110 protein-coding genes, 1 tRNA gene and 12 pseudogenes (1 of these 123 only partly in view) are annotated in these 112764 nt (G+C 62.8%); 47 read left to right on the top strand and 76 right to left on the bottom strand.

Annotated elements, in window-relative coordinates; all coding sequences use genetic code 11:
* The 9 genes and pseudogenes from V5B40_RS09405 to V5B40_RS09365 all read left to right on the top strand — a co-directional run.
* A protein-coding gene (locus V5B40_RS09405) for an efflux RND transporter periplasmic adaptor subunit (protein ID WP_332354265.1) crosses the window boundary here: on the top strand, positions 1 to 877 show its 3' portion. 374 nt of this gene lie to the left of the window's left edge; the window shows 877 of its 1251 coding nt (coding positions 375–1251); its start codon lies off the left edge, out of view; it ends in the stop codon at positions 875 to 877.
* Positions 874 to 3963 (top strand): efflux RND transporter permease subunit, encoded by a 3090-nt coding sequence (locus tag V5B40_RS09400; protein ID WP_332354264.1) that lies wholly within the window; start codon positions 874 to 876, stop codon positions 3961 to 3963. Before V5B40_RS09405 ends, V5B40_RS09400 begins: the two co-directional genes overlap by 4 nt.
* Before the next feature lie 183 nt (positions 3964 to 4146).
* The gene (locus tag V5B40_RS09395; protein WP_332354263.1) at positions 4147 to 4386 is read left to right on the top strand and encodes a DUF4160 domain-containing protein; all 240 of its coding nucleotides are present in this window, start codon (positions 4147 to 4149) and stop codon (positions 4384 to 4386) included.
* Positions 4358 to 4789 (top strand): DUF2442 domain-containing protein, encoded by a 432-nt coding sequence (locus V5B40_RS09390; protein WP_332354262.1) that lies wholly within the window; start codon positions 4358 to 4360, stop codon positions 4787 to 4789. The genes V5B40_RS09395 and V5B40_RS09390 overlap by 29 nt, the downstream gene beginning before the upstream one ends.
* Entirely contained in the window at positions 4720 to 5553 is an 834-nt protein-coding gene (locus V5B40_RS09385) for a tyrosine-type recombinase/integrase (protein ID WP_332353823.1), read from the top strand. The genes V5B40_RS09390 and V5B40_RS09385 overlap by 70 nt, the downstream gene beginning before the upstream one ends.
* On the top strand, positions 5496 to 5636 hold the full coding sequence (locus V5B40_RS09380; RefSeq protein ID WP_434735846.1) for a hypothetical protein: 141 nt from the start codon (positions 5496 to 5498) through the stop codon (positions 5634 to 5636). The genes V5B40_RS09385 and V5B40_RS09380 overlap by 58 nt, the downstream gene beginning before the upstream one ends.
* Positions 5633 to 6740, top strand: a pseudogene (locus tag V5B40_RS09375) (IS91 family transposase). Before V5B40_RS09380 ends, V5B40_RS09375 begins: the two are co-directional and overlap by 4 nt.
* Before the next feature lie 740 nt (positions 6741 to 7480).
* On the top strand, positions 7481 to 7744 hold the full coding sequence (locus tag V5B40_RS09370) for a transposase (RefSeq protein WP_332354540.1): 264 nt from the start codon (positions 7481 to 7483) through the stop codon (positions 7742 to 7744).
* A gap of 192 nt (positions 7745 to 7936) precedes the next feature.
* A pseudogene (locus V5B40_RS09365) lies at positions 7937 to 8894 on the top strand (IS1595 family transposase).
* Between the two features lie 372 nt (positions 8895 to 9266).
* Here V5B40_RS09365 and V5B40_RS09360 read toward each other — a convergent pair.
* The 5 genes and pseudogenes from V5B40_RS09360 to V5B40_RS25230 all read right to left on the bottom strand — a co-directional run.
* Positions 9267 to 9491, bottom strand: a complete 225-nt coding sequence (locus V5B40_RS09360) for a helix-turn-helix transcriptional regulator (protein ID WP_332354261.1) — start codon at positions 9489 to 9491, stop codon at positions 9267 to 9269.
* Positions 9492 to 9875: 384 nt separating this feature from the next.
* A complete protein-coding gene (locus V5B40_RS09355) occupies positions 9876 to 10172 on the bottom strand; it encodes an HU family DNA-binding protein (protein WP_332354260.1) in 297 nt (98 codons plus the stop codon).
* Positions 10173 to 10217: 45 nt separating this feature from the next.
* The gene (locus tag V5B40_RS09350) at positions 10218 to 10631 is read right to left on the bottom strand and encodes a hypothetical protein (RefSeq protein ID WP_332354259.1); all 414 of its coding nucleotides are present in this window, start codon (positions 10629 to 10631) and stop codon (positions 10218 to 10220) included.
* A 79-nt stretch (positions 10632 to 10710) separates the two neighbouring features.
* Positions 10711 to 11271 (bottom strand): conjugal transfer protein TraN, encoded by a 561-nt coding sequence (traN, locus tag V5B40_RS09345; protein WP_332354258.1) that lies wholly within the window; start codon positions 11269 to 11271, stop codon positions 10711 to 10713.
* Between the two features lie 193 nt (positions 11272 to 11464).
* Positions 11465 to 11605 (bottom strand): annotated as a pseudogene (locus V5B40_RS25230) (hypothetical protein); the annotation flags it as partial.
* A gap of 5 nt (positions 11606 to 11610) precedes the next feature.
* Between V5B40_RS25230 and V5B40_RS09340 the strand changes: the two are divergent.
* A pseudogene (locus V5B40_RS09340) lies at positions 11611 to 11721 on the top strand (recombinase family protein); the annotation flags it as partial.
* 189 nt (positions 11722 to 11910) lie between these two features.
* On the opposite strand, the gene V5B40_RS09335 reads toward V5B40_RS09340, so the two are convergent.
* The gene (locus tag V5B40_RS09335; protein WP_332354257.1) at positions 11911 to 13437 is read right to left on the bottom strand and encodes a sulfatase-like hydrolase/transferase; all 1527 of its coding nucleotides are present in this window, start codon (positions 13435 to 13437) and stop codon (positions 11911 to 11913) included.
* Between the two features lie 193 nt (positions 13438 to 13630).
* Between V5B40_RS09335 and V5B40_RS09330 the strand changes: the two genes are divergently transcribed.
* The 3 genes from V5B40_RS09330 to V5B40_RS09320 are packed head-to-tail and all read left to right on the top strand — an operon-like array spanning position 13631 to position 15159.
* On the top strand, positions 13631 to 13855 hold the full coding sequence (locus V5B40_RS09330; RefSeq protein WP_332354256.1) for a hypothetical protein: 225 nt from the start codon (positions 13631 to 13633) through the stop codon (positions 13853 to 13855).
* Positions 13856 to 13867: 12 nt separating this feature from the next.
* Positions 13868 to 14893 (top strand): lipase family protein, encoded by a 1026-nt coding sequence (locus V5B40_RS09325; protein ID WP_332354255.1) that lies wholly within the window; start codon positions 13868 to 13870, stop codon positions 14891 to 14893.
* A gap of 38 nt (positions 14894 to 14931) precedes the next feature.
* Positions 14932 to 15159 carry a hypothetical protein gene (locus tag V5B40_RS09320; protein WP_332354254.1) on the top strand — a complete coding sequence of 76 codons (228 nt, stop codon included), beginning with the start codon at positions 14932 to 14934 and terminating at the stop codon, positions 15157 to 15159.
* Positions 15160 to 15331: 172 nt separating this feature from the next.
* On the opposite strand, the gene V5B40_RS09315 is transcribed toward V5B40_RS09320, so the two are convergent.
* From V5B40_RS09315 to V5B40_RS09280, 8 genes and pseudogenes are all read right to left on the bottom strand, one after another.
* Positions 15332 to 15532, bottom strand: a complete 201-nt coding sequence (locus V5B40_RS09315) for a hypothetical protein (RefSeq protein ID WP_332353729.1) — start codon at positions 15530 to 15532, stop codon at positions 15332 to 15334.
* Complete coding sequence (locus V5B40_RS09310) at positions 15529 to 16323, bottom strand: ExeA family protein (RefSeq protein ID WP_332353730.1); 795 nt, start codon at positions 16321 to 16323, stop codon at positions 15529 to 15531. Before V5B40_RS09310 ends, V5B40_RS09315 begins: the two co-directional genes overlap by 4 nt.
* A 1-nt stretch (position 16324) precedes the next feature.
* Positions 16325 to 17653 carry a DDE-type integrase/transposase/recombinase gene (locus tag V5B40_RS09305; protein ID WP_332354233.1) on the bottom strand — a complete coding sequence of 443 codons (1329 nt, stop codon included), beginning with the start codon at positions 17651 to 17653 and terminating at the stop codon, positions 16325 to 16327.
* Between the two features lie 129 nt (positions 17654 to 17782).
* Positions 17783 to 18046 (bottom strand): hypothetical protein, encoded by a 264-nt coding sequence (locus V5B40_RS09300; protein WP_332354234.1) that lies wholly within the window; start codon positions 18044 to 18046, stop codon positions 17783 to 17785.
* 24 nt (positions 18047 to 18070) lie between these two features.
* Positions 18071 to 18139, bottom strand: a pseudogene (locus V5B40_RS09295) (DUF6431 domain-containing protein); the annotation flags it as partial.
* Between the two features lie 1186 nt (positions 18140 to 19325).
* The gene (locus V5B40_RS09290) at positions 19326 to 19670 is read right to left on the bottom strand and encodes a hypothetical protein (protein ID WP_332354253.1); all 345 of its coding nucleotides are present in this window, start codon (positions 19668 to 19670) and stop codon (positions 19326 to 19328) included.
* A 51-nt stretch (positions 19671 to 19721) separates the two neighbouring features.
* Positions 19722 to 19778, bottom strand: a pseudogene (locus V5B40_RS09285) (DUF6431 domain-containing protein); the annotation flags it as partial.
* Between the two features lie 475 nt (positions 19779 to 20253).
* The gene (locus V5B40_RS09280) at positions 20254 to 20439 is read right to left on the bottom strand and encodes a hypothetical protein (protein ID WP_332354252.1); all 186 of its coding nucleotides are present in this window, start codon (positions 20437 to 20439) and stop codon (positions 20254 to 20256) included.
* A 203-nt stretch (positions 20440 to 20642) separates the two neighbouring features.
* Between V5B40_RS09280 and V5B40_RS09275 the strand changes: the two genes are divergently transcribed.
* Together V5B40_RS09275 and V5B40_RS09270 are read left to right on the top strand one after the other, a co-directional pair.
* Complete coding sequence (locus V5B40_RS09275; RefSeq protein WP_332354251.1) at positions 20643 to 21638, top strand: lycopene cyclase domain-containing protein; 996 nt, start codon at positions 20643 to 20645, stop codon at positions 21636 to 21638.
* 349 nt (positions 21639 to 21987) lie between these two features.
* Positions 21988 to 23184: an IS1182 family transposase gene (locus V5B40_RS09270; protein WP_332354250.1), complete on the top strand. Its 1197-nt coding sequence runs from the start codon at positions 21988 to 21990 to the stop codon at positions 23182 to 23184.
* Here V5B40_RS09270 and V5B40_RS09265 read toward each other — a convergent pair.
* Together V5B40_RS09265 and V5B40_RS09260 are read right to left on the bottom strand one after the other, a co-directional pair.
* Positions 23173 to 26291: pseudogene (locus V5B40_RS09265) on the bottom strand (efflux RND transporter permease subunit). The gene V5B40_RS09270 and the pseudogene V5B40_RS09265 sit on opposite strands and share 12 nt — an antisense overlap.
* On the bottom strand, positions 26291 to 27454 hold the full coding sequence (locus V5B40_RS09260; protein WP_332354249.1) for an efflux RND transporter periplasmic adaptor subunit: 1164 nt from the start codon (positions 27452 to 27454) through the stop codon (positions 26291 to 26293). Before V5B40_RS09260 ends, V5B40_RS09265 begins: the two are co-directional and overlap by 1 nt.
* Positions 27455 to 28148: 694 nt before the next feature.
* On the opposite strand from V5B40_RS09260, the gene V5B40_RS09255 reads away from it, so the two are divergent.
* Together V5B40_RS09255 and V5B40_RS09250 are read left to right on the top strand one after the other, a co-directional pair.
* The gene (locus tag V5B40_RS09255) at positions 28149 to 28271 is read left to right on the top strand and encodes a hypothetical protein (RefSeq protein WP_332354248.1); all 123 of its coding nucleotides are present in this window, start codon (positions 28149 to 28151) and stop codon (positions 28269 to 28271) included.
* Positions 28272 to 28372: 101 nt separating this feature from the next.
* Positions 28373 to 29409, top strand: a pseudogene (locus tag V5B40_RS09250) (IS630 family transposase).
* On the opposite strand, the gene V5B40_RS09245 reads toward V5B40_RS09250, so the two are convergent.
* A complete protein-coding gene (locus tag V5B40_RS09245; RefSeq protein WP_332354247.1) occupies positions 29365 to 29562 on the bottom strand; it encodes a hypothetical protein in 198 nt (65 codons plus the stop codon). The pseudogene V5B40_RS09250 and the gene V5B40_RS09245 sit on opposite strands and share 45 nt — an antisense overlap.
* A 121-nt stretch (positions 29563 to 29683) precedes the next feature.
* Between V5B40_RS09245 and V5B40_RS09240 the strand changes: the two genes are divergently transcribed.
* The gene (locus V5B40_RS09240) at positions 29684 to 30544 is read left to right on the top strand and encodes a hypothetical protein (protein ID WP_332354246.1); all 861 of its coding nucleotides are present in this window, start codon (positions 29684 to 29686) and stop codon (positions 30542 to 30544) included.
* The gene (locus tag V5B40_RS09235) at positions 30459 to 31280 is read left to right on the top strand and encodes a hypothetical protein (RefSeq protein WP_332354245.1); all 822 of its coding nucleotides are present in this window, start codon (positions 30459 to 30461) and stop codon (positions 31278 to 31280) included. Before V5B40_RS09240 ends, V5B40_RS09235 begins: the two co-directional genes overlap by 86 nt.
* A gap of 268 nt (positions 31281 to 31548) precedes the next feature.
* Here V5B40_RS09235 and V5B40_RS09230 read toward each other — a convergent pair whose 3' ends face one another.
* The 12 genes from V5B40_RS09230 to V5B40_RS09175 all read right to left on the bottom strand — a co-directional run bounded on the left by V5B40_RS09230 (position 31549) and on the right by V5B40_RS09175 (position 38634).
* The gene (locus V5B40_RS09230; protein ID WP_332354244.1) at positions 31549 to 31938 is read right to left on the bottom strand and encodes a type II toxin-antitoxin system death-on-curing family toxin; all 390 of its coding nucleotides are present in this window, start codon (positions 31936 to 31938) and stop codon (positions 31549 to 31551) included.
* Positions 31935 to 32159, bottom strand: coding sequence for an AbrB/MazE/SpoVT family DNA-binding domain-containing protein (locus V5B40_RS09225; RefSeq protein ID WP_169067718.1), 225 nt, complete (start codon positions 32157 to 32159; stop codon positions 31935 to 31937). Before V5B40_RS09225 ends, V5B40_RS09230 begins: the two co-directional genes overlap by 4 nt.
* A 272-nt stretch (positions 32160 to 32431) precedes the next feature.
* Positions 32432 to 33616: a transposase gene (locus tag V5B40_RS09220; RefSeq protein WP_332354243.1), complete on the bottom strand. Its 1185-nt coding sequence runs from the start codon at positions 33614 to 33616 to the stop codon at positions 32432 to 32434.
* Between the two features lie 136 nt (positions 33617 to 33752).
* Positions 33753 to 34433 carry a type IV conjugative transfer system protein TraL gene (gene traL, locus V5B40_RS09215; protein ID WP_332354242.1) on the bottom strand — a complete coding sequence of 227 codons (681 nt, stop codon included), beginning with the start codon at positions 34431 to 34433 and terminating at the stop codon, positions 33753 to 33755.
* 14 nt (positions 34434 to 34447) lie between these two features.
* Positions 34448 to 34741: a TraA family conjugative transfer protein gene (gene traA, locus V5B40_RS09210; protein ID WP_332354241.1), complete on the bottom strand. Its 294-nt coding sequence runs from the start codon at positions 34739 to 34741 to the stop codon at positions 34448 to 34450.
* Positions 34725 to 34928 (bottom strand): hypothetical protein, encoded by a 204-nt coding sequence (locus V5B40_RS09205; protein WP_332354240.1) that lies wholly within the window; start codon positions 34926 to 34928, stop codon positions 34725 to 34727. The genes traA and V5B40_RS09205 overlap by 17 nt, the downstream gene beginning before the upstream one ends.
* Before the next feature lies 1 nt (position 34929).
* Complete coding sequence (locus V5B40_RS09200) at positions 34930 to 35631, bottom strand: OmpA family protein (RefSeq protein WP_332354239.1); 702 nt, start codon at positions 35629 to 35631, stop codon at positions 34930 to 34932.
* Positions 35619 to 36047, bottom strand: coding sequence for a lytic transglycosylase domain-containing protein (locus tag V5B40_RS09195; RefSeq protein WP_332354238.1), 429 nt, complete (start codon positions 36045 to 36047; stop codon positions 35619 to 35621). The genes V5B40_RS09200 and V5B40_RS09195 overlap by 13 nt, the downstream gene beginning before the upstream one ends.
* 568 nt (positions 36048 to 36615) lie before the next feature.
* A complete protein-coding gene (locus V5B40_RS09190) occupies positions 36616 to 37500 on the bottom strand; it encodes a LamG-like jellyroll fold domain-containing protein (RefSeq protein WP_332354237.1) in 885 nt (294 codons plus the stop codon).
* A 309-nt stretch (positions 37501 to 37809) separates the two neighbouring features.
* Positions 37810 to 38070 carry a hypothetical protein gene (locus tag V5B40_RS09185; protein WP_434735860.1) on the bottom strand — a complete coding sequence of 87 codons (261 nt, stop codon included), beginning with the start codon at positions 38068 to 38070 and terminating at the stop codon, positions 37810 to 37812.
* Between the two features lie 86 nt (positions 38071 to 38156).
* A complete protein-coding gene (locus V5B40_RS09180) occupies positions 38157 to 38357 on the bottom strand; it encodes a hypothetical protein (RefSeq protein ID WP_332354236.1) in 201 nt (66 codons plus the stop codon).
* 151 nt (positions 38358 to 38508) lie between these two features.
* A complete protein-coding gene (locus tag V5B40_RS09175) occupies positions 38509 to 38634 on the bottom strand; it encodes a hypothetical protein (protein ID WP_332354235.1) in 126 nt (41 codons plus the stop codon).
* 443 nt (positions 38635 to 39077) lie between these two features.
* On the opposite strand from V5B40_RS09175, the pseudogene V5B40_RS09170 reads away from it, so the two are divergent.
* The 7 genes and pseudogenes from V5B40_RS09170 to V5B40_RS09140 all read left to right on the top strand — a co-directional run.
* Positions 39078 to 39146 (top strand): annotated as a pseudogene (locus V5B40_RS09170) (DUF6431 domain-containing protein); the annotation flags it as partial.
* A gap of 24 nt (positions 39147 to 39170) precedes the next feature.
* Positions 39171 to 39434 carry a hypothetical protein gene (locus V5B40_RS09165; RefSeq protein ID WP_332354234.1) on the top strand — a complete coding sequence of 88 codons (264 nt, stop codon included), beginning with the start codon at positions 39171 to 39173 and terminating at the stop codon, positions 39432 to 39434.
* A gap of 129 nt (positions 39435 to 39563) precedes the next feature.
* Entirely contained in the window at positions 39564 to 40892 is a 1329-nt protein-coding gene (locus V5B40_RS09160; protein ID WP_332354233.1) for a DDE-type integrase/transposase/recombinase, read from the top strand.
* A gap of 1 nt (position 40893) precedes the next feature.
* Positions 40894 to 41688 carry an ExeA family protein gene (locus V5B40_RS09155; protein WP_332353730.1) on the top strand — a complete coding sequence of 265 codons (795 nt, stop codon included), beginning with the start codon at positions 40894 to 40896 and terminating at the stop codon, positions 41686 to 41688.
* Positions 41685 to 41885, top strand: a complete 201-nt coding sequence (locus V5B40_RS09150; protein ID WP_332354232.1) for a hypothetical protein — start codon at positions 41685 to 41687, stop codon at positions 41883 to 41885. Before V5B40_RS09155 ends, V5B40_RS09150 begins: the two co-directional genes overlap by 4 nt.
* Positions 41886 to 42381: 496 nt before the next feature.
* A complete protein-coding gene (locus V5B40_RS09145) occupies positions 42382 to 43743 on the top strand; it encodes an IS1182 family transposase (RefSeq protein WP_332354231.1) in 1362 nt (453 codons plus the stop codon).
* A gap of 335 nt (positions 43744 to 44078) precedes the next feature.
* A complete protein-coding gene (locus V5B40_RS09140; RefSeq protein WP_332354230.1) occupies positions 44079 to 47735 on the top strand; it encodes a hypothetical protein in 3657 nt (1218 codons plus the stop codon).
* A 51-nt stretch (positions 47736 to 47786) separates the two neighbouring features.
* On the opposite strand, the gene V5B40_RS09135 is transcribed toward V5B40_RS09140, so the two are convergent.
* Both V5B40_RS09135 and V5B40_RS09130 read right to left on the bottom strand, forming a co-directional pair.
* Positions 47787 to 47921 carry a hypothetical protein gene (locus tag V5B40_RS09135; RefSeq protein WP_332354229.1) on the bottom strand — a complete coding sequence of 45 codons (135 nt, stop codon included), beginning with the start codon at positions 47919 to 47921 and terminating at the stop codon, positions 47787 to 47789.
* 315 nt (positions 47922 to 48236) lie between these two features.
* Complete coding sequence (locus V5B40_RS09130; RefSeq protein ID WP_332354228.1) at positions 48237 to 48851, bottom strand: tyrosine-type recombinase/integrase; 615 nt, start codon at positions 48849 to 48851, stop codon at positions 48237 to 48239.
* A 104-nt stretch (positions 48852 to 48955) separates the two neighbouring features.
* On the opposite strand from V5B40_RS09130, the gene V5B40_RS09125 reads away from it, so the two are divergent.
* From V5B40_RS09125 to V5B40_RS09110, 4 genes are all read left to right on the top strand, one after another.
* A complete protein-coding gene (locus V5B40_RS09125; protein ID WP_332354227.1) occupies positions 48956 to 49213 on the top strand; it encodes a toxin HicA in 258 nt (85 codons plus the stop codon).
* On the top strand, positions 49203 to 49526 hold the full coding sequence (locus tag V5B40_RS09120; protein WP_332354226.1) for a type II toxin-antitoxin system HicB family antitoxin: 324 nt from the start codon (positions 49203 to 49205) through the stop codon (positions 49524 to 49526). The genes V5B40_RS09125 and V5B40_RS09120 overlap by 11 nt, the downstream gene beginning before the upstream one ends.
* A 721-nt stretch (positions 49527 to 50247) precedes the next feature.
* On the top strand, positions 50248 to 51432 hold the full coding sequence (locus tag V5B40_RS09115; RefSeq protein WP_332353483.1) for a transposase: 1185 nt from the start codon (positions 50248 to 50250) through the stop codon (positions 51430 to 51432).
* A 210-nt stretch (positions 51433 to 51642) separates the two neighbouring features.
* A complete protein-coding gene (locus V5B40_RS09110) occupies positions 51643 to 52302 on the top strand; it encodes a putative transposase (protein WP_332354225.1) in 660 nt (219 codons plus the stop codon).
* Here V5B40_RS09110 and V5B40_RS09105 read toward each other — a convergent pair.
* The 4 genes from V5B40_RS09105 to V5B40_RS09090 all read right to left on the bottom strand — a co-directional run bounded on the left by V5B40_RS09105 (position 52288) and on the right by V5B40_RS09090 (position 55648).
* Complete coding sequence (locus tag V5B40_RS09105) at positions 52288 to 53865, bottom strand: hypothetical protein (protein WP_332354224.1); 1578 nt, start codon at positions 53863 to 53865, stop codon at positions 52288 to 52290. The genes V5B40_RS09110 and V5B40_RS09105 overlap by 15 nt on opposite strands.
* Positions 53866 to 53897: 32 nt before the next feature.
* On the bottom strand, positions 53898 to 54119 hold the full coding sequence (locus V5B40_RS09100) for a hypothetical protein (protein WP_332354223.1): 222 nt from the start codon (positions 54117 to 54119) through the stop codon (positions 53898 to 53900).
* 70 nt (positions 54120 to 54189) lie between these two features.
* A complete protein-coding gene (locus V5B40_RS09095) occupies positions 54190 to 55401 on the bottom strand; it encodes a tyrosine-type recombinase/integrase (RefSeq protein WP_332354222.1) in 1212 nt (403 codons plus the stop codon).
* Between the two features lie 162 nt (positions 55402 to 55563).
* Positions 55564 to 55648, bottom strand: a tRNA-Leu gene (locus tag V5B40_RS09090).
* A gap of 334 nt (positions 55649 to 55982) precedes the next feature.
* Between V5B40_RS09090 and V5B40_RS09085 the strand changes: the two genes are divergently transcribed.
* On the top strand, positions 55983 to 56882 hold the full coding sequence (locus V5B40_RS09085) for a recombination-associated protein RdgC (RefSeq protein ID WP_332354221.1): 900 nt from the start codon (positions 55983 to 55985) through the stop codon (positions 56880 to 56882).
* Between the two features lie 43 nt (positions 56883 to 56925).
* Here V5B40_RS09085 and V5B40_RS09080 read toward each other — a convergent pair whose 3' ends face one another.
* Both V5B40_RS09080 and V5B40_RS09075 read right to left on the bottom strand, forming a co-directional pair.
* On the bottom strand, positions 56926 to 57126 hold the full coding sequence (locus V5B40_RS09080) for a hypothetical protein (RefSeq protein ID WP_332354220.1): 201 nt from the start codon (positions 57124 to 57126) through the stop codon (positions 56926 to 56928).
* 252 nt (positions 57127 to 57378) lie between these two features.
* Positions 57379 to 57843 carry a hypothetical protein gene (locus V5B40_RS09075; protein ID WP_332354219.1) on the bottom strand — a complete coding sequence of 155 codons (465 nt, stop codon included), beginning with the start codon at positions 57841 to 57843 and terminating at the stop codon, positions 57379 to 57381.
* Positions 57844 to 58264: 421 nt separating this feature from the next.
* On the opposite strand from V5B40_RS09075, the gene V5B40_RS09070 reads away from it, so the two are divergent.
* Together V5B40_RS09070 and V5B40_RS09065 are read left to right on the top strand one after the other, a co-directional pair.
* On the top strand, positions 58265 to 58519 hold the full coding sequence (locus V5B40_RS09070; RefSeq protein ID WP_332354218.1) for a hypothetical protein: 255 nt from the start codon (positions 58265 to 58267) through the stop codon (positions 58517 to 58519).
* Between the two features lie 4 nt (positions 58520 to 58523).
* Positions 58524 to 58685: a hypothetical protein gene (locus V5B40_RS09065; RefSeq protein ID WP_332354217.1), complete on the top strand. Its 162-nt coding sequence runs from the start codon at positions 58524 to 58526 to the stop codon at positions 58683 to 58685.
* 55 nt (positions 58686 to 58740) lie between these two features.
* Here the strand turns inward: V5B40_RS09065 and V5B40_RS09060 are convergent, their stop codons facing one another.
* From V5B40_RS09060 to V5B40_RS09000, 13 genes are all read right to left on the bottom strand, one after another.
* Positions 58741 to 59550 (bottom strand): endonuclease/exonuclease/phosphatase family protein, encoded by an 810-nt coding sequence (locus V5B40_RS09060; protein ID WP_332354216.1) that lies wholly within the window; start codon positions 59548 to 59550, stop codon positions 58741 to 58743.
* A 232-nt stretch (positions 59551 to 59782) separates the two neighbouring features.
* A complete protein-coding gene (locus V5B40_RS09055) occupies positions 59783 to 60172 on the bottom strand; it encodes a DUF2237 family protein (protein WP_291996273.1) in 390 nt (129 codons plus the stop codon).
* Entirely contained in the window at positions 60169 to 60363 is a 195-nt protein-coding gene (gene iscX, locus V5B40_RS09050; protein ID WP_291996272.1) for a Fe-S cluster assembly protein IscX, read from the bottom strand. The genes V5B40_RS09055 and iscX overlap by 4 nt, the downstream gene beginning before the upstream one ends.
* Positions 60360 to 60701, bottom strand: coding sequence for an ISC system 2Fe-2S type ferredoxin (gene fdx / locus V5B40_RS09045; protein ID WP_332354215.1), 342 nt, complete (start codon positions 60699 to 60701; stop codon positions 60360 to 60362). The genes iscX and fdx overlap by 4 nt, the downstream gene beginning before the upstream one ends.
* Positions 60698 to 62599, bottom strand: a complete 1902-nt coding sequence (gene hscA, locus V5B40_RS09040; protein ID WP_332354214.1) for a Fe-S protein assembly chaperone HscA — start codon at positions 62597 to 62599, stop codon at positions 60698 to 60700. The genes fdx and hscA overlap by 4 nt, the downstream gene beginning before the upstream one ends.
* Before the next feature lie 146 nt (positions 62600 to 62745).
* Entirely contained in the window at positions 62746 to 63273 is a 528-nt protein-coding gene (gene hscB, locus V5B40_RS09035; RefSeq protein ID WP_332354213.1) for a Fe-S protein assembly co-chaperone HscB, read from the bottom strand.
* A 91-nt stretch (positions 63274 to 63364) separates the two neighbouring features.
* Entirely contained in the window at positions 63365 to 63688 is a 324-nt protein-coding gene (gene iscA, locus V5B40_RS09030; protein WP_332354212.1) for an iron-sulfur cluster assembly protein IscA, read from the bottom strand.
* Between the two features lie 67 nt (positions 63689 to 63755).
* A complete protein-coding gene (iscU, locus tag V5B40_RS09025) occupies positions 63756 to 64151 on the bottom strand; it encodes a Fe-S cluster assembly scaffold IscU (protein ID WP_169067956.1) in 396 nt (131 codons plus the stop codon).
* A gap of 31 nt (positions 64152 to 64182) precedes the next feature.
* Entirely contained in the window at positions 64183 to 65394 is a 1212-nt protein-coding gene (locus V5B40_RS09020; protein ID WP_332354211.1) for an IscS subfamily cysteine desulfurase, read from the bottom strand.
* Positions 65395 to 65488: 94 nt separating this feature from the next.
* A complete protein-coding gene (locus V5B40_RS09015; RefSeq protein WP_332354539.1) occupies positions 65489 to 66646 on the bottom strand; it encodes a cysteine desulfurase family protein in 1158 nt (385 codons plus the stop codon).
* 30 nt (positions 66647 to 66676) lie between these two features.
* The gene (gene iscR, locus V5B40_RS09010; RefSeq protein WP_332354210.1) at positions 66677 to 67186 is read right to left on the bottom strand and encodes a Fe-S cluster assembly transcriptional regulator IscR; all 510 of its coding nucleotides are present in this window, start codon (positions 67184 to 67186) and stop codon (positions 66677 to 66679) included.
* A 79-nt stretch (positions 67187 to 67265) separates the two neighbouring features.
* A complete protein-coding gene (cysE, locus tag V5B40_RS09005) occupies positions 67266 to 68018 on the bottom strand; it encodes a serine O-acetyltransferase (protein WP_332354209.1) in 753 nt (250 codons plus the stop codon).
* 58 nt (positions 68019 to 68076) lie between these two features.
* Positions 68077 to 68895 (bottom strand): RNA methyltransferase, encoded by an 819-nt coding sequence (locus tag V5B40_RS09000; RefSeq protein WP_332354208.1) that lies wholly within the window; start codon positions 68893 to 68895, stop codon positions 68077 to 68079.
* A gap of 63 nt (positions 68896 to 68958) precedes the next feature.
* Here V5B40_RS09000 and V5B40_RS08995 point away from each other — a divergent pair, with 63 nt between their 5' ends.
* Positions 68959 to 69768, top strand: coding sequence for an inositol monophosphatase family protein (locus V5B40_RS08995; protein ID WP_332354207.1), 810 nt, complete (start codon positions 68959 to 68961; stop codon positions 69766 to 69768).
* A 178-nt stretch (positions 69769 to 69946) separates the two neighbouring features.
* Here V5B40_RS08995 and ald read toward each other — a convergent pair whose 3' ends face one another.
* Positions 69947 to 71065 (bottom strand): alanine dehydrogenase, encoded by a 1119-nt coding sequence (gene ald, locus V5B40_RS08990; RefSeq protein ID WP_332354206.1) that lies wholly within the window; start codon positions 71063 to 71065, stop codon positions 69947 to 69949.
* 275 nt (positions 71066 to 71340) lie between these two features.
* Here ald and V5B40_RS08985 point away from each other — a divergent pair, with 275 nt between their 5' ends.
* Entirely contained in the window at positions 71341 to 71994 is a 654-nt protein-coding gene (locus tag V5B40_RS08985; protein WP_332354205.1) for a sigma-70 family RNA polymerase sigma factor, read from the top strand.
* A 61-nt stretch (positions 71995 to 72055) separates the two neighbouring features.
* Here the strand turns inward: V5B40_RS08985 and V5B40_RS08980 are convergent, their stop codons facing one another.
* On the bottom strand, positions 72056 to 73975 hold the full coding sequence (locus V5B40_RS08980) for a PhoX family protein (RefSeq protein WP_332354204.1): 1920 nt from the start codon (positions 73973 to 73975) through the stop codon (positions 72056 to 72058).
* A gap of 123 nt (positions 73976 to 74098) precedes the next feature.
* Positions 74099 to 74236, bottom strand: coding sequence for a BrnA antitoxin family protein (locus V5B40_RS08975; protein WP_434735859.1), 138 nt, complete (start codon positions 74234 to 74236; stop codon positions 74099 to 74101).
* A gap of 12 nt (positions 74237 to 74248) precedes the next feature.
* On the opposite strand from V5B40_RS08975, the pseudogene V5B40_RS08970 reads away from it, so the two are divergent.
* The 6 genes and pseudogenes from V5B40_RS08970 to V5B40_RS08945 all read left to right on the top strand — a co-directional run.
* Positions 74249 to 74511: pseudogene (locus V5B40_RS08970) on the top strand (hypothetical protein); the annotation flags it as partial.
* Between the two features lie 95 nt (positions 74512 to 74606).
* A complete protein-coding gene (locus V5B40_RS08965; protein ID WP_332353731.1) occupies positions 74607 to 75140 on the top strand; it encodes a DUF6431 domain-containing protein in 534 nt (177 codons plus the stop codon).
* 129 nt (positions 75141 to 75269) lie between these two features.
* The gene (locus tag V5B40_RS08960; protein ID WP_332353652.1) at positions 75270 to 76598 is read left to right on the top strand and encodes a DDE-type integrase/transposase/recombinase; all 1329 of its coding nucleotides are present in this window, start codon (positions 75270 to 75272) and stop codon (positions 76596 to 76598) included.
* A 1-nt stretch (position 76599) separates the two neighbouring features.
* Entirely contained in the window at positions 76600 to 77394 is a 795-nt protein-coding gene (locus tag V5B40_RS08955; RefSeq protein ID WP_332353730.1) for an ExeA family protein, read from the top strand.
* Positions 77391 to 77591, top strand: a complete 201-nt coding sequence (locus V5B40_RS08950; protein ID WP_332353729.1) for a hypothetical protein — start codon at positions 77391 to 77393, stop codon at positions 77589 to 77591. The genes V5B40_RS08955 and V5B40_RS08950 overlap by 4 nt, the downstream gene beginning before the upstream one ends.
* A gap of 282 nt (positions 77592 to 77873) precedes the next feature.
* Positions 77874 to 78830 (top strand): annotated as a pseudogene (locus V5B40_RS08945) (IS1595 family transposase).
* A gap of 233 nt (positions 78831 to 79063) precedes the next feature.
* Here V5B40_RS08945 and V5B40_RS08940 read toward each other — a convergent pair.
* The 13 genes and pseudogenes from V5B40_RS08940 to V5B40_RS08885 form a co-directional block, all read right to left on the bottom strand.
* On the bottom strand, positions 79064 to 87253 hold the full coding sequence (locus V5B40_RS08940; RefSeq protein ID WP_332354203.1) for a DUF4347 domain-containing protein: 8190 nt from the start codon (positions 87251 to 87253) through the stop codon (positions 79064 to 79066).
* A 691-nt stretch (positions 87254 to 87944) separates the two neighbouring features.
* Positions 87945 to 91250: a calcium-binding protein gene (locus tag V5B40_RS08935; protein WP_332354202.1), complete on the bottom strand. Its 3306-nt coding sequence runs from the start codon at positions 91248 to 91250 to the stop codon at positions 87945 to 87947.
* On the bottom strand, positions 91210 to 92451 hold the full coding sequence (locus V5B40_RS08930; protein ID WP_332354201.1) for a calcium-binding protein: 1242 nt from the start codon (positions 92449 to 92451) through the stop codon (positions 91210 to 91212). Before V5B40_RS08930 ends, V5B40_RS08935 begins: the two co-directional genes overlap by 41 nt.
* 35 nt (positions 92452 to 92486) lie before the next feature.
* Positions 92487 to 92807, bottom strand: a pseudogene (locus tag V5B40_RS25225) (hypothetical protein); the annotation flags it as partial.
* Positions 92765 to 93025 (bottom strand): FG-GAP repeat protein, encoded by a 261-nt coding sequence (locus tag V5B40_RS25220; protein WP_434735858.1) that lies wholly within the window; start codon positions 93023 to 93025, stop codon positions 92765 to 92767. The pseudogene V5B40_RS25225 and the gene V5B40_RS25220, both read right to left, overlap by 43 nt.
* Positions 92953 to 93204 carry an integrin alpha gene (locus tag V5B40_RS08920; RefSeq protein ID WP_332354537.1) on the bottom strand — a complete coding sequence of 84 codons (252 nt, stop codon included), beginning with the start codon at positions 93202 to 93204 and terminating at the stop codon, positions 92953 to 92955. The genes V5B40_RS25220 and V5B40_RS08920 overlap by 73 nt, the downstream gene beginning before the upstream one ends.
* 2 nt (positions 93205 to 93206) lie before the next feature.
* Complete coding sequence (locus V5B40_RS08915; RefSeq protein WP_332354199.1) at positions 93207 to 93398, bottom strand: hypothetical protein; 192 nt, start codon at positions 93396 to 93398, stop codon at positions 93207 to 93209.
* Between the two features lie 36 nt (positions 93399 to 93434).
* Positions 93435 to 93668 carry an FG-GAP repeat protein gene (locus V5B40_RS08910; protein ID WP_332354198.1) on the bottom strand — a complete coding sequence of 78 codons (234 nt, stop codon included), beginning with the start codon at positions 93666 to 93668 and terminating at the stop codon, positions 93435 to 93437.
* Positions 93665 to 93838, bottom strand: a complete 174-nt coding sequence (locus V5B40_RS08905; RefSeq protein ID WP_332354197.1) for an integrin alpha — start codon at positions 93836 to 93838, stop codon at positions 93665 to 93667. The genes V5B40_RS08910 and V5B40_RS08905 overlap by 4 nt, the downstream gene beginning before the upstream one ends.
* Before the next feature lie 16 nt (positions 93839 to 93854).
* A complete protein-coding gene (locus V5B40_RS08900; RefSeq protein WP_332354196.1) occupies positions 93855 to 94067 on the bottom strand; it encodes an FG-GAP repeat protein in 213 nt (70 codons plus the stop codon).
* Positions 94010 to 94249, bottom strand: a complete 240-nt coding sequence (locus V5B40_RS08895) for an FG-GAP repeat protein (protein ID WP_332354536.1) — start codon at positions 94247 to 94249, stop codon at positions 94010 to 94012. Before V5B40_RS08895 ends, V5B40_RS08900 begins: the two co-directional genes overlap by 58 nt.
* Positions 94203 to 98405, bottom strand: coding sequence for a DUF4347 domain-containing protein (locus tag V5B40_RS08890; protein ID WP_332354195.1), 4203 nt, complete (start codon positions 98403 to 98405; stop codon positions 94203 to 94205). The genes V5B40_RS08895 and V5B40_RS08890 overlap by 47 nt, the downstream gene beginning before the upstream one ends.
* 697 nt (positions 98406 to 99102) lie before the next feature.
* Entirely contained in the window at positions 99103 to 99321 is a 219-nt protein-coding gene (locus tag V5B40_RS08885) for a hypothetical protein (RefSeq protein WP_332354194.1), read from the bottom strand.
* A gap of 140 nt (positions 99322 to 99461) precedes the next feature.
* Between V5B40_RS08885 and V5B40_RS08880 the strand changes: the two genes are divergently transcribed.
* A complete protein-coding gene (locus V5B40_RS08880) occupies positions 99462 to 100544 on the top strand; it encodes a Druantia anti-phage system protein DruA (RefSeq protein WP_332354193.1) in 1083 nt (360 codons plus the stop codon).
* Positions 100525 to 101247 (top strand): ISAs1 family transposase, encoded by a 723-nt coding sequence (locus V5B40_RS08875; protein ID WP_332354192.1) that lies wholly within the window; start codon positions 100525 to 100527, stop codon positions 101245 to 101247. Before V5B40_RS08880 ends, V5B40_RS08875 begins: the two co-directional genes overlap by 20 nt.
* Before the next feature lie 168 nt (positions 101248 to 101415).
* Here V5B40_RS08875 and V5B40_RS08870 read toward each other — a convergent pair whose 3' ends face one another.
* Together V5B40_RS08870 and V5B40_RS08865 are read right to left on the bottom strand one after the other, a co-directional pair.
* Positions 101416 to 101745, bottom strand: coding sequence for an integrin alpha (locus V5B40_RS08870; RefSeq protein WP_332354191.1), 330 nt, complete (start codon positions 101743 to 101745; stop codon positions 101416 to 101418).
* Positions 101746 to 101747: 2 nt separating this feature from the next.
* Positions 101748 to 102317 (bottom strand): DUF4347 domain-containing protein, encoded by a 570-nt coding sequence (locus V5B40_RS08865; RefSeq protein WP_332354535.1) that lies wholly within the window; start codon positions 102315 to 102317, stop codon positions 101748 to 101750.
* Positions 102318 to 102366: 49 nt separating this feature from the next.
* Here V5B40_RS08865 and V5B40_RS08860 point away from each other — a divergent pair, with 49 nt between their 5' ends.
* The gene (locus tag V5B40_RS08860) at positions 102367 to 102537 is read left to right on the top strand and encodes a hypothetical protein (protein WP_332354190.1); all 171 of its coding nucleotides are present in this window, start codon (positions 102367 to 102369) and stop codon (positions 102535 to 102537) included.
* A 163-nt stretch (positions 102538 to 102700) separates the two neighbouring features.
* On the opposite strand, the gene V5B40_RS08855 is transcribed toward V5B40_RS08860, so the two are convergent.
* Positions 102701 to 103984, bottom strand: coding sequence for an ISNCY family transposase (locus V5B40_RS08855; protein ID WP_434735857.1), 1284 nt, complete (start codon positions 103982 to 103984; stop codon positions 102701 to 102703).
* A 269-nt stretch (positions 103985 to 104253) separates the two neighbouring features.
* Here V5B40_RS08855 and cysC point away from each other — a divergent pair, with 269 nt between their 5' ends.
* On the top strand, positions 104254 to 104934 hold the full coding sequence (cysC, locus tag V5B40_RS08850; protein WP_434735856.1) for an adenylyl-sulfate kinase: 681 nt from the start codon (positions 104254 to 104256) through the stop codon (positions 104932 to 104934).
* Positions 104935 to 104947: 13 nt separating this feature from the next.
* Here cysC and V5B40_RS08845 read toward each other — a convergent pair whose 3' ends face one another.
* From V5B40_RS08845 to V5B40_RS08830, 4 genes are all read right to left on the bottom strand, one after another.
* A complete protein-coding gene (locus tag V5B40_RS08845) occupies positions 104948 to 106045 on the bottom strand; it encodes a TIGR03032 family protein (protein ID WP_332354188.1) in 1098 nt (365 codons plus the stop codon).
* Between the two features lie 54 nt (positions 106046 to 106099).
* Positions 106100 to 108367, bottom strand: coding sequence for a tetratricopeptide repeat protein (locus V5B40_RS08840; protein WP_332354187.1), 2268 nt, complete (start codon positions 108365 to 108367; stop codon positions 106100 to 106102).
* 426 nt (positions 108368 to 108793) lie between these two features.
* Positions 108794 to 110296 (bottom strand): hypothetical protein, encoded by a 1503-nt coding sequence (locus tag V5B40_RS08835; protein ID WP_332354186.1) that lies wholly within the window; start codon positions 110294 to 110296, stop codon positions 108794 to 108796.
* A gap of 42 nt (positions 110297 to 110338) precedes the next feature.
* Entirely contained in the window at positions 110339 to 110542 is a 204-nt protein-coding gene (locus V5B40_RS08830; RefSeq protein ID WP_332354185.1) for a hypothetical protein, read from the bottom strand.
* Positions 110543 to 110740: 198 nt separating this feature from the next.
* On the opposite strand from V5B40_RS08830, the gene V5B40_RS08825 reads away from it, so the two are divergent.
* Complete coding sequence (locus V5B40_RS08825) at positions 110741 to 111043, top strand: transposase (RefSeq protein WP_332354184.1); 303 nt, start codon at positions 110741 to 110743, stop codon at positions 111041 to 111043.
* A 69-nt stretch (positions 111044 to 111112) separates the two neighbouring features.
* Positions 111113 to 111292 (top strand): hypothetical protein, encoded by a 180-nt coding sequence (locus V5B40_RS08820; RefSeq protein ID WP_332354183.1) that lies wholly within the window; start codon positions 111113 to 111115, stop codon positions 111290 to 111292.
* A 14-nt stretch (positions 111293 to 111306) separates the two neighbouring features.
* Here V5B40_RS08820 and V5B40_RS08815 read toward each other — a convergent pair whose 3' ends face one another.
* The 3 genes from V5B40_RS08815 to V5B40_RS08805 form a co-directional block, all read right to left on the bottom strand.
* Positions 111307 to 111648, bottom strand: a complete 342-nt coding sequence (locus tag V5B40_RS08815; RefSeq protein WP_332354182.1) for a BrnA antitoxin family protein — start codon at positions 111646 to 111648, stop codon at positions 111307 to 111309.
* Between the two features lie 77 nt (positions 111649 to 111725).
* A complete protein-coding gene (locus tag V5B40_RS08810; protein ID WP_332354181.1) occupies positions 111726 to 112073 on the bottom strand; it encodes a hypothetical protein in 348 nt (115 codons plus the stop codon).
* A 186-nt stretch (positions 112074 to 112259) separates the two neighbouring features.
* Positions 112260 to 112764: metal ABC transporter solute-binding protein, Zn/Mn family (locus V5B40_RS08805; RefSeq protein WP_332354180.1), on the bottom strand; the 505-nt coding region annotated here is incomplete at its 5' end.

Below are 112764 nucleotides of genomic sequence, written 5' to 3'. Positions count from 1 at the left end.
CAGCCTGGCGCAGCAGGAGGCGAACCTGGCAAGGGCCAGGGCTGCCGTCAGCGAAGCCGAGGCCAACGCCAACCGCGCGCGCCGGGTCAAGGGCAGTGGCGCCATGTCCGAGCAGCTGATCAATCAATACCTGATCGCCGAGCAGAGCGCGAAAGCGTCGGTCGACGCAGCGGCAGCAGCGCTCAAGAGCGAGCGTGTCCGCCTCGCGCAGACGCGCATTGTCGCCCCTGACGACGGCGTCATCAGCAGCCGCAACGCCACGCTGGGCAGCGTGGTGCAAGCCGGCAACGAACTGTTCCGCATGCTGCGCGGCAATCGCCTGGAGTGGCGTGCCGAAGTTTCTGCCGAGCAATTGCCGCGCGTGGCGCCCGGCCAGACGGCCAGGCTGCATCTGGCCGATGGTGCGCAGATCAATGGCCGTGTGCGCATGCTGGCACCGACGCTCGACCCGACGACGCGCAAGGCGCTGATCTATGTCGATCTGCCGACCGGCAGTGCTGCCCGCGCCGGCATGTTCGCCAGCGGCGAGATTCTCACCGGCAGCAGCTCGGCAAACGCGCTGCCCTCTTCGGCGGTGATCCTGCGCGACGGTCACAGCTACGTCTTCCAGGTCGACGCGCAGAATGTCGTCCGCCAGATCAAGGTCGACACCGGTCGCCGCCAGGACGGCCAAGTCGAAATCCTCGCAGCGCTGCCGGCCGACGCACGCTTCGTCGCCAGCGGCGGCGCCTTCCTCAACGACGGCGACGCGGTACGCGTCGAAGCGGCAGCAAGCGCCGAGGCGGCAGGCGCAGAAGCGCCCCAGCAAGGGCAGGCCAGGCCAGCAACGCCGGCCGCCGAGGCGCAGGCAGCAACGCAGCCGGAGGCGGCCAGATGAACTTCTCTGCCTGGTCTATCCGCAACCCGGTTCCGGCAGTGCTGCTCTTCGCCCTGTTGACCTTTCTCGGCATCAGCAGCTTCCGCTCGCTGGGCATCCAGAACTTCCCCGACATCGAACTGCCGACGATTACCGTCGCCGCCACTTACGAAGGCGTTGCACCGGCGCAGATGGAAACCGAGGTGGCGCGCAAGATCGAGGATCAGGTCGCCTCGCTGGGCGGCATCGAACACATCACCACCACCCTCACCGACGGCTCGGCATCGATCAAGGTCGCTTTCAATATCGACAAGAACGCCGAGATCGCGCTCAACGAGGTGCGCAACGCGCTGGACACCGTGCGCGCCGACCTGCCGGCGGCGATGCGCGACCCGGTGGTCTCCAAGGTCACCACTTCGGGCAGCGCCATCCTCACCTACGCCGTACATTCCGAGCGCAGCGACGAAGAGGCGCTCTCGTGGTTCGTCGACAACGACGTCGCCAAAGCCATGCTGGCGGTGAAAGGCGTCGGCAAGGTCGCCCGTATCGGCGGCGTCGACCGCGAAGTACAGGTCGATCTGGACAGCGCCCGCCTGGCCGCCCTGGGCGTCAGCGCCGGCGACATATCGACCCTGCTGCGGCAGGTGCAGCAGGACGCCTCGGGCGGCCGCGGCGACATCGGCAGCGGCATCCAGTCAGTGCGCACGCTGGCGGCGGTCGGCACGGTCGCCGAGATTGCCGCGCTGAAGATTCCGCTGTCCGGCGGGCGCAGCGTCCGCCTCGACGAGGTGGCGAAAGTCCGCGACGGCGTCGCCGAACGCAGCACCATCACCCTGCTCGACGGCCAGCCGGTGGTCAGCTTCGAGGTCACGCGCATCAAGGGCGCCAGCGAAGTCGCCGTCGCCGCAGCGGTACGGCAGGCGGTGCTCAAGCTGCAGGCGCAACACCCGCAGTTGCAGATCGAGGAAGCGTTCAATACCGTCGCACCGGTGCAGGACAACTTCGACGGTTCGATGGAACTGCTCTTCGAAGGCGCTTTCCTGGCCATCCTGGTGGTCTGGTGGTTCCTGCGTGACTGGCGTGCGACGCTGGTGTCGGCGGCGGCGCTGCCGCTGTCCATCATTCCCACCTTCGCCGCCATGTACTACTTCGACTTCAGCCTCAACACGCTGACCCTGCTCGCGCTGGCGCTCGTCGTCGGGATCCTGGTCGACGACGCCATCGTCGAGATCGAGAACATCGTCCGCCATCTGCGCATGGGCAAGACGCCGATCGAAGCGGCCACCGAGGCCGCGGACGAGATCGGCCTGGCGGTGATCGCCACCACCTTCACGCTGGTCGCGGTCTTCCTGCCGACCGCTTTCATGGGCGGCGTGCCGGGCAAGTTCTTCAAGCAATTCGGGATCACCGCAGCGGTTTCGGTGCTCGCCTCGCTCCTCGTGGCGCGCCTGCTGACGCCGATGATGGCCGCCTACTTCCTCAAGGCGCACGGCGCGCAGCCAGCCGACAGTCGCCTGATGACCCGCTTTCTCGCCTCGGCAGCCTGGTGTCTGAAGCACCGCAAGACGACAGCGCTGGCCGCGATCCTGTTTTTCGTCGGCTCGCTGTCGCTGCTGCCGCTGCTGCCGACCGGTTTCGTTCCCGCTGCCGATCGCGCGCAGACCAAGGTAAACATCGAGCTGCAACCGGGCAGCACGCTCGAGGAGACGCTGGCCGTCGCCGCGCAGGCCCGCCGGCTGCTCGAGGAAATGCCCGAGGTAACGCGCGTTTTCAGCGCCGTCGGGCGCAGTTCGGGCGGCAACGACGGCCCGTTTGCGGGCACTGGCGGTAGCGATGTGCGCAAGGCGACCCTGACCGTGAACCTCGTCTCGCGCCACGACCGTGCCCAACAGAAAGTCATCGAAGCCGACATCCGCAAGCGCATGGCCGCCCTGCCCGGCACCCGGGTATCGGTAGGCGCCGGGCAGACCGGCGAAAACCTCAAGCTGGTGCTTGCCGGCGAGGACCCCGAAGCCTTGCGCCTGGCCAGCCAGGCCGTCACCTCCGAGCTACGCACGCTCAAGGGGATCGGTAACGTCACTTCCGGCGCCAGTCTGCAGCGCCCGGAAATCCACATCACGCCCGACTACGCCCGCGCCGCCGACCTCGGCGTCACCGCCGCCGCCATGGCTGAAATCATCCGCATCGCCACCGCCGGCGACTACGACGCCAAGCTGCCCAAGCTCAATCTCGCGCAGCGCCAGATCCCAATCCGCGTCCGCCTCGACGAGGACCTGCGTCACGACCTCGACGCCGTGCGCCAGTTGCGCGTACCGGCCAACAAGGGTGCCGTGCCGCTGGAAGCGGTGGCCGACATCCGCCTGGGCAGCGGCCCGGCGCAGATCGACCGCCTCGACCGCCAACGCAACGTGACCATTGACGTCGAACTCGGCAGCCGCGACCTCGGCGCCGTCGTCACCGAAGCCAACCAGTTGCCCGCGCTGAAGGGCCTGCCGCCCGGAATCAGCCGCCCGCCATCAGGCGACGCCGAGCGCATGGCCGAGCTCTTCGGCAGCTTCGGCTCGGCGATGCTGATCGGCGTCCTGTGCATCTACGTCGTGCTGGTCCTCCTCTTCCACGACTTCCTCCAACCGGCGACCATCCTCGCCGCGCTGCCGCTCTCGGTCGGCGGCGCCTTCTTCGCCCTGCTGGTAACCCACAACAGCTTCTCGATGCCGTCGGTGATCGGCCTCCTGATGCTCATGGGCATCGTCACCAAGAACTCGATCCTGCTCGTCGAATACGCGGTGATGGCCCGGCGCGAGCACGGCATGGCGCGCTTCGAAGCCCTCATCGACGCCTGCCACAAACGCGCCAAACCGATCCTCATGACCACCATCGCCATGGTCGCCGGCATGACCCCGATCGCGCTGGGGATTGGCGCCGAACCGAGTTTCCGCTCGCCGATGGCCATCGCCGTTATCGGCGGCTTGCTGACGTCGACGGTGCTGAGCCTGCTGGTGATTCCGGTGGTGTTTACTTATGTAGATGATTTGCTGCTGTTGCTGAAGCGGCTTGCCGGAAGGCTGCATCGGGCGAATCATGGGGTGGGGACGGCAGGGTCGTGAACCAGGGGCGGGCAGTGCCGCGTTGGCGAGTAGCCGTGACAGCCTGAAGGACATTGGCGACGGTTTCGGCTTACACTACGCTCGTTTCAACAAGATCGTAAGGGTGACGGGACAAGCGGGCAGCGAGGCGAAGGAGAAGCCCGCGCGCGTGCTTAACGCAAACGCTAACCAACAGGAGACAGCGTGGCCCCTACAGTCGTCCGCGATGGCCCATACCAACTTTTCTTCTTTTCGCGGGAAGAACCGAGAATGCACATCCATGTGGCCCATCCGCATGGCGAAGCCGAGTTCTGGCTACAACCCGGCCTGGAACTTGCCAAGCACACGGGGCTGTCCGGGCGGGAATTGGCCGACGCCGAGCGAGTCGTTGCTCGCCACCTTGAGGAGATCGTCGATGCCTGGCACAAACACTTTGGCGGTTGAAGTCACCCACGTCTCGAAAAACGGTTTTTGGCTGCTTCTCGGCGATGAGGAGCTTCTCTTGCCGTTCTCCGAGTTCCCCTGGTTCCGACAGGCCACCATCCAGCAACTGACCACCGTCGAATGGCCAAGCCAGGACCACCTGTATTGGCCACTGCTGGATGTGGATCTGTCCGTCGAGTCCATCCGGCACCCAGAGAGCTTTCCGCTCCTTTCGGCGAGTTGGACGAAGCCGCTACGCGGAGGAAACGGCGGCGCTGTAGTCGTGTTGAAGTCAAGATGTCACCTCGCCCCTCATCCGAGGGATGTTCATGATGAATGCGAGGTTACCGCAAGATGGAAGACATATCCGCTGTCGCAACGACGAATTTTGACACGAACTACGAGCTCCACCAGAAGCACCTGACGCTCAAGGGCTTGCAGCCGAAGACGATCGAGGCGTATTCGCGCGCCGTGCGCCGGGTGGGAGACTACTTCGCTCATCAGATCGACGATCTGAGCGAGTCCGACCTGTTGGATTACTTCGCCGACCTGCGTGAGACGCACTCCTGGAGTTCGCTCAAGCTCGATCTGTACGGGCTCAAGTTCTACTACGAGCACGTGCTGAAGAAACCCTGGGTGGCGCCCGGTCTGATCAAACCGCCGCGCTCGCAGCGCCTGCCGGACATCGTCACGGTCGAGGAGACCGAGCGGATTTTTTTGGCCACGCAGGTGCTCAGTTACCGGGTCTTCTTCTTCACCCTCTACAGTCTCGGCCTGCGCCTGGGCGAAGGCTTGCGGCTGACGGTCGCCGACATCGACGGCGCGCGCGGGCGTGTGCATATCCGCGATGCCAAGGGCAACAAGGATCGCCTGGTGCCGCTGCCGACGGCCACCTACCAACTCCTGCGCCGTTTCTGGCAGCGCCACCGTCATCCCGTCCTGCTGTTTCCCAATCGCCGCGGCGGCTCGGCGGGAGCACGCACGGCCAGGACGCCGCTCGACCGCGGCGGCGTTCAGAAAGCACTGAAAGCGGTGGTCGAATCCTGCGGGCTAAAAAAAACATTTCGCCACACAGTTTGCGCCACGCTTATGCCACGCACCTGGTCGAGGCCGGCGTCGAGCTCACCGAGGTGCAGCGCATTCTCGGCCATCACTCGATTCTCACGACCGTTCGCTACACCCATCTGACGGATCAAACCAGGCATCACGCCATCGAGCGCATCAACGCGCTGATGGACGGCTATCGCGTGGGCAAGGGGACGCCGCGATGATCCGCTTCGGCTCTGTCATCGCCCAGTTCGAAGCGGACTTCATGACGCAATTTCGCCACCGGCTGAGCTTCGAGCAGCTTCGGGCGCTCTCGGCGATGCGCGATTGCCGCAGCCCGGCCAGCCCGATGATGCAGGTCCAGTGCGAAGGCTGCGATCACCAAAAACTCGTTCCGCATTCCTGCGGCCATCGCCTTTGCCCGCACTGCCAGCACCACGAGAGCCAGCAATGGCTGGAACGTCAGATGCAGCGCCTCGTCCCGGCCGACTACTTTTTGCTGACCTTCACGCTGCCGGCTGAATTGCGTGGGCTCGCTGCAGCGCACGCCGACGTCGTCTTCGATTTGTTGATGCGCTGTGCCTGGGAAACGGTGCACCGCTTTAGCCAGAACGACCGGCAGTTACAAGGCACGCCGGGGGCGATCGCGGTCCTGCACACGCACTCGCGCCGGCTCGACTTCCACCCGCATGTCCATCTCGTCGTCCCTGCGGCGGCGCTCGATGCAGCGAAGCAGCGCTGGCGACGCAAGCGGCGCGGCAAGAACGGCGTCTATCTGTTCAACGAGAAGGCGATGGCCAAGGTGTTCCGGGCAAAAATGCTGGCGGCGATCGAGGCGGCCGGCATTTGCTTGCCGGCGTGCTATCCGCGGGAATGGGTGGCGCACTGCCAATCGGTGGGCAGCGGCGAGAAGGCGCTGATCTACCTCGGTCGCTACCTCTACCGCGGTGTCATCCGTGAACAGGACATCCTTGCCTGCGAGAATGGCCGGGTGAGCTTCCGCTATCGCAACGCGAAAACCGGCAAGTCGGAAAAGCGCTCGCTCACCGGTGCTGATTTCCTCTGGCTGATTCTCCAGCACGTGCTTGCCCAAAGGCTTTCGCCGCGCGCGCAATTTCGGCTTCCTGCACGCCAATTGCAAGCGCCTGATCGGCTTGCTGCATCTCTTGCTGAAGTTCGATCCCAGCCGCTTCACGCCACCGCGCAAGGAGCGGCCAGCGATGCTTTGCTCGTGCTGTGGCGCCGTGATGGTGATCGTCAGGACGCGGATTCGATCGACGTCGTCCGGTGTCGTTGCTGTGCCACCGGTCGTTGCGGTCGCCATCTGATCATGTAATCCGCCTTCACAGCGCTATCTGGCCGCGTTCGGGACTTCAGTTTCCCCAAGCTGATTGATGCGGTCGCCCGGAGTTCGGTGGCCGGGACGCCAAAACGGCCGGATTCGCAAGATCTTCGTTGCCTGTCCAGCAGCGCGCCGGGACTTCTCGCTCCCGGCCCTCCGGCGTTTATGCCTGCGTGGTAAATCCAAAAAAGATATTTGCAGAAGGGGCGCTCAGCCCTCCGGCCCGGGCTCGTCCAACAAACGGATCAGATCGTGGCTGCGCACGATCTATCCTTATTCGTTAGGCTAGCCCTTCGTTCCAGCGAGACGCGCTGCAAGCGGTGCGTCCTGGAGCTGACTACAAGTGCTTCCCCGATGACTAGGCCACTTAGACTCGAAGTCGTGGGCACACTTTATCAGAGGCAAATGGAAAGACCTGACCCCGAAGTGAAAGGATTAAAAGAAGGATTAAAAGGAGCCAGGGTCGATTTTCCTAAAAGTCGGTACTGGCGAGACGGCAAAGGCGGAACAACAGACTACGGTTTTTAAGGTGTAAGTATGGAAAATCCACTGCCATCGGTCTGCGTTGAAACCTCCATCGTGAGCTATCTTTCTGCAATTAAAGTGCAATTAAAGAATTAAAGGGGCCAGGGTCGAATTAAATGCAAGTCAATAGCCTAAAGCAATTAAAGCAGCAATTAAAGGGGCCAGGGTCGAATAGCAATATAAGGGCCCAGGCTCGATTTAATTGGAAGAGCCTGCCATCCTCAACGACATGCCCGTCGTCCCCGCATTCATCTCCCAGGTTTTCCCCTGCACGTCGTTCAGCGGGGATATAAGCGCGACGCCTGCTTCTTCGCTGAGGAAGACTACCTCGCCTACCGCGAATGGCTGGGCGAGGCGTGCCAAGCCACCGGTTGCGCGCTGCACGGCTACGTCCAGATGACCAAGCACGTGCACGGCTTGCTGTCTGCGCCGGAATCCGAGGCTGTCCCTCGGCTGATGATTTAGGAAGAAAGTAGGAAGAAAGGGGCCAGAGAAGAAAGCAGAAGAAAGGGGCCAGGGTCGATTAAATGCCTAATTTTTTAGGCTCATTATGGATTCCAGGTTGGTGCGCAACGAAAGCGACGTTAGAGGCGCACTAGACAACGCCCAAGGAATTCCGTATGCTCTCCTGGGAAGGAACACCTAGGAGAAAGGGGCATGTACACGACGCACACTGCCAGCACTGGGCTGGTTAAAATCCAGGACCTTATCAACGATGCCAAGTGCTTCGAAGTCGTTCGGGACCTGCGCTGGCCAGAGGGTGTTCGCTGTCCGCATTGTGCGGACGAGCACGTTATCAAGTTTGGTCGCGATGAGACCCAGGAACATCGCCAGAGGTACCGCTGTAAGTCCTGTGAAAGGTACTTTGACGACTTAACCGACACGATCTTCGAAGGGCATCACCTACCCTTGCGCACTTGGATCTTGTGTTTGTATTTCATGGGGTTGAACCTGTCGAACACGCAAATCGGCAAGGAACTGGGCCTCAACAAGGACGACGTTCAGAAGATGGCGACCCAACTTCGAGAAGGGGTAGTCAGTCGCAAGCCCGCCCCAGCGCTCCAGGGAACCGTTGAGTGTGACGAGGTCTATGTGGTGGCGGGGCACAAGGGACATCCTTTGGCAGTAAAAAAAACACCGTAAGGGCCGCAGAAACCGCCTGAAGGGGGCTCGCGGTCGCGGCACGCTTGCCAAGGAGAAGCCTCCGGTTTTCGGCATGATCCAGCGCGGCGGTCAAGTCGTCATCCGCATGCTCGAAAACGTCCGCCAAGTCATGATACAACCGCTGATCCAGGCCACCATCGCGCCGGGCACCCTAGTGCTGACCGACGAGTATGACATCTACGGCCGTCTGCCTGAGTGGGGCTACAATCACAAGACCGTCTGCCACAGCGCCCGCGAGTACGCCCGCGATGAAGACGGCGACGGCTTCCATGAGGTTCACGTCAACACCATCGAGGGCTTCTGGTCCTTGCTGCGCTCCTGGCTGCGGCCTCACCGCGGCATCTCCCAGGAAAGTCTTCCTCTCTACCTCGGCTTCTTCGAGTTCGTTCACAACGCCAAAAATCGCGGAAAGCGACTTCTCGAATCCCTCTTGGGGTTGCTCCTCAGCTAACAACCCGAAACCCATAATGAGCCTTGTTTTAATTATACTTTCTTATATTAGCTCTTGTGCATGCCCCCAAACATGCCCCCATCGAACCAACGCTGCCCGCGTCTTGCGGAGGAGGCCATCTGATCAACGCGAGCAAGTTGCTCTGGGTTGATTTCTGACAACACGGACGGCCCAGAGTAGGCCACTTCCTTATCCGTGCCGCAAGTGCCGTGCAAACTAGCCCGGAGTCTCGTGGTACATGCACAACTTCTACGTCAGCGCAGAGCACACGCGGATCTCGGTATACCGCTGCAGCGAGTTTTGGTTGATGGGCAGATCAGATCAGCCGCGTTCACCTAAGCCGGCAACAGCACCCTCCGCTGGAGGGCAGTGCTAGCACATCGCCCGATTGTTCGGGCGACAGGTCACCGGCTCCAACCGACTCGCCTGGATCTGTTCGCTAATCCACAACTGCACCTCAGCCTCGACCCATCCCGACGAGCGCCCGAGCTTGATCTGTTTCGGAAATTCGCCCCTTTTGATCTTGTCGTAGATTGACGATCGGCCAAGCCCCACCATGGACTTGACTTGGGGAAGACGTATCAACCGTTGATTCATAGCATCACCTCACGTTTCATCGGACAGACCGGATTCATCCGCGCCAAGCGTCGATTCCATGAGTCGACTTTAGTACGGCGACGAGAGGATCACGGTGCTGAAATGCGAACTTTTCGAGCGCATTTCGCACGTCCAGGACGCTGGTAGTGAATTGTGGAGGGCAATTACGCTACGAGGGATGCGGTCGATCGAGCAGCAGCGTCGTTGCCGACTACTCGCAGCCAGCGTCATTTGATGGCGCCAAGCGAGGTCGGCAATCGATCCGTAAAGCCAACGACACGTCAGCGTCTGACGTCGCCTAGAACTCACTCTCAATGCAAAGACCGCGACGCTCGCTGATCATTTCTTCCGCACATCAGCTGGCCACGGTGACACGCGAACCGTCTAGCCGTTATTGGCTTCGCCCTTGCCGGCCACTGCTTGCTTGAATACGGCACCCGCAGAAAACTTGGGCACCGTCGTGGCGGCAATGCTGAGCTTCTCGCCAGTTTTCGGGTTCTTGCCTTCGCGAGCCGCGCGCGGTGCCGCTTTGAAAGAGCCAAAGCCCACCAGCGTCACCGATTCGCCGTTGGCGACGGCTGCCACGATTTCTTCAAGCAGAACATCGACGGCACGGCCCGCGGCCACCTTGGACAGATCAGCTTTGCTCGCCAGCGCTTCAATCAGTTCAGACTTGGTCATCGAGTTACTCTCCGTTTGTTGGTCAGTGACGGCCCGATTCTCTCATCATTGCCGGCGCGACTCACCCGACAGCGCCCGCGACGCCGCATCGAGATCGATCCCTTCACTCGGTGGCTGCCCGTCACGGCACAGATTGAGTTCATAGCGAACGGCAAATGGGACCCGCTTGCCATCCTTCGTCGGCACGTCGTCCTGGATCAGCGTCGCCTCCAGGCGAGCACAACCGGCTTCGGCAAACTTCCTCAATGTTCTGACCTGAACCCGCACCGGCGCAGACGAGCGCGTCTGCCCCTTCAAAAACTCCGCCATCCGCCCACTTATATCGCCATCGGATCGCCCATCGGGCGCATCGATCGCTGCGATCAGAACCTGCTTCAGGTCAGCGACAAGAACATCTCTGCCGCCCAGCAGAGCCACGATGCACACCGCCATTGCAAGAGCTTTCGGAGCTGCTTTCATTCCCTCTCCCCGAGAGTAGCCACGCCATCCAACTGTCCGAGGGCATCGCTGCCTCGCCCGGACAGAAAAACGTGCTCAGTCATCGCCGGTTGTAGTAGCTATTGACGCGCTGCTCGACGGTGCGCCGGACGTTCTGCCTGATCGACGACGCAGTGGGTACGCGCACGCTGGCCGTGACTTCCGCGATGAACTCACCCAGGTCGATGCGCGAAAAATCGAGCCGTTCGAATTCTTCGGGGGTGAATCCGGAACAGTCTGGATGCTTGCCGCTGCCCCAGCCTTTGCCGACCTGCGCCCTGCCCTGTTCATTGATCAATCGGGCCAGGCGAGAGTTGAAACAGCAATACGACTGGGTCTGCTCGATGCACGTCCTGATGATCGGCACCCGGGCCGAGCTGAAGGACCGCACCGCGACACAGAGATTGGCATCGCGGTGCATCGCCAGCAGTTGCTCGGTCTGGTCGCACGAAAGCAGGTCCGAGAGCAGTTCGAGGGCCACCGCCACGGCCAGCGAGTAGGGAAGAAATTTGATTACGCTCCACCTATCCTGCCAGAAGTCCGCCCGGCTGTCTAGCCGTCTTGCGCGAAGGTTTTTTCTTGCGACGCACCCCCAGGCCTTGAAAATACCGGGCTGCAGCATTCATGCTTCAGGGCTGCACGGTGGACAAGGCTCACGCAGGCGTCCTTCTGCTATTGGATAACCGAGAAACGTTTCACCGATCCCGAAGCTATCAAATCGGCGGACAGCGTTGACGAAGGCCTGAAACGTATCAAGACGGCGCTTGCTTCTGCCTTGTGATGGGGCTCAGCTCAGGAAACGGAAGAATCGCACGCTAAGACACCGGCACTACCGTTAAGCCTCGCCGTATACATAGCGGCCGGAATTTGCCCTGCTCGACCTGCTTGTTCTGCCGCCACAGATAGTCGCCGGTCAGGTTGATGTGCTCCCAGCCCAGCGGCGAGAGGTGCGGTAGCGGCCAATAGTCTTACCGATGCCATCGACACCAGCACTTCTTCAGTTCGTTTCTTCGTCCACGTCATGGCCCGCCTGGCAGAAATGGAACGTGACCTGACGATAGAGCATACCCGTGGGTGAAAGTAGGGCCTCCGCACTCGGACGACATAATCCCCATTGTCATAGGCGGGCAGAGAAAAATCGTTAACCTTTATATGGTTATGCCAAAGGCCTGTAAACCTCTCCGTAATTAGGTCTACTCTCGTCTATTGGGCGACCCAAATAACTTGACTACTACACTTGCCTCTACACTTGCCCGTCCGCTCAGCGCGGATCGGGGAACGGCGTGGTCTCATCCTGCTGATAGTTCGCGATCAGTTCATCCAGCAGCAGGTTAAGGTTGGTCTGTGCGTCGGCGTTGGTTCCATTGAGCGCGTCGTTAAAGACATCCACGGATGCGTCGACAATGTTCGGATATTCCAGATCGGGAATTTCTCCACTCACGTATTGGTACAGGCTGTACTGGGGATTCATGGTCTCATCGAAATTCAATTTATAAGCCGCGTTGCGAATCGTGGCCCGGTTGCCGCTGTTGGTGTACCACTGCGAAAAGTTGAAGGCGCGCACGATATTGAGGATCGGCGGCACGATCACCGGTGGCCTAGTTGGAATGCCGCCGGGCCGGATGACTGGTGGCTTGATCGCCGGACGGATGATTATGGGATTTTTGACGACGCCGCTAAAATCCTTGGCGTCCATGTCGCTCGGGAAGGTATTGGCCGCCGGGTCGGTCAGGCGCACGATGGTGGCGTAGAGATCGGTCACATGGATCATCTGTGATGCTGTCGCATTCACGCGCGAGGCATGCAGGAAGCGCGGACTGATCGCCTGTTCGTTGATTTCATTCATCAGCGCCTGGCCGTCGGTGATGATCATCGGCACACGTACGCCGCCTTCGTAGATTTCTGTCTTGTGTTCTTCCAGCGAAACGCCGGCCGGAGTGCCGTTGTCGCCGATGAAAATAATAATCGTGTTCGACAACTGATCCGCAGCAATCGGCGGGAAATAGCGCAGTCCGCCCGGCTGGCCCGAAGTCCCGATCAAGCGGCCGATGTTGCCGTCCATGTTCTGCACCATCAAGTTAAACAGGTAGTCGTCGTCAGCGGGATTGCCTGCCGTTGCCGCATCGTATCCCCCGGGCGGTACGTGGAACGGATCGTGCGGCGTGTTGAAGGCGATCGTGGCAAACCACGGGTCTGCGGCATTCGCATTGATCCACTCTGTCGCGTCCCGCGCGGTGCGCAGCGTGGCGTACTGCGTGACGTCTACATTCGCATCCAGCGCCACCGGCGTGTAGCCGGTAGCCGAATCGACAACCGACCAAACGTAGTAATCGGGCAGTACGCCACCCAGCGTGCCGATATGGCGACCCCATCCATGGTCTGTTGGCGTTGCCGCGTCGCTCACGCCGCCAAGGTGCCATTTGCCAAACAGGCCCGACACATAACTGTTAGGCAGAAGATTCGGCAGGGTTGTAAGCCCGGCACTAGAATCCAGTACCGGATTACCCATCGGACTGCCGACGCCGTGTTTCCAAGGGTGCAGTCCGGTATAAATCGATGCGCGCGTCGGCGAGCACGCCGGTTGCGCCCACGCGCCGGAAAAATACAAGCCGTTGCGTAGCAGCAGACTGGTGTTGGGCATGGCACCGACAATGTCTGTCCCGCTGTTGTCGACGTTATGCACTTCGATCGTGCGCGTGGCGCCGCTGCCGGCTATCGTGACGTTGGCTTCGCCGAGGTCGTCGGCAATGCAGAGCAGAATGTTCGGTGTGGCTGAGTTGGTTGACATCGCTATGTGCTCCTTAAAAGTAACGCGATAAGCTGCGAGAGAACCGGAGTGGCGCCGTGCTCGTGATACGTAGCGCGACCGTTGGCCGCAACCAAAAAGGGATGTCGCCCCTGATACCGCCGGACTTAATTTGCGAGGACAATATCGTCAACCACACGTAGAAGGTAGACCACCGCACGGCAAGGGAGGCGACATGGACCGTTTTCTCAATAAGCACCAAGAGTCAACCCTGGGTGTTCTCAAGAGGTTTGACCGGATTATCTGCAATGGGTGCCTGACCTCAATGTTTCCAGATGGCGCGTTTGGCCGCTACCTGTCCGAGCGGGCCGTGCTGCTCAAGGATGCCGGGAAATTCTTCGAGCGCGAAACCGAAAGCTCATATACGCTTGATGGTACCGTTGGATTTCCTATCCTTTGAAGGAGAACCACCATGGGCCTGAACGTCGACCTCGCTCTCGAGATGCTGTGCCTGTGCGACTTGGCTGAGAGGTTCCGCGGCGCGCAGTTCGACACGCTTGCCGAGCCGACTTCCACCTTTCTGAACCTGAGGACAGGAAACCCGGCGAAGCCGGTTCGCGTGAGGGGCTCCCCGATCCGCGCGCCCAAGGGGTTGGTCGCGAACACCGGGCGCGCCGACACCGAGTGTTTCGTCGCGCGCACCGACGCCGGCGACGTGGTCGTCGCCTTCCGTAGTTCGGAGACCCGGCTGTTCGGCAACGAGGGGGCTTTCAAGGACTGGTTCCTGACTGACCTGCAAAGCACACGAGTCCACTATCCGCCCGCACCGGGTTCCACAGGCGACCGGCGCTGGGTGCACTCGGGCTTCTGGCATGCCTACGATCCGCTGCGCAGCCGGCTGCTCACCGAGGTCGCGCGGCAGGCCGACCGCGGCGGCAAGGCGCGGGCGGTCTACGTCACCGGCTTCTCGCTCGGCGGCGCGCTGGCGGTTCTGGCTGCGCTCGACATCGCCGATGCGCTGCGCTCGACCGACGTGCATCTGGTGTCGATCGCCGCGCCACGCACCGGCGACGCTTCGCTGAACAAGCTGCTCGACGAGCGCGCGAAGAGCGCATGCAGCATCGGCTTTCGCAGCGACCCGACGGTGCACGTTCCGCCGATCGGGCCGAACCTGCCGCTAACCTTCACCCATGCGGTCAAGATCGACATCGGCAGCGTGCAGCTCGGCCTCGGCCGGCCGGTAGTTCCGCAGTTCGCTCAGCAATACCGCACCCCGGGTGACGTGTTCTACATCGACGCCGACTACGTGCTGCACGAACGCTGGCCGGCAATTCAGTTGGCGCTGAACTTCCTTGACCACAACTTTGCGCGCTACCGCAACGCCCTTTACGCGGTGCGCCACGACCGCCGCGAGGCCGAAGTGGCGATCGCGGCGGCGCCGCGCGACGGCCGCATCGACGGCGTGCTGCAGATGATGTTCAGCGGCGCGCCCGCCTGAGCCTTTTCGTTCCCCCACCACCACCGAAGGAGCACGCCATGACTATACGAGTCGTCACCGGCCGCGTCGCCAAGCTGTCCGTCAACGACGCCAGCCTCATCTTCTATCTCGGCAGCGACCCGGCTTCGATGTCGGTCTCAACGATCGAGAAGAACTACAACGCGATGGCCTCGGCGGTGTTCCTCGCCACCGCGAACAACTTCGAGATCACCGTGAAGACCGACTCCGACGGGCGCGGGGTGAGCCTTCTGACCGTCGAGACTTGAGTTCGGGGTGGACGGCTCGCGCCCTGCAGCGCGATAGTGCCGCGGCGGTGCCACCTGTTACGTCCTGCGCTGATTTAGAGCCCTCGGCCCAAGCTTTTCGAGGTTGAAACGCTGGCCGAGTCCCACGCTGCGACGGGAACATCTATCCCGGCGGCAGCGTGGGATGAAGGCGCTACCGAGGCGGCAGCGGCGTGGTCCGCCAGGGGGCTTCGGGATCGTACAGATTCATCTGCCGCTGGTGGTAGCGGCGCAGCTGTACGAAGTAACGGCTTTCGCATGCGACGGCGAGCTGGTTAAGGAATTCACTGAGCACTGCCGCGCTTTCATCGGAGAGCCCATCGGGGAACAACGGGAGAGCAGAGCGGCGGCTCATCGCAATTCCTCGATCGCCAACTGCAAGAGATCGTCCGGCAGATGATTGAGGCCGCGTGGTACCGCCAGGCGCATCGCCGTGCGCAGAATTCTCCCGGCGTGCCGCGGTAGCCCCTTGCTGGCCTGCCGCAAGATCTCCAGACCCGAATCGCTGAGCAGCGTATGCGTGCAACCGGCGCTCTTCAGGCTGTGCTGGATCAGTTGCGCAAAGCGCTCGCGTTCGAGCACCGGTTTGAGCTGCACGCGTACCTGAACGCGCCCGGCCAGCGCCGCATACGGCGCCCGCTCCAGTGTTTGCGCCAGTGCCGGATGGCCGATCAACCAGACCGACATCACATCGCGTGTATCAAAAGCGAAGTTGAGAAAGGCCGGCAAATCGCGGAAGAACTCCAGCGGCAGATTCTGCGCCTCGTCGATGATCCATACCGGCACCAACTGGCGGCCATCGACCAGTTGCAGGATGCGCTCCTTCAGATCGCGCCACAGCTGCGCCCGCCGATAGCCCGCTTCCACTCCCAGAGCGCGCGCCAGACCGCGATAGATATCGAGCCGCCCGAAATCCGTCTCCGCCTGATAGATCACCAGGTGGCGATGCGGATTCAGGCCGCGGGTCAGCTGGCGCAAGGCGGCCGTCTTGCCCACTCCCGGTTCGCCGGTGATCAGGCCGACTCCGGGCGAGTGCAACAACCAGGCGAAGCGCTCCGCCAACAGCCCCAGCGCACCGTCATCCCACAACTCGGCCGCTTCCTTGCCCAGCGGCGAATGCCGCAAACCAAAGTGTTGCAAGTCCATTTCACTCCCCCTTGCAGTCGTAATATTGCTGATAGATCAGCTCGATCAGATTCGGGCCGCTCTTCGTCGGGGGCGCTGGGTCAGTGTTCGCCGGGTCCGGCTGGCGTCGCCGACGTGTGGCGTTGGCCAGTGCATCGAGCGGCGTCGCCGCGCCGATCGCTTTCCCTTCCTCGTCCTCGACGCCGATCACTACCTCGGTATGCGGATCGACCACCAGAGACACCGTTTGACCGGAGAGCTCGAACGGCACCTCGAAGCGTTTGCCGTGATACGACACCGTGCCATCCTTGCGCACCAGACGGCTGACGCGATGCCGGAACAAGAGATCGAGCTTCGCCGCCAACGGCCCGAGCGGGCGAATCCTGGACAGGTCCTGCTGGTAACGTGCCAAAGGGCTGATGCCGTCCAGACTGGCATGCGGGCGGCGGTGATAAACCTGCTCGAGCCAAGCCCACAAACGCGCGTTGAGATCGTCCAGGCTGGCGATATGGCGCTCGTCGAGTTCGCTGAGAAACTGATCGCGGCAGGTACGGTGCCAGCGCTCCAATTTGCCCTTGCCCTCGGGCGCGTACGGCCGGCAGTGAATGAGATGGATGCCCAGCCGGGCGCAGATCCCCTGCAAAGTTTCGGCGCGATAGGCGGCGCCATTATCAACGACCAACTTGAGCGGAATGCCGCGCCTGAGCACCGCCTGCTTGAGCACGCCTTCGATGTCCAGAGCGGTCTCGCCAGGGCAGAAGGCGCTGTGCGTGAGCAACCGGGAAGCGTCGTCGAACAGTGAGACGAGATAGCTCTTGGCGAGTTTGCCGCCGATCGGGACGCGTGGGCCGTGCATCACGTCGCCATACCAGATCGCCCCCGCGGTCGCGGCGACAAAGCTGCGTTTCTCTTCCGGCAGGCTGGCCGAGCCGCTGATTCGTGACAGACCGTGCTGCTGCAGCAGACGGTGAATGGTCGAGCGGGCGAGGCCGCCACGGGCGACGGTGCCGGCCGCTTCGAGCAATTGGCGAATCTGGCACAGCGAGCGCCGCGGGTTGTCGCGCTTGGCGGCAAGAATGGCGGCCTGGGTGGCGGCGGAGAGCTTCGATTGCCCGCGGTCGGCGCGTACCTTGGGCGTCAGCCCATCGAGCTTGTGGAGGCGCCAGGCGTAGTACCAGGCCTGAATCGTCTTCTCGCTCAGATGCCGCCGACGGGTGCCGGGAATGGCGTATTCGCGGCTGGCCAGCTCGCGCAGAATCTGTTGCAGTTCTCCCCGCTCCAGCCGCTCGCGGCTAATCAGCGGACCCAGGACGAACAGGCGAAACAGGGCTTTCGGATCAATCGGGTTCATGACCACTCCTTGTGATAAATCGGAGAGGTGATCAAACCAGAAGGACCCGGATAATGACAGGAGCAAACTGTGTGGGGACCCCGCCCGGGCGGGGTCTGCCCTGTCCGCCGCTCGTTCAGGATCAGGACATCACGGGATGTTCAGCTCTTGATCAAGGAGGGTCATGGCTTGCACCAGGCCCATGGATTCGAATACCCGACGCCAGAAAGCGCCGAAGTCGGCGGCCCGCCCGAGTTCGGCACAGCGGGCGCGCAGGTGAAACTCGAACAGCAGGCTGCTCTTCTGTAGCCAGTCCCACCAGCGACCGGCGGTACGCCGGTCCGGCAGGCTGCCGAGTGCACGGCGCTGATCGGAGCGTTCGCTCAACTGCCGTTCGAGGTGGGCTTGCTGCACCGACCAGTCATACCAGCGGCGCGGTGCGATGCACGCCGGCAGACGTGAACAGGTGCGCCGACAACCAGAGCAACGGTAGCGGCAGATCGGTATCGGGTTGAGGGAAACCTGCCCGGCTCGGCGGTCGGCCTTGCGCTCATAGTGCCCGTGTGGTCAGAGGATCTTGAGCCCGCAATGCGGGCAGCACGGCGGCCGATACACTTCGGGGTTTGCCTGACGGCCTCAAGATGCCGCTCGATCGTGTCGATGCCGGCTACAATTCGCTGCATGGGCTGGGCTCTCTTCTATCTCGGTTGTCTTGATAACTTCCCACGATAACAGAGGTGTCCCGGCCCATCTTTCGTTCACGTCGTCCCAGCCTCGTTCAGGCAGCACGCCTTCCTTCGCTCTCGCCGTTCATGGGATAGGCGACGCCGTCAGTTACTGGAGAGCGGCGGACGTAACACCACCGATGAACCCGAGCTTCGACCTCGACCCTGTGCGCATTGGGCACGCCTGCGAACGCTGCTCGATGCGGCGCTCTCGCTGCCCGAGTCGCAGCGCGAGGCGTGACACGATACCCTCGCCGAGCCCGCAGCCGTGCGCTCGCGCCGCGGCTGCGCGCGCTGCTTGCGCATGCCCGCGGGGGCAGTGCCGTGGCATCAGCGCATTGCCTCGTAGGTGCTGGATGGAAGTAGCCATGCGCAAAGGTCCAGACTGAAGCAAGACGAGTTCTCATCGCCCCTCGTGGGAGGATTCGTTCCTGTGGTAATCCGCCCGGCCGGGCGGATTACCACAGGCACTGAGCGGGGCGGGATTCAGATGACTTTTCACGGGCCACCGGCGCGAAATTCGAGATTGACGCCCCGTGATGGAGGCTCATATACCCTTGATGGGGTCGTTGGATTTCCTATCCTTCCTTGTGAGCCTCCCAACCCCGCGCGCGGGCCAGGCGTTCGCGAAGAAACAGGGTTTGTGGTGCCCAATTGCGCTACGTGGCAGTTGCCCCACATGGTTAGCGGCAGCACCGATATGACCGACCTACCATTGGTGTGAGCTCAAGCGAGCCCGTTTGTGAGCATGCTCTGGGAATCGTCGGCGACAGTGGTGAGCGCAGCGATGTGCATCCCGTTTAGGAGATCGAGTCGAATTTCGACGTTTCCCCTGGTGCTGCCATTCATTAACCTATTTTCCTCAGTTGCCAGCTCGATAAGTGTTGCAAACTCAGTCCTGACGAGGGCTTTTTCGGCGAATGATGGTCACCCAATGGGTGAGATGAATTTTGAGCAAAAAGGGATCGTCAAGGCGGTGGATAGTGCTTTGCAAGTAGCGGCACCAGCGGCGACGGAGATGCGGGTGGCGACGCCCGGCGGCCGGTTTCACGTGCGCTGAGACGAAGGGGGCAGATCATCTGCTGATCAAGGAGGATCATGGCTTGCGCCAGGCCGATGGATTCGAATACCCGGCGCCCGAAGGTGTCGAAGTCGCCGGCGCGTCCGAGTTCGGCGCAGCGAGCACGCAGGTGAAACTCGAACAAGAGACTTTTCTTCTGTAGCCACTCCCACCAACGACCGGCGGTGCGCCGGTCGGGCGGGTTTCCGTGCCCACCGTGGCGATCGGGAAATCCGTTCAGCCGCCGTTTCATGGCGTCTTGCTGCACCGACCAGTCATACCAGCGGCGCGGTGCGATGCACGCGGGCAGACGCGAACAGGTGCGCCGACAGCCGGAGCAGCAGTAGCGGCAGATCGGTATCGGATTGAGTGAAACCTGCCCGGCTCGGCGGTCGGCCTTGCGCTCATAGTGCCCGTGTGGTCAGAGGATCTTGAGCCCGCAATGCGGGCAGCACGGCGGCCGATACACTTCGGGGTTTGCCTGACGGCCTCAAGATGCTGCTCGATCGTGTCGATGCCGGCTACAATTCGCTGCATGGGCTGGGCTCTCTTCTATCTCGGTTGTCTCGATAACTTCCCACGATAACAGAGGTGTCCCGGCCCATCTTTCGTTCACTTCGTCCCAGCCTCCTTCAGGCACCCCGCCTTCCTTAGCTCTCGCCGTTCATGGGATAGGGGACGCCGTCAGTGGAGAGCGGCGGATGTAACACGAAGCCATAGCGGACCTCCAAGGTGCTGAAGACGGTTCTACGGCCTGCATGTTCGCCAAGTTCCTTTAAGAACCCTCTATACCGAAGGCTTCAGCCGTTTCGTTACGTCCACGACTGTTCCAGTTGCTACCGGCCGGAGCGAAAGTTGCCGGGCGGGATTCGCACCCGCTGGAAAACAGCGCCTTGGCACGGCGCACAGGAATTTAGGTTCAACGCCGCCGCCAGGTGAATCTGCGCGCGCAACTGGTCGCACAGCTTGCTGTTCGCGACCACCGCGTTGTCGACGTCGGCATAGGCGTTGCGGATCGGCAATTGCTAGCTGAGCAACGCGGCCCCTTGGGCAGCCTCGACCTACGAGACCTGGCGGCTGATTGCACGGAAGGTGACGAGCGGCTCGGCGAGCGAAGCGGCGCAGATCCACACCCGGGCCGGGTGACGAAGCCCGCGGGAAAGGTTCAAACGGGTGCGCTCTTGGCGCAGAATACGGCGTGTTCCGTTCGAGAGAGGATAGCGACGTGGCAGCGAAAAAAACCGCACAGCGCAACCGGAACGCTGACAATCCCCGTCAATGGCCGTCGGGACAAACCTTCCTAGTGCTCTTTCTGCTCGCCGCCATGCTGATCGTTCCGGCGGCATTGACGCTGTCGAGCGTCGAGCATCCGGGCGTGCTCAGCGTGGCTTCGGACAACCCGACGCCCTACGGCTATACCTGGAGCCTGCTCCTGTTCATCGTCCCGGTGACGGTGCTCGTCGGCTGGTTCGCGCACCGGCCGGATCTGCCTTTCCCGCGCCAGGCATTCTGGCGAACCCTCGCGGTGCTCGTGCCGCTGGGCTTCGTGCTCGACCTGGCTTTCGGCAATGCCTTCTTTGTCTTCAGCAATCACCACGCGACGCTGGGGATAATGGTTCCAGCCGTCGGCGGCGCGCTGCCCGTAGAAGAGTTCGTGTTCTATCTCACCGGGTTCATGGCCGCGCTGTTGAGCTACATCTGGGCCGACGAATACTGGATGAGTGCCTACAATGTGCCCGACTACCGCGCGCAGGTACGCGGCATCGAGTGCATCGTGCGCCCGCATTATCCGTCCGTGCTCTTCGGAATCGCACTGATCGCCGCCGCCGCCGTGTACAAACGCTGGTTTTCCGACTCGCCGGCTGGTTTCCCCTGGTATTTCACCTATCTCACGCTTGGCGCCCTGATTCCCTCGGCGGCGCTCTTCCACACCGCCAGATCGTTCATCAACTGGCGCGCGTTCGGTTTTACCTTCTTCCTGATGCTGCTTATCAGCCTTCTCTGGGAGGTGACGCTGGCCTTGCCGTACGGGTGGTGGGGCTTCCGGCCGGAAGCTATGATCGGCGTCCACATCGACGCGTGGTACAGACTGCCGATCGAGGAACCGCTGGTCTGGATGGCTGTAAGCTACGCAACAGTGATCGTGTACGAGGTAGTCAAGATCTGGCTCGCACTCGGCGACCGGGCGTGGCAGGTGCTTTTCGGGACGGGGGAAGCGTAGGCGAGTTCGCGAGGTGGCGCTCTTTCGATCCGAGCGGGCAGTAAGTAGGTGGTCGGCGTAGCGGTTTGAACACTGGTCGCCCATTGAAGCGATATCGTGGCGGTGGATTCGGCGGGTACCGACCATCAAGAGACATTGCAGCAGAGAAATTTGGTCCCGTCTAAATTGCGGGTAGCCGATCCTGAACTGGTCGCTGGATAGTTTTCGGGGCCAAACAGTTCGTCGGCAGTTGCGGCCGGCGGCGTTGGGTCAGTTGAATGAACGGTGCCGCCTAGCAGCCTGTCGGGCTTTCCCGACGCCAGATCCAGGTATGATATAATCATACCTCTTCGAGCAACCGGGTCGTCGCATGTCCAAGTTTATCGTCGCTGACCGCCAGACCGACTATCTGCTACCGCCGTCGGTAGACGACTGGCTGAACCAGGATCACCTGGCGCGATTCATTGTTGAAGTGATCGACCAGCTCGATCTCTCCAAGCTGACGCGCGAGTACGCGGGGCGCGGATCGAAAGCCTACCATCCGGCCACCCTACTGGGGATTCTGGTCTATGGCTACATCACGGGTATTTTCTCCAGCCGCAGGCTGGAGCAGGCAACCTACGACTCGATAGCCTTCCGCTTCATCGCCGCCAACCTTCATCCCGATCACGACAGCTTGGCCACTTTCCGCCGACGGTTCCTTGACGAACTGAGCGACCTGTTTCTGCAGGTCCTGAAAATGGCCACGGAAATGAAAGTGCTCAAGGTGGGTAACATCAGTCTTGATGGCTCGAAGTTCGAAGCCAACGCCTCGCGGCACAGTGCGCTATCGCACGGGCACATCGAAAAGCTGGAAGTCCAACTCAAGGCCGAGGTTCAGGAATTACTGGCGCTGGCAGAACAGGCAGATCAAGCCGATATCCCGACGGGAGTCAGCCTGCCCGAGGAACTCAAGCGTCGCGAAGATCGGCTGGCCGCCATGGCCGCCGCCAAGGCCAAGCTTGTCGCTCGGGCCGAGGAGCGCTATCAGCGCGAGAAAGCCGAGTACGACGAGAAAATGGCCCGCCGTGCGGCCCGAGGCGACCGGCAAGAAGCCCGGTGGCAAGCCCCCCAAGGCTCCCGAGCCTGGACCACGGACCGTGATCAGATCAATCTGACCGACGAAGAGTCCCGCATCATGCCGGTCGCCGGTAGCGGCTTCGAACAGGCCTACAACGCCCAGGCGGCGGCCGATGCGGCAACGATGCTGATCGTCGCCACCGGGGTCACGCAGGCTCCCAACGATAAAGAGCAGGTCGAGCCGATGCTGGCCACCCTCAAGGCCCAGGCCGAGGTGCTCGGCGCCGTGGAATGCCTGATCGCCGACAGCGGTTACTGCAGCGAGAAGAACATCAAGGCGTGTGAGGCGGCCGGTATCGAGCCCCTGATCGCCGTCGGACGCGACGACCTCGCATTCAGAATCTCCAAGGTTACTGATAGGCACCCACAGGAAACAGGGCCGGCGCCGCGTCCAACTACGCACGCCACCACAAGGCACAATTACCACGCGAGCGGTTTAGTCCGGTGACGACGGCACGACGGGGTCTCTTCCCTTGCCGGCCTTGCCCAGATGCTTCAGCCACTCGCTGAAGCGGTCGAGGTAGAGGTAGATCACCGGCGTGAAATAGAGGGTCAGGAACTGCGAGAAGAGCAGCCCGCCGACTACCGCCAGGCCCAGCGACTGCCGGCTGGCGCCGCTGGCTCCGAAGGCCAGGGCGATCGGCAACGTGCCCAGCAAAGCCGCCATAGTGGTCATCATGATCGGTCGGAAGCGCACCTGGCAGGCCTCGTAGATCGCCTCGCGCGGCGGCTTGTCGTGGGTGCGCCGCGCGTCGAGCGCGAAGTCGACCATCATGATCGCGTTCTTCTTGACGATGCCGACCAGCATGATGATGCCGACATACCCGTACATGTCGAGTTCCCGCCCGAAAATGGCCAGGGTGACCAGCGCCCCCAGCCCGGCGGTCGGCAATCCCGAGAGGATGGTGAGCGGATGGATGGTGCTTTCGTAGAGGATGCCAAGCACGATGTAGATGACGAACACCGCCATCAGCAGCAGGATGCCCATGCCGGCCAGCGATGACTGGAAAGCCTGTGCCGCGCCCTGGAAGCTGCCGAGCAGCGTTTCGGGGACGCCAAGCTTCTCCTGCATGACGTGGACCTCGGCGATGGCGGTGGACAGCGACACGCCCGGCGCCAGGTTGAACGAGAGCGTGACCGCCGGCACCTGCCCCTGATGGTTGATGGTCAGCGGTGCCACGCCGGTACTCAGGCGGGTGACCGCGTTGAGCGGCACCAGCGCTCCCTTGCTCGAACGGACGTGCAGCAGCGCCAGGGCTGCCGGGTCGGTCTGGAATTTGGGCTCGACCTCAAGGATCACCCAGTATTCGTTGGTCGGCGTGTAGATGGTCGACACCTGGCGCTGGCCATAGGCGCTGTACAGCGCATCCTCGATCTGCGCCGGCGTCACTCCCAGCGCGGCGGCCTTGTCGCGATCGATTTCGACCGCTACCTTGGGCGTGCGGATCTGCAGATCGCTCGCGATACATCCTGCAGCCCCGGCAGCCCACGCAGCTTTTCCTCGAGGATCGGCGCCCAGTGATGGAGCTCGTCGAGGTCGGCATCCTGCAAAGTGTATTGGTACAGGCTCTTGGTCAGCCGACCACCGATGCGGATCGTTGGCACGCTCTGCAGGAAAACCTTGATCCCCGGCACCTCCGTCAGCTCGGGCCGCAATTCCTGAATGATCTTCTCAGGGCTGACGCGCTCGCCGTAAGGCTTCAGGACGATCAGCATGCGCCCCAGGTTGAGCGTCTGTGAGAAGCCCGAGGTACCGATGAAGGACATTACCGTGGCGACGTTCGGATTGGCCTGCACCAGCCGCGCCACCCGCCGCTGCTTGTCCATCATCGCCTCGAATGAAACATCCTGCGCCGCTTCGGTAAAGGCGAAGATCTGTCCGATATCGTCGCTCGGCAGGAAGCCCTTGGGCGTATGGATGAACATCGCGGCAGTGGCCACGATCACCAGCAGGAAGGTCGCCATGGTCGTCCGCGGGCGCGCCAGCACGCGCAGCAGGCTGCGTTCGTAGGCGCGTCGCCAGGCGTCGAAGAGGCGCTCCGAGGTCTGATACAGGCGGCCGTGCCGGGCGTGATCGGTCGGCTTGAGCAGGTGCGCGGCAAGCAAGGGCGTCAGCGTCAGCGAGACGAAGCCGGAAACCAGCACCGCGACCATGATGGTCACCGCGAACTCATACAGGAGACGGCCGAGAATGCCGCCCATGAACAGCACCGGAATGAACACCGCGACCAGCGACAGGGTCATGCTCAACACCGTGAACCCGATTTCCTCGGTGCCATTGAGCGTCGCTTCGAGCGGACTCTCGCCCATCTCCATATGGCGGGTGATGTTCTCGAGGACAACGATGGCGTCGTCGACGACCAGGCCAACACACAGGGTCAGCGCCATCAGCGAAATGTTGTCGAGGCTGAAACCCAGCAGGTACATCACCGAGAAGGTGCCGATGATCGACATCGGCAGTGCCAGGCTGGGGATCAGCGTCGCCGAGACATTGCGCAGAAAGAGGAAAATGACCATCACCACCAGCGCCAGTGCCAGCAGCAGGGTGAACTTGACGTCCGCCACCGAGGCGCGGATCGACTGCGAGCGGTCGTACATGACGTCGATCTTGATGCCGGTCGGCGCCTGCTCGCGGAAGGTCGGTAGCAGCTTGCGAATGGCGTCCACCAGCTCGACGGTGTTGGTTCCCGGCTGACGCTGGATGGCCAGGATGACCGTCCGTTCGTCGTTGTACCAGGCGGCGTACTTGTCGTTCTGGACGCCGTCGACGACCCGTCCCAGCGCGCCCAGCCGGACCGCTGCGCCATTGCGGTAGGCGACGACCAGCGGCCGGTAGGCGGCGGCGTCGTTGAGCTGGCCAGTGGCCTCAACCGAGAAGGCGCGCTGGCTGCCGTACAGAGTTCCCGTCGGTTTGTTGACGTTATGGCTGGCGATCGTCTGTTGCACTTCGTCGATACCGATGCCCCGCGCAGCGAGCAGATTCGGGTCGAGCTGCACCCGAACCGCATACTTCTGGCTGCCGAAGACCTGTACTTGGGCAACTCCGGCAATGGTCGACAGGCGCTGCGCGATCCGCGTCTGCGCGTACTCGTCCACCGCTGACAGCGGCATCGTCTCGGAGCGGGCCACCAGATAGAATACCGCCGCATCCGCCGGGTTGACCTTGCGGAATGATGGCGGCGAGGTCATCTCTGGCGGCAACTGCCGCAAGGCCGTCGAGATCGCCGACTGGACGTCCTGCGCGGCGGCATCGATGTTGCGATTCAAGGAGAACTGCAGGGTAATCGACGTCGTCCCGACAGCGCTGCTCGAGGTCATCGATTCGAGCGCCGGAATGGTCGAGAATTGCTTTTCGAGCGGTGTCGCGACGGCGGCAGCGATCGTCTCGGCATTGGCACCGGGCAGGTTGGCGCTGACCGTGATGGTCGGGAAGTCGACGTTGGGCAGGTCGGAAACCGGCAACAGGCGATAGGCGATCAGGCCGAAAACGAGAATCGACAGCATCACCAGCCCGGTCATCACCGGGCGAAAGACAAAGGGCCGCGAGATGTTCATCAGGACTTCCCGGCGGCATCCCTGATTACTGTCGGGCTGCCCGGCAGCAGCCGCGACTGGCCGTCGACGACCACCGTTTCTCCCACCGCCAAGCCCTCGGCAATCAGCGCCTCGGCGCCAGCGGTGCGCTCGACCACGACGTCACGCAGTTGCGCCTTGCCATCGGCGCCGACGACAAACACGTAGCTGCCCCTCGGGCCGGTCTGCACCGCATCCGCCGGGACGATCAGCGCATCGGCCCGCTCACCAAGAGCCAGCACCGCGTGCACGAACTGTCCCGGCCACAGACCGCTATCGCGGTTCGCCACGCTGGCGCGCAGCTTGACAGTGCCTGTGGCGGGGTCCACCGCGTTGTCGACGAAGGCCAGCGTCCCGCTGGCTTCCACCGCCTTGCCGTCGGTATCGGTGGCGACGACTTTCACCACCCCGGTCCCGGCACTGCGCACCTGCGCCAGATATTGTTCGGGCACCGAAAAATTCACAAAGATCGGGGTCAGCTGGTTGATCACCACCAGCGGATTGCCGTCGTTGGCCTTCACCAGATTGCCCTGCTGGATCATGATCCGACCGGCCCGCCCGGCGATCGGCGCGCGGATGGTGCAGTAGTCGATCTGCAGCCGGGCGCTATCGACCGTGGCGCGAGCCGCTGCCGCATTGGCCAGTGCGCTGTCAAGGTTGGTCTTGTACTGCTGATAGCCATCGGCAGAAATGAAGCGTTGGCGCAGCAAGTCCTGGTAACGCGCATCCTGCGCCCGCGCCCGCGCCAGCAATGCCATGTCGCTGGCCAGCTTCGCCTCGGCCTGCCTGAGCTGCGCGAGCGCCGGACGGCAATCCATCTCGAACAGCACCTGCCCGGGCTTGACATCGTCGCCGTCCGCGAAAGCCACCGTGACGATCTGCCCGTCAATACGCGACTTCACTGCCACGCTGGCTATCGCCTCGACCGTCCCGATGCCCTCGACGCTCAACGGCACCGTCTTGCGCTGCGCCTTGACGACCACCACGGGAACGCTCGCTTCGCTTGCGATAAGCGCTTTGCCGGCGGGCTGCTGGTCGGCGCCGCAGCCACCGAGCAGGCTGGCAGACAGGGCGATACTGGCGACGACGAACCAGGAGCGGGAACGGGCGCTGCGACAGGGAGTGGAACGGTGGATGATGGCCATGTCTCTGACGAGCCGGGTAAGGTGCTGGCTGGAAAGCCTGCGAGCATAGCGCCTTGCGCGATCGTTGTGCACCCGCGGCGCACAAAGGCCGCGAACCACTCGGCGAAGCGCTCGGCGAACCGCAGGTAGCCGCTCTGTGTCTTGTCGGTGAGCGTGCGCTGTCGCGACCACATGTCGTCAATCATGTGTTGCCGCAGCGGCGCGACGTGCGGAGTCGAGGGGGTCATGGCTCTGCTCATATCGTGGACGAGGCGGATTGCCTCAATCCACACCATAGCAAAGAGGGCCAGCGCTTCACCCAACTGCACACACCAACCACCACGGAGCACGATTACTGCGCGAGCGGTTTAGTCCAGAAGTGCCAAGTGGTTGTTCGAGCTGGTTTCCGACCCTACGACCGGTAAGCTATTTATTACGGCCGCTGGACGCGCCGTATCCCAATGACCGTTGCGGCCGAGTAGCGGGCGGCGCTACCACAGGGCCGAGCGGCTGGTGTCTGATAAGGCAGCTGCCGTTCGGGGTGCTCGATCATTCGAGCCTGCTACGGCCGCTTCAACGCCGAGAGCCGCCATGATGCTCGTCGAAGCGCTCTACAAAACCGGTCGTCGACCCGTCGTTCGGCCGAGCCGCCCACTCGCCCGCCGACTTGTCGCGCACCAGAGCGAACAGAGAGGCGTTTGTGAGGAGCCGGGCGATGTTGACGCCCATTACCGGGGAACTGCGCTGGCGGCAACGAGCGCACATCCACATCGTGTTCGGTCATGCGGTGATTGCTTCACAGGAAGAAAGCTTTTCTCGACCCGCGATCCCTCTTTGACTTTCCCGGCATGTATACCAAAATAGGTCACAAACGACTTTAACTATTTGGTGTAACAGGCTGTAGAATTACGGCATTGCTTTCTGCGTGGACAGGCTGCGATGCTGAGACTGACATTTACCCAGGCGGAGGCGGAAGCCTTGGAGCACGAGCGCTTTCACCATTCGCATCCGCACGTGCGACGCAAGATGGAAGCGCTGTGGTTGAAAAGCCAGGGGCTTGCGCACCAAGAAATTGCGCGGTTCGCGGGCGTGAGCGGCAAGACGCTTCGCACTTACCTCCAGCAGTGTGCGGAGGGCGGCGTCGCAGGGCTGAAGGAACTGCATTTTCGTCAGCCGCAGAGCGAACTGGTGGCGCATCAGGATACGATAGCGGCTTATTTTCTAGCCCATCCGCCGGCTTCGATCAATGAGGCAGTTGATGCGATCAGAAAGCTTACAGGCTTGAGCCGCTCGCCGACGCAGGTGCGCCTTTTCCTGAAAGAGAAGTGCGGGATGAAGCGCCTGAAGACCGGCACCCTGCCGGCCAAGGCGGATCCGGAGGTCCAGAAAGCGTTTAAAAAAAACACCTTGAACCGCGTTTGGCGGAAGCCCAAGAGGGCCAACGTGCCGTGTTCTTCGTAGACGCGGCGCACTTTGTCTTGGGAGCCTTCATGTCGGCGGTGTGGTGCCTGGCTCGGGTCTGGATCAGGGCGCCCTCGGGGAGACAGCGCTTCAACGTGTTGGGTGCCATCGATGCCGTGACCAAAGAGGTCATTACCGTCGTCAATTCCGCCTACATCAAGTCGCTCAGCGTGTGCGCCTTGCTGGAGAAACTGGCCTCCTTGCGGCCCACGCTGCCCATTACGGTCGTACTGGACAATGCCCGTTATCAGCGTTGTGCGTTGGTGCAAACCTGCGCCGACCAACTGAAGATCGAGTTGCTCGTTCTGCCGACCTACTCCCCGAATTTGAACCTCATCGAGCGTTTGTGGAAGTTCGTCAAAAAGCAGTGCCTCTAAGCCAAGTACTACCCCGACTTCCATTCCTTCACTACCGCCATCGAACGCTGCTTGCAAGATACCCACACCATCCACGCCAAGGCGCTACAGTCTCTATTGACCTTGAACTTCCAAACCTTCCAGAAGATTCAATCGTGACCGCTCACGGTATAGCAGCGCCACCCACACCGAGTTCATCGCCAGCAGATCGATTCCGGCGGTGCGCTTGCACATGGTCACGAACACCGAAGTGAACGTAGCGCCGAAAAGGTGCCGCCATTCGTTGCCAGCCGCAGGCGGCAACTCTTTCATTGCCACTCCGAGCGGTTGACGTCGTCGCCAGTCTTTCCGGCGCGTCGAACGCGACCCGGACAATACCTGTGCTGGAATATTGATTTGCGAAGACAATACGCCTTCCAAAGGACGAAGACCGATGCCCGAAACCCCTGAACAGGCGACCGAACGCTACCTTCGTAGCGGCGAGCACGACGCCCACTTTCGGGCCTGGCCGGGCAGCAACTTCCTCGCCCGCATCCACTGCGGAGACGCCGCGCTGCGCTCGGCACTGATCTCCGCGGTCCGCAGCCGAACCCTGGACGTCGCATTCCCCGAAACAGTCGCCGACGACATCGACGTCGTCGCCTTCACGCGCGGAAAAGTGGCACCGATGGTGCGTGGCCTGTTCCCGGCTTGCGAGCAGGCGTTGGTCCTCAGTCTGCTCGAACGCTCGGTCATTCTTCTCACGCCGGCCACCATCGACGCGCTGCTGCAGAACACGCAATGCCTGGCTACCGCCTGGAATCTGGCGAACCTCTATCTGGCGGGACTGGGCGCGGACCTGCTTGCTGAGAGCGCTCCCGGCCTGCTGGGCCTGAGCGAGGAGACAACCTGCTATCTGTCGGCAGCCTCTTTCGACGCGGCCGGTCGCTTCGAAGACTTCGTTGTGCACGAGGCGGCGCACATCTTCCACAACTGCAAGCGCGAGACGATCGGGCTACCGGAAACCCGAACACGTGAGTGGCTGCTGGAGATCGATTTCGGCAAGCGAGAGACGTTCGCCTACGCCTGCGAGGCCTACAGCCGCCTTCAGGCGCTCGGCAACGGCGCGAGGGAGAGACAAAGGCTGCTCGCGGAACACGAGCAGGGATCGATGCCACCCGATGAACGTGTGAATGCGGTCGAGTACGTGGACATCCTGCGTGAGGCCCTTGCAGCCCGCAACGGTTGGAAAAGGATCCTCCAGCGCTGTTCGCCTCCGCGCGTGGCGCGACGAGCTCGGTTGGGAGCAGCGTGATGCGATTGCTCAGGGAAGGGCCGCGCCCTCCTCTACTTCAGGTGGAGGCCGCAGGATGACCAGCCGCATCACCAACCTGGAAATGCTGCGAAAGGCGCTGCGAGGAATGAGCCGCGGCGATCTGCTGATCATCGCCGAACGGGCAATAGAGCTCGTGCCGAGGGAGACGTTGAAGGCGCTCGTGGGCGGCTACGTGCTCGTCGATGGTGTGGCTGATGCGAGCGCAGCAAATGCCTTGCTCGACGAAGTGCAGAAGTTCCAAGTCGATAGCCTGGCCGGTCGCTACTTCGAAGACTTCGAGGTGAATTCCAGGAACTGCACAGAATATTCGCGGGGCACGGATGCCTTCATCGCCGAGTTCAAGCGGCTCCTGTGCGGTGGCATCGGTGCCTCCGACACCGGACAATACGGAGTCGCCCGCCACACTTTCGAGCTCCTTTTCGCGCTGCTTCGGCATATCGACGAGGGACACGACGACGTGATCTTCTTCGCCGACGAGGGCGGTTCCTGGCAACTTGGCGTCGACTGGCACAACGTGTTCGCCGCCTACTTTCGGTGCCTGGCCGAGACAGCTACGGCCGCTTATTTCGCGACCAATGTCGACCAGACGATCGAAGACTTCGCCGGACATGAGCGACCACAGCACCTGCGAACGGCACACGCGGTGGCGAACGCGGCGCAGCGAGCAGCGCTCGATCCGTTGGAACGGCGTGTCGCTGACCGCCGGCGTCGCTGACCACGGCTCTTGGGCAAGACGCTGCCTTCGGCTCGTTGGCGACCGCACGCGGATCCAGGCTTCTTGAACATAATGATCGGGATCATCCCCGCTCGGCCCCGCGACCACCCATCCCGCCGCTTTCCCGACCTCATCTGTAAGCGCCGCCCCGGCATCGTGGCCTCGCGCCACATGCGCGTTCGTCGAGAATTACCGCATGGGGGTTGCGTGGTCTGATCGCAGGGCCTGTCCTTGTGCCGACACCACTCGCTCGCGGCAGGAGACGAGCTCAAGAGTGGCGCGGCGCGCTGTGCTCGCGCACCCATCGCGCGAACATCGCTTCATCGATCTGGCCCGATGCGACGGCGAGCACAGTCAGCGTGGCATCGGCCTGGCTTGCCACGAGGCGCCGGCCGTTGAGCGCCAGAAACAGGCCAACCGCAAGAAAAGCGACGCGCTTGTTGCCGTCGACAAAAGGGTGGTTACGCGCCAGACCAAAGCCGTAGGCGGCAGCCAGGTCGGCCACATCCGGTTGGCCATAGGCAGCAAGGTTCAGCGGCCGCGCGAGTGCGGAGTCGAGCAGACCTTCGTCACGCAGCCCGCTCGCGCCGCCATGCTCGGCCAGGCTCTCGTCGTGCAACAATTCGAGCGCGCGCCGGTCGAGCCAGCACCAGCTCACTTGGCGAGCTGGTGGAAGGTGTCGCGGTACTCGTGCATGAACTCGCGCCCGATCTCGAGTTGCTGGTCCAGATCAGGGTCGTAGGGCGTCAGCATCACGCCATTCGCCGCCTCGGTCACGAATACCGTATCGCCCTTCTGCAGCTTGAGTCGCGCCAGCACTTCCCTGGGCAGGATGAGGCCAAGCGAGTTGCCGATCTGGGTAAGCTTGAGGGTGGTCATGGAAGGCTCCACACGGTCGATGTTATAACTGTCGTTATACCAACACAGAGGGTGCAGGGCAAGTGGCGCGCAACTCGGGATCAAGAGAGCCTCTTGCAAAACTCCCCCGCGGGAACTGCTGGGCCGCGGGATTCGCTCTCTGGGAGCGATTTTTGTCGCGAGGGAAGTTGCCGTGGCCGAGCGGCGAACCTGATGGCATTATTTGTCTCATTGGGGGCGACGACCGCCCTGCATCATCGGATGCACAGCGGTCGGAGAGGAAAAACGGGTGGTCATTCTCGTAATCGCATCAACTGGTCGGCGGTCAGCGCCAGGATACCGAACATCAAGTGCGTCATCACCTTGGCGTCGCCCTCGACCATGATGGTGTTGCCGCCGAATTCGTCCTTGAGCCGCGCGTTGCTGCGCTCGGCGACGGTACGTTCGTTGTAACGAATAGCCTCGGCCGGTGCGAATTCGATCTTCTCGCCGCGACGCGGATTGTGATCGATCAGCGGAACGTGGCAGAGACTCCGGCAGTGCTCACGCAATTCGGTGCTGCAATAGGCCGCATCCATGACATCGTAGAGGTTGGTCACCCGCTCGGCACTGATCAGTGATAGCGGAATGGCGGCACGGCTGTCGTGCATCGAGGCGCTTGAGAGCAGCGCCGCGATGGGCACGCCACAGTCGGCGGTGTCGAGATGCAGCTTATAGCCGTTCCAGCTGACCTTGTAGCCTTGGGCGTTGCACTTCGTGCCGCGATCACACGCCGTCGGAATCTCATCGAGCATTTGCGCCAACGTCTGCCCGCGTTGGCGCTGGATCGGCGACTCCTTCGCGGGTGGTCGTGTCTCGCCGCGCCGGGGGCGGCCACGTTTCTTCGCCGCTGGTGGCGTTTCTGGCACTGGCGCACTCGCTTCGGAAGGGCTCTCTTCCTTCGGGAGCACCGAGGGCTGTGCCGCTGGGACCTCTTCGGCCACGGCCGCCTCGCGCCGGGACGGATGTTCGCGTGCTTCAATGGCCGTACCGTCGCGGCTGATATGTCCGATCAGTTCATCCCCGAGATGGGCCTTGACGAGGGCTTCATGCACCCGCTGGCCCAAATCCGCTTGAGAAAACTCGTCGAAGGCGCGCGAGAAGGTGGCTTCAGAAGGCAGTTTCTTGCACAGAGGAAAGCCACAGATACGTCGCAGCGCACGGTCTATCGTCAGGCGTTCAATCAGCCCTACCGTGGTATTGAGCCCCAACACCGACTTAGCCACAAAAGCGTTCGCCAGCCACGCCCGCTCTACCGGCGGACGCCCCACGCCACACCAGTTCGATCTCGTGAATTCCTCAATGCGCACCCATTCCAGAATGTGCACGACCTTCTCCAACTTCGGTGTCAGCGGACCTTCAGCCCTCAACTCGGGCAGCAGTTCGTGCTGAATCACGTTCCAGCGTTGCATGATCAGTTCGCGTTGGGTAGTATCCATTTTGCGGGCGTTATGATGTTGGTCTTGAGAAACCCATCATGCCAGAAATGGCCGCCTGCGTCCTCCGCTTTCGCCCCCAGCGACGAAAAACTCAGCCCTGCAGTGTCAGTTTTGCAAGAGGCTCAAGACTTCTGAATCAAGGCTTCTTCTTCCCGGCCAGCGTGTCCCGAACATACTGACCGGGATCATCCCCGCTCAGCCCCTCGACCACCCGCCCCGCCGCTTTCCCGACCTCGCCGACAACCGCCGCGCCCTTGCCTACCGGTGACACCGGTTCCAGCTTGCTGAAATCTGTGGGTGTCGCGTTCTCCTGGTGCGTCTGCGCCGCTCCCTCCTTGCGGTCCCGTATCGCATACGCGTTCGTCGAGAATTCCCGCATCGCCGTATGCGCGCTCTGATCACTTAGGCGCCCCTGGGCCGAGACCCCGGCGCCTGCCGCCCTGCCCGTCACCTGGCCACGGTAGCCGGCGCCCGCCTGCCCGACCGCAGCGGCACCGGGAACGCTGCTTCGATCCGCCTCGTGCCGCGCGCCGACTGCATCTGCCCCCTGCACCTGGCCGGCCATCTCGCCAAGCATCCGGTCGTAGTTCTGCGCGGTATATTCGGCGATGTACGGGCGCAGCTTGGGATGCTTGCCGGTCTTGATCCGACCGTACTGCCAGGCGAGGAGCGCGCCGCAGACCATCCCGGCCAGCATGGCCCCCGAGATCACGCCCGTCCCCATGATCAGCAGGAAGAGGATGGCCTGATCGAAGTCCCACCACAGGAAACGCTCCTGGGCTTCGAGTGACTTCGGGATGTAACCGATCTCGTCCACGGCGCTCTCCGGATTCAGATCGTGGCGGTGAGGATGCCGGTCGAAATCGTCGGTGCGTATTGCAGGAACACCGCGAACGCGACCCCGGAGAGAATCGGCATCGGGTTGAGACGCGCCAGCGAGAAAAGCGCGCCCAGGCCGATCGCGGCGATCGCAGCCGCCTTGCCGAAGTAGCCCTGGACCATGCCGGTCAGCCAGGTATAGAGACTTTGAAACTCGGTGCCGGTGTTTCCCGCCAGCGCACCGGTGGCGGCGGTCAACAAGACGAGCGCCAGGGCGCCCTTGATCCAGTTACGACGGCTGTACATGACGGTTCCCTTTGAGATCGACACAAGACTTGATGAGCCATCCGAGGCCGAGGCCGACGGCGATGCCGCCCAGATGGGCGTCGAATCCGCCTTCGATCGGCGAACCCGGGGCGAGGATGCCGATGGCGATGAAACCGCCGGCGATGACTACGTCGCGGATGAAGCTGTGGGTGTGCGGTAATTTCACGTCACTGCGCTCCTTTGCGGTTGCTTTTGCGGTGGGTGCTGCGGTTGCGGTCATTGAGCCCGCCGCGCGGGCCTGAAAGGCGTACCTCGACGCGGCGGTTGCTCCGGCGCGCCGCTTCGGTGGGTGCCGGATCGAGGTAACAGCACAGGCCCTCGGCACGAACCGCGATCTCGGCCTCGACGCCTCTGTCGAGGAGCCACGAGCGGACGGACTCGGCGCGCCGTCTGGCGAGACGGTCGTTGTAGGCTTTGCCGCCGACGTCGTCGGTTCGGCCGTATAGCTCGATGCGTGAGTAATTCGCTGCGATGGCTGCCAGGCGCTCCAGCTCCCGTTGCCCGTCGGCGGTGGGAGTGTCCTGGCCGTACTCGAAGAGGATGGTGGCGGTTGCCAGCTCGGCAGCGGTGGCGACTGGAGAATCAGAGGCGACCGGTGAGGGGCTCGGCTGAACCGCGGCAACGGCAGGCGCTGGCTCGTTTGTGGCCACGGGAAGTTCGACGATCGCCAGCGTCTTGCGTGTGGGCATCGGGCAGGCGGTGCCGCTGCAGGTCTTGAACTGGTGTTCGATCCAGGCGATTCTGTGTGCCGCCGTGGGTTTGGGATTTGCTTCGGGAAGCGCTTGCGGCAGCGCTTCGGGCAAGCTCTCGCACCCGACCATCATCGCGGTCGTGAGAAGCAGGACGGCGACCGGGTTCAGGAGCGCCATGGATTTACCTGCGAGGCGACCTTGCGGGCATAGGCCCGGCGTTTGTCGGGAGAGACGGCGTTGTAGGCCCCTACGGCTTCCCAGCCATAGCCAAAGCGGCGGATGTTCTGCGCGAGAATCCAGGCGCCGATGTACGTACTGGTGCAGGCATCAAAAAGCTGATCGCGGCCAATGCCATACGAACCCAGCTTGCGCAGCCAACTGCTGTTGATTTGCATGTGCCCGAGGTCCTCCGAGCCATCGCGGTTGCGATGGCGTGCGGCGGGGTTGGCGTTGGACTCGACGGCGGAGATTGCTTTGAGCAGCGATGGCGGAATGCCATAGCGGCGACCGGCTTCTTCGAAGCAGGCAGCGTGCGCGGAAAAGGCCGCGGGCAACAGGAGGATGGTCAGGAAGGCGCGAGTCATGGCTGCCATGGTAGGAAGCCAGACGGTTCCTGCGTCGCTGAAATGTGACCGTTAAGGGTGCATTTCGGTTAGCGGAGGGTTGGTACTTGAGCTTGCGCGGCTTCGGACATTTCCTTGCCACGGGGAACTGATGTCCACGTCATTCGTCGGCGACCGACCGCTGCGCCGGGTACAGCAGCCCTTCAGAAATGCTCGCTGGAGGACGGCAGTTCGGCCAAAGCGGCCGTTGGCGGCAGCCGGCGTGACCGGCCGGTCTGGAATCCTACAGCAGCCGTTCATGGCGACAGGTAACCGGTAACCGGCAAGTTGTCGGCCGAAACAGTCGTTCATGTGCCGCCGGCCGAACCGCTGGCGTGCGCTCCGTGGTTGCCGTTCATCACGCTCGACGGTTGAACGTTAGCAGGTGTAGGTTGCGCTGACGCAGGCAGCCGATCATGCACCGTCGTTCCATTTCGGCAGCGGCCGCACACATCAAGCGCCAGTTGCGGGCGGTGGCGGTTGGATGTTGGGCTTCCTGCGTCAGCCCAACCTACGCTTGCTGCGGGAAGTGGAGAATGATAAGCGTCGACGCTGATGCTCACAGACCAGCGTGATTACAGCTTACTTGCCGCGCAAACGCTGAAGCGCGGCAAAGCTGCGGTGCTTGATTGCCGCCGGACTCTACACCTGTTCGACGCCTAGCAGCTATGAGACTCGCAATGCTGATGCCCAAGAGAAGCATTGAACCTGGTTCGGGGACAGCAGCACCCGAGTTAAGGGTACGATCGTAGATTTCTTGAATTTCGATACTACTCAGAGCACTATCGTAGGTTCCGACTTCGTCAATAAACCCGTTAAAGCGATTAACAGGAACTCCAGCAGAGCCGAACATCCCACCGACAATGAACTCTGCAGCATTGTCCGCATACCCGGCGGAACCGACACCGCTGAGATTTCCGTCGACGTAGATGCGTGTTGTGCCGCTGTCGTACACTCCCACTAGCTGATGCCACAAACCATCATTTATTGGCGGACCTCCGACCGCTGTGTGGTAAGGGCCGTTGGCCGAATAGAAGCCCTCGGTATTCTGCCGGGTAAAACCGTCGTAAATATCGTTTATCGCCAAAAAATACCCTTGCATGATGCCTTCCCAATGCTTTGCGACGGGAGTCATACCTGAAACGTCGCCAGAGTTGAGTTTTACCCAGGCCTCGATAGAAAAGCTGGAAGTTGCCGGAAAGTTGTTTCCCATTGTGACATAGCCATTTGTGATCTGAACCGAGCCACCTTTAACGCCACCCGTTGTCGTAAACGCGGCCCCACCAACGAGAGTACCGTTTACGCTTCCAAAACTATCGAAAGCGGTTGCCCCACTCATCTCATCAAACCCCCAATGCCCCACGATCGCCGCATTCGCGACGCTTTCCATGCCAAGGACAAATACTCCGGTTGCCAACCCAAGAAAGATTCTATTCGTTTTCATTTTACTCACTCCCATTTAGTGACTCAAGAAGGCCTTTCCCTAGCAGCGACGACAAATCGTGCGAATAACAGCTCACCATGCAATAGTCAGTAACAAATTGAAAGCAAAATAACATAATCGAAGCACAACTCACTGGTCTGGATAAAAACAAACATAGCTCTATGTAATCGCTGACCAACTGACTGCTGACGCACTACCCACCCCGTGGCAGCGACTTTTTTCTACCACTAGCCGAAGTTTTGGTCAAAGAGAACCGAATCCCCGCGCTTCTCTACGCTTCTCTGCCCATTTCCGGGCCTTTCGTCCACATCAAGACGCAACTTGACCGTTGGGCGCCAATAGGCGCCGCTTGGCAATCATGCGATTGGCCAACCCACACAGCGTGTGGAGTTGCGCTGTGTCCTTTTTCAAGCCCTTGTAACGCATCGCTCGGTAGTGAGGCATGTTCTTCACGATGAGGAGGGGATGCTCTACCTTGGAGCGGATGCTGGCTTTCAGCAATTCCAACTGGCGCAGCAATTGGCTGACCAGGATATCCTCCGGGAGGGCTCTGAGCTTGCCGCGCTTCATGGCAATCTGCTAACTGATTTTCTGCGTCTGGTCGCTGTGCAGCGGATGCCCATTCTGGGTGACGTCAGCCTCGTTCACTTGCAGCTTCAGAGCTGGGCAGCTGAGCTTTCACCCAGTTCGTTCAGCTCGTAGTCCGTCGTCTCGAAAATGCTGCGCCGGTGGTAACCGTCATCTGGCTTCGAGCCGCTGACTCCTTTCGCGTCGATGTCGTGGAGAAATGGACCGTCATGATCGCTTTCAGGCAAAACCTCCCGGACGTCGTGTCTCGTATTCGCAGGTTGAGTCATGACGCAGACCTCCCTCCCGATCTGACAACCTCTGCCGGTTGGTACGTACTACCAAACGCCACAAGTATACTATGACAGCGTTAGGGGTATTTCAAGATCAATTTGAAGCCTCGCGCCTCCATCGCAGTACCTCCTTCACTTCCATCGCCACCTAATCGATCGCTGCATCCCGATTCTTCTCGATGAAGTTGAAGACCCAGCGCACGGTCGCCCATCCCGGCAGACCACAGCCGAAGTTCAGAGTAACTTCCTTTCTGACGTCCGGTGAAGGTTCCATACCGGCCATCCGCGCGATGTGGCGTCAACGGCCGCTGCGGCCGAACACCTGCCCCAGATGCAGCACCGCCAAATGTCCCCTTGAAAGGTGGTGTTACGTCCGCCGCTCTCCAGTAACTGACGGCGTCGCCTATCCCATGAACGGCGAGAGCGAAGGAAGGCGTGCTGCCTGAACGAGGCTGGGACGACGTGAACGAAAGATGGGCCGGGACACCTCTGTTATCGTGGGAAGTTATCAAGACAACCGAGATAGAAGAGAGCCCAGCCCATGCAGCGAATTGTAGCCGGCATCGACACGATCGAGCGGCATCTTGAGGCCGTCAGGCAAACCCCGAAGTGTATCGGCCGCCGTGCTGCCCGCATTGCGGGCTCAAGATCCTCTGACCACACGGGCACTATGAGCGCAAGGCCGACCGCCGAGCCGGGCAGGTTTCCCTCAACCCGATACCGATCTGCCGCTACCGTTGCTCTGGTTGTCGGCGCACCTGTTCACGTCTGCCGGCGTGCATCGCACCGCGCCGCTGGTATGACTGGTCGGTGCAGCAAGCCCACCTCGAACGGCAGTTGAGCGAACGCTCCGATCAGCGCCGTGCACTCGGCAGCCTGCCGGACCGGCGTACCGCCGGTCGCTGGTGGGACTGGCTACAGAAGAGCAGCCTGCTGTTCGAGTTTCACCTGCGCGCCCGCTGTGCCGAACTCGGGCGGGCCGCCGACTTCGGCGCTTTCTGGCGTCGGGTATTCGAATCCATGGGCCTGGTGCAAGCCATGACCCTCCTTGATCAAGAGCTGAACATCCCGTGATGTCCTGATCCTGAACGAGCGGCGGACAGGGCAGACCCCGCCCGGGCGGGGTCCCCACACAGTTTGCTCCTGTCATTATCCGGGTCCTTCTGGTTTGATCACCTCTCCGATTTATCACAAGGAGTGGTCATGAACCCGATTGATCCGAAAGCCCTGTTTCGCCTGTTCGTCCTGGGTCCGCTGATTAGCCGCGAGCGGCTGGAGCGGGGAGAACTGCAACAGATTCTGCGCGAGCTGGCCAGCCGCGAATACGCCATTCCCGGCACCCGTCGGCGGCATCTGAGCGAGAAGACGATTCAGGCCTGGTACTACGCCTGGCGCCTCCACAAGCTCGATGGGCTGACGCCCAAGGTACGCGCCGACCGCGGGCAATCGAAGCTCTCCGCCGCCACCCAGGCCGCCATTCTTGCCGCCAAGCGCGACAACCCGCGGCGCTCGCTGTGCCAGATTCGCCAATTGCTCGAAGCGGCCGGCACCGTCGCCCGTGGCGGCCTCGCCCGCTCGACCATTCACCGTCTGCTGCAGCAGCACGGTCTGTCACGAATCAGCGGCTCGGCCAGCCTGCCGGAAGAGAAACGCAGCTTTGTCGCCGCGACCGCGGGGGCGATCTGGTATGGCGACGTGATGCACGGCCCACGCGTCCCGATCGGCGGCAAACTCGCCAAGAGCTATCTCGTCTCACTGTTCGACGACGCTTCCCGGTTGCTCACGCACAGCGCCTTCTGCCCTGGCGAGACCGCTCTGGACATCGAAGGCGTGCTCAAGCAGGCGGTGCTCAGGCGCGGCATTCCGCTCAAGTTGGTCGTTGATAATGGCGCCGCCTATCGCGCCGAAACTTTGCAGGGGATCTGCGCCCGGCTGGGCATCCATCTCATTCACTGCCGGCCGTACGCGCCCGAGGGCAAGGGCAAATTGGAGCGCTGGCACCGTACCTGCCGCGATCAGTTTCTCAGCGAACTCGACGAGCGCCATATCGCCAGCCTGGACGATCTCAACGCGCGTTTGTGGGCTTGGCTCGAGCAGGTTTATCACCGCCGCCCGCATGCCAGTCTGGACGGCATCAGCCCTTTGGCACGTTACCAGCAGGACCTGTCCAGGATTCGCCCGCTCGGGCCGTTGGCGGCGAAGCTCGATCTCTTGTTCCGGCATCGCGTCAGCCGTCTGGTGCGCAAGGATGGCACGGTGTCGTATCACGGCAAACGCTTCGAGGTGCCGTTCGAGCTCTCCGGTCAAACGGTGTCTCTGGTGGTCGATCCGCATACCGAGGTAGTGATCGGCGTCGAGGACGAGGAAGGGAAAGCGATCGGCGCGGCGACGCCGCTCGATGCACTGGCCAACGCCACACGTCGGCGACGCCAGCCGGACCCGGCGAACACTGACCCAGCGCCCCCGACGAAGAGCGGCCCGAATCTGATCGAGCTGATCTATCAGCAATATTACGACTGCAAGGGGGAGTGAAATGGACTTGCAACACTTTGGTTTGCGGCATTCGCCGCTGGGCAAGGAAGCGGCCGAGTTGTGGGATGACGGTGCGCTGGGGCTGTTGGCGGAGCGCTTCGCCTGGTTGTTGCACTCGCCCGGAGTCGGCCTGATCACCGGCGAACCGGGAGTGGGCAAGACGGCCGCCTTGCGCCAGCTGACCCGCGGCCTGAATCCGCATCGCCACCTGGTGATCTATCAGGCGGAGACGGATTTCGGGCGGCTCGATATCTATCGCGGTCTGGCGCGCGCTCTGGGAGTGGAAGCGGGCTATCGGCGGGCGCAGCTGTGGCGCGATCTGAAGGAGCGCATCCTGCAACTGGTCGATGGCCGCCAGTTGGTGCCGGTATGGATCATCGACGAGGCGCAGAATCTGCCGCTGGAGTTCTTCCGCGATTTGCCGGCCTTTCTCAACTTCGCTTTTGATACACGCGATGTGATGTCGGTCTGGTTGATCGGCCATCCGGCACTGGCGCAAACACTGGAGCGGGCGCCGTATGCGGCGCTGGCCGGGCGCGTTCAGGTACGCGTGCAGCTCAAACCGGTGCTCGAACGCGAGCGCTTTGCGCAACTGATCCAGCACAGCCTGAAGAGCGCCGGTTGCACGCATACGCTGCTCAGCGATTCGGGCCTGGAGATCTTGCGGCAGGCCAGCAAGGGGCTACCGCGGCACGCCGGGAGAATTCTGCGCACGGCGATGCGCCTGGCGGTACCACGCGGCCTCAATCATCTGCCGGACGATCTCTTGCAGTTGGCGATCGAGGAATTGCGATGAGCCGCCGCTCTGCTCTCCCGTTGTTCCCCGATGGGCTCTCCGATGAAAGCGCGGCAGTGCTCAGTGAATTCCTTAACCAGCTCGCCGTCGCATGCGAAAGCCGTTACTTCGTACAGCTGCGCCGCTACCACCAGCGGCAGATGAATCTGTACGATCCCGAAGCCCCCTGGCGGACCCCGCCGCTGCCGCCTCGGTAGCGCCTTCATCCCACGCTGCCGCCGGGATAGATGTTCCCGTCGCAGCGTGGGACTCGGCCAGCGTTTCAACCTCGAAAAGCTTGGGCCGAGGGCTCTAAATCAGCGCAGGACGTAACAGGTGGTAGCGGCCGTTCAGAACTCTCGTTTCTTCGCTGAGACGATGACCAGGTCGCGGTGGAGGCTGCGCGAACGCACCAAGACGCGTCGCCTTCGACCGGCCGTCACACCCACAGCCACAGATCTCGATGGATAGACGTTCCTCAGGGCCGCTTCTGTGAATTACTCACCCACAGCTTGTGGGAAATGCCGGGCTCCGAGCCCTGCGGTATCGACCCTCAATTTCAACCGGCGCCAGACTGAGATTTCGATCAGCGGATCCCGTGGTAGTCAGCACTATCCAACCAGCCAGCATCGCCCGCTAGCAGCCTGTCGGACTTTCCCTGCGCCAGATCCAGATATGATATAATCATACCTCTTCGAGCAACCGGGTCGTCGCATGTCCAAGTTTATCGTCGCTGACCGCCAGACCGACTATCTGCTACCGCCGTCGGTAGACGACTGGCTGAACCAGGATCACCTGGCGCGATTCATTGTTGAAGTGATCGACCAGCTCGATCTCTCCAAGCTGACGCGCGAGTACGCGGGGCGCGGATCGAAAGCCTACCATCCGGCCACCCTACTGGGGATTCTGGTCTATGGCTACATCACGGGTATTTTCTCCAGCCGCAGGCTGGAGCAGGCAACCTACGACTCGATAGCCTTCCGCTTCATCGCCGCCAACCTTCATCCCGATCACGACAGCTTGGCCACCTTCCGCCGACGGTTCCTTGACGAACTGAGCGACCTGTTTCTGCAGGTCCTGAAAATGGCCACGGAAATGAAAGTGCTCAAGGTGGGTAACATCAGTCTTGATGGCTCGAAGTTCGAAGCCAACGCCTCGCGGCACAGTGCGCTATCGCACGGGCACATCGAAAAGCTGGAAGTCCAACTCAAGGCCGAGGTTCAGGAATTACTGGCGCTGGCAGAACAGGCGGATCAAGCCGATATCCCGACGGGAGTCAGCCTGCCCGAGGAACTCAAGCGTCGCGAAGATCGGCTGACCGCCATGGCCGCCGCCAAGGCCAAGCTTGTCGCTCGGGCCGAGGAGCGCTATCAGCGCGAGAAAGCCGAGTACGACGAGAAAATGGCCCGCCGTGCGGCCAAGGAAGAGGCGACCGGCAAGAAGCCCGGTGGCAAGCCCCCCAAGGCTCCCGAGCCCGGACCACGAGACCGTGATCAGATCAATCTGACCGACGAAGAGTCCCGCATCATGCCGGTCGCCGGTGGCGGCTTCGAACAGGCCTACAACGCCCAGGCGGCGGCCGATGCGGCGACGATGCTGATCGTCGCCACCGGCGTCACGCAGGCTCCCAACGATAAAGAGCAGGTCGAGCCGATGCTGGCCACCCTCAAGGCCCAGGCCGAGGTGCTCGGCGCCGTGGAATGCCTGATCGCCGACAGCGGCGGTTACTGCAGCGAGAAGAACATCAAGGCGTGTGAGGCGGCCGGTATCGAGCCCCTGATCGCCGTCGGACGCGACGAGCATCATCCGGATTGGCGGGAGCGCCACAGCGAGCCGGCCCCCTTGCCCGACAATGCCACGCCAGTACAGGCGATGTCCCATCGGCTGAAGACCAAGGATGGACGAGCGCGCTACGCCTTACGCAAGCAGACGATCGAGCCGGTCTTCGGGATCATCAAATCGGTGATGGGCTTTCGCCGCTTCTCCCTGCGCGGCTTGAAGAAGGTCACCGGCGAGTGGACGCTGGTTTGCCTCGCCTGGAATTTGAAGCGCTTGGCCGTATTGCGCCCACAGTAGGGAAAATGAGGGGAAATCCATCGGAAACGCCCGAAAACAAGGGAAATCCGGCTTTTTGTCCCATCCGGCTTTTTGTCCCACATGGTGAAACGCGCCGGCTTTGCCGACGGGTAGTCCGACAGGCTGCTAGGAGAAACTCGCGCCTGGAGCCGCGTAATTACAGAAACCGTCGCTTGCGTTACACCAAACACGATGGCGCGTCCTTCGGGATGTGTTTCTTGCCACCTTCGCACGTTAAGTTGACCATTCACCGCGTCCAAATCCTCCCGGATACTCCCACACCATTGGCATTGAATTTTTCCTATGCTTAATTTCCCATCCTTGATCAGCTCACCATGCTGAGCATCCGGATCACGCGCAATCCGGGCGGACCCTCTGTTGCGGTCGCCCGCGGCGCCACCATTCCGTGGGTCGTTCGCGGCACCTTCCGCGCCGACGGTGACCCGCAGCCGCGGGTCACCGTCACGGCCTTGGGCATCGACTACGCTGCGGTCGTCGACGTCGCGGCACGTCGCTGGCAGGCCATGGTGCAACTCACCGGCCCCAGCCGGGTTTCGCTGCTGGCCACGCTGCATGCGCAGGAGCGAGACGCCACCGGTCAGTTGCACGCACGCGATGTGCCCTCGTGGCGCATGCTGCTGGTGGCGCGAGACCCGCAGGACGACCCTCTCTACTCCCTGAACTGCACGGTGGTCGACACACGCGGCGCGCCGCTCATCGGTGTGCAGGTGACCGCCTTCGATCTCGACCGTCGCTCACGCGCCGACACGCTCGGCCTTTCCACGACCGACGACGGCGGCGGCGTGAGCTTCGTGTTCCGCGAGTCGGACTTTTCCGAAACGGCAGGCGAGGGCGGTCCCGATCTGCGCTTCGTGGTGCGGCAGGGCACGCGCGTGCTGGCGGCCACGCTCGTCGACCGGCGGGGCAACTGGATTCCCAACGCGCCTGTCGATCTTCCGCCCTTCACCCTGCGTGTCACCGGCCTCAATGGTGCGCTGCTGAGTCCGCCCGTGCGCACGAAGTGGCAGGGCACCGGCGGTTCGCGCGGCTTCCTGGGGCTACCGTCTGGCGATGAGCTCCCGCTGGCGCGCGGCGCGCGTGGCGCCCATTTCGCCGGCGGCTCGATCCTCTGGTCGCCCGAGTTTGGCGCCAAGCTAGTCTATGGCCTAATCCGCGCACGCTGGCAGGCGCTCGGCGCAGAAATGGGCGCGCTTGGGCTACCAGTGTCGGACGAAATCGACGACCCCGCCGTAGTTGGGGCGCGGGCCAGCGTTTTTGAGCGAGGCGTGATCCGCTGGCGGCCTGGGCAGGCTCAGGCCGTCGCGTCGGGTCACGACTATCTGCGGCTGCACGGCGCCGTGCGCGCGCAGATTCTCGCGCGATTCTTCGCCGTGGGCCGTGGCGGCCGTCGCAATCACTTCTCTACGTTGAACCGGCTTGCGGCCGAGGTGCCCGCGGTGGGCGGTACCGTCACCCTCGCGGACGCCGACCGCGCGCGCTGGCGCATCACCATGAATTCCGGTGAGAACCCGTTTCTCTATGGCACAGGGCTGGTGGCGACGCTGGCCGTGGAAGAACTGGCCGGTAACGAGGAATCGCGCAAGGCGCTCACCGACTGGCTGGCCACCACGCGCAGCCTTTGCCGTTGGACGCACATCGGCCCGGCAGGTGAGGGGCGCTTGCCGCAGCGCTGGGACGCCGGCACCGAGACTGAAGGCTTCGCGCCTACCGAGCACTTCATCCCTCAGGGCCAAGGCTGGAGCTGGTCGCTGCCAGCGAGCGACATCCACCACTTCGCCTCGCGTCCGCCGGAAACTCTGCAACCTTTGCTGGGGCCGCGGGCCGCGGCCAGGTACTTCGAAGAGGCGGCCAATGGCCTCGGCAATCCGTATCGGCGGTGGGAGCTGTCGATGGACGAACTGACGGGCCTGGTCACGTCGTACTGGTTGATCGCCAAGCTCACCCCCACGGCAGCCCTGCAATCCGAGGTGAGCCGCCAAGCCACCTGGGTGGGCAACTACCTGGCCGACCACGGCTACCTGCTGATCCGTCCTCAGGGCGGCTTTGCCTGGCAGGGTTATGCGGAATCGCTGCCGGCCATGGAGCATCCGATCTCGCGCGCCCTCGAGACCGCGGCCGGTGGGACCACACGCTTCGCCTCCCGCGCAAACCTGCAACAGGCGCTGCAACTGTCCGGGCACTGGGACCAACTCGCCGGTCCCATCACCGGCTGGCAGGCGTTGAGCATCGTGCTCACTGCGGCCACGCTGCCCACCTCCGTCGTGGCGCTGTCTATCGGTCTCACGGCCAGTGCGGCCACGCTCGCCTTCTCCGGGCAGGTGCTCACGCCCGACATGCTCGGTGCAGCCGCCGCGCTGTATCTGCATCGCGACGTCGTGGACGTGCTGCTATCGACGCCGGGGAGTCGGAACAACGCCGGCCTCGCCATCGCTGCGCTGTTCATGGGTGCTGGCAACAAGGCCCTGCTGTACCGCAACCTCACCACGGCAATGGCCTTGGTGGGAAACAAGGAGAGTTGGGCGGTCAATTTCCCGGGCACGCTGTGCCTCACCGGGCTGGACGATAGCGACTCCACGGTGCGCGACACCTTCAACGCGTGGTTCACCGCGCGTCAGGGGCGGCCCGATCTCGAGACCAAGGGCATCGGCAGCCGCACGCTCTGGGCCGAAGCGGTGCGCACCCTGCTGGCGGGCAACGACGCCGCGATCGAAGCCGGGTTGGTAAGGAAGCTCGACCGCGCCGTGGTCGAGCTATTCCGCGACTGTTACTTCGACCCCCGGCTACCCACCAGCATCCTCGATGTGGACCACCCCGCGGGCGGTCAGGAGCCTCACGAGTACGCGCTGTTCCCGTGGTATCGCTATGGTTCGCACCCTGACACGCCGTATGGTCCGCTGGATTTCCTGGGCGCCCACGCGCTGGCATGCTGGCACGCGCGGCGCCGCGCCATGGCCGGCACCCCTGTGACAACGCCGGGCTTCCCGGCCGCGCTAAATGCCACCGCCATGGCTGGCTGGCCCGAGGCGGCCGTGCCCGCGCACTGCCTGCAGGCGCTGAATCAGGCCGGCATCCCGCTCGAGGCGCTACAGGGGGCCAGCCCGCCGCCATTGCTGCGCCAGGGTGCGTATCCAGTCTATTCGCAACCGGTGCCGCGCGCACAGCCAAGGCCTACGCCGTGGCCAAGAGCCAACACGCTGCTGTGCGACGTCGCGGTGGTGGTGGACGCCAGCATACCCGGCGAGCTGGCCACCGGCGTGACACTGCACCCGGGATTCGAGTTCTCAATCGAGGCCAACGGCAGTCTCTGGGCCGGTCGTGTGCTTGATCCTGCCCACGGCCCGGAAGGGCTGCCGCGCGTCGTGCACGACGCGCGCTGGCCACTGCACTCCGGTCTCGATCCTTCAGCCAACGCCTTCTGTCTGCTCGGACGGCTCAATGGCTGGTTCCGCATCGGCGATCGCCTTTCGCGCCGCCCCTGGCGCCTGCCCTACCCGCGAGCGCTCTTCCTGCGCATCAACGACGGTGAGCGCGTGGCCGGCACCGGCGCATGGACTGCTCGCATACGCGTATGGGGCCCGGCTGGCAGCCAGCCCGACCCGCCGGTGCAACGCGCTCCGCACCCGCTGAACCACGGGGCCGTGCTGCGCACCACGAATCCGTTCGACCTCATCGAAGTCACGATCGAGCCCGGTGCGGTGCCGGCCGATCGCGTGCTGTTTGAACTTGCCGTCGCGCCTACCCTGACCGCCCGCAAGGAACTGCGCGTGGACGGCTTGGCCGTGCCTGTAAGCATGGCCACCGAAGGGTCCCTACGCAGCGTCACCGCCGAGGTAAGAGGGACCGATCTGCCAACCTGCACACTGGCACTGAGCCGACGCGTGGTCCTTGGGATGGTGCTGGTGCGGCTTGTCGGCCAACTCGACGTGATTCCTGGCGGAGCGAAGGTGCGCCTGGAGTGGGTGTTCGACTGACTGTGCTAAGAGGCTGGCGGATAGATTCTGTCTCCGTGCGTTCTTTGGTTTTCAAGAGAAGCAGTGTGCGACGCCGGCGTGGTCGTTGGGGAAGTGGTGCTTGCGCAGGTGCAGCAAAGTGCCCAGGACGTGGCGGTCGTACTTGGTAACTCGCCAGCGTCGCGTTCTCGGGATCTTCGTGATCACGCCGTGCGCCTGGAGCCGCCTAAAACAGCGACCAGAAAACAGGCATTCGACGCCTCCCTGTCTGGCCAGCGGCCGGTTTGGTGCTCAAAGCAGCCTGATCTACCTGGCAATCTCAGCGGCCGTTCAGGCCGATGGGCCGTCCCACAACCAGTAGAGTCGAGCGGCTGGTTGTTGATCCGTTAGCTGCCAGTCAACATCGCTATTTTCCGAGCCGTTGGATGACCGGACTTGGCCGATTGCGCCCATCGAGCATCATCGCCGAAAGCGGCCGCACGCCGTCCATCGTGCCCTTGGGCGTGCGGCCGGCTTCCCCCGCTAGATTTCAGTCTGCTCGGAAATCTCCAGAGCGTCATCGACCTCGATGCCCAAGTATCTCACCGTGCTCCCCAGTTTGCGATGGCCAAGCAAGAGTTGCACAGCCCGCAGGTTCTCGGTGCGTTTGTAGATCAACGTTGCCTTGGTCCGCCGCATGGTATGGGTACCGTAGATCGTTGAATCCAAGCCGATCGCGGCCACCCAATGATGCACGATTCTGGCGTACTGCCGGGTCGAGACATGCGGGGAACTCGCGATACGGCTCGGGAAGAGGTACTGCTCTGGCCTCAAATGTGCCCTTTCGAGCCATGCAGCCACGGCCAATCTGGTCGGCTCGGTCAACTCAAACTGAACCGGCCGTTGGGTTTTTCGCTGCACGACCATGGCACGCGGCAGAATCTGGTTGCCGTGGGTGATGTCGCGAACACGCAGGTTGACGAGGTCGCAGCCACGCAGCTTGCTGTCGATCGCCAAGTTGAACAGCGCGAGATCACGAACGTGGTGCGCGTTCTGGAGATGTATTCGGATCGCCCAGATGTCTTTGGGCTTCAAAGGCGGCTTCTGGCCGATCAGCTTGCCTTTGTTCCAGGGTTCCCGGCGTTGAGTGGATTCCATGACAGACTCCTTCGTTGTTGATCGGAGTCTGATTGTTCAGCTGGCGATTCAGAATTCCCAGTAACCGGCTTGAGAAGCGGTGCCGCTATTGGTACCATCCATCCATGGCATCGACCCCGAAGATTCTCGACCAAATGAGGCGCGAGCCGGCGAACGTCCGGTTCGGCGATCTCAAGAGGGTTTGCGAGGAATACTTCGGGAAGCCGCGCCAATCGGGTACGAGTCATGCGATCTTCAAGACGCCCTGGGTTGGCGATCCCCGGATCAATATCCAGGACGACAAAGGCAAGGCGAAGGGGTATCAGGTTCGCCAGGTGCTAACGGCAATTGATAAGTTGAAGGGCATGCGCAATGAGCGTTGATCATTACACCTACCGTGTCACCTGGTCGCGCGAGGACGGCGAGCACGTTGCCCTGTGCGCTGAATTCCCTTCGCTGTCGTGGCTGGCAGCGACGCCAGAGGCTGCGCTGGAGGGGATCCGTCACGTTGTTTCGGATGTCGTCGCCGACATGAAAAAGGCTGGCGAGATTGTTCCTGTACCGCTGGCGGAAAAACACTACAGCGGTGAGTTCCGGGTACGCATTCCGCCAGAAGTCCATCGCTCATTAGCGATGCAGGCGGCTGAGCAAGGCGTCAGCCTGAACAGGCTGGCCAGTGCAAAGCTGGCCGGCTGACGGCTACGGCGTTCGCTAACAGTTTGGCTACACCTCTCGCCAGATCGTGATGGGCTGCTTTCGGAGCAGGTGCTGGGTGAGTACTATCGGCCAGCAGCGGCCGTTCGCAGCTCGGCGCGATCAACGAAGTGAACGGCAGCGATAACTCAGACAGCCGACGTCCGTAAGCACGCGGCGATTTCTCTCTATTTTGCCATTACTCACGGTAGAGAAGCACGGCCCGCTTCCGCTGATCACAGATATACGCTTTGCGGTACCATGATCCGATAGCAACTCTCGGTAAACAGCGCAGAACTCGCACCGCTTTTACCTGGCATCAAAATAAAGTCAGGACCAGACAACCTGATCTCTGCCCCATGACGTTCGCACGATCATCATCCTAAATCCTTAGAAGTTCATGAGCTTATCCTGCCAAACGAGGAGCAGTTCGGGTTGGTGGCGGGGCGGCGAGTCGGATATTGCGAAGATACCAATAATGGCAGATAGTACGTGTTTTTGCTCGGCGCCACGCTGAGCTTGCTGGAGATTCGGATGGCCCAACTCCTGTTGCCGATTTTTCCTGATGCTGTCACGCCGGTCAAGGAACTGCTGTCTGTCGAGCCTCTTGCAAAACTGACACTGCAGGGCTGATTTTTTCGTCGCTGGGGGCGAAAGCGGAGGACGCAGGCGGCCATTTCTGGCATGATGGGTTTCTCAAGACCAACATCATAACGCCCGCAAAATGGATACTACCCAACGCGAACTGATCATGCAACGCTGGAACGTGATTCAGCACGAACTGCTGCCCGAGTTGAGGGCTGAAGGTCCGCTGACACCGAAGTTGGAGAAGGTCGTGCACATCCTGGAATGGGTGCGCATTGAGGAATTCACGGGATCGAACTGGTGTGGCGTGGGGCGTCCGCCGGTAGAGCGGGCGTGGCTGGCGAACGCTTTTGTGGCTAAGTCGGTGTTGGGGCTCAATACCACGGTAGGGCTGATTGAGCGCCTGACGATAGACCGTGCGCTGCGACGTATCTGTGGCTTTCCTCTGTGCAAGAAACTGCCTTCTGAAGCCACCTTCTCGCGCGCCTTCGACGAGTTTTCTCAAGCGGATTTGGGCCAGCGGGTGCATGAAGCCCTCGTCAAGGCCCATCTCGGGGATGAACTGATCGGACATATCAGCCGCGACGGTACGGCCATTGAAGCACGCGAACATCCGTCCCGGCGCGAGGCGGCCGTGGCCGAAGAGGTCCCAGCGGCACAGCCCTCGGTGCTCCCGAAGGAAGAGAGCCCTTCCGAAGCGAGTGCGCCAGTGCCAGAAACGCCACCAGCGGCGAAGAAACGTGGCCGCCCCCGGCGCGGCGAGACACGACCACCCGCGAAGGAGTCGCCGATCCAGCGCCAACGCGGGCAGACGTTGGCGCAAATGCTCGATGAGATTCCGACGGCGTGTGATCGCGGCACGAAGTGCAACGCCCAAGGCTACAAGGTCAGCTGGAACGGCTATAAGCTGCATCTCGACACCGCCGACTGTGGCGTGCCCATCGCGGCGCTGCTCTCAAGCGCCTCGATGCACGACAGCCGTGCCGCCATTCCGCTATCACTGATCAGTGCCGAGCGGGTGACCAACCTCTACGATGTCATGGATGCGGCCTATTGCAGCACCGAATTGCGTGAGCACTGCCGGAGTCTCGGCCACGTTCCGCTGATCGATCACAATCCGCGTCGCGGCGAGAAGATCGAATTCGCACCGGCCGAGGCCATTCGTTACAACGAACGTACCGTCGCCGAGCGCAGCAACGCGCGGCTCAAGGACGAATTCGGCGGCAACACCATCATGGTCAAGGGCGACGCCAAGGTGATGGCGCACTTGATGTTCGGTATCCTGGCGCTGACCGCCGACCAGTTGATGCGATTACGAGAATGACCACCCGTTGTTCCTCTCCGACCGCTGTGCATCCGATGATGCAGGGCGGTCGTCGCCCCCAATGAGACAAATAATGCCATCAGGTTAGCCGCTCGGCCACGGCAACTTCCCTCGCGACAAAAATCGCTCCCAGAGAGCGAATCCCGCGGCCCAGCAGTTCCCGTGGGGAGTTTTGCAAGAAACTCTGTCGGGAAGCAGAATGGACAAGTCGTGTATTTCCACGGGGTCCTGCCGGTGTTCAGTCATGCCGAGGACGATCTGGCGACGTTCCGGATGATTACGGCGCAGTTTATCGCGCAAGGTCATTTGCGCGTGGTGGACGTGTCACGCGCCTTCGGGGTGCCCGCGTTGAGTGTCAAGCGGGCATTGAAGCGCTATCGGCAGGAGGGGCCGAAAGGATTCTATGTGCCGCCGCGGCGCCGTGGTCCGGCGGTGCTGACGGCCGAGGTGTTGAAGCAGGCGCAGGCGCTGTTGGACGACGGACAGACGGTGCCCAGCGCGGCGGCAGAACTGGGGATCAAAAGCGACACCTTGTCGAAAGCGGTGCGCGCGGGGCGGCTGCATGTGGCAGCGGCGAAGGGGCGCTGCGCGCTCGTCGCGAGCACCAAAAGCGAGCGCAGCGCACTCGACAGCAGCGCCCCGATGGGGGTTGGGGCCAGCAACGTGGAAGCCCGGGTGGCGGCGAGCGTGGGTGGGCTGAATGCGGTGCTCCCTCAGTTCCAGTTGGCCGTCGACGTGCCACGTGGCGGCGTGCTGTTTGCGCTGCCCGCCCTGCTGGCCGTTGGGCTGCTCGAAGGAGCGGAGGGACTTCCCCTGCCAGCGGGCTACTATGAAATTCCCCCGCAGGACTTGTCTCTATTGCGCGAATGATTCTGACATGTTGAAAGCGGCTGGAAAGTCGATACGGCGGCAGCGGACGGCGGCCCACATCGCTTTCACGCCGTTTTGCGTGACCCGGTAGAGACGAGAGTTGGTGACTTTGGCGATCAAGCCATGGCCGCGTAGTTTGGCGATCAGGCGGCTGGTTCGATGCGTACGCCGCTTGATTTCGGCGGGGTTATTGGCAGGGGCCGAGTAAAGCTTGCCCTGGAGATCGCGGTTGCGGAAGCCATTGATGGCGAACTCGCCGGCCAGGAGCGAGGTGAACAGAGCGACGTTCTCCGCGGTGACCGGGTTGAAAGCGGCGACATGCCGACCGGCCTTGCTCTGTGACCGGCACAGGCGATCGATGGCCTCGATCGCCTGACCTTTAAGAGGAGCATTGGCCAAGGCGTCGATCAGGCGCGAGTTGGCACCGTGAGCGACTTCGGCATAGCGCCAGAAATTCGAGACCCCTTTGCGCATCGGCGACCACCGGCAGACGACCTGACCCTCGGCATTTTCGGACGAGGTGAGGATTTTGAACTCTGCCGGATTGTTGAGGGTGGTCTCGATTCTCAAGACGTTGAGATGATCGTAGAGTTTGACGGAGTTGCGTCGGATACGGAACTTGATCCGGCAACCTTCGGGCCGCTTCTTGCTGTCGATCACGACCTCGCCCGTGAAGAGGTGATGAGGTTTTTGGCCAAGAAAGCGCATGACGTCAGTGGCGCCGAAGCCGGTGATGGCGGCATGGACGAGGTCCTGGTGGATACGTTCGAGATCAGCTCTGGACTTGAACAGGATATCGGTGGCCACTTCTGCCTGGTCCATGCCAAACCAGTAGCCGTCGAATTTCGCCGCGGCGATGGCCGGCAAGAGCGGATTGACGCTGGCCACCTGGCGAATCAGGAACGCAGGCCAGTCGGTGTGGTTGAACTGCTCGGCAAGTGCCGCGGTGGCTTCGAAATCCGACACCCAGAGAATCTTGTTGTCGCTCCGCTCGAAGGCGACACCCACTTGCGGCAGTTGCCGACACAGCCACTCCCGGCCATTGACGTAAATCTGAGTGGCGTACGGTGCCCAGGTCTGGATACGCACGTGCATCCAGCCAAAAACCGGGTCGATCAGATACCAGTACAGGTGCAGGCAGCGGCGATTGCGCCGGACGACTTCCAGACGTTGTGTCTTGCGATTGCCGGCCACGGCGAACGAGAGGCACGGTTCGAGGACCGAGAAGATGCAGACCAGGCCTTCGCTGATGCCGTCCTGCTCGGCGATGGCCCGGGCCATCGCTTCCTTCGATCGACCGCTTGCGTGCGTGTGCGCGGAGGCGAGAAAGAGGTAGGGACGCCCCGCCTCTTCGGCGGTCGCCTTGGCGTGTTCGACGAGCGTTTCGGTTTCGCTTTCGAAGAATTTCCCGGCATCCTTGAGCAGCACGCCTCGCTTGGACAGGTAGCGGCCAAACGCGCCATCCGGAAACATCGAGGTCAGGTACCCCTTGAAGATGATCCGGTCGAACCCTTCGACCACACCCAGGATTGACTCTTCGTGCTTCTTGAGGAAAATGTCCATGTCGCCTCCCTTCCCGTGCGGTGGTCTACCTCCTACGTGGGGTTGAGGATATTGTCCTCGCAAATTAAATCCGGCGGTAGCGGGGGCGACACCTCCTTTTGGTTGCGGCCAACGGCCGCGCTATGGGAAAGAGGGCTAATGCGGCTGAACGTGGCCTCTTTGCTGGTGATCAGCGCAATGATCGCCGCCGCCGTCGACATCACCGCGGATTGGCTGGACCAGGCCGAGAAACGTGTAATCCGCTTCGCGATCAAATCGCTCCGATCGGAGCCTCTGTCCTCCGCCCGTCCCGGTAAGCACGGGGAGGCCGGAGCCCTCAGCCGATCACACTGCCGTCGCTATGGCCACGACCGCCGGCCCCGTCTTCAATCTGTCCAGATAGTCCGCCCATTGCTCCATCATTACCCGTCTCTCTTTCAAGAACCTTGTACGGTTGTAGGCGGTGCCCAAAGCGTCAGGTACCGAATGGGCAAGCTGATGTTCAATGACTTCGGGTTTGATGAGTAATTCCTCGTGGAAGATCGTCCGCGCCATCGCCCGAAAACCATGCCCCGTGATCTCGGTTCTGGTGTCGTACCCCATCCGCCGCAAGGCGGCATTAATCGCAGCGTCGCTCATTGCCTTCTGCGGATCCCGTCCCGGAAAAACGTATCGTCCGCGCCCGGTCAGAGCGCGCAGTTCACGCAGAATCGCCACGGATTGGGGCACAAGTGGAACAAGGTGCTCAGTCTTGGTTTTCGTTACCAGATAACGCCATTCACCCTTGTCCAAGTCGAACCCCGACCATTCTGCCCGGCGCAACTCGCCAGGGCGAACGAACAACATGGGGGCGAGCAGCAAAGCGCTCTTGACCACGAATGTCCCCCGGAAAGCGTCGATCGCCCGCATGAGCGCAGCAACCTCCGTTGGCGTCGTGATGGCCGCGAAGTGTTCAGCCTTTGGGGCTGGTATTGCGCCCCTCAGATCTGGGCAAGGGTCGCGTTCTGCACGGCCGGTGGCGATCGCGTATCCGAATGCCCGACTGATTTCGCTGCGCACTCGATGCGCCGTGTAGCGCGCACCGCGTTCGTCGATTCGGCGCAACACGCTGAGCACGTCGGGAGCTGTAATCTCGGAAGTTGCCTTCGCCCCCAACCAAGGGAAGACGTCGTTCTCCATCCGTGCCAACGTTTTGACGTGCTGTGCGGGTTCCACTGTGCCTTTGGGTTGATCAAGCCATTCGCGGCACAGGACCTCGAAGGTGTTTACTGACCGTTCCACCCGCGCAGCTTTTTGCGCCCTCCGAGTCACGCCGGGGTCAACGTCGTTGGCCAAGAGCTTCCGTGCTGCGTCCCGACGTTCCCTGGCATCCTTCAAGCTCACATCGGGGTATACCCCCAAGGCCAGCCGCTTCTCTTTTCCATCAAACCGATATTTCAACCGCCACAGCTTCCCACCGCTGCGTGCGATTTCCACGTACAGCCCGCCACCGTCAAACATTCGAACAGGTTTGTCGCTTGGCTTGGCGTTGCGAAGGGTGACGTCCGTTAGGGGCATGGGGGCATCCTTGATCTGCCAAAAGCAATATGCCCCCGATTGTGCCCCCAAAAGATTCCGGATTGCCATAGACGGACCGGGTCTTTCGTGGACAAAGCAAAGCAAAACTCCTTGTATTTAATAGCGTATTTGCCATATCTTGGATTGCTTTGGACTGTTCTTTGGTGCCCAGGAAGGGAATCGAACCCCCACACCTTGCGGCGGCAGGACCTAAACCTGCTGCGTCTACCAATTTCGCCACCTGGGCACTGCCCGTCGCCAAGTCAAGCACACGCGCGACTATGCACGAAAACGCACTCCCGGCATAGCCACTTGGCAAGCACACCGAGCCGAAGCGCCAGCGCAAGTGCGGCATTCTAACCGCGACCAGCCTGCGTTGTCAGCACCCGCGCGCAGCCGAGGCCAGCCGAGCGGTGCGTGGCCTGGCTTTGCCTCTGCCGCGCATCCGCGCTTCCTCGCCGCCTCGCCCTGGCGACAAGCGGCTGACGTACCGCGCGCGGGCCGGCAGGTAAAGTTGAGCTGACAAGAAGCCGCCGATTCAGGCCTATAATTGCCGCCCTTTTCCGATTTCGAGTCCGCCCATGTGGTTCAAGAACCTTTATCTCTACCGCCTCCCCAAGAACTGGGCCATTGATGCCGCAGCGCTGGAAGAACAGCTTGCCCGCCTGACGCTGCAAGGGTGCAGTGCGACCGATCCACGCAGCATCGGCTGGGTAGCGCCACGCGACGGCGGCGCGCTGATCCATTCGGTCAACCAGCAATGGCTGCTGGCCCTCGGTGTCGAAGAAAAGCTGCTGCCGGCGTCAATCGTCAAGCGTTTTGCCAGCGACAAGGCAAAAGCCATCGAAGAGGCCGAAGGGCGCCGCGTCGGGCGCAAGGAAATGCGTGAAATCCAGGAAGAGATGACTCTCGAACTGCTGCCGCGGGCCTTTGTTCGCGGGCGCACCAGCTTCGCCTGGATTGACCGGGGCAACGGCTGGCTGGTGATCGACTCGGCGTCGCCGGCGAAAGCCGAGGAATTGCTCGAACATCTGCGCAAGTCGGTCGACGGCGTACCTGCCAAAGTACTCAAGGTCATCCAGTCGCCGTCGGCGGCGATGACCGGCTGGGTGGCCGGCGGCGAAGCGCCGGCGGGCTTCACGCTCGACCAGGATCTCGAACTGCGCTCGGCCGAAAAAGCGACCGTGCGCTACGTCAAGCACAGCCTGGAAGGCGAGGAAATCCGGCAGCATATCGAGACCGGCAAGGTGGTCACACGTCTGGCGATGACCTGGAACGACCGCATTTCCTTCGTTCTCGACGACAACCTGCAGATCAAACGACTGGCCTTCCTCGACATCCTCAAGGAGCAGGCCGACGGCCAGGCGGACAACGAAGACGAGCGCTTCGACCTCGACTTCACCCTGATGAGCGGCGAAGTCGCACAACTGCTCGACGATCTGCTTGCGGCCCTCGGCGGTGAGCCAGTGGCCGCAGTTTAGTCAGGAAGCCAGCAAGGGGCCGCTGGCTCGGTCGCGCGGCAGCTCAATCGACTTCCGCCGGCGTCCCCTCATAACTCGCGCTCAGTTGCGCTGCTGATAAGGCAAGCGGTACCTGTGTACCGCCGAGCCGGCGGTAGAACGTACCCGTGATTCCAAACGCGGCTAGCAAGGCGCTACCTTCGTCATCCTCCGGATCGATCTTCAATCCGCAACAGTCGCCTTCAACGACCATCATCACTTTCATTTCCAGACTCCTTTCCTGCCCCTTCCTCAGCTCGAGAAAACGGCTGCATGGTCCAGCGGCTTGACTCTTCACCCCGGCGCCCGCTGCCTACACCAGGCCTTAATCGCCTACGGTCACCTTTCCGCCAGCGACCGCGTGTAGCAAGTATCGCCAACAACACCGCTTTAGAAGGAGGGACAAATGCACAGCTGTGCTCATTTTTTTTGGTGAAATCTGTTGCCTGAGGGGGAAGCGGCGCTCCGCGCCTGCCAGTCAGCTGGCGTACAAGGCCGTCGACCGCGCCGAATCCAAGGGCTCGCGACGCCGAGTCACTTTCAGCCAACTCTTGTGGGCCGCCAACAACGCCAGGCTCATCTCGACATATTCATGTGAAGAGAGTTTGTCCGCGGCGTAGCGCTCGAGGAGCCGCAGCCAGCGGCGGTGAATGGCGCAAGGCTTTTCCTGGTGACCACCGGCCAGTGGGCAATCGGGACAGCGTCGACTCGCCAAGCTGTTGATCGCCGTCTGCTTCTGCCACTGCTGGCGATAGTGCATGGCGTTGGACTCGATCCACTCCAGGGCTCGTGCGTCGCGTTCGTCCTCGGGAAAACCCTCGACGTAGGCTTCGACAGCGCTGAGCTGGCGGTTGAAGAACTCTTCATCAGAGTAAGCTTCAGACGCGACATCGCCCAAAAACCGAGCAATCAGCGCCAGGGTTGGATCATCTACGATATACATGGAGCTTCTGGGAAGCGTTATAAGGTAAGCAATTGAGACCACTATAACACTTTTTTTGGTGCGGTGCACAACCCCGCATCATGACCACTAACGCTCTTCAGTTCACGGCGCGACCAGGTCCTTTTCCCTCGGCGCGGGCGCAATTGCTGCAACGCCACAGCTATCGCGCCGGTACCGAGACTGTGGCGAGGCGTGCCGCCGCCATCAGCCCGCTGCGTGTCGCCGCCTTCGCCAGGCAAGTACGACTGCGGCAGTGCTGCTGTGCCGCTCGATTGACCGCCTTGGTGCGCGCCTCCTATACTCAGCGGCGGCCATTGTCTGTTCCATTGCGCAACCGCGAAGCTGCGTGGCACTTTCTGCAGTCGCGGCAAAGCTTTTCTGCGACCGACTTCCCGTCACCAAGTTCATGCAAAGGGTACCGATGAGATCACTGCCAACTGCCCCGCCCACCTTCCCGAACCTCCAGCTCTCCCTGCTGCGTATCGGCGTCCCGGTATTACTGCTGGCGATCGCCTTCTCGGCATTTGCCGTCGAGCCCGATGTCGTTGCCGAATCCCCGGACTGGGTACAGTTGTTCCTGGGTCTTTTCGGCGGCCTGGCGCTGTTTCTCGGCGGCCTGCAGTTGTTGTCGGAGGGCATGAAGAAAGCCGCTGGCCAGGCCTTGAAACCAGAGTGAGCGCTTGCTGGAGAGAAAAGCGACACGGCTTGTCGCCGACGATCCGGATTACCTCGATCTGGTACGCATGCAGATGTCCTTCGTCGATCAGATGCGCAGGATCTATACGCTGGCGAAACGTATCGCCAAAGTGGCGCTGCCACCGGGAATTGCTCAGAAGGATTGAGCCAGCGCCGCCTCGATCAATAGTCAAACAGCGCCCACCCACTGGCGCAGGCTGCTCAGAGTTTCAACTCGGCAACCAGCGGCGCGTGATCCGAGCAACGCGCCCACACCAGGCCGTTGGGAACGTGCATGTCGAGGACCTCGAAGCCGCGCACGTAGATGCGGTCCAGGGTCAGCCACGGGGCGAAGCTGGGAAAAGTCCGCGAGACGCCGGCGCCCGACTGCTTGTCGCTGCGCCAGGTGAGCAGCCAGTTGAGCATCGTCTTGGCACGTGATGCGGACCTAGCGGCGACGGCGACCTCCTCGACATCGAGACGGCTGCGCAGCAGGCCGTCGACCCGCTGCTGCCAATCGTTGAAATCACCGGCAATGATCAGCGGCGCATCCGGCGGGACTTCGCGCTGCACCAGGTCAGCCAGAAAAGTGGCTTGCCGAACGCGGCTGCGCTTGATCAGCCCGAGGTGCAGGCAGATCAGATGTACCTCGCTGCCCTGGCCACGGCCGACGCGCATCACGGCGTGCAGCAGGCCGCGCTTCTCGAGCACGTGGTCGGAGATGTCGTGGTTGACGAAGTCGACGATGCGGTGGCGCGAGAGAATGGCGTTGCCGTGATGCCCGTGCGGGTAAACGGCGTTCATGCCGTAGGCGCGATGCGCATAGGTGCCGAACGAAAGATACTCGAGCTGCGTTCCCAGCGGCTGATCGGGGTGATGTGCCAGACGCTCGTTACGGTCCTGGACTTCCTGGAGGAAGACGATGTCGGCGTCGATCGCCTGCAGGGCCTGCCGCACGTCGTGAATGCGCGGCCGGCCACGAATGCCGGTGACGCCTTTGTGGATGTTGTAGGTGGCGACTCTGATATTCACGGTTCGGCACGGCAGATGCCGGTTTGCAAGGGGGTCAAGGGAGGCGCTCGAAGTAGCAATCGGTGAGTGGCGGGTCGTCAAAGGAGTTCGCCCGATCAAAGCCGTTAAGTGGCGGCGCCATTGTCGCACCTGCCCCGTGCCGATGATAGCCATCAGCCAGGAACGCTCATGCCGCCCGCGCGACGTCCAGGGCACGGATCATCGGCGTCCGCCGGTGTTCGTGCGCTGCGCTTCAGTTCAGGTCGATGGCGTGCGGCTTGAGATCGTCGAGGCTCACGACCAGCAGCGCGGCTTCGTTGGTGGCGTTGAGAACCACCTGTGGCGCCTTGCCGGCGAGCAGGGCTTGCTGCCAGCGGGCGGCACAGAGGCACCAACGATCGCCGGGCTGCAGGCCGGCAAATCCGAATTCCGGGCGCGGCGTCGACAAGTCGTTACCGCTGGCCTTGGAGAAGGCGAGGAAGTCGGCGGTGGCGACAACGCAGATGGTATGGCTGCCGAAATCTTCCTCGCTGGTGTTACAGCAACCGTCGCGAAAAAAACCGGTCATCGGATGCTCGCTGCACGCGCCGAGCAGGCCACCGAGGACGTTGCGCTGCTGCCCGCCGCTGTCGTCGGGCTTCATGCCAGCTCGTCGATCCAGGCTTGCTGGATCGCCTCGAGAATTTTTTCGCCACAGTGGCGAGTATCGTCTTCGAAGCCGGGCAAAGCGACGACCCAGTTCATCAGGTCGACGAAGTTGATCTTCAACGGATCGACCTCCGGATGGGCTTCGACGAGCTCGATGGCCAGCTCGTTGATATCGGTCCATTTCATCGCTTGCCTTCCTTGGTCATGTTGATCGAGTAGCGTGGAATCTCGATGGTCAGCGGCGTGTCATTGATCATCGCCTGACACGACAAGCGTGAATTGGGCTCCAGGCCCCAGGCCTTGTCGAGCAGGTCGTCTTCGACTTCGTCGGAAGGCTCGAGGGCGTTGAAACCTTCCCGAACAACGACGTGGCAGGTGGTACAGGCGCAGGACATTTCGCAAGCGTGCTCGACGGCAATGCCGTTTTCGAGCAGGTTCTGGCACAGCGATTCGCCTGGCCGGGCGTCGAACACGGCGCCGTCCGGGCACAGCTCGACGTGCGGCAGGACAATGATCTGGGTCATGCGGTTTCTCCCGTCTTGCTGGCCGCGGAATCGACGTCAAGCTCGTTGATGTTGCGGCCAGCAAAAGCCCGCCGGATCGATTTGTCCATGCGCCGCGCGGCGAAGTCCTTGGTGTCGGCTTCGAGATCGTCCATCGCCAGCATGATCTGGCGGCGGTTGTCGGCGAGCGCTGCGCTCTCGAGCTTGGCGATGTCTTCCTCGACGCGCGCCAACTCGTCGGCCGTCAGCAGTTCGCGGTCGGCGGCGAGCGCCGCGCGCACCGCTTCCAGCAGGCGCTGCGCGTCGACCTGCGATTCCTTCAACGCGCGCCGCTGCGCGTCGTCCTTGACGTGCGTCATCGAGTCCCTGAGCATGCCGGCGATTTCGTCGTCGGCAAGGCCGTACGAAGGTTTGACGATGATGCTCGCTTCAACTCCGGAGGCCTGTTCGCGGGCACTCACCGCCAGCAGACCATCGGCATCAACCTGGAAAGCGACGCGGATGCGCGCCGAGCCGGCGACCATCGGCGGGATGCCGCGCAGCTCGAAACGCGCCAGCGAACGGCAATCGCTGACCAACTCGCGCTCGCCCTGGACGACGTGAATGGCCAGCGCCGTCTGGCCATCGCGGAAAGTCGTAAATTCCTGCGCGCGCGCGGTCGGAATCGTCGCATTGCGGGGAATGATCTTCTCGACCAGGCCACCCATCGTTTCCAGGCCGAGCGACAGCGGAATCACATCGAGCAGCAGCCAGTCGTCACCGGCGGCACGGTTACCGGCCAGCAGATTGGCCTGCGTTGCCGCACCAATGGCCACGACCTTGTCCGGATCGAGATTGTTGAGCGGGTCCTGCCGGAAGAATTCACCCACCGCGCGCTGTACCTGCGGCATGCGCGTCGCACCACCGACCATCACCACGCCCTTGACGTCACCGACCGACAGGCCGGCGTCGCGCAGTGCCTTTTTGACCGGCTGAATGGTCTTGGCAACCAGCGTCTGGCTGATCTCGGCGAAGATCCCGGTGGTCAACTGCAGCTCAACCCGTTCGCCGCTGGTCAGACGCGCGCTGATTGGCGCCGCGCCGTGTACGGTCAGGTATTCCTTGGCTTCGCGCGCCCGTGCCAGCAACATGCTGGCGTCCTCGACCGAGAGGGGTTTGAGATCAGCGGCTTCGATGATCCAGCAGAAGATGCGATGATCGAAATCGTCGCCACCAAGCGCCGAGTCACCGCCAGTCGCCAGAACCTCGAAGATTCCCCGCGACAGCCTGAGAATCGAAATATCGAAAGTGCCACCGCCAAGGTCATAGACGGCATAGACACCCTCCGCGGCATTGTCCAGCCCATAGGCGATCGCTGCCGCCGTCGGTTCGTTGAGCAAGCGCAGCACCGCCAGCCCGGCGAGTTTTGCGGCGTCCTTGGTCGCCTGCCGCTGCGCCTCGTCAAAGTACGCCGGCACGGTGATCACCGCGCCAACCAGCGCGCCGCCCAGCGCCGCTTCGGCACGCAAGCGCAGAACACGCAGGATGTCTGCGGAGACTTCAACCGGACTCTTCACGCCAGCGACGGTATGCAGGCGCAGCATCCCCGGACTGTCCTCGAAGACGTAAGGCATGGCCTGGTGATTGGCGATATCGGCAATGCCGCGGCCCATGAAGCGCTTGACCGAACCAATGGTGTTGCGCGGGTCGAACGCTTGCTGTGCCTGCGCCTCGTAGCCAAGCTCGCTGCTGCCATCGGCCAGATAGCGGACCACCGAGGGCAGCAGCGGACGACCGAGTTCGTCGCGAAGGACGACGGCCAGACCACTGCGTACGGTCGCCACCAGTGAATTGGTCGTCCCGAGGTCGATGCCGACCGCCAGCCGATGCTCGTGCGGCGCTGCTGACTCGCCGGGTTCCGCAATCTGTAATAGCGCCATGAAGAAATCGAGGTCCTGAGACTTGTTACCGGTGTGAGAATAAGTTTTACGACGCAAGGCAAACCAAGGCTACGCGACTGCCTTGCACTTGCTGCCTGGTGTTCAGTAGCCGACTTTTACGCTTCTGTGTTCAGTGTTCACTCTTTTCACTCTTCACAGGCGATCATCGCCTCGTCGAGTTCGACGAGCAGCTTCTCGATGAACATCAGGCGCCGGACGCGATCCGCCGCCTGTTCGAGATCGTGAGCGTCGTCGAATAGCGCGGCAAGCTCGTCATAACGTTGGGCGATGTCGTGTTGCAAGCGATGGTGGAGATGCTCGAGCTCATGGTGCTCGCCCGCCGCGCGCGCTTCGCCAACCGCCTCGCGCCATTCCATCTGTTCAATCAGAAAGTCGGTCGGCATCAAGACATTGTTCTCGCTGCCGACGTCGTGGTCTGATAAGTGCAGCAGGTATCTGGCGCGTGGTAGCGGCTTTTTGAGCGTCTGATAGGCTTCATTGACCCGTGTCGCCCACTGCAAGGAGAGGCGCCGTTCGGCGTCACCAGCGCTCGCAAAGCGGTCGGGGTGAACCCGCGACTGCATCTCCAGGTAGCGCCGGTCGAGCAGCGCCGCATCAAGCCGGAAACTGGCCGGCAGCTCGAACAACGAGAAATGATCGGTGTTGAAGTCCATGCTTTTCAGTCGAGACGCTGGTCGGAGCAGGCCGGCAACGAGCGGTGGTCGACGAAGCCATCAAACCGCCGCCGCTCCGCGCCCTGGGAAATCAAACGTTGAAACTCTCGCCGCAGCCACAGGCGTCCTTGACGTTCGGGTTGTTGAACTTGAAGCCTTCATTGAGCCCCTCGCGCGCGTAGTCCAGTTCGGTGCCGTCGAGGTAAGGCATGCTCTTCGGATCGATTAGCACCCTGACGCCATGCGATTCAAATTCGACATCGTCCGGTTGCGCACTGTCCGCAAACTCGAGCTTGTAGGCCATGCCCGAGCAGCCGCTGGTGCGTACGCCAAGACGCAAACCGATGCCTTTTCCGCGCTTGACCATGAAATTGGCGACGTGGTTGGCGGCCCTTTCAGAAAGCGTCACTGCCATTAAAACCTCCTGCTGTAATCTGCATTTGCGATGTTGCTCTTGCTCGCTTCCGCCCAGTGCTGCGAACTCAAACGGCAGCCTGATCGGCGTGCTTTTTCTTGTAGTCGGCGACCGCCGCCTTGATCGCGTCCTCGGCGAGAATCGAGCAATGGATTTTGACCGGCGGCAGCGCCAGCTCTTCGGCGATCTGCGTATTCTTGATGTCCAGCGCCTGCTCGATGGTCTTGCCCTTGACCCACTCGGTGACCAGCGAAGACGATGCGATTGCCGAACCGCAGCCGTAGGTCTTGAACTTGGCGTCTTCGATGACACCGCCCTTGCCGACCTTGATCTGCAGCTTCATGACGTCGCCACAGGCGGGCGCACCGACCATGCCGGTGGCGATGCCCTCGTCGTCCTTGCCAAACGAACCGACGTTGCGTGGATTCTCATAGTGATCCAGAACTTTTACGCTGTATGCCATGATGATTCTCCTTGATGCCTAATATGCCTTGTCAATGGGCGGCCCACTGGACCGTACTCAAATCGACGCCTTCCTGGACCATTTCCCACAGCGGCGAAAGCTCGCGTAGCCGGCTGATCTTTTCGTGCAGCAGCTTGACCGCGTAGTCGACCTCTTCCTCGGTAGTGAAGCGGCCGAGGGTGAAGCGGATCGAACTGTGCGCCAGTTCATCCTCGCGGCCGAGAGCTCGCAGCACGTAAGAAGGTTCGAGCGAAGCCGAGGTGCAGGCCGATCCGGACGACACCGCCAGATCCTTGACCGCCATCAGCAGTGATTCGCCTTCGACGTAGGCAAAACTGATGTTCAGATTGTGCGGAACACGCTGCTCCATGTCGCCGTTGACATAAACCTCATCAATGTCCGACAGGCCTTTGTAAAGGCGGTCGCGAAGCATGCGGATACGCTCATTCTCGGCTCCCATTTCCACGCGTGCGAGGCGAAAAGCCTCACCCATGCCGACGATCTGATGCGTCGGCAGCGTACCGGAACGGAAGCCACGTTCATGACCGCCGCCATGCATCTGCGCGGTCAGGCGAATGCGCGGCTTGCGGCGCACGTAGAGCGCGCCAATGCCTTTCGGGCCGTAGGTCTTGTGGGCCGAAAAACTCATCAGATCGACTTTCAGCGTCGCCAGATCGATGACCACCTTGCCGGTCGCCTGTGCCGCATCGACGTGGAAGATGATTCCCCTGGCGCGGCAGATTTCGCCGATTTCGGCGATCGGCTGGATGACGCCGATCTCGTTATTGACCATCATCACCGACACCAGGATGGTGTCCGGGCGCAATGCCGCCTTGAAGACTTCGAGGTCGATCAGGCCGTTGTCCTGGACGTCGAGGTAAGTCACTTCGAAACCAAGCCGCTCGAGGTCCCGACAGGTATCGAGCACAGCCTTGTGCTCGGTCTTCACCGTCACCAGGTGCTTGCCCTTGCCGGCGTAGAACTGCGCCGCGCCCTTGAGCGCCAGATTGTTCGACTCGGTGGCCCCCGAGGTCCAGACGATTTCCTTGGCGTCGGCGTTGACCAGCCGGGCCACTTCCTCGCGGGCTTCTTCGACCGCCGCCTCGACTTCCCAGCCGAAGGCATGCGAGCGCGAAGCCGGGTTGCCGAATTTTTCGACCAGATAAGGAATCATCTTGTCGGCGACGCGCGGATCGACCGGCGTGGTGGCCGAATAATCAAGATAGATAGGCAGTTTCAGCATTGCTCTTGCTCCGATGTGTACAGGTTGCGTGTTACGTGCGACTCTTGACTCCTTGTCCTGCGCGTTGGTTCCGCGGCCCACGAGCGCCTGCTGCTCAGACGGCCATCGCCGTCAGTTGCTGCAGCCTGAGGACGGTGGCCTGCAGCGCCGCCAGGAAGCCATCGACCTCGGCGGCGCTATTGCCGGCACCCAGACTGACCCGCACCGCGCCACGTGCCAGTTCGGCCTCGACGCCCATCGCACGCAGCACATGCGAGGGTTCCGGGTTGGCACTGGAACAGGCCGCACCACTGGCCAGTGCATAACCGGCACGGTCGAGATGGCCAACCAGGGTCTCGCCGTCGATGTCGGGAAACGCGAAATAGCTGGTGTTTGGCAAGCGCTCCGCGCCCCTGCCAAAGAGCGTCGACCCGAGGGCGACCAGCCCACTCTCCAATTGCTCACGTAGCGCCAGCAGCCGCGGCGCCACCTCCGCCAGACGCGCCGCCGCCAATTCACAGGCCACGCCGAAACCGACGATTGCCGCCACGTTCTCGGTACCCGACCGCAAGCCACGTTCATGACCGCCGCCAGCGATCAGCGGCTCGATGTCGAGTCGCTTATCGAGCACCAGTGCCGCCGCCCCCTTGGGACCGCCGATCTTGTGTGCCGACAGGCTGAGGGCATTGACGCCAGCGGCGTTGAGCTGGCGAAAATCGACGGCCATCTTGCCCACCGCCTGGACCGCATCGGTATGAAACCAGGCCCCCGCCGCTCTGGCCTGCGTCGCCAGCGAGGCGATGTCCTGCACAACGCCGGTCTCGTTGTTGGCCAGCATCACCGAGACGATGCGCGGTTGCTCGGCGATCAACGCCTGGAAGCTTGCAACATCGACCCGTCCGGCGGCGTCCACCGCCAGCTTGTGCAAGGTCCAGCCGCGCTTGCGGAGTTGCTCGGCGGGCCTGATCACACACGGGTGCTCGATGGCGCTGACTGCCAGCACGCCCGGCTTCAGGCACGCCGCCGCACCCTTGATGAGCAGGTTGTTGGCTTCCGAACCACCACTGGTAAACACCACCTCGCTGGCATGCGCACCGACTGCCGCGGCCACCTTGCTGCGCGCCTCATCGATCGCTCGCCGCGCCGCCCGGCCGTACTCATGACGACTCGAAGCGTTGCCGCAGAGCCCCGAAAGGTAGGGCAACATCGCCTCGACCACCGCCGGATCGGTGGCGGTCGTTGCGTTGTGGTCGAGATAGACGGGAGCGAACACGGCGACGGGCAAAGCTTTCCAGTTTTCGGTCTAGCTACCGACGGCGATTAGTTTGGCGCGCTGGCGCTCGCCTTTCCGCCGCTCATCAGCTGTCCGTCGTTCCTGATGCATGACCGCCACGTCGCCGCCACTCTTGCCGCCCTGCTGCGCGACGAGGTCGGCCAGCGTCACGGAACTCAGATAGTCGAACATCTTGACGTTCAAAGTCGCCCACAGGTCATGAGTCATGCAGCGCTCTTCGTCATGGCAGTTCTCGCGACCACCGCACTGGGTGGCATCGAGCGGCTCATCAACGGCACGAATGATGTCAGCGACGGTCATCGCGCTGGTTGGCCGCGCCAGGCAATAACCGCCACCTGGACCACGCACGCTGCCCACCAACTGATGGCGACGCAACTTGCCGAACAACTGCTCCAGATACGACAGCGAAATCTTCTGACGCTCGCTGATGCCAGCCAGAGACACCGGTCCGTCACCACCGCGCAGAGCCAGGTCAATCATCGCCGTCACTGCAAAACGTCCTTTGGTCGTCAGTCTCATATTTCCTCCTTCGATGCTACAAGTACTAATAATTGTTGATCAAATTACTACACTATTCACTATAGCGAGCGACCGCCTATTAGTCAACTATTTTACTCAGGTATTGCGGGTCGAACCGAGCCGCCGTCGCCAGGTCGCCGTTGACATGCACGCCAGCGTCTTCAAGCTTCTTGAGCAGCAATTCGAAGCGCCGATCGGCTTCCGCCGCATGATCGAGCAGGCCATGAATGGCCTTGGCCAAGGGATCATCCTGATTGGCGGCCAGCGCGTAGGCGGAAAAGCCCAGTTGCCCTGCCATTTGCTCGCGCCTCTGGTCCTGCTCGTTGTCGATGATTCGTGCCGGGTTACCGACCGCGGTCGCCCCACTCGGAACGTTCTTGACGACCACCGCATTGGAGCCGACTTTCGCCGACGCGCCAACCGTAATCGGCCCGAGCACCTGCGCTCCGGCGCCGATCACCACACCGTCCTCCAGCGTCGGATGGCGCTTGCCCTTGTTCCACGAGGTGCCGCCCAGGGTGACACCATGGTAGAGCGTCACGTCGTCACCGATCACCGCCGTTTCGCCGATGACCACTCCCATCCCGTGATCGATGAACATACGCCGGCCGATGGTCGCGCCGGGATGGATTTCGATACCGGTGAAGAAACGTCCGAAGTGCGAAACCAGGCGACCCAGCCAACGCAGACCGCGCGCCCACAGCCAGTGCGCAAGCCGATGCAGGATGATGGCATGCACGCCTGGATAGCAGGTCAGCACCTCCCAGAAAGTGCGCGCGGCAGGATCACGCTTGAAAACTGACTGGATGTCTTCGCGAAGACGGCTGAACATGAAAGGAAAATCCTTGAACGATGACCACGATTATACAATACCGGACTATTTTAGTACACTACTTCGCGGCGCTTCCAAGGCCCTCGCCCGGGGTGTCGCGCGGCGCGCCGCCCGGCGAGGTTTTCCGTTCGACCGCATCGAGCAGGCCGCGCAGGATGTTGATCTCGTCGCGTTCAAGCTCGGCGCGCCCGAACAGACGGCGCAGCTTGGGCAGCAGCCGCCGCGGCCGCTGCGGATCGAGAAAACCGCTGCTGACCATGACCCGTTCGAGGTGCAGATAGAAGCGCTCGACGTCCTCATGTGCCGCTGGCGGCGAGGCAAAAGGGACGGCGCGGGTGACCACCGGCGGATGACCGTCGAAGGCTGCCAGGCGCAGTTCGTAGCACAGCAACTGCACCGCCGAAGCCAGATTCAGCGAGCTGTAGTCGGGATTCGCCGGGATGAACACCGTCCGCTGGCAGCGCTGCACCTCGGCGTTCGACAAGCCAGCCGTCTCGTTGCCGAACAGCAGCGCCACCTCGCCCTCGCCGGCCCTGGAGAGGATGTCCGTCGCCGCCTCGCGCGCCGGCAGCGCCCGCGGCCCGAGGTTGCGGTGCCGCGCCGACAGCGCGTACACCTGCACCGTCCCGGCCAGCGCCTCGTCGAGGCTGCTGCACACCTGCGCCTGTTCGAGAATATCGTCCGCGTCAGCAGCACGCGCCACCGCCTGCGGGTCGGGAAAGCGCTTCGGATTGACCAGTGACAGCCGCGACAAGCCCATGGTCTTCATCGCGCGTGCGGCAGCGCCGATATTGCCTGGGTGACTGGTGTGCGAAAGGACGACACGGATGCGCGCGAACGGCGAACCGGAAGAATGCGACCCTGTGGGCCTGTTCATATTAGAATCGGGGTCCTCTACACCAATCGGGCGGCATCAGCCGCCCGTCGCGTCTTCAAAATCATGCATCCAGCTCTGAACATCATCATCAAGGCGGCGCGTCGCGCCAGCCAGATCATCAACCGTGCGGCACTCGATCTCGAGCATCTGCAGATCACCACCAAGCGCCAGAGCGACTTCGTCACCGAAGTCGACAAAGCGGCCGAGGCGGCGATCATCGACATCCTGCGCGAGGCCTATCCGGAATACGGCATTTTAGCAGAAGAGTCCGGCCTGACCGCCGGTCAGGGCGGCGGCAGCGACTATCAGTGGATCATCGACCCCCTCGATGGCACGACCAATTTCATCCACGGCTTTCCCCAATACGCGATCTCGATCGCCCTCGCCTACCGCGGGCAGGTCACCCAAGCGGTGGTCTATGACCCGCTGCGCAATGAGATGTTTACCGCCAGCAAGGGCGGCGGCGCCTTCCTCAACGACCGCCGCATCCGGGTCAGCAAGTGCCTGAAACTGGAAACCGCCTTGATCGGTACCGGCTTCCCCTACCGCATCTACGACCACATCGACGCCTACCTGAAAATCTTCAAGGAACTGGCGAAGAAGACGGCCGGCATGCGCCGCCCGGGTGCCGCCGCACTCGACCTGGCCTACGTCGCCTGCGGACGCTTCGACGGCTTCTGGGAGTTTGGCCTGTCGCCCTGGGACATGGCCGGCGGCACGCTGCTGATCTCGGAAGCCGGCGGTCTGGTCAGCGACCTCGGCGGCAACGAAACCTATCTGCAATCCGGCAACCTGGTCGCCGGTACGCCGAAAGTCTTCGCGCAATTGCTGCAGGTGATCGATAGCCACCGCACGCCGGGGCTGGAGGCGTGAGAGGTGAGATGTGAGATCGGTGCGGAATATCGCCCTGCGGCAGACAGCTTCTACTGCCACCCGGCGTTCCGCTAACGGTCATGACATGGCGAGATACGCCGGATCATGAAAGTCATGACCGCCCCCCTCTTCCCCCGGCCCTTCTCCCGCCCAATCCCCTACCAGCGTTGAAAACTAGTCAGCGGGCAAGCACCGACAAGGCATCGTGATAATCGTATTTGAGGTCGTCGGCGACCTCGCGGCAGGTAACTTTGCCGAAAGCGACGTTGAGACCGTTGCGCAGATGCTCGCTGTCCTGCAGCGCCTGCCGCCAGCCCTTGTCGGCGATCTGCAGCGCGAAAGGCAGGGTCGCATTGTTGAGTGCGTAGGTCGAAGTGTTCGGAACGCCACCCGGCATGTTGGCGACGCAATAGTGCACCACGCCGCCGACCACGTAGGTCGGGTCGGCGTGCGTCGTCGCCTTGGCGGTCTCGCAGCAGCCCCCCTGGTCGATGGCCACGTCGACGATCACTGACCCGGGCTTCATCTCATTGACCAGATCGCGAGTGATCAACTTTGGTGCCGCGGCACCCGGGATCAGCACGCCACCGATGACCAGATCGGCGGTCAGCACGTGCTGCTCGACATTATCCCGGTTTGAAAAAACGGTGATCACGCGCGCGCCGAGCTGGCGATCGAGGCGCCGCAGGACGTCGAGGCTGCGGTCGATGACCACCACCTGCGCACCCGTGCCGACGGCGATCTGCGCGGCGTTCGAACCGACGACACCGCCGCCGAGGATGACGATTTTCGCCGACGGTACACCGGCGACGCCGCCGAGCAGGATGCCCATGCCGCCGTGCGCTTTCTCGAGGCAATAGGCGCCGGCCTGGATCGACAGGCGTCCGGCGACTTCCGACATCGGCGCCAGCAAGGGCAGGCCGCCGCCCGGCTGGGTGACCGTTTCGTAGGCGATGCAAACGGCGCCGCTGCTGACCAGATCCGCACACTGTGCGGGATCGGGCGCGAGATGCAGGTAGGTGTAGAGGATCTGCCCTTCGCGCAGCATGGCGCGTTCGCCGGCCTGCGGCTCCTTGACCTTGATGATCATTTCGGCCTTGGCAAAAATCTCCGCGGCGGTCGCGGCAATCGTTGCTCCGGCCTTCTCGTAAACCTCGTCAGCGGCACCGATGCCAGCGCCGGCGCCGGTTTCAACAGTCACCGGATGACCGTGCTCGACCATCTCGCGCACCGACGACGGGGTCAGGCCGACACGGTATTCGTGGTTCTTTATCTCCTTGGGTACGCCGATGTGCATCGCTGTCTCCTTATGATGATATTGGAGCCGCTTATCTTAGGCGATTTCGGTATGGCGGGCGGGCTTTTTGCGTGTCATGCAGTTGCCCGTTCGGCACACCCCCGGCACACGCCCGGGAGGCTCGCCTGCGGGACTCACCGCTCGAGAACCCGTCCCGCCGCGCGACATCGGCGCGCCAGCGCCAAGGCCTGTGCATGCCTATCGCCGCTGCGCGCTTGCGTATAAACTGCCACTCCCGAACCCGGCGACTTGCCCCCCACCGATTGCCGAAGCCGATGACCCGCAACGATCGCGACAGCAACAATCGCACGCCAGCTCCGGACAGTACCGGCCCGGCGCTCCCCGCCGCGGCCGCGACGATCGCTGCGGAGCTGGCGGGCTTTCGCCGTGACATGCTGCGTTTTGCCGTCCTGCAGTTGCGCGATCAGGCAAGCGCCGAAGACGCCGTGCAGGAAACCATGCTCGCCGCGCTTGAAGGCGCGGCTCGCTTTGCCGAGCGCGCCAAGCTGAAAACCTGGGTGTTCTCGATTTTACGCAACAAGATCGTCGACATCATCCGACGACGGGTTCGCGAACCGATCCACGAAGCAGCCGAGCAGGAAATCGACGACGCCGATTTCGATCCGCTGTTCAAGAGCAATGGTCACTGGCAACGCGATGCGCGGCCTTCGGACTGGGGAAATCCGGAAAAAACTTTCGAAAACCGCAACTTCTGGGCAGTCTTCGACGCCTGCCTGCAGCGCCTGCCGCCGACCACCGCGCGCGTCTTCATGATGCGCGAAATGCTCGGCCTGGAAACCAACGAAATCTGCCAGGAACTGTCGATGAGCAGCAGCAATTGCTGGGTCGTGCTGCATCGCGCACGCATGGGACTACGCCTGTGCCTCGAACAGAAGTGGTTCGGCAGCGGAGAACGAGGCGGTCGATGAGCGACCAAGAAGCGAGCAAGCGAATGGCAGCAACGCCGCGGCAAGCAGCAACGGCCCGCGATCAGGTGCCGACAACGCCCCCATCCGCGCGCCTGATCACCAGTGTCGCCGAACGCGGTCGGCCTCCGGTGACGCCGGCAAACTGGTTGGCCGGCCATTCTGATCCGGCCAGCGGCGCCGACGGCGACGAACGCCCACCGGCCGCTTCACCAGGATGCTGGACGTTGATGAACAGACTGCGTGCATCCGGCGTGGCGCTGATGCCGGTGATCTCGCAGGCTTTCGGTCCGGTCAGGAAGCGCCGTATCTCACCGCTGGCGACGTCGGCAACGAGCATCTGATTGTTACCGAGCCGCTGGTAGTCGCCACGATTCGCAACGCTGCCGGAAACGTCGGTCTGGATCCAGAGGCGACCGGCGCGATCGAACCACAGGCCGTCCGGGCTGGCGAAAGCATCGCCTTTGATGTTCCCGCGCTTGGCCGGATCAGGATTTTCGGGGTCGCCACAGAGCACGAAAACATCCCAGTCAAAAGCAGCAGCCGCCGCATCCGCCTGTTCCTCGCGCCAGCGAATGATGTGCCCAAAAGCGTTCCCTGCGCGGGGATTCGCGGCGTTGGCGGTCACGCGCTTGCGGTTGTTGGTCAGCGTGCAATACACCTCGCCACTCTGCGGATCGACGGCCAGCCATTCCGGGCGGTCCATCGTCGTTGCGCCGACGAGATCGGCGGCCTGGCGTGTACGAATCAGGATGTCGGCCTGATCAGCGAAGCCACTAGCCTCGTCGAGACCATTCTGCCCGTGCTGCAGGGCCAGCCAGCGACCTTTGCCGTCAGCATCGAAGCGCGCCACATACAGCGTCCCGACGTCGAGCAGACGGCCTCCAGAAGCGGGATCTCCGGCAGCGAAGCGATCGCTGGAGACGAACTTGTAAAGGTATTCGAAAGCCTGGTCGTCGCTCATGTAGACCACGACACGGCCGTCGCTGGCCAGCGTAAGCGTGGCACATTCGTGCTTGAAGCGACCGAGGGCGGTACGCTTGACAGGCGCCTGCGCAGGTTTCCAGGGATCGATTTCGACCACCCAGCCAAAACGATTGGCTTCATTCGCCTCGCTCGCCACATCGAAGCGACTGTCGTACTCGTGCCAGCGGAAGCCGGCACCCTTGGCGCGAATGCCATAACGCTTCTGATCGGCGGTCGGCTCGACAAGGCCGTTGAAATAGCCGTCGAAGTTCTCTTCACAGGTGAGGTAAGTGCCCCACGGAGTGTGCCCCATCGCGCAATTGGCCAGCGTCCCGAAGACGACGTTGCCACGCCGGTCGTCGCCGGTGCGCATGCCTGGCGCGCCGGCCGCCGGACCGGCGATGCGTGTCGGCGTGCGCGCGCTTATCCGACGCGCGTACCGAGACGGCCGCACGAGCTGCCAGCGAAACTCGCCGCCGCTCTCCTTGAGCTCAACTTCGATTACTGACACGCCATGCGCGTTCTGGGACTTGCGCGTCTTCTCCTGGCTCCAGTCGGCCATCCCGTCGGGATGCAGAAGCCCGTCGTCCGTGTATTCGTGATTGATGCACAGCAGGCCGTGCGTCGACGAGGGCTTGCCGTCCTCGAGCCAGGGAAAGAAGTGCATGCCGTCATGATGCATACCGGCCTGCTCGGCCTGCTCGCTGGCGCCGTTGCCCGCATCGGCGCGGAACGCCGGTCCGTCCGAGATCGGGTCACCCCAGGCGTAGAGCAGCTGCACCGAGTAGCCATCGGGAACGCGCACGATATCGTCGCTCGAAAGGCTGATTGGCGTAAAACCAATACCCGGTCGGACCGTCGGCCCGGCCAGCACCGGCAGGCCGAACAAGGACAGTGCGGCACTACCAAGACCGGCCTGAAGCAGCCGCCGCCGCGTCGTGGCGGTGCCCGAAAGCGCTGTGAGAAGCTGCACGAAGTATGGGTTCGCGCTTTCGTTACTGATCAGATCCTTGTCCATTGCTTGCGTCGGTCCGGGTTTGACGGAAAGGAGCGATTATCGCTCAGTGCGCCACAAAGCCGTCATCGCTGATGAAACACGCGCCTCCCGAATAGGCGCACAAGCTGTTCGCTGGCGGCTGATCTAGGCAGCGCGGTGTTGCTGGTGCTGCCGCTTCTGCTCTTCAACATGGCGCCGCAAGACGTCGTTCATGCGCGTCTGCCAACCATCGCCGCTGGCCTTGAAGTAATCGAGAACTTCCGGGCTATAGCGTACGGTCACCGCCACCTTGGTCGGCAGCTTCTGCGGGCCAGTATGATCCGCACGGCCAACTGCTGGGACCACGCTGTCATGGAGCGCTTCTTCCTGAATGTCAAGATGGAGCGCGTCTGACCGAAGACCTATGCCAACCATGCGGGGAGGCCACTCGCGACGTGACCGATTACATCGTCGGCTTCGACAACCGCGTCCGCCTGTGTTACGTCCGCCGCTCTCCAGTAACTGACGGCGTCGCCTATCCCATGAACGGCGAGAGCGAAGGAAGGCGTGCTGCCTGAACGAGGCTGGGACGACGTGAACGAAAGATGGGCCGGGACACCTCTGTTATCGTGGGAAGTTATCAAGACAACCGAGATAGAAGAGAGCCCAGCCCATGCAGCGAATTGTAGCCGGCATCGACACGATCGAGCAGCATCTTGAGGCCGTCAGGCAAGCCCCCGAAGTGTATCGGCCGCCGTGCTGCCCGCATTGCGGGCTCAAGATCCTTTGGCCACACGGGCACTATGAGCGCAAGGCCGACCGACGAGCCGGGCAGGTTTCCCTCAACCCGATACCGATCTGCCGCTACCGTTGCTCTGGTTGTCGGCGCACCTGTTCACGTCTGCCGGCGTGCATCGCACCGCGCCGCTGGTATGACTGGTCGGTGCAGCAAGCCCACCTCGAACGGCAGTTGAGCGAACGCTCCGATCGGCGCCGTGCACTCGGCAGCCTGCCGGACCGGCGTACCGCCGGTCGCTGGTGGGACTGGCTACAGAAGAGCAGCCTGCTGTTCGAGTTTCACCTGCGCGCCCGCTGTGCCGAACTCGGGCGGGCCGCCGACTTCGGCGCTTTCTGGCGTCGGGTATTCGAATCCATGGGCCTGGTGCAAGCCATGACCCTCCTTGATCAAGAGCTGAACATCCCGTGATGTCCTGATCCTGAACGAGCGGCGGACAGGGCAGACCCCGCCCGGGCGGGGTCCCCACACAGTTTGCTCCTGTCATTATCCGGGTCCTTCTGGTTTGATCACCTCTCCGATTTATCACAAGGAGTGGTCATGAACCCGATTGATCCGAAAGCCCTGTTTCGCCTGTCCGTCCTGGGTCCGCTGATTAGCCGCGAGCGGCTGGAGCGGGGAGAACTGCAACAGATTCTGCGCGAGCTGGCCAGCCGCGAATACGCCATTCCCGGCACCCGTCGGCGGCATCTGAGCGAGAAGACGATTCAGGCCTGGTACTACGCCTGGCGCCTCCACAAGCTCGATGGGCTGACGCCCAAGGTACGCGCCGACCGCGGGCAATCGAAGCTCTCCGCCGCCACCCAGGCCGCCATTCTTGCCGCCAAGCGCGACAACCCGCGGCGCTCGCTGTGCCAGATTCGCCAATTGCTCGAAGCGGCCGGCACCGTCGCCCGTGGCGGCCTCGCCCGCTCGACCATTCACCGTCTGCTGCAGCAGCACGGTCTGTCACGAATCAGCGGCTCGGCCAGCCTGCCGGAAGAGAAACGCAGCTTTGTCGCCGCGACCGCGGGGGCGATCTGGTATGGCGACGTGATGCACGGCCCACGCGTCCCGATCGGCGGCAAACTCGCCAAGAGCTATCTCGTCTCACTGTTCGACGACGCTTCCCGGTTGCTCACGCACAGCGCCTTCTGCCCTGGCGAGACCGCTCTGGACATCGAAGGCGTGCTCAAGCAGGCGGTGCTCAGGCGCGGCATTCCGCTCAAGTTGGTCGTTGATAATGGCGCCGCCTATCGCGCCGAAACTTTGCAGGGGATCTGCGCCCGGCTGGGCATCCATCTCATTCACTGCCGGCCGTACGCGCCCGAGGGCAAGGGCAAATTGGAGCGCTGGCACCGTACCTGCCGCGATCAGTTTCTCAGCGAACTCGACGAGCGCCATATCGCCAGCCTGGACGATCTCAACGCGCGTTTGTGGGCTTGGCTCGAGCAGGTTTATCACCGCCGCCCGCATGCCAGTCTGGACGGCATCAGCCCTTTGGCACGTTACCAGCAGGACCTGTCCAGGATTCGCCCGCTCGGGCCGTTGGCGGCGAAGCTCGATCTCTTGTTCCGGCATCGCGTCAGCCGTCTGGTGCGCAAGGATGGCACGGTGTCGTATCACGGCAAACGCTTCGAGGTGCCGTTCGAGCTCTCCGGTCAAACGGTGTCTCTGGTGGTCGATCCGCATACCGAGGTAGTGATCGGCGTCGAGGACGAGGAAGGGAAAGCGATCGGCGCGGCGACGCCGCTCGATGCACTGGCCAACGCCACACGTCGGCGACGCCAGCCGGACCCGGCGAACACTGACCCAGCGCCCCCGACGAAGAGCGGCCCGAATCTGATCGAGCTGATCTATCAGCAATATTACGACTGCAAGGGGGAGTGAAATGGACTTGCAACACTTTGGTTTGCGGCATTCGCCGCTGGGCAAGGAAGCGGCCGAGTTGTGGGATGACGGTGCGCTGGGGCTGTTGGCGGAGCGCTTCGCCTGGTTGTTGCACTCGCCCGGAGTCGGCCTGATCACCGGCGAACCGGGAGTGGGCAAGACGGCCGCCTTGCGCCAGCTGACCCGCGGCCTGAATCCGCATCGCCACCTGGTGATCTATCAGGCGGAGACGGATTTCGGGCGGCTCGATATCTATCGCGGTCTGGCGCGCGCTCTGGGAGTGGAAGCGGGCTATCGGCGGGCGCAGCTGTGGCGCGATCTGAAGGAGCGCATCCTGCAACTGGTCGATGGCCGCCAGTTGGTGCCGGTATGGATCATCGACGAGGCGCAGAATCTGCCGCTGGAGTTCTTCCGCGATTTGCCGGCCTTTCTCAACTTCGCTTTTGATACACGCGATGTGATGTCGGTCTGGTTGATCGGCCATCCGGCACTGGCGCAAACACTGGAGCGGGCGCCGTATGCGGCGCTGGCCGGGCGCGTTCAGGTACGCGTGCAGCTCAAACCGGTGCTCGAACGCGAGCGCTTTGCGCAACTGATCCAGCACAGCCTGAAGAGCGCCGGTTGCACGCATACGCTGCTCAGCGATTCGGGTCTGGAGATCTTGCGGCAGGCCAGCAAGGGGCTACCGCGGCACGCCGGGAGAATTCTGCGCACGGCGATGCGCCTAGCGGTACCACGCGGCCTCAATCATCTGCCGGACGATCTCTTGCAGTTGGCGATCGAGGAATTGCGATGAGCCGCCGCTCTGCTCTCCCGTTGTTCCCCGATGGGCTCTCCGATGAAAGCGCGGCAGTGCTCAGTGAATTCCTTAACCAGCTCGCCGTCGCATGCGAAAGCCGTTACTTCGTACAGCTGCGCCGCTACCACCAGCGGCAGATGAATCTGTACGATCCCGAAGCCCCCTGGCGGACCACGCCGCTGCCGCCTCGGTAGCGCCTTCATCCCACGCTGCCGCCGGGATAGATGTTCCCGTCGCAGCGTGGGACTCGGCCAGCGTTTCAACCTCGAAAAGCTTGGGCCGAGGGCTCTAAATCAGCGCAGGACGTAACAGCCTGCATTCGAAACTCGGTTACCTGCCGCCAAACGTCTATAAACATCAAGGCTCATTATGGATTCCAGGTTGGTGCGCAACGAAAGCGAGGCTAGAGGCGCACTAGACAACGCCCAAGGAATTCCGTATGCTCTCCTGGGAAGGAACACCTAGGAGAAAGGGGCATGTACACGACGCACACTGCCAGCACTGGGCTGGTTAAAATCCAGGACCTTATCAACGATGCCAAGTGCTTCGAAGTCGTTCGGGACCTGCGCTGGCCAGAGGGTGTTCGCTGTCCGCATTGTGCGGACGAGCACGTTATCAAGTTTGGTCGCGATGAGACCCAGGAACATCGCCAGAGGTACCGCTGTAAGTCCTGTGAAAGGTACTTGACGACTTAACCGACACGATCTTCGAAGGGCATCACCTACCCTTGCGCACTTGGATCTTGTGTTTGTATTTCATGGGGTTGAACCTGTCGAACACGCAAATCGGCAAGGAACTGGGCCTCAACAAGGACGACGTTCAGAAGATGGCGACCCAACTTCGAGAAGGGGTAGTCAGTCGCAAGCCCGCCCCAGCGCTCCAGGGAACCGTTGAGTGTGACGAGGTCTATGTGGTGGCAGGGCACAAGGGGCATCCTTTGGCAGTAAAAAAAACACCGTAAGGGCCGCAGAAACCGCCTGAAGGGGGCTCGCGGTCGCGGCACGCTTGCCAAGGAGAAGCCTCCGGTTTTCGGCATGATCCAGCGCGGCGGTCAAGTCGTCATCCGCATGCTCGAAAACGTCCGCCAAGTCATGATACAACCGCTGATCCAGGCCACCATCGCGCCGGGCACCCTAGTGCTGACCGACGAGTATGACATCTACGGCCGCCTGCCTGAGTGGGGCTACAATCACAAGACCGTCTGCCACAGCGCCCGCGAGTACGCCCGCGATGAAGACGGCGACGGCTTCCACGAGGTTCACGTCAACACCATCGAGGGCTTCTGGTCCTTGCTGCGCTCCTGGCTGCGGCCTCACCGCGGGATCTCCCAGGAAAGTCTTCCTCTCTACCTCGGCTTCTTCGAGTTCGTTCACAACGCCAAAAATCGCGGAAAGCGACTTCTCGAATCCCTCTTGGGGTTGCTCCTCAGCTAACAACCCGAAACACATAATGAGCCAACATCAAATGGCAGAAAAACAACCTATCCCTGTGTCCCAAATTGCTTCACCACTACAGCTGCGCTGCACCCTTACGGAGCAACTGGCCGAAGTCACCATGACGCCGGCCAGCATCGGTTTTCGTGAGCGCAATGGTCCGATGACCGGCCTCGCGACGTCGTGTTTCGAACACTGCGGGTTCGACGCTCCACGCAAGCGGCAACCGGCACTCAAGTCACCAGAAAGTCCGCATTGTCCAGCGCCAGCCCACCACTCAACGCGGCAAACTGCACCGCCGCCCCTGCCCCATTGCCGTCGGCGTCGTAGGACAGCGCGCCGGAGGCACTGTCGTAGAGGATGAAGTCGTTGGCATCGACCGCACTGACTCCGACACCCGCACGGAACGAGCCTGCCGCCAGCGTGCCGGTGCTGCTCAGTGAGCCGAAAATGGCGTTCTCCAGTTCGATGGTATCGGCAAGGACGTTGAAGTCGGTGAGGGTGTCGATATTGTTCAGCGCGTTGAGCAGGCTATCGAAGCGAATCGTGTCGCTGCCCGCCCCCCCGCTCAGGGTGTCGTTGCCCAGGCCGCCATTGAGGCGGTCGTTGCCGTTGCCGCCTTCGAGGCGATTGGGGCCGTTGTTGCCGCTGAGGGTGTCATCAAAGAGGCTGCCGACGAGGTTTTCGATGCTGATCAGGGTGTCGTTGCCGGAGCCGCCGGTGGCCTTGCCGGTGCCGAGGTTGACACTGACGGCGGCGCTGGCGAAGCCGAAGGAGACCGTGTCGTTGCCGGCGGCGCCGTCGAGGACGTTGTTGCCGGCACCGGCGTAGAGGAAGTTGTCCAAAGCGTTGCCGGTGAGGCTGGCGGTGTTGGCGCTCATGATCCGGCCGTTCTCGACGTTGGCGGTCAGGGTGTAGGCCGACAGGTAGCTGTAAACGAGGTCGTTGCCGCCGCTGGCGCGGTCGGCATTGCTTTCGATGACCAGGTCGCCGAGGTCGTCGACGTAGTAGTTGTCGCTGCCGTCGCCGCCGACGAGGGTGTCGGCACCGCCTTCGCCGTTGAGGCCGTCGTTGCCGAGGCCGCCTTCGAGGCGGTTGTTGTTGCTGTCGCCGCGCAGCCAGTCGTGGTACTGGCTACCAACGAGGTTTTCGATGCTGATCAGGGTGTCGTTGCCGGAGCCGCCACTGGCCTTGCCGGTGCCGAGGTTGACACTGACGGCGGCGCTAGCGAAGCCGAAGGAGACCGTGTCGTTGCCGGCGGCGCCGTCGAGGACGTTGTTGCCGGCGCCGGCGTAGAGGAGGTTGTCGAGGGCGTTGCCGGTAGCGTTGGCGGGGCCGTCGGTGAACAGGCGCAGTCGTTCGACGTGGGCGGTCAGGGTGTAGGCCGACAGGTAGCTGTAAACGAGGTCGTTGCCGCCGCTGGCGAGGTCGGCGTTGCTTTCGATGACCAGGTCGCCGAGGTCGTCGACGTAGTAGTTGTCGCTGCCGTCGCCACCGATCAGGGTGTCGGCACCGCCTTCGCCGTTGAGGCCGTCGTTGCCGAGGCCGCCTTCGAGGCGGTTGTTGCCGTTGTCGCCGCGCAGCCAGTCGTGGTACTGACTGCCGACGAGGTTTTCGATGTCGATCAGGGTGTCGTTGCCGGAGCCGCCACTGGCCTTGCCGGTGCCGAGGTTGACACTGACGGCGGCGCTGGCGAAGCCGAAGGAGACCGTGTCGTTGCCGGCGGCGCCGTCGAGGACGTTGTTGCCGGCGCCGGCGTAGAGGAGGTTGTCGAGGGCGTTGCCGGTGCCGTTGGCGGGGCCGTCGGTGAACAGGCGCAGTCGTTCGACGTTGTCGGTCAGGGTGTAGGCCGACAGGTAGCTGTAGACGAGGTCGTTGCCGCCGCTGGCGAGGTCGGCATTGCTTTCGATGACCAGGTCGCCGGGGTCGTCGACGTAGTAGTTGTCGCTGCCGTCGCCACCGATCAGGGTGTCGGCACCGCCTTCGCCGTTGAGGCCGTCGTTGCCGAGGCCGCCTTCGAGGCGGTTGTTGTTGCTGTCGCCGCGCAGCCAGTCGTGGTACTGGCTACCAACGAGGTTTTCGATGTCGATCAGGGTGTCGTTGCCGGAGCCGCCACTGGCCTTGCCGGTGCCGAGGTTGACACTGACGGCGGCGCTGGCGAAGCCGAAGGAGACCGTGTCGTTGCCGGCGGTGCCGTCGAGGACGTTGTTGCCGGCGCCGGCGTAGAGGAGGTTGTCGAGGGCGTTGCCGGTAGCGTTGGCGGGGCCGTCGGTGAACAGGCGCAGTCGTTCGACGTTGTCGGTCAGGGTGTAGGCCGACAGGTAGCTGTAAACGAGGTCGTTGCCGCCGCTGGCGAGGTCGGCGTTGCTTTCGATGACCAGGTCGCCGAGGTCGTCGACGTAGTAGTTGTCGCTGCCGTCGCCACCGATCAGGGTGTCGGCACCGCCTTCGCCGTTGAGGCCGTCGTTGCCGAGGCCGCCTTCGAGGCGGTTGTTGTTGCTGTCGCCGCGCAGCCAGTCGTGGTACTGGCTGCCGACGAGGTTTTCGATGTCGATCAGGGTGTCGTTGCCGGAGCCGCCGGTGGCCTTGCCGGTGCCGAGGTTGACACTGACGGCGGCGCTGGCGAAGCCGAAGGAGACCGTGTCGTTGCCGGCGGCGCCGTCGAGGACGTTGTTGCCGGCGCCGGCGTAGAGGAGGTTGTCGAGGGCGTTGCCGGTGAGGCTGGCGGTGCCAGCGCTCATGATCCGGCCGTTCTCGACGTTGGCGGTCAGGGTGTAGGCCGACAGGTAGCTGTAGACGAGGTCGTTGCCGCCGCTGGCGAGGTCGGCGTTGCTTTCGATGACCAGGTCGCCGGGGTCGTCGACGTAGTAGTTGTCGCTGCCGTCGCCACCGATCAGGGTGTCGGCACCGCCTTCGCCGTTGAGGCCGTCGTTGCCGAGGCCGCCTTCGAGGCGGTTGTTGCCGTTGTCGCCGCGCAGCCAGTCGTGGTACTGACTGCCGACGAGGTTTTCGATACTGATCAGGGTGTCGTTGCCGGAGCCGCCACTGGCCTTGCCGGTGCCGAGGTTGGCGCTGACGGCGGCGCTGGCGAAGAGGAAGGAGACGCTGTCGTTGCCGGCGGCGCCGTCGAGGACGTTGTTGCCGGCGCCGCCGTCGAGGGTGTCAGCGCCCACGCCGCCGGTCAGCGTATCGTTGCCGTCTCCACCGAAGAACGCGTTGCTGAGCGTACCGACGCTGCCGTTGATGACGTCGTCGCCCACGGTGCCGGTGATGTGGAAATGCTCGAAGGATCGAATCGGGACGGTGATCTCCGTTGCATCGCTGAGAACGACGCTCGGATAGGGAGCACCGTTGCTGTTGAGCGTGTTGAAATTCAGCTTCGTCGCCGTGCGACCGTCGGCCAACGTGCCGGAGTAGTCCAGTGTCAGACTGTCGGTGCCGCTGTAGCCATAGATGCTGCCAAACTGCATACCGACAGTCACGCTGTCGTTACCTTGGCCCAGCGTGCCTTCCACAAACTCCACGCCGGTCCAGGTCCCGCCCGCTCCCTCGCCGGTACCGAGATCAATTGTGATGTCGTCGTTTTCGGCGCTAAGCCCAAAGCTGACCCTGTCGGTGCCCACCCCGCCCGAAATATCGTCGCCGAGGCTGGTGACAAAGAACGTGTCGTCGCCATTGCCGCCGTCGAGGGTGTCAGCGCCGACGCCGCCGGTCAGCGTATCGTTGCCGTCTCCACCGAAGAACGCGTTGCTGAGCGTACCGACGCTGCCGTTGATGACGTCGTCGCCCACGGTGCCGGTGATGTGGAAATGCTCGAAGGATCGAATCGGGACGGTGATCTCCGTTGCATCGCTGAGCACAACGCTCGGATAGGTGGCACTGTCAGCGTTCAGACGATCAAAGTTCAGCTTCGTCGCGGTGCGCCCGTCGGACAGCGTGCCGGAGTAGTCCAGTGTCAGGCTGTCGGTGCCGCTGTAGCCATAGATGCTGCCAAACTGCATACCGACAGTCACGCTGTCGTTACCTTGGCCCAGCGTGCCTTCCACAAACTCCGCGCCGGTCCAGGTCCCGCCCGCTCCCTCGCCGGTACCGAGATCAATTGTGATGTCGTCGTTTTCGGCGCTAAGCCCAAAGCTGACCCTGTCGGTGCCCGCCCCGCCCGAAATATCGTCGCCGAGGCTGGTGACAAAGAACGTGTCGTCGCCATTGCCGCCGTCGAGGGTGTCAGCGCCCACGCCGCCGGTCAGCGTATCGTTGCCGTCTCCACCGAAGAACGTGTTGCTGAGCGTACCGACGCTGCCGTTGATGACGTCGTCGCCCACGGTGCCGGTGATGTGGAAATGCTCGAAGGATCGAATGGGAACGGTGATCTCCGTTGCATCGCTGAGAACGACGCTCGGATAAAGAGCACCGTTGCTGTTGAGCGTGTTGAAATTCAGCTTCGTCGCCGTGCGACCGTCGGCCAACGTGCCGGAATAGTCCAGCGTCAGGCTGTCAGTACCGCTGTTTCCATGGATGCTGCCAAACTGCATGCCGACAGTCACGCTGTCGTTACCCGTGCCCAGCGTGCCTTCCGCAAACTCCACACCGGTCCAGATGCCGCCCGCGCCCGCGCCGGTGAGAAGGTTTATCGTGATGTCCTCACTCACAGTGCCGAGCCCAAAGCTGAGCCGGTCACTGCCCGCCCCGCCCGAAATATCGTCGCCGAGGCTGGTGACAAAGAACGTGTCGTCGCCATTGCCGCCGTCGAGGGTGTCAGCGCCCACGCCGCCGGTCAGCGTATCGTTGCCGTCTCCACCGAAGAACGTGTTGCTGAGCGTACCGACGCTGCCGTTGATGACGTCGTCGCCCACGGTGCCGGTGATGTGGAAATGCTCGAAGGATCGAATCGGGACGGTGATCTCCGTTGCATCGCTGAGCACAACGCTCGGATAGGTGGCACTGTCAGCGTTCAGACGATCAAAGTTCAGCTTCGTCGCGGTGCGCCCGTCGGACAGCGTGCCGGAGTAGTCCAGTGTCAGGCTGTCGGTGCCGCTGTAGCCATAGATGCTGCCAAACTGCATACCGACAGTCACGCTGTCGTTACCTTGGCCCAGCGTGCCTTCCACAAACTCCACGCCGGTCCAGGTCCCGCCCGCTCCCTCGCCGGTACCGAGATCAATTGTGATGTCGTCGTTTTCGGCGCTAAGCCCAAAGCTGACCCTGTCGGTGCCCACCCCGCCCGAAATATCGTCGCCGAGGCTGGTGACAAAGAACGTGTCGTCGCCATTGCCGCCGTCGAGGGTGTCAGCGCCCACGCCGCCGGTCAGCGTATCGTTGCCGTCTCCACCGAAGAACGTGTTGCTGAGCGTACCGACGCTGCCGTTGATGACGTCGTCGCCCACGGTGCCGGTGATGTGGAAATGCTCGAAGGATCGAATCGGGACGGTGATCTCCGTTGCATCGCTGAGCACAACGCTCGGATAGGTGGCACTGTCAGCGTTCAGACGATCAAAGTTCAGCTTCGTCGCGGTGCGCCCGTCGGACAGCGTGCCGGAGTAGTCCAGTGTCAGGCTGTCGGTGCCGCTGTAGCCATAGATGCTGCCAAACTGCATACCGACAGTCACGCTGTCGTTACCTTGGCCCAGCGTGCCTTCCACAAACTCCACGCCGGTCCAGGTCCCGCCCGCTCCCTCGCCGGTACCGAGGTTAATCGTGATGTCCTGGGTGGCCGCGCCGAGGCTGAAGTTAACCGTGTCGATGCCAGCCCCGCCCGAGACGGTATCGCCCATGCCGACACTCTGGAAGGCATCGTTGCCGGCACCACCGTCGAGAATGTCGATACCCGCGCCTCCATCGAGCGTGTCGTTTCCGGCTTCGCCGAACAGCTTGTCGTCGCCGTCGTCTCCGTATATCTCGTCGTTTCCCAAACCCCCGTAGAGGGTGTCGTGACCGGTTCCGCCATAAATAAGGTCGTTTCCACCGCGAGCGTAGACACGATCATTGCCTCCGCGCATGTCGATGGTTTCTGGCGCGTCTGTTCCGTCGTAGAACTGGTCGGAATCGTCGCCGACCGAACGTACGTCGCCACCGCCCGCCTGAATCACTTGAATGGCGCTGATGAACTCATCACCCGACAACACCAGCCCATCGACATGAAATGCTTCGATTCTGTAGGCAACAGATTGATACCAATGATCAATGGTGATGGTGTCGTTTAGGCCGAGGTACAAGGGGATTTTGATTTCAATGACCAGATCGTCGCTGTCCGACCGGCTCGCGCCAACGATAGCCGCTAGAGAAATGTCCTCGAACCAGAAGTGATCGTAACCACTGATGTCCCAGATCTCGTCATCGTCGTCGCGGAACCAATAGCGGTAGGTATCGTCACCGTAACCGCCCTCCAGGAGGTCATCGCCACGGCCACCGCCGAGCACGTCGTTACCATCCCCGCCTTCAAGGATATCCTTCCCTTCGTTTCCCCAAAGCGTGTCGTCGCCACCGAGCCCCCGCAGGGTGTTGTCGCCATTGTTTCCTTCGATAATATTGTTCAGGTTGTTGCCGGTACCGTTGATGTCGTCATTGGTGAACAACTGATACCAGTCGTCGTTGGCCTCCAGCATTAAGTTCTCGACGTTTGCTGCCAGCGTGTAATTGTTCAGCCGCGAGCGTACGGTGTCGACTCCGCCACCCGCACCGGGAGCCTCCTCGATGTGGTCATTTACGTTATCCACATGGTAGGTGTCATCCCCCGTGCCGCCGGCCATGATGTCGGCCTCACTATCATCGCTGGTGAGGGTGTGTCGACCGATCTCATCATCCCCCGCCCCGCCTAGTGAGGCATCGTAAGCGCCGTAAAACGGCGTGTAGACGGTGACTTGTCCAGTTTGCAGGTCGTCGTTGGCAGAGGTGCCAATCTGCAAATACCCTGTCTGTAAAACTCCGGCCAGATCGACGTATTTCAGATAGGTGTCCAAAGAGGCCGCATAGGAGGTGTCTTGGCTCAAGTCCGGATTGAACAGGTTGTGCTCCGTAATCCAAATCAGTCCGTCATCGGGTCGTATGTAGTCAATGACGACATTGGTTCCGTCAACAGTATAGTCAGCCCGGTGGAAGACGAAGTTAAGCCCCGCATAGACATCCGCCACATCTGAAAACCCAAGCCAGTCGGCGATGGCTTCGGCGCCCTCAAGAGCAATACCGGCCAGCAATGAGTCGACCAATTTTTCAAGGCCCAGCTTTGCAGCTACACTCAGACCTCCACTGGAAAACGCGGCGTATAACTGATACACATCGACCACAGTATCAATTGTCCGCACAATTGACAGACCGTGCTCACCCACGACGGGCACCGCATCTGCCGTGTGCCTGAAATTGACCAGCCTATCGTCCGCCAGGGCATTGGCATCCAGCGCCCCGGGCGAGCCGAATGTCACCCCTGTAACGAGATTGTTGGTTGCATACTTGTTGCCGTAGTACTGCGCCACCCCGCCACCAAGACTGTGACCGGTGAACAGGATTTGATTGACACCCGCAGTGGTGGCGTAGTCCATCAGCGCCTCTACAAGCCCGGAAAGCTTCTCCGCATGGGCATTGATGTTAACCAGGTCATCCCACAAGTCGAGCCATTCAGTACCGAAATTGGTGCCCTCGAAACCGATCCCCAGTACCACCTTGCCGTCGTCCATCGTGCACTTCCCAACGGTCGCCGAGGCGTTGCCTACTTCGCACCTGAGAACATTGCCGTTGGTAGTATCAAACACGACGCCGGAAAGCACGCCCAGATCGGATACATCGATCGCGTGCCAGGCGCTGACCGCCGTGTTGGCGGTGGCGTCCTTTGCGGTGCCAAGATAAGCACTCGAATAGGCCCGCATCGACAGCGACAGCCCGGCGCGTACGATTTCTCCGGTGATGGCGTCAGACAGCAGGGTAGCGGCTGGCAGTAAACCGTCATAAGCCAGCGGAGCCACGTTGCTCACATCAATCTGGCCATTGACCGCCTCAAGCACCCAGTTTCCATCCAATGCCGCCGCCCCGGTCAAATCCGTCGACGCGGCCACATCCGCCCCAGTCACCTCCGCGAGGGCGCTGACAAACTGAGTTCCAACATCTCCTTGAGCCACATTGCATCCATACAACAGGATGTCTCCAGTCGCCGTCAGACTCTGCCCGATCGCCTGCAGAGGTGTCAGGTAAGCGTCCAGATTGCCTGCCTCCAGCACCGTGCTGCCCAAGTACAATGCACCCGGACTGCCGTGCGAAAAGACGTGGATCCCATCGAGGAGCGTGTAGCCCGACAGAACCCCCGCCATTTGATCAATACCATCCTCCCCCGCATTCAGCAGGAACCACTCGGTTCCCTCCGCCAGTCCATCGACCAGGGTCTGGTAGTCGGCAATACGGGAATCGATGAAAGCAACTTGGCGAGTGGCGATAGTCATGATGGCACCTGGTTAAGGATTTAAATCAAACACCGGCGAGGCCGGCTGAAGCGGCGTTCCGCGCGGGACTATTGGGGGAGTCCGGAGAGAAAGACGTGGCGCATGTGGAGGAGGCCCGCCGGAAGGATGGAGACGCCGATCTGCGGCGCCACCCCTACCGCCCGTGCTTTTTTTGTTTTCGGCGTCAAGCGTGTTCAGACGCAAAGCAGCGAGACAGGCCACGCTATCGGCAATGGCGATGTCAGCCGGCCCCTCAGCGAACAACTCAGACATAGCCCCCCTCGGTGCCTGTCGCGGTCGGCTGGTGTCAGCCGGAAATTTTTCAATTCACGGGGTGTGGATGCGCATGAACGCCCGCCATCGGACAGCACATCGGTTTTTTTCTTACTTTGTTCTTTCCACCAAAGTGCCTGGCGCTGAGAATTGCCCCTGTTCGTTGTGTTCTTCGAATTTCTTGCGCGCGCAATGAGAAAGCAAAAAATAGGCCAGCGTTTGAAAATGCGCTCAACTCATTGACGTAACGAGGGTCTTTCAGCGCTTGCGTTTGAGCCATTGGTCGGGGGTGTAAAATTTCCCGACAAAGGAGAGTGGCTTTTGTGGGACTGGTGCGCGCAGGAGAATGGCGAACGCTGGCACCGCCACGGGCACTGCCGGGCCAACCCGGCCCGGCAGGCCCGGCAGTGCTTGCTGATCAAGTCACAAGGAAGTCCGCATTGCTCAACGCCAGACCGCCACTCAGGCTGGCGAACTGCACTGCGGCACCCGCGCCGTTGCCATCGGCATCGTAATACAGCGCGCCGGAGGCACTGTCGTAGAGGATGAAGTCGTTGGCATCGACCGCACTGACTCCGACACCTGCACGGAACGAGCCTGCCGCCAGCGTGCCGGTGCTGCTCAGGGAGCCGAAAATGGCGTTCTCCAGTTCGAGGGTATCGGCAAGGACGTTGAAGTCGGTGAGGGTGTCGATATTGTTCAGCGCGTTGAGCAGGCTGTCGAAGCGAATGGTGTCGCTGCCCGCCCCCCCGCTCAGGGTGTCGTTGCCCAGGCCGCCGTTGAGGCGGTCGTTGCCGTTGCCGCCTTCGAGGCGATTGGCGCCGTTGTTGCCGCTGAGGGTGTCATCAAAGAGGCTGCCGACGAGGTTTTCGATGCTGACCAGGGTGTCGTTGCCGGAGCCGCCAGTGGCCTGACCGGTGCCGAGGTTGGCGCTGACGGCGGCGCTGGCGAAGCCGAAGGAGACCGTGTCGTTGCCGGCGGCGCCGTCGAGGACGTTGTTGCCGGCGCCAGCGTAGAGGAGGTTGTCGAGGGCGTTGCCGGTGCCGTTGGCGGGGCCGTCGGTGAACAGGCGCAGTCGTTCGACGTTGTCGGTCAGGGTGTAGGCCGACAGGTAGCTGTAGACGAGGTCGTTGCCGCCGCTGGCGCGGTCGGCATTGCTTTCGATGACCAGGTCGCCGAGGTCGTCGACGTAGTAGTTGTCGCTGCCGTCGCCGCCGACGAGGGTGTCGGCACCGCCTTCGCCGTTGAGGCCGTCGTTGCCGAGGCCGCCTTCGAGGCGGTTGTTGCCGTTGTCGCCGCGCAGCCAGTCGTGGTACTGGCTGCCGACGAGGTTTTCGATGTCGATCAGGGTGTCGTTGCCGGAGCCGCCACTGGCCTTGCCGGTGCCGAGGTTGACACTGACGGCGGCGCTGGCGAAGCCGAAGGAGACCGTGTCGTTGCCGGCGGCGCCGTCGAGGACGTTGTTGCCGGCGCCGGCGTAGAGGAGGTTGTCGAGGGCGTTGCCGGTAGCGTTGGCGGGGCCGTCGGTGAACAGGCGCAGTCGTTCGACGTTGTCGGTCAGGGTGTAGGCCGACAGGTAGCTGTAAACGAGGTCGTTGCCGCCGCTGGCGAGGTCGGCGTTGCTTTCGATGACCAGGTCGCCGAGGTCGTCGACGTAGTAGTTGTCGCTGCCGTCGCCACCGATCAGGGTGTCGGCACCGCCTTCGCCGTTGAGGCCGTCGTTGCCGAGGCCGCCTTCGAGGCGGTTGTTGCCGTTGTCGCCGCGCAGCCAGTCGTGGTACTGGCTGCCGACGAGGTTTTCGATGTCGATCAGGGTGTCGTTGCCGGAGCCGCCACTGGCCTTGCCGGTGCCGAGGTTGACACTGACGGCGGCGCTGGCGAAGCCGAAGGAGACCGTGTCGTTGCCGGCGGCGCCGTCGAGGACGTTGTTGCCGGCGCCGGCGTAGAGGAGGTTGTCGAGGGCGTTGCCGGTAGCGTTGGCGGGGCCGTCGGTGAACAGGCGCAGTCGTTCGACGTTGTCGGTCAGGGTGTAGGCCGACAGGTAGCTGTAGACGAGGTCGTTGCCACCGCTGGCGAGGTCGGCGTTGCTTTCGATGACCAGGTCGCCGGGGTTATCGACGTAGTAGTTGTCGCTGCCGTCGCCACCGATCAGGGTGTCGGCACCGCCTTCGCCGTTGAGGCCGTCGTTGCCGAGGCCGCCTTCGAGGCGGTTGTTGTTGCTGTCGCCGCGCAGCCAGTCGTGGTACTGGCTACCAACGAGGTTTTCGATGCTGATCAGGGTGTCGTTGCCGGAGCCGCCACTGGCCTTGCCGGTGCCGAGGTTGACACTGACGGCGGCGCTAGCGAAGCCGAAGGAGACCGTGTCGTTGCCGGCGGCGCCGTCGAGGACGTTGTTGCCGGCGCCGGCGTAGAGGAGGTTGTCGAGGGCGTTGCCGGTAGCGTTGGCGGGGCCGTCGGTGAACAGGCGCAGTCGTTCGACGTGGGCGGTCAGGGTGTAGGCCGACAGGTAGCTGTAAACGAGGTCGTTGCCGCCGCTGGCGAGGTCGGCGTTGCTTTCGATGACCAGGTCGCCGAGGTCGTCGACGTAGTAGTTGTCGCTGCCGTCGCCACCGATCAGGGTGTCGGCACCGCCTTCGCCGTTGAGGCCGTCGTTGCCGAGGCCGCCTTCGAGGCGGTTGTTGCCGTTGTCGCCGCGCAGCCAGTCGTGGTACTGACTGCCGACGAGGTTTTCGATGTCGATCAGGGTGTCGTTGCCGGAGCCGCCACTGGCCTTGCCGGTGCCGAGGTTGACACTGACGGCGGCGCTGGCGAAGCCGAAGGAGACCGTGTCGTTGCCGGCGGCGCCGTCGAGGACGTTGTTGCCGGCGCCGGCGTAGAGGAGGTTGTCGAGGGCGTTGCCGGTGCCGTTGGCGGGGCCGTCGGTGAACAGGCGCAGTCGTTCGACGTTGTCGGTCAGGGTGTAGGCCGACAGGTAGCTGTAGACGAGGTCGTTGCCGCCGCTGGCGAGGTCGGCATTGCTTTCGATGACCAGGTCGCCGGGGTCGTCGACGTAGTAGTTGTCGCTGCCGTCGCCACCGATCAGGGTGTCGGCACCGCTTTCGCCGTTGAGGCCGTCGTTGCCGAGGCCGCCTTCGAGGCGGTTGTTGCCGTTGTCGCCGCGCAGCCAGTCGTGGTACTGGCTGCCGACGAGGTTTTCGATGTCGATCAGGGTGTCGTTGCCGGAGCCGCCACTGGCCTTGCCGGTGCCGAGGTTGACACTGACGGCGGCGCTGGCGAAGCCGAAGGAGACCGTGTCGTTGCCGGCGGCGCCGTCGAGGACGTTGTTGCCGGCGCCGGCGTAGAGGAGGTTGTCGAGGGCGTTGCCGGTAGCGTTGGCGGGGCCGTCGGTGAACAGGCGCAGTCGTTCGACGTTGTCGGTCAGGGTGTAGGCCGACAGGTAGCTGTAGACGAGGTCGTTGCCGCCGCTGGCGAGGTCGGCATTGCTTTCGATGACCAGGTCGCCGAGGTCGTCGACGTAGTAGTTGTCGCTGCCGTCGCCACCGATCAGGGTGTCGGCACCGCTACCGCCGTCCAGTGTATCGTTGCCGGCCTCACCGACCAACCAGTTGGCGTCGCTGGAACCGACGAGATAATCCTTGAGTTCCGAGCCACCAACGCCTTCGATGCTGATCAATGTGTCGGTGTCACCGGAGCAGTCGCGCGCCTGATTGGCAGCGACGGTCACGCTTGCCCGCGTAACCCGTGACGCCTCCGACCGTGATGCTGCTTGCCGAGAGATTGACAATCGCGCCGTAGATTGCACCGTCTTCAGGATCGGCATCATATTCGCACCGTATCGAAGTACTCGCCACCCTTCGAGGGTGTCGTTGCCCGCGTAGCCAATCGATCCATGTGCCGGCATCGTCCCGACCGCGAAGGTAGTCGTCGTGCTCTGAACCCCCGATGCGAAAACCACCGGCAGACAGGGCGAAGGTATCGGTATCGCCGTGGCTGTCGCGCTCTGTCTTGCTGGCAACCGTGATACCGCCGACGGTGATACTGGCGTTACTGAGGTTGACGATCACTCCCAGGGGCCCCTCCCAGTTCTCGACGCTGACCCAGGAATCGGGGTCCGTTCCGCCGACAATGGTGTCGTTGCCTTCCAGGCCCTTGAAGCTGCGGTAACCCGAGCCTCCGTAAAATACATCTGCGAAGCGCGTGCCGTGGACATCCTCGATGCTGGTCAGCGTGTCTTCGGTCACCCCGTCGGCGTGCAGAACGCGCCCGTCCGCCAGCAAGTACCCCGAGACGTTCTGGGTGACGCCGCTGAGATTGATGGTGACGCCACCGGATTCGAGGGAGTACTCGACGCCGTCGTCGTCGCCGTCGCCACCATCGATGACGCTTTGCCCACCCTGGCCGTCAATGGCGTCGTCGCCAGCACCGCCGTACATGAAATCGTCGCCGCTACCGCCCAGGATTTCATCCTCGCCGTCGCCTCCGGAAATCGTGTCATTGCCCTCGTTCCCGAAGATGAGGTCCTCGCCACCGCCGCCATTGATGGCATCGCCAAACGAGGTTCCGATCAGCACATCGTTGCCGGGTGAACCGGTCAGTGAATTGGAGAAGGTGTACTGCGCTGTCTCATACGCTAAAGCCAGGATCTCGACGATCGGTGCCGCCAGAAACTGATCCCTGACCGTAATTCGCCCCTGACCATAGAAGTCGATGACCAGATCGTTGCCGCTGACCGTATAGATCCGGCCGCCGTTGCTGACCGTGCCGGCATTGTTCCAGTTGGCGGCGTCGGCCAGGACGACGGCGTCGCCGGTGTTGCCGGTGACGACCAGCTGGTGGCGCTGCTCGGGGTTGGCGCCGTTGGCGCCGCCGGCGGCGAGGTTGTAGCTGCCGTCGGCCCAGCCGTTGGCGTTGTTGAAGTGGTTCATGCCGGCCATGTCGAGGACGTCAAAGACGTTCAGCGTCAGCGTGTTGTTGCCGCTGCCGGTGAGGTCGATGCGTTCGATCGATTCGATGCGCGAGGCGCTGCCCGGGGTGCTGGCGCCCTGGTTGGCGATGGCGTGAGGTCGAGGGCAAGGCCGCTGCCGGCGAGGGTGATGGTGTCGATGCCGGTGCCGCCGTCGATGCGGGCGAGCTGGCCGCCGGTGACGCCGCTCGCCAGCGCGGCGAGGTTGCTGGCGTTGAGGACGAAGCGGTCGTCGCCGGCGCCGCCGTAGAGGACGTCGGCGCCGCCGTTGCCGATCAGCGTGTCGTTGCCGGCGTTGGCGACCAGCGTCTCGGCGGCGGCGGTGCCGGTGAGCGTGTCGTTGCCGGTGCCGCCGAGCTGGTCGACGGCGCTCGGGCGCGAAGGCGCCGCTGGTGCTGCCGAAGATGACGTAGCTGCGGCCGGCGTCGCTGCCCGCCGCCGGATCGCTCCGGGCGCCCGACGATCAGGTCGGCGAGACCGTCGCCATTGACGTCGCCGGCGGCGGCCACGCTGAGGCCGCTCTGATCGCCGCGCATTGGCCGTTGATCACGAAGCCGCCGATCCCGTGGGCGATCGCCGAGAGGTCGACGGCACCAGCCCCGGTCTTGCCGAAGACGACGTAGCTGCGCCCGGCCGCTTCCGCCGCCGGATCGCTGCCAGGCGCCCCGACGATCAGGTCGGCCAGGCCGTCGCCATTGATGTCGCCGGCCGCCACGCTCAAGCCGCTGGAGTCATTCGACGCACTGGCCGTTGATCACGAAGCCGCCACTGCCGGCGGCGATCGCCGAGAGGTCGACGGCACCCAGTACCGGTCTTGCCGAAGACGACGTAGCTGCGCCCGGCGTTGATGCCGCCAGCCGGAGTCGCTGCCGGGGCGCCGACGATCAGGTCGGCCAGGCCCGTCGCCATTGACGTCGCCGGCCGCCGAGACGCTCGCCACTCAGGTCAATTGCGCAGTGGCCGTTGATCACGAACCGCCGTGCCGCGCGGCGATCGCCGAGAGGTCGACGGCGTGCTGCGGTCTTGCCGAAGACGACGTAGCTGCGCCCGGCCGCGCTGCCCGCCGCCGGATCGCTCCGGCGCCCCGACGATCAGGTCGGCCAGTCCATCGCCGTTGACGTCGCCGGCGCCGACGACGCTCCAGCCACTCCAGTCGTTGGCGCTCTGGCCGTTGATCACGAAGCCGCCATTGCCGGCGGCGATCGCCGAGAGGTCGACGCCGTGCTGCCGCTCTTGCCGAAGATCACATAGCTGCGCCCGGCGTTACTGCCGGCCGCCGGGTCGCCATACGGTGCGCCGACGACCAGATCGGCGAGGCCGTCGCCGTTGACGTCGCCGGCGGCGGCCACGCTGCGGCCACTGTAGTCACCGGCGCCTGGCCGTTGATGACGAAGCCGCCGTTGCCGGCGGCGATCGCCGACAGGTCGATGGCGCTGCCGCTGCCGGTCTTGCCGAAGACCAGACGTAGCTGCGCCCGGCGTCGGCGCCATGCGACGCATGGCCATCGTCCGCCCCGATGATCAGGTCGGCGAGGCCGTCGCCGTTGAAGTCGCCGGCCGCACGCGACGCTGTAGCCACTGGTGTCGTCGGCACTCTGGCCGTTGATGACGAAACCGCCGCTGCCGTTGGCGATCGCCGAGAGGTCGATGGCGCTGCCCCCGGTCTTGCCGAAGACGACGTAGCTGCGCCCCGCCTGGCTGCCCCGCGGGGGAGCTATAAGGGGCGCCGACGATCAGGTCGTCGAGTCCGTCGCCATTGATGTCGCCGGCGCCGGCGACGCTCCAGCCGCTGCTGTCGCCCGCGCACTGGCCGTTGATGACGAAACCGCCCGTGCCGGCGGCGATGGCCGCCGTTGCTGACCGTACTGCCGGTATTGGTCCAGGCACCATTGATCTGAACAAAATCGCCAGTGTCGCCGTCGACGACGAGTTGGTGTCTTTGTACCTGGGCACCCAGACCGGCCCAGCCGTTGCCGCTGTTGAACAGGTTCATGCCAGCAATGTCGAGAATATCGCCGACACTCAGTATCAGGGTGTTGGGGTCGGAGCCGGTCAGGTCGATGTGTTCGATCGATTCGAGACGCGACTGACTGCCGGGTGTACTGGCGCCCTGGTTGGCAATAGCAGTCAGGTTGAGTGAAACCCCGCTACCGGCCAGGGCGATCGTGTCGCTACCGCTGCCACCGTTGATGCGCGCGAGCTGACCACCGATAACGCTGCTAGCCAGTGCAGCGATGTTGGTAATGTTAAGCACAAAGCTGTCGTCCCCGGCACCACCATAGAGAACATCTGCACCGCCGTTGCCAATTAGCACGTCGTTGCCGGTGTTGCCGATCAGGGTTTCAGCTGCGCCAGTGCCGGTGAGCGTGTCGTTGCCAATACCACCGAACTGATCACGCTCACTCCAGAAGGCCTCGGCAGTGCCGCCGAAGAGTACATAGCTCCGCCCGGCATTACTGCCAGTGGCCGGGTCGGCAAACGGCGCGGCGACGATCAGGTCGGCCAAGCCATCACCATTTACGTCGTCGACACCGGCGAGTCGGCCGCCGCTGTAATCACTAGCGCATTGGCCGTTGATCACGAAACCATCGCGACCGTTGGCGATCGCCGACAGCTCGACGGAGCCACCGCCAGTCTTTCCGAACACCACGTAGCTGCGGCCGGCGCTGCTCCCAGCGGCGGGGTCGCCGCCATACGCACCGACGAACAGGTCGCCCAGACCGTCACCATTGAGATCTCCGGTCGCCGCAACGCGGTGACCGCTGGCATCGCCCTCGCACTGGCCGTTGATCATGAAGCCGCCGCTGCCATTGGCGATCGCCGATAGTTCGACGGCGCTGGTACCGTTCTTGCCGAAGACAACGTAGCTGCGCCCGGCGTCACTGCCGGCGGCGGGATCGCCATGATATGCGCCAACGATGACGTCGGCGAGGCCGTCGCCATTGACGTCGCCGGCACCGGCGACGCTGTAGCCACTATGGTCTCCCGCACACTGGCCGTTGATCACGAAGCCGCCGTTGCCACTGGCGACCGCCGAGAGGGCGATCGCGCCACTGCCGGCCTTACCAAAGACGACGTAGCTGCGCCCGGCTTCGAAACGCCCCCCTGGGCTGTGGCTGTCGGCGCCGACGATCAGGTCGGCAAGGCCATCGCCGTTGACGTCGCCAGCTGAAGCGACACTGCTGCCGCTCCAATCGCCACCGCATTGGCCATCGATCACGAAGCCACCGGTGCGGCTAACGATGGCGGAGAGCTCGACGCCAGAATTGGCGGTCGTGCCAAAGACGACGTAGCTGCGTCCGGCATTCAGGTCCGGACGCCCGACGATCAAGTCGGCGAGGCCATCACCGTTGACGTCACCGGCGGCGGAGACGCTCACCGTCGAGTACTGCGCAGGCGTCTCCACGCTGATGAGGAATCCACCGCTACCGTTGGCGACCGCCGAGAGGTTGATGGCGATACCGTCGCTCTTGCCGAAGACCACGTAGCTGCGCGCAGCGTTGGGTCCGCCAGCGGCGTCAGCATTGCCCGCGCCGATGATCAGGTCGGCGAAGCCATCGCCGTTGACGTCACCAGCCGCAGATACGCTGTTGCCGCTCAGGTCAGCATTACACTGGCCGTTAACCACGAAGCCGCCATTGCCAACAGCGACCGCAGAGAGGTCGACCGCGGCGTTGCCAGTCTTGCCGAAGACGATATAGCTACGGCCGGAATCGGTGCCAGCAGCGGCGTCGCCGTAGGGTGCGCCGACGATCAGGTCGGCAAGGCCGTCGCCGTTAACGTCGCCGGCCGCGGCGACGCTGAGGCCACTTTGGTCACCGGCACACTGGCCGTTGATGACGAAGCCACCCCTACCGGTGGCGATGTCGGAAAGGTTGATCTGTGGAATCGGCGGAGACGTATCCACATACACATCGTTCGTCAATGGATTGGTCATGCTTACCACATCGGTCAACTGTCGGGCGACGGCGCCGCTGCTACCACCTGCCCAAGGGACGCCCCAAGTCACCACCGAGCCATCGGCGCGTAGCGCGGCAAAGGCCTGGTCGTTTGCAAATACCTGGGTTACCTCAATGGTGCCATCAAGCGCGTCTGCCACCGAACTGCTGTCAGCCCCCCAAGTCACCAGCGATCCATCGACCCGCAGCGCGGCAAAATCGGAAAACGTCGAAAACAGCTGCGTCACGTCGATCGTTCCATCCAGCGCTTCTGTCACGCGACTGGTATCGCCGCCTCGCCCCCAGGTCACCACCGAGCCATCGGCGCGCAGCGCGGCAAAAGCCCCCGCAGTCGCAGATATTTGCGTTACGTCTATCGTGCCGTCGAGTTCCGCTGCCACCGCGCTACTGTCACCACCATAGGCGCCGTAGGGACTAGTCCCCCAAGTCACCACGGAGCCATCTGCACGCAGCGCAGCGAAGGCGCGCTGGGTCGAATACACCTTCGTCACGTCGATGGTGCCATTGAGCGCGGCCGCCACCGCACTACTGTCGCCGCCCCAGCCGGCGTCCCCCCAAGTCACCACGGAGCCGTCGGTGCGCACTGCGGCAAAGGCATTCTGGGTTGACGCTATGTCTGTAACGTCGATCGTGCCGTTTAACGCTGCGGCCACCGCGCTGCTATCGCCGGCAGAACCTGCCCCCCCCCAGGTCACCACCGAGCCGTCGGAGCGGAGCGCGGCAAAAGCGGAAAACGTCGAGAACAGCTGCGTCACGTCGATGGTGCCATCAAGCTCTGCCACCACCCTGCTGCTGTCACCGCCATTGCCAGGGTGCCCCCACGTTATTACCGAACCATCCGCCCGCAACGCTGCGAAGGAAGCCTGGGTAGATGCAATCCGCATCACGTCGATCGTGCCATCGAGCGCTCCCGAAACGGCGCTGCTGTCCCCACCATAGTTGCCGTACGAAGCACTCCCCCATGTCACTACCGAGCCATCGGCGCGCAGGGCGGCAAAAGCCGCCTCCGACGAAAATAGCTGCGTCACGGCAATCGTGCCGTCGAGCTCCGCCGCAACGGCGCTACTGTCGCTTCCGAAAAGGGGGTCCCCCCAAGTTACTACCGAACCATCGGCCCGTAGCGCGGCAAGAGAATACTTGGTCGAAAATAGCTGCGTCACGTCTATCGTTCCATCGAGCGCCGCCGCGACGGCTCTGCTGTCACCGCCGGAAGAGCCAACCCCCCAAGTCACCACCGAGCCGTCTGCGCGAAGCGCGGCAAGGGCTCTCTGATTCTGCCACTCGCCCGCGCTGCGGCCTGTATAGCCGGGGACAAGCTGTGTGACCGTCATCCCAAGCAGCCCGTACCATTGTGGTCTGACCAGCAGCGCACCACGCACCTCACCCACATCGAGCCGCCACTCGCCACCCAGGTCCGTATGACCCACTGGCCCCGAGGCCGCCGCCACCGGCACGCCAAGCGCTTCCGCCAACGCCCCGACAAATGCCCGCCCGGCGTTCCCCTGGCCCACTTCACAGCCGTAGATCTGAACACCACCGTTCCCGTCGAGCGCCCGCCCGATCATCGCCAGCGTCCGGCAATGCTGATCAAGATTCGCCTGCGTCAGCTCCCACGCACCGAGCAGCAACGCCCCGGGACGTCCGTGCGCCAGAATACGAATCGAAGTCAGGCCACGCCGGTCAGCCAGCGCATCCGCCATCTGCAGCACACCGTCGCTGCCGCCATCAACCAGCAGCCACTCGCTGTCTTCACCCAGGCCAGCGATCAGATCCTGATGATCCGCCACGCGAGCGTCGATGAAGACAATGTTCGTGGTCGTACCCGACTCGGCTGCTCGGCCGCCACTGCCGCCTCGGCCTCTCGCGGCATCGAAGTCCCTCGCGTTCCCCGTGCTCTGCTGGTTGATCACCAGGCCGCCCGTACATGCAGCGCGATTGGAAAGGTCGATAGCAGTCACGTGAGGCCCCTTGGCAAGAGTGGATTAACAGATCGAATCATACGAACAAATCGAACCGTTTTCCATTTCTTTGCAAGGGAAATAGCGTTCGTGCAAAGCGCGGGGTAAGACGTGGCCCATCGGTGTCACAGACAGCGCTTCTCGCCAAGAGGCTTCGCGGGACGCTGCACGCGCTTTTCGACCCCGCGAGACTTACCACCGTCGAGTCGGATCGCTCTTGAACCCCAATGCTATCGGCCGCCTGAGGCCAGGTAACAAAACGAGTTCATAGCGCTCATCGGGCACGGCTCCGCCGCGCAGACAATTCACCAGCGTGGCCCAGATCGGGTCGTTCGATTACAGCCGCGCTGCGCCGGGCTTTGGCCCGCCAATCCTTGAGATTCTGATGGCGCACCAGTCGTCCTGCCGCGCCGGCAACGGTGCGGTTTCGACATTCCGGCGTGCGCAAAGTCGCGGCGGGAAGCCCGCTCGAAGTAGACAGGACTCAGCTGGACTGTCACGTCGCTACGCTCCTCGCAGTGGCGGAATGTAGGGCGTGGGGCGTAGCCGTCATTGCGAGCGAAGCGAAGCAATCCAGTACCGGCGAGTGGGCCACCGGTCCGCAAATGTACCGGCGACGGGGCCAGCAACCGCCCGCGCGATCGCTGACCCTGGCGCGCCGCCGTCGTTCACGCACCTCCGCGAACTACCGACCACACTACCTCACCCAGATATCCAACGTCGCCAGCGCCCGGTGCCCGCTTGGCGTCGCAAAATGCATCGTCGCCTGCGCCCCGGAACCGTCCGGATCGCAGGAAAGACTGCGGGTGCTGGTGTCGTAGAGAATGAAGTCGTTGGCGTCATGCGCCACCGCCCCGGCTTCGGCGACCAGACGACCCGCAGCGAAATTTCCCGCAGGGAGGGCCGAAGATCGCATCGTCGAGCACAATCCGGTCGCTGCCGGTGGTGAAGTCGCTCAGCGTACAGGACGGATTTGTCCTCCCAGGTAGCGCCTAGGGAATCAAGCAGTTAGTTTTCCTCCTGAACATCTGCTCAGAAAGTCCGTATAAATGGTGCATGGAAAGCGTTCTTTGTGCATTGCGTGTTCGCTTGGTGGGCAAGAGCGAAGAGGCTCGCTATCGGGAATTGATGGCAGAGCATCACTACCTGGGCGATCTGGCGAAGATCGGGCACACGCTCTGGTACGTGGCTACGCACGGCGAAGAGTGGGCGGCCTTGCTGAGTTTCTCCGCGGCGGCCTGGAAATGCGGCGTTCGTGACCGCTGGATGGGCTGGGGCTATCGGCATCAGTACGATCGCCTGGGCCTGGTCGCCAACAACAGTCGCTTTCTGATCCTTCCCGACTGGCATTACCCCAATCTCGGCTCCAAGGTGCTCTCGCTCTGTGAGCGACGGCTGGCAGAGGACTGGCAGGCCCATTTCAGGAAACCCCTGTTATTGCTGGAGACCTTTGTCGATCCATCGCGCTTCCAGGGGACCGTCTATCGGGCCGCGAACTGGACGCCTCTGGGGCTGACCCAAGGCTTTCGCCGGACCCGAGAAGGCTACAGCGCTCACCTTGCGTCGCCCAAAGTCGTCTTCGTTCGCCCATTGCAGGCCGATGCTCGCGCCCAACTTTCCCGTTCGATACTCAACCCCCGCTATCGCCTAGGAGCGCCCAGGATGATGCTGACCGCCGAACAGATGCGCACTCTCCCCGATTTCTTCGCCGACATCACCGATCCGCGTCGCGCGCAAGGGAGGCGCCACCCCCTTCCGGCCGTTCTGGCCATCGCCACCGCGGCGGTTTTGTGCGGAATGTGTGGCTACAAGGCCATCGCCGGTTGGGCGCAAGACCTCAAACCCAAAGCGCGCGAACGCTTCCGCTGTCGCCGCGAGAAGGGAATTTACCGCGTACCGAGTGAGTTCATCATCCGTGACGTCCTGATCCGCGTCGATCCCACGGCGCTTGACCAAGCGTGTCAGCAGTGGAATAAGACCTACGCTCAAGATGATCCCAGTCTTGCCGTCGACGGCAAGACCATGTGCAATGCCCATGACGAGCACGGGCAGCAAACGCACATCATGAGCGCGGTCGGGCATCAGACCGGCGTGTGCTACACCCAAAAAAGTCGGCACTTTGCCCGTAAATGGCGGTGAAGAGCTCAAGCAGACCAATGAAATCGGGATGTTCATGCCCCTGCTCGATGCGATCGATATTCAGGGAAAGGACACCACCGCCGACGCGCTGCTGACACAGCGCAAGCTGGCGACCTACCTGGTGGAGCGCAAGGCGCACTACCATTTCACGGCTAAAGGCAATCAGCCAACACTGGAAGCCGACATCGCACTCCTCTTCCAGAATCGCAAGGCGCCAGACTACGTGGCAGTTTCGCCACCTGACCATGGTCGGATCGAAACCCGGCGTATTTGGTGTAGCGACGCCCTCAACTCCTATCTCGACTTCCCGCATGTGGGCCAAGCGTTCTTGATCGAGCGCGAGGTGGTGCACAAGAAGAGTGGCAAGCGTACGCTCGAAACCGCTCTCGGTGTCACCAGTCGCCCTCCAGAACAGGCCAGCCCGCAGCGACTCCTCGCCATCAATCGCGGCCATTGGTCGATTGAAAACCGCTGTCACTACGTCATCGACTGGAATTACGACGAAGACCGCAGCCGGATTCGCACCGGTCACGGTCCCGAGAATATGTCACGCCTGCGCCGCTTCGCCGTCGGCATCCTCCATCACTTCGCCGATGGCAAAACCAGTCTTGCCGAGAAAATGCGCCGCCTCAACCGCAACATCCGCTTGGTCTTCGACTATCTGCGCATGACCAAGAACTCTACCGGCCACGTCTCGTCTTGATCCCAGAGGGAGAACAAATTTACCGTGGATGTGTTCGATCGACTCGATGCGTGACTGACTGCCGGGCGTGCTGGCGCCCTGGTTGGCGATGGCGGTGAGGTCGAGAGCAAGGCCGCTGCCGTGCAGCGTGACGGTGTCGATGCCGGTGCCACCGTCGAGGCGGGCGAGCTAGCTGCTGATGACGCCGGAGGTCAGTGCAGCGATGTCGCCGGCGCCGCCGAGCTGGTCGACGGCGCTGGCGGCGTTGGTACCGCTAGTGCTACCGAAGATGACGTAGTTGCGGCCGGCGTCAGCCCCTGCGGCGGGGTCGCTGCGGTGGGCTCCGACAATCAGGTCGTCCAGCCCTTCCCCGTTGACATCGCCAGCCGCTGCGGCGCTGATGCCACTGATGTCACCCGCACACTGCCCGTTGATCACGAAGCCACCATTACCGCTGGCAATGTCGGAAAGCGCGATCGGGTCAGCCACATACACATCGTTGGTGAAGGGATTGGCCATGCTCACCACGTCATACTGAGCTGGCTGGCGACGGTGCTGCTGTTGCCGCCCCTGGAGCCGTCTCCCCAGGTGACCACCGAGCCATCGGCGCGCAGCGCCGCAAAGGCATGATCGTTACGCCACTCGCCGGCACTCCGGTGTGGCGTCACGGGCGGCTGCGGCGTCACTGTCAGCGCGAGCAGGCCGTGCCATTGCGGCCTGTGCAGCGGCGCGCCACGCAGCTCGCCGACATCGAGGCGCCAGTCACCGCCCAGATCTGCATCACCCAGCGGCCCCGACGCGGCGGCGACCGGCGCCCCGATTCCTTCCGACAACGCCTCGACGAAGGCCCGCCCGGCATCGCCCTTGCCCATTTCGCAGGCGTAGATCTGGACATCACCGCGCGCATCGAGCGCCCGCCCGATCGTCGCCAGCTCTTCGGCCAGCGGATCGAGCTTCTCCCGGGTCAGCTCGGTCGCGCCGAGCAGCAGCGCGCCCGGGCGGCCGTGCGCCAGGATGCGGATCGAGGCCAGGCCGCTGCGGCCGGCCAGCGCGGCCTGCATCTGCGCCAGCCCGTCGCTGTCGCCATCGATCAGCTACGCCACTCGTCGTGTCGGCCTCCAGGCCGGCGATCAGATCCTGATGATCGGCCACACGGCTATCGATGAAGGCGACAGTCGTGGTCGTGCCTGCAGCGGCCGTTCCATCGCCGCAGCCACCGCGGCCTCGGCCTCGGGCAACGCCGAAATTCCTCGCGCCACCGATACGCGGCTTCGTGATCGCCAAGCTGCCGGTACCGGCAGCGCTGTTTGAAAGGTCGATATCAGCCACGCGAGTCCCCTTCACAAGAGTGGGTTACAAGCTTGAAGGATACGAATAAATCCCACGCTTTTCCACTGCCTTGTCAGGGATTCCAGCAGTTCTCATTTCAAATTCCATGGTAGCGGGCGGTGAGGGTAAGGAGAGTTGGATGGGGTCAGTCAGCCGGTGTCTGGGGCGTTGGGAGCGAGGCCCTGCTGCATGAAGCGCATGAGGTGATCGGCAGGTACTGTAGCAAGGCGCGCAGGTGTTCGAAGAAGGTGCGGCGGGAGGGCAGCAGGCCGCGCACCTTGGCGTAACGGGTGTCCATCCAGTCCAGGGCGGTATGGACCAAGAAGGCCAACAAGATCAGCGTGGCGAACAGGTTGGCCAAGAAGTGTTTGCCGTGTCCGAAGTTGTGGTCGAAATGGTAGCCCTTGGTCTTGAGGGTGTTGTTGTTCTCGTTCTCGATTTTCCAACGCGCCCGCCCGGCGGCAGCCAGAGCGGCGACGTTGTCGTCGGTGATGGCATGCGAGGTGGCCCAGGCGTTCTTGAAGACGATGGCACCGCGGGCATCGGTGGTGACCAGTTCCAGCCAGTTGGCCATCACGGCATCGTCCGTGTCGCGCAAGGGCACTTGATGGACATAGCGATAGGTGTCGATAAAGGGCTTCTTGCCGACGCGTCGCGCCTGTACGACGCGGCCGAGTTGCTCGTTGCGCTCGAAATCGCCGACCCACTCGTAGAGCGTGGCATGGGATTCGGGCTTGCAGGTGAACAGAAAGTCGGCCTGTTGCGCCCGCACCCGCAGGCAATGCGACTGATGGCAGTACAGATCGTCGCCCAGGTAGGTGATGCGCCACGGGCGGTAGTGCTCGCCCCAGCGCGCCAGCCAGCGGGCCGAGGCGGCCAATTCGCAGTCCTGCTTGTCCTGGCCGTCCTGGGGCTGCACGAATTCGGGCGGCAACGGGATGGCGTTCGCCTGACCCGGCGCCACCAGCACCGGCGTCACGGCAATGTGGCGATAGAGAACCCGATCGTTCTTCAGGCGCGTCTCGCTGCAACGGGCACAGGAAATCTTTTCCGAGGAGAAGAAATCAGTGCCGTCCAGGGCAATCAGCAAGGTGTCGTTAATCGAGCGAAATCCCGCCAGATAGCCTTGCTGGTACAGGGCATCGCCAATCTCGGCCATGACCGGGTACACCGTTTCCGGCGGCACCGGGTCCAGCAGATTGCGAATCTGGTTATCGCAGGGAATCTCATGCACCCCGAACAGCGAAGAGGCATTGTTTCGCCCCAACTGCTTCTGCATCCTGACTTGGCTATCGAGGAAAGACGGACTTTGCGAGAAAAACACGGCGAAGGCCGACAGAGCCGCATCCTCGATCTCATAGAGCCGGGCGTTGCTCTGCTTACGCCCGTCCGGCAAAGCCCGAAATGCATCCCGAACCTTCTCGATCAAGGCGACGGCGGGGCTTGGCAGGGGGATGAGGGCAACAGTTGAAATGGGCTGGGTACCTGAAAATCATCAATACTTCGATCAAGTTCGAGGTTAACACCATAACATACTGTTTACCAGCACTATTTTCAGAACGGCCGGAGTTTACCTCAATCTTCATCGCCCAAGTCTGCCAATCCTCGTGCGCCAACCTACGCCAACAGCCGCCTTCCGTGGGTTTGAAATGAGAACTGCTGCAGGGATTCGCGCGCCTGGGCAGCGAGCGGCACACGATGCTAAGCTGCTCACCGTCCACCACGCCGCAGCCCCGATCGTCCCCAACACCTCCTCCCAAGCCCATGCCGCCCACCCCCGCTCCTCGAATCATCTGGCACACCGGCCAGGTCTCCTCCGCCGACCGCGCAGTCCTCCTCGGCCAGGTCCCCCGGACGCTCTGGCTGACCGGCCTGAGCGCCGCCGGCAAATCGACGCTGGCTTTTACGCTCGAACGCGAGCTGCACGATCGCGGCCGCGCCTGCACCGTCCTCGACGGCGACAACGTGCGCCACGGCCTGAATCGCAACCTGGGCTTCTCGCCGGCCGACCGCAGCGAGAACATCCGGCGCATCGCCGAAGTCGCGCGCCTGATGAACGACGCCGGGCTGATCGTGATCACCGCTTTCATCTCTCCATGGCGCGCCGACCGCGCCGCGGCGAGAGCGATCATCGGCGCTGCGCGTTTCCTGGAGGTGCATGTCAGCACGCCGCTGGCGGTCTGCGAAGCGCGTGACCCGAAAGGTTTCTATGGCCAGGCGCGGCGCGGCGAGCTGCCCGCGTTCACCGGCGTTTCGTCGCCCTACGAGCCTCCCGAGCAAGCCGCTCTGACGCTCGATACCGCGCAGCTCGCGCTGGCCGAGGCGGTCGAACAACTGGCGCGGCTGCTCAGCCGGCCGGGCGCCGACTCACCGGTGTGAGCGCCTGCACCGGCTAGCCCTCGATACTCAACACCCGCCGAATCTCGTCGGTCTTGAACCCCAGCGCCATCGGCCGCCTGACGCCGGGCAACGCGACAACGTCGTACAACTCGTCGACGACGCCTTCGAAGCGCAGCCAGTGCACGGCATCACCCGTGCGCAGGTCGATCACCTGCACGCCGCAGCGCGCTTCGGCCTGCCGGTCCTTGAGGTTCTGATCCAGTGCCAGGCCGCTGAAGGTTTTGTTATGGCGCGGCTTCGACAGCCCGACCAAGGCGAAGTCGCCGTGGAAAGCCAGGCCGCGCAGATAACCGGCGCAGAAGGTGAGCGGCAGGAAACGCCCGCTCTCCAGATCCACATGACCGAACTCGCCGGTGCCGGAGTTGAGCAGCCACAGCTTGCCCTGGTGCCAGCGCGGCGAGTGCGGCATCGACAGCCCTTTGGCGACGATCTCGTTGCGCTTCACGTCGATGACGACACCGCCGTCGGCGCGATGATCGCGCCAGCCGTCGACGACGTCCGACTGGCTGACCGCGGTGACGTAAGCCGGGCGGCCGTCCCTCATCGCCAGCCCGTTGAGGTGGCAACGGTCCTCGGCCGCCAGCCGGCTGACGAAAGGCGGCTGCCACAGCGGCTTGAAGCTGTGCGTCGCGGAGAGCGTCGCCAGGCAGCCGAACAGGGTATTGACGAAGACCAGCCGACCGTCGGCGCCGACCGCCATGTCGTGGATGTCGAGGTCGCCGGTGGTATAGCCGACCTGCGGCAGGTAGAGCCGGTCGAAGCCGTCCTGTTGTTCGCCGGCGGTGAACAGGTTCTCGAAACGCCAGACCTGGTACAGGCTGCTCAGGTACAGGCCGTTGGCCGTCGGACAGAGCCCCATGCAGCGGTTGAAGCTGCGCTCGAAGACCGACAGTTCGCCATTGGCTTTCAGTCCGATGAAGAACAGCTTGCCGATCTGGTAGGTGCTCAGCGCCAGCGAGAGCTGCTGTTCGGCGAGCCAGGCGAGCATTTGCCGGGAGGTGGTGATTTCGAGTGCCGGCGCGGCGTCGCGGTTTGGCTTGTGGTCGCTCGTTTCGGGGGCGCTGTCGGCGGGGTGCTCGCTGTTGTCCATCGGGGGTCTTCCTGGGTCGGTGGATGGGGCGCCATGGGCATGGCGGCAAGGGAGTCAGTCTACGGCCGGATCTTGCGCGGGGCTGCGGGGCCCAGGCTGTGCCGGCAGCAGGCGTTGGCGATCACCAGCGCAATACGCCGCCCACATCCGCTGATAGAGGGCTTCGAGCTGAGTGACCCAGCGGGCGATGTCGGTCAGCGGCGACGCCGCCATGCGCGCGCGCAAGCGGGCGCGGTTCACCCGCCAGTGCTGGCAATCACCGGCCAGGCGCCTGGCGGTGGCCACGTAGTCGGCGCTATCGCTGGCCACCCAGTCGGGCTGGCCCAAGGTGTTCAGAAAGCTCGCGCCCATGCGGCTGACGAAGTGCTGGCCAGCGAGGGTGACTACCGGCACGCCCATCCACAAGGCCTGGAGTGTCGTCGTGCCGCCGTTGTAGGGCAGCGGGTCGAGCGCGATGTCGACGTCGCCGTAGGCCTGCATCATCTCGGCCAGGCCGCTGGGGCCGTGCAGGCTGAGGCGATCGGCGCCGATGCGGTGGGCGGCAAAGCGTTCGACGAAGCTGGCGCGAACGCCGGCGTCCTGCAGCGATGGTGCCTTGAGCAGCAGTTGCGCGCCGGGAACTGCGTGCAGGACCTGCGCCCAAACGGCGATCGTTCGCGGCGAGAGCTTCATGGCGTTGTTGAACGACGCGAAGACGACCGGCGCGGTGGGCGATCGGGAGGGCGGCAGCGGGTAGTCGTCGACCGGCGCCCAGCAGAAGACGCTGTTGGGTAGTTGCGCAATGCCTTCGCTGAACAGGTCGGCGTGTGCCGCTGGCGCCACCGTTTGGTCACCAATCAGCCAGTCGATGCGCGTCAGGCCGGTGGAATGCGGGTAGCCAAGGAAGGTCGCCTGCACCGGTGCGGCGCGCAGTGCGAACACCCCGAGACGGTGGCTCGACGTATGGCCGGCGAGGTCGACCAGGATATCGATCTGGTCGGCGACGATCGCCTGCTGCAGGGCGGCGTCGTCGAGCGCCGCGGCTTCGTGCCAGCGGTCGGCGCAGCTTCTCGCCTGGCGGGTGTAGGTGTCGTGCATGCGACCGGTGTGGTAGATGCAGATTTCGAAGCCGTGATGGTCGTGGCGCTGCAGCACCGGCAGCATGAAGAGGTTGACCGGGTGCTGGCGGTGCAGGTCGCCGGTGACGTAGCCGATGCGCAGGCGACGGCCCGTCGTGCGCGGGTTGGCGAAGTCGGCCTTCTCGGTCACCTCCGCTTCGATCGGCGCGCACAACCGCCGATGCAGGGCGGCGATTTCTGCGGCCGGCAGGGTGTCGTGATAGAGCGCGGTCATGGCGATGCTCGAGGCCAGCCGCGAGAGCGGGTCGCCGCCGCGATCGTAGGCCATCTGCAGTGCGGCGAGGTGGCCGCTGGCGTCGCCCATGCGGCCGCGCAGGCCGGCGGCGAGCAGTACGGCTTCGGGGTGCTCGGGGGCCAGCGCCTCGAGTTGCTGCAGGCTCTGGCGGCAATCGGCCAGGGCGTAGACTTCGGACTGGATCCTGGCCAGCGCGAGCCAGGTTGCGACGTGCTGCGGGCGCAGGGCAAGCGCTTTCTGGAGGACGGCGATCGCTTCCTGCCAGTAGTTGTACGCGTAGACCTTGCCCGCCAGCGTCAGCAGGAAGTCGGGGTTAGCGGACAGCGAGGCGCGACTGAAGGCTTTCTCGGCGGCGACGACGTTGCCGACGCGCAACAGCGCTTCGCCGAGGGACATCAGCGAGCCGTGGCGCGGCGGTCGCCGGTCGAGCAGCTGCGAGAACGCGGCGACCGCGCCTTCGGCGTCGCCGGCGTTGAGCCGCCAGACCCCGAGCCAGTGCAGACTTTCGCCGGCGATGACTTCGTGCGCCCGGGCTTCGCGCAGCGCGTGTTCGTGCTCGACCGCGACTGGCCGGATGGCGGACGCGGCCGACGACGAACGCTCTGCCAACGGTATCACCGACGACATTTCATACAGGCGCGCCAGATACAACCAGGTCAGCCAGTCGCCGGGATGGTCGCACACTCTCGCCGAGAATTGCTCGATCACGGCGCTGACCTGGGGCAAGCTCGGGCGAGCGAGCTGCGCGTCGCCTACCGCGGCGTTCTGCCAGGGGCCAAGGTCCAGGGCGTCAAGCTGCGGCTGCAACTTCGGATCACAGCGTAAGGCCTGACGGGCAGAATGGACGGCCTGCCAGGGCAACTGATGCCGGTGATAGTCGACAACCAGTGCCAGCCACAATCTGGAATCCAGCGGTGAAGCGCGCAGTTCTCGCCAGAGACGGGAGATATGGCACGCAGTGCTGCTCATCGATTTTCCTTTACTTTGCCTACCGGGACTCCGACGCCCCACAGGCACTATATTGCCCTGAATCAGCCGCGTCACTCGCTTTGGCGATTCTCGTCAGTATTTCCGAAGGCAAGGCGGTAGTCCAATAGAGCGCGTCATGCAAATATCCTCGCTGGCAGGAACGTCAGGACAAATGGAGAACGCGGCGCGCCAGTATCTGCATGGTCTGTTCCAGAGTTCGCGCCGCAACATGGAATGTATGGCCCGAAACAGTGGCCGAGAGCAGCTACCGGCAGCTGCATCACATGCTGAGCGAATCCAACTGGCATCGCCGTGGGGCGCGGCGGCAACTGGTCGCCGATGCAAACGTCCATGTCGGCTATGCCAGCGACGAACGCCGGCACCGCCGGCACTGCCGGTCCAAACCGGCCCGGCAGTGCTTGCTGATCAAGTCACCAGAAAGTCCGCATTGCTCAACGCCAGACCGCCACTCAGGCTGGCGAACTGCACTGCGGCACCCGCGCCGTTGCCATCGGCATCGTAATACAGCGCGCCGGAGGCACTGTCGTAGAGGATGAAGTCGTTGGCATCGGCCGCACTGACTCCGACACCTGTACGGAACGAGCCTGCCGCCAGCGTGCCGGTGCTGCTCAGGGAGCCGAAAATGGCGTTCTCCAGTTCGATGGTATCGGCAAGGACGTTGAAGTCGGTGAGGGTGTCATCAAAGAGGCTACCGACGAGGTTTTCGATGCTGATCAGGGTGTCGTTGCCGGAGCCGCCGGTGGCCTGGGCGCCAGCGATGGCGAGGTCGAGGCTGACGCCGGCAGCGGCCGCGTCGTAAGAGACGGTGTCGTTGCCGGCACCGCCGTCGAGCGTATCGTCGCCGGGCGTCGCCAGGAGGGTATCGTCGTCGGTCTTCGTCGGTGAAACGGTGAGCACATCGTCGATCAGGAGCTGTGCTGCAGCGCCGTCGTGGTTGTAGACGGAATAGACACGAGCTCCGCTGCTGACGGTGCCGACATTGTTCCAGTTGGCGGCATCTGCCAGGACGACGGCGTCGCCGCTGTTGCCGGTGACGGCCAGCTGGTGGCGCTGCTCGGGGTTGGCGCCGTTGGCGCCGCCAGCGGCGAGGTCGTAGCTGCCGTCGGACCAGCCGCTGGCGTTGTTGAAGTGGTTCATGCCGGTCATGTCGAGGACGTCAAAGACGTTCAGCGTCAGGGTGTTGTTGCCACTACCGCTGAGGTCGATACGTTCGATCGACTCGATGCGTGACTGGCTGCCGGGGGCGCTGCCGCCCTGGTTGGCGATGGCGGTCAGGTCGAGGGCAAGGCCGCTGCCGGCCAGAGCGATGGTATCGATGCCGGTACCGCCGTCGATGCGGGCGAGCTGGCCGTTGCTGACGCCGCTGGCAAGTGCGGCGACGTTGCTGGCGTTGAGCACGAAGCTGTCGTTGCCGGCACCACCGTAGAGAACATCGGCGCCGCCGTTGCCGATCAGGATATCGTTGCCGGCATTGCCGACCAGGGTCTCAGCGGTGGCAGAGCCCGTGAGAGTGTCGTCGCCGGTGCTGCCGAGTTGGTCGACGGCGCTGGGCGCGAAGGCACCGCTGGTGCTGCCGAAAATGACGTAGCTGCGGCCAGCAAAGGTGCCGGCGGGCTGGAATGTGGTGTCAGCTGCCCCGACGATTAGATCAGCCAGGCCGTCACCATTGACGTCACCGGCAGCGGCGACCCGCGATCCACTCCCGCCACCTGCACACTGGCCATTGATCACAAAGCCGCCGCTGCCGCTGGCGATCGCCGAAAGATCGACGACGCCGCCATCGGTCTTGCCGAAGACGACGTAGCTACGCCCTGCGTTGACGCCGGCAGGCGGGTTGCTCTTGGGCGATCCCACGATTAAGTCGGATAGCCCGTCGCCGTTGATGTCGCCAGCGCTGGCAACGCTCATCCCGCAATAGTCATATTTGAGATTCCTAAGTCCGACGGGCTGCTAGTACTCGACATGGAAAAGACCACAGCTGCCAAACACAGCCTGCCCCGTCTGCGCTCCCGGCTCGATCGGCTCGTCTCCAAAGAACGACTCGCTCTGGTGCGCGGTGACAACGCCTGTGGTGATGAAGACGTGATGGCGGCGGCGATGGAAGAGATCGTCCAGCCCTACCTCTTCAAACTCCAGCAGACCGCGCTGAGTCACGCGCCTGACCGAGCGGCTCTGGCGGCAAGGCGCCTGACAAAGCGTCCACCAAGGCTTCGACGTCATCGCCGGCAAGCTCCGCTTTACCGGCTGGAGTCCTGAGCGACGGGCGGTCGTCCTGCGTCGGCGCGTCACGTCCAGCTTGACCGCCTAAGCAAGTAACGAGAGTCCGCAGCAGGAAATGCCGTTCCTGGAGCGTTGCGACAAAGCCAAACTCTGGAATATGCGGTTCAGGTTCGCAACGCCGACTACTCGCTGGAAGCCATGGGTCAGCGGTATCGCGATCGGGCCGATTGCGAGAACGGCTTCGACGAGCTGAAGAGTCAGTGGGGCTGGGGCCGCTACACCACGCATAACCCGGAGCGCTACAAGCTTCCGGCGCGCGCCGTGGCGCTGATCTACAACTGGTGGAGTTGGTATGTCCGCCTGGCGCACCCGAAGGCACGCCTGAAGGCGATCACCAGCCCCCCGATGTTTTGCTCTCCGGCGTTGCCCGCCTGACTCAGCACACCGCTCAGTCGCGTCGGGTGCTCACACTTTCCCCATGCGGCAGGAAATCAGATCAAGGCGATGATTGCCAATATCCGCAAGGGTCTTGACGAGGTTCTGGCAGCTGCGCCTCAGTTGCCGAAAGCCAGCCGCTGGCCGGCGCTCGTTCGCTACATCGTCAGCAAAATCCTCGCGGCGTGGCCGAAAAACGCCAAGCCGCCATCGTGTTCGCGCATCGGCGCAAACCCTTCGCTTCGCTGACGGCTGGTACTGGTCTACGCGGCGCGATGCTGCTCGTGCCGCTTCTGCTCTTCAACATGGCGCCGCAAGACGTCGTTCATGCGCGTCTGCCAACCATCGCCGCTGGCCTTGAAATAATCGAGGACCTCCGGGCTATAGCGTACGGTCACCGCCACCTTGGTCGGCAGCTTCTGCGGGCCGCGCCGGCCGGGTTGGCGAACTTTCGCCTTGCTCGAGACACCTGGCGCGATTTCTACGGGTTGATTGGTATCACGGACATTTTCAGGATCCTGCGCACGCACCACCTTGGCCACCCGCGCCACGCGTTTGCGTTCCTTGCCGAACGTCGAAGAGGTTGCCACAGCTGCCTTTTTCATTTTTTTCACCTTAAGCACAATAGATCCAGGGGGACGAGCCTTGCGCTCAGCCCTTTACACGAGAGCACCTGCGCCGCCTACTTGACTTTGTAGAGCAAGGGTTCCGGCGCAATCACATTGCGAATCGCGACTTTGAGGTCGATCAGGTCGACATGGCCAAGCAGCAGCAGGCCGGCGCGAACGAGTTGCCCCTTCTTGCTGGGAAACCCGCGCTTGGCCAGGCGCTTCTTGAGCTTGACGAGTTCCCGGTATTCGCTGTGCGGAATTCGCAAGCGACAACGTGCATCATGGTTGTTGGGCTTGCGCGCTTTTTTTGCCTTGCCAATGGCTTCCGGCGGCGGCATCGCGGCGAGTCTTCTGAGTTTGAGTTCCTTGGCCGCAGCGAGAATCGCTTCGGCGCTGGAAAGAGGTGCTGCTGACGACATCGTGATTCTCCCTGGCGAATTGCGGGGCAGTCGCCGGAGAAGCACGCACTTCATCACGCATTGTGCGCTGCGGCCGGCTGGCTGCAACAGTTTGTAACGACAGGGAGAGGATGCTCTGCTTGTGTGACAGATTGATGACAGAGCGCCGCGTTCAGCGGACAACCCGCAGGGCGGCAGCGGCGGTCGTCAGTCGGCCAGCGCCGCGGCGAGCGTTTTCGCGTTCTCGCGCATCATGCCGAGATAGCTCGCGGCGGCCGTCCCAGCTGTGGACAGCGAATCGGAGTACAGGATGCCGCCGATACGCGCCCCGGACTCTGCACTTATGCGTTCGAGCAAGCGCCGATCGCTGACGTTCTCGATGAACATTGCCGGGATCTTCTCTTGGCGAATTTGCCGGATGATCGCAGCAACGGCGGCGGCTGAAGGCTGCGCATCAGTGCTGACGCCGACAGGCGCAAGGAAGCGAATTCCATAGGCACGGGCAAAGTAGCCAAAAGCGTCGTGTGAGCTGACGACGACGCGCCGTTCGGCGGGAAGCCTGCTCAGGCTGGCACGAATCTCGGCGTCAAGCGTGTCGATCTGCTGCTGCAAAGCGGCGGCGTTGGCCTGATAAGCGGCCTCGTTCGCCGGGTCCACCTGCGCCAGGGCAGCGGCGATGTTGTCAACGTAGTGGCGCGCCTGAGCCAGGTCC

Origin of the sequence: Candidatus Accumulibacter meliphilus, from assembly GCF_036625345.1 — a bacterium.
GTDB lineage: Bacteria > Pseudomonadota > Gammaproteobacteria > Burkholderiales > Rhodocyclaceae > Accumulibacter > Accumulibacter meliphilus.
This window is presented reverse-complemented; position numbering and strand designations above follow the sequence as displayed.

Coding starts and splice junctions, on each gene's coding strand:
- V5B40_RS08815 (WP_332354182.1), bottom strand. CDS start 111,648: ATGAAAAAGGCAGCTGTGGCAACCTCTTCGACGTTCGGCAAGGAACGC.
- V5B40_RS09115 (WP_332353483.1), top strand. CDS start 50,248: ATGGATACTACCCAACGCGAACTGATCATGCAACGCTGGAACGTGATT.
- V5B40_RS08885 (WP_332354194.1), bottom strand. CDS start 99,321: ATGCGATCTTCGGCCCTCCCTGCGGGAAATTTCGCTGCGGGTCGTCTG.
- V5B40_RS08915 (WP_332354199.1), bottom strand. CDS start 93,398: ATGGCGACGGGCCTGGCCGACCTGATCGTCGGCGCCCCGGCAGCGACT.
- V5B40_RS09140 (WP_332354230.1), top strand. CDS start 44,079: ATGCTGAGCATCCGGATCACGCGCAATCCGGGCGGACCCTCTGTTGCG.
- traN (WP_332354258.1), bottom strand. CDS start 11,271: ATGCTGCAGCCCGGTATTTTCAAGGCCTGGGGGTGCGTCGCAAGAAAA.
- V5B40_RS09080 (WP_332354220.1), bottom strand. CDS start 57,126: ATGAAAGTGATGATGGTCGTTGAAGGCGACTGTTGCGGATTGAAGATC.
- V5B40_RS09350 (WP_332354259.1), bottom strand. CDS start 10,631: ATGAAAGCAGCTCCGAAAGCTCTTGCAATGGCGGTGTGCATCGTGGCT.
- iscR (WP_332354210.1), bottom strand. CDS start 67,186: ATGAGACTGACGACCAAAGGACGTTTTGCAGTGACGGCGATGATTGAC.
- V5B40_RS09085 (WP_332354221.1), top strand. CDS start 55,983: ATGTGGTTCAAGAACCTTTATCTCTACCGCCTCCCCAAGAACTGGGCC.
- V5B40_RS09185 (WP_434735860.1), bottom strand. CDS start 38,070: ATGAAGCGCGGCAAGCTCAGAGCCCTCCCGGAGGATATCCTGGTCAGC.
- V5B40_RS08840 (WP_332354187.1), bottom strand. CDS start 108,367: ATGAGCAGCACTGCGTGCCATATCTCCCGTCTCTGGCGAGAACTGCGC.
- cysE (WP_332354209.1), bottom strand. CDS start 68,018: ATGTTCAGCCGTCTTCGCGAAGACATCCAGTCAGTTTTCAAGCGTGAT.
- V5B40_RS09330 (WP_332354256.1), top strand. CDS start 13,631: ATGGACCGTTTTCTCAATAAGCACCAAGAGTCAACCCTGGGTGTTCTC.
- V5B40_RS08950 (WP_332353729.1), top strand. CDS start 77,391: ATGAGCCGCCGCTCTGCTCTCCCGTTGTTCCCCGATGGGCTCTCCGAT.
- V5B40_RS09335 (WP_332354257.1), bottom strand. CDS start 13,437: ATGTCAACCAACTCAGCCACACCGAACATTCTGCTCTGCATTGCCGAC.
- V5B40_RS09130 (WP_332354228.1), bottom strand. CDS start 48,851: ATGGAATCCACTCAACGCCGGGAACCCTGGAACAAAGGCAAGCTGATC.
- V5B40_RS09320 (WP_332354254.1), top strand. CDS start 14,932: ATGACTATACGAGTCGTCACCGGCCGCGTCGCCAAGCTGTCCGTCAAC.
- V5B40_RS09105 (WP_332354224.1), bottom strand. CDS start 53,865: ATGGACATTTTCCTCAAGAAGCACGAAGAGTCAATCCTGGGTGTGGTC.
- V5B40_RS09190 (WP_332354237.1), bottom strand. CDS start 37,500: ATGAAAACGAATAGAATCTTTCTTGGGTTGGCAACCGGAGTATTTGTC.
- V5B40_RS09240 (WP_332354246.1), top strand. CDS start 29,684: ATGCCCGAAACCCCTGAACAGGCGACCGAACGCTACCTTCGTAGCGGC.
- V5B40_RS09020 (WP_332354211.1), bottom strand. CDS start 65,394: ATGCTGAAACTGCCTATCTATCTTGATTATTCGGCCACCACGCCGGTC.
- V5B40_RS08955 (WP_332353730.1), top strand. CDS start 76,600: ATGGACTTGCAACACTTTGGTTTGCGGCATTCGCCGCTGGGCAAGGAA.
- V5B40_RS08860 (WP_332354190.1), top strand. CDS start 102,367: ATGATCGGCCACACGGCTATCGATGAAGGCGACAGTCGTGGTCGTGCC.
- V5B40_RS09270 (WP_332354250.1), top strand. CDS start 21,988: ATGTCCAAGTTTATCGTCGCTGACCGCCAGACCGACTATCTGCTACCG.
- V5B40_RS08845 (WP_332354188.1), bottom strand. CDS start 106,045: ATGGACAACAGCGAGCACCCCGCCGACAGCGCCCCCGAAACGAGCGAC.
- V5B40_RS08985 (WP_332354205.1), top strand. CDS start 71,341: ATGACCCGCAACGATCGCGACAGCAACAATCGCACGCCAGCTCCGGAC.
- V5B40_RS08810 (WP_332354181.1), bottom strand. CDS start 112,073: ATGTCGTCAGCAGCACCTCTTTCCAGCGCCGAAGCGATTCTCGCTGCG.
- V5B40_RS09125 (WP_332354227.1), top strand. CDS start 48,956: ATGGCATCGACCCCGAAGATTCTCGACCAAATGAGGCGCGAGCCGGCG.
- V5B40_RS09225 (WP_169067718.1), bottom strand. CDS start 32,159: ATGACCACCCTCAAGCTTACCCAGATCGGCAACTCGCTTGGCCTCATC.
- V5B40_RS09000 (WP_332354208.1), bottom strand. CDS start 68,895: ATGAACAGGCCCACAGGGTCGCATTCTTCCGGTTCGCCGTTCGCGCGC.
- hscB (WP_332354213.1), bottom strand. CDS start 63,273: ATGGACTTCAACACCGATCATTTCTCGTTGTTCGAGCTGCCGGCCAGT.
- V5B40_RS09070 (WP_332354218.1), top strand. CDS start 58,265: ATGAGATCACTGCCAACTGCCCCGCCCACCTTCCCGAACCTCCAGCTC.
- V5B40_RS08940 (WP_332354203.1), bottom strand. CDS start 87,253: ATGACTATCGCCACTCGCCAAGTTGCTTTCATCGATTCCCGTATTGCC.
- iscX (WP_291996272.1), bottom strand. CDS start 60,363: ATGAAATGGACCGATATCAACGAGCTGGCCATCGAGCTCGTCGAAGCC.
- V5B40_RS09145 (WP_332354231.1), top strand. CDS start 42,382: ATGTCCAAGTTTATCGTCGCTGACCGCCAGACCGACTATCTGCTACCG.
- iscA (WP_332354212.1), bottom strand. CDS start 63,688: ATGGCAGTGACGCTTTCTGAAAGGGCCGCCAACCACGTCGCCAATTTC.
- V5B40_RS08980 (WP_332354204.1), bottom strand. CDS start 73,975: ATGGACAAGGATCTGATCAGTAACGAAAGCGCGAACCCATACTTCGTG.
- V5B40_RS09155 (WP_332353730.1), top strand. CDS start 40,894: ATGGACTTGCAACACTTTGGTTTGCGGCATTCGCCGCTGGGCAAGGAA.
- V5B40_RS09305 (WP_332354233.1), bottom strand. CDS start 17,653: ATGAACCCGATTGATCCGAAAGCCCTGTTTCGCCTGTTCGTCCTGGGT.
- V5B40_RS09180 (WP_332354236.1), bottom strand. CDS start 38,357: ATGACTCAACCTGCGAATACGAGACACGACGTCCGGGAGGTTTTGCCT.
- cysC (WP_434735856.1), top strand. CDS start 104,254: ATGCTAAGCTGCTCACCGTCCACCACGCCGCAGCCCCGATCGTCCCCA.
- V5B40_RS09315 (WP_332353729.1), bottom strand. CDS start 15,532: ATGAGCCGCCGCTCTGCTCTCCCGTTGTTCCCCGATGGGCTCTCCGAT.
- V5B40_RS08965 (WP_332353731.1), top strand. CDS start 74,607: ATGCAGCGAATTGTAGCCGGCATCGACACGATCGAGCAGCATCTTGAG.
- V5B40_RS25220 (WP_434735858.1), bottom strand. CDS start 93,025: ATGCGCGGCGATCAGAGCGGCCTCAGCGTGGCCGCCGCCGGCGACGTC.
- V5B40_RS09160 (WP_332354233.1), top strand. CDS start 39,564: ATGAACCCGATTGATCCGAAAGCCCTGTTTCGCCTGTTCGTCCTGGGT.
- V5B40_RS09255 (WP_332354248.1), top strand. CDS start 28,149: ATGTTGACGCCCATTACCGGGGAACTGCGCTGGCGGCAACGAGCGCAC.
- V5B40_RS08995 (WP_332354207.1), top strand. CDS start 68,959: ATGCATCCAGCTCTGAACATCATCATCAAGGCGGCGCGTCGCGCCAGC.
- V5B40_RS08835 (WP_332354186.1), bottom strand. CDS start 110,296: ATGAGCGTTGCCAGCGCTGGCGACATCAACGGCGACGGGCTATCCGAC.
- traA (WP_332354241.1), bottom strand. CDS start 34,741: ATGTACAGCCGTCGTAACTGGATCAAGGGCGCCCTGGCGCTCGTCTTG.
- V5B40_RS08880 (WP_332354193.1), top strand. CDS start 99,462: ATGGAAAGCGTTCTTTGTGCATTGCGTGTTCGCTTGGTGGGCAAGAGC.
- V5B40_RS08870 (WP_332354191.1), bottom strand. CDS start 101,745: ATGGCCAATCCCTTCACCAACGATGTGTATGTGGCTGACCCGATCGCG.
- V5B40_RS09200 (WP_332354239.1), bottom strand. CDS start 35,631: ATGGCGCTCCTGAACCCGGTCGCCGTCCTGCTTCTCACGACCGCGATG.
- V5B40_RS08930 (WP_332354201.1), bottom strand. CDS start 92,451: ATGAACCACTTCAACAACGCCAACGGCTGGGCCGACGGCAGCTACAAC.
- V5B40_RS09290 (WP_332354253.1), bottom strand. CDS start 19,670: ATGAAACGGCGGCTGAACGGATTTCCCGATCGCCACGGTGGGCACGGA.
- V5B40_RS09075 (WP_332354219.1), bottom strand. CDS start 57,843: ATGTATATCGTAGATGATCCAACCCTGGCGCTGATTGCTCGGTTTTTG.
- V5B40_RS09325 (WP_332354255.1), top strand. CDS start 13,868: ATGGGCCTGAACGTCGACCTCGCTCTCGAGATGCTGTGCCTGTGCGAC.
- V5B40_RS09150 (WP_332354232.1), top strand. CDS start 41,685: ATGAGCCGCCGCTCTGCTCTCCCGTTGTTCCCCGATGGGCTCTCCGAT.
- V5B40_RS09260 (WP_332354249.1), bottom strand. CDS start 27,454: ATGGCCATCATCCACCGTTCCACTCCCTGTCGCAGCGCCCGTTCCCGC.
- V5B40_RS08820 (WP_332354183.1), top strand. CDS start 111,113: ATGATTGCCAATATCCGCAAGGGTCTTGACGAGGTTCTGGCAGCTGCG.
- V5B40_RS09095 (WP_332354222.1), bottom strand. CDS start 55,401: ATGCCCCTAACGGACGTCACCCTTCGCAACGCCAAGCCAAGCGACAAA.
- V5B40_RS09175 (WP_332354235.1), bottom strand. CDS start 38,634: ATGGAACCTTCACCGGACGTCAGAAAGGAAGTTACTCTGAACTTCGGC.
- V5B40_RS09400 (WP_332354264.1), top strand. CDS start 874: ATGAACTTCTCTGCCTGGTCTATCCGCAACCCGGTTCCGGCAGTGCTG.
- V5B40_RS08960 (WP_332353652.1), top strand. CDS start 75,270: ATGAACCCGATTGATCCGAAAGCCCTGTTTCGCCTGTCCGTCCTGGGT.
- fdx (WP_332354215.1), bottom strand. CDS start 60,701: ATGACCCAGATCATTGTCCTGCCGCACGTCGAGCTGTGCCCGGACGGC.
- hscA (WP_332354214.1), bottom strand. CDS start 62,599: ATGGCGCTATTACAGATTGCGGAACCCGGCGAGTCAGCAGCGCCGCAC.
- V5B40_RS09385 (WP_332353823.1), top strand. CDS start 4,720: ATGGAAGACATATCCGCTGTCGCAACGACGAATTTTGACACGAACTAC.
- V5B40_RS09355 (WP_332354260.1), bottom strand. CDS start 10,172: ATGACCAAGTCTGAACTGATTGAAGCGCTGGCGAGCAAAGCTGATCTG.
- V5B40_RS09390 (WP_332354262.1), top strand. CDS start 4,358: ATGCCTGGCACAAACACTTTGGCGGTTGAAGTCACCCACGTCTCGAAA.
- V5B40_RS09195 (WP_332354238.1), bottom strand. CDS start 36,047: ATGGCAGCCATGACTCGCGCCTTCCTGACCATCCTCCTGTTGCCCGCG.
- V5B40_RS09245 (WP_332354247.1), bottom strand. CDS start 29,562: ATGAAAGAGTTGCCGCCTGCGGCTGGCAACGAATGGCGGCACCTTTTC.
- V5B40_RS09220 (WP_332354243.1), bottom strand. CDS start 33,616: ATGGATACTACCCAACGCGAACTGATCATGCAACGCTGGAACGTGATT.
- ald (WP_332354206.1), bottom strand. CDS start 71,065: ATGCACATCGGCGTACCCAAGGAGATAAAGAACCACGAATACCGTGTC.
- V5B40_RS09120 (WP_332354226.1), top strand. CDS start 49,203: ATGAGCGTTGATCATTACACCTACCGTGTCACCTGGTCGCGCGAGGAC.
- V5B40_RS09055 (WP_291996273.1), bottom strand. CDS start 60,172: ATGAAGCCCGACGACAGCGGCGGGCAGCAGCGCAACGTCCTCGGTGGC.
- V5B40_RS09360 (WP_332354261.1), bottom strand. CDS start 9,491: ATGAATCAACGGTTGATACGTCTTCCCCAAGTCAAGTCCATGGTGGGG.
- V5B40_RS09310 (WP_332353730.1), bottom strand. CDS start 16,323: ATGGACTTGCAACACTTTGGTTTGCGGCATTCGCCGCTGGGCAAGGAA.
- iscU (WP_169067956.1), bottom strand. CDS start 64,151: ATGGCATACAGCGTAAAAGTTCTGGATCACTATGAGAATCCACGCAAC.